Below are 93,594 nucleotides of genomic sequence, written 5' to 3'. Positions count from 1 at the left end.
CCCATGACGGCCACCTGGCGCAACACCGAGGTGCTGGTCGGCGAGGCCGCCGACACGGTCGCCGAGCTCAAGAAGCGCACCGACGGCGAGATCATCACCCAGGGCAGCAGCAACCTGATCCACACCCTGCAGCAGGCGGAGCTGGTCGACGAGTACCGGCTGGTGATCTCCCCCGTCGTGCTGGGCCAGGGCAAGCGGCTGTTCGCCGAGGGCACGGCCGCGGCCGGGCTGAAGCTGACCGGGAGCCGGACCACCGGCTCGGGCGTCGTGTACGTCACCTACGAGTGGACCGGCAAGCCCCTCCTCGGCTCCCTCTCCGAGGACGCCTGACGCCGCCCCGGGGAAGCCGAGCCCGGCACGCGCCCGGGCTCGGCGACCGCAACTCCCCGCCCGCCACCACGGGCGGCCCCAGGACAGCCCCGCAGGCTGCCCGTGGCCGTCACCGGCCTTCGGCAGAGTAGCTGGCGGACTTTTTGCGAACTCCTGCTGTGCCCGTTCCGCAAGGGTGAGCGCGGCTCGGGCACGCCGCGTGCGCTGAGCATACGTCCACCATTCTCCCTTTACCTCGCGCGACAGGGTCGGGCCCGCCGCCAGGATCCGGCCGGGTGACCCCGTGGACGCCGGATAGCCTGAGGTGTAGCCGCAATGGCTTGACAGCATCCAGGTCGCCATTCATCGCCGGCCGACCGGCGTCGCCGCCGGATCGAGCAGACCCGGACACCATCGCATTGAGCCCAGCCGGTCCGGTGCAGTCCCAGCGGTGTGGCATCAGAGACAGGGAGCCAGCGATGGCACCGAACGCCGCTCACACCATGACGCGCCCCGACGAGGACCTGGTGGACGGTCTGACGCTCACGGTCGAGGCGTTGCTGGCCAACGGCGTCAGGACGATCTACGGCGTCGTCGGCATCCCCATCACCGACCTCGCGCGTACCGCTCAGGCGCGGGGCATTCGCTATATCGGGTTCCGGCAGGAACAGGCCGCCGGCCATGCCGCCGCGGCGGCGGGCTTCCTGACCGGCCGGCCGGGCATCTGCCTGACGGTGTCGGCGCCCGGTTTCCTCAACGGGTTGCCCGCGCTGGCCAATGCCACGACCAACTGCTTCCCGATGATCCAGATCAGCGGATCCAGCGAGCGCAGCATCATCGACCTGCAGCAGGGCGACTACGAGGAGCTCGATCAGCTCAACGCGGCCAAACCCTTCGTCAAGGCCGCCTTCCGGGTGGACCAGCCGCAGGACCTCGGGATCGGCATCGCCCGCGCCATCCGCGCCGCGGTGTCGGGGCGGCCCGGTGGTGTTTATCTCGACCTCCCGGCGGCGGTGCTGAGGGCGACGATCCCGGCCGGCACCGGTCGCGCCTCCCTGGTCCGGGCGGTCGACCCGGCGCCCGCCCAGATTCCCGCCCCCGAATCGGTCGCCCGAGCCCTGGACCTGCTCGCGAGCGCCGAGCGCCCGCTGATCGTACTGGGCAAGGGAGCCGCCTACGCGCAGGCCGACCAGGCCATCCGGTCGTTCGTGGAGACCACCGGCATCCCCTTCCTGCCGATGTCGATGGCCAAGGGCCTGCTCCCTGACGGCCATCCGCAGTCCGCGGCGGCGGCCAGATCCCTGGTGCTCGGGCAGGCCGACGTGGTGATGCTCATCGGCGCCCGGCTGAACTGGCTGCTCGCCCACGGGCAGCCGCCACGCTGGTCGGCGACCGCCAAGTTCATCCAGGTCGACGCCGATCCGATGGAGACCGACAGCAACCGGCCGATCGACGCCCCGGTGATCGGCGACATCGCCTCGGTGATGACCGCCTTCCTCGACGCCCTGCGACCGGAGCGGATAACCGTACCGGCCGCCTGGCGGGAGGCGATCAGGGAGCGTACGGCGCACAACGTGGCCAAGATGCGAGCCAGGCTCGAAGCCGACGTCACGCCGATGAACTTCTCGACCGCCCTGCGCGCCGTCAAGGACGTGCTCGACGGCCACCGGGAGGTCTACCTGGTCAACGAGGGCGCCAACACGCTGGACTTCTGCCGCGACATCGTGCCGATGCACCGGCCGCGGCACCGGCTCGATTCCGGCACGTGGGGGGTCATGGGGATCGGCATGGGGTACGCCATCGCCGCGGCCGTCGAGTCGGGCGAGCCCGTCGTGGCGATCGAGGGGGACAGCGCGTTCGGGTTCAGCGGCATGGAGATCGAGACGATCTGCCGCTACCGGCTCCCGATCGTCACGGTGGTCTTCAACAACGGCGGCGTCTACAAGGGCGACGATCTGAACCCGCACTCGGCCGACCCCGCCCCGACGGTGCTGCTGCACTCCAGCCGCTACGACAAGCTCATCGCCGCGTTCGGCGGCATCGGCTACCAGGCCGACACCCCGGACGAGCTCGGCCACGCCCTGGAGGACGCCCTGCGGGCCGGCAGGCCGGCCCTCATCAACGCCGTCATCGACCCGACCGCGGGCACCGAAAGCGGCCACCTCACCAGCCTGAACGTCACCGGCTCACTTCAGCCGGCGCACTGAGCGCGTACGAGACCGGAAGGGACCGTCATGACCACGCAGACCACTACGCATGGGGCAGCCGTTCCGGCGGAGCACCTGGACCCGAGCAAGCCGCACGCCCTGGAGCACATCACGGTCGTCGACTTCACCCGCGTCCTGGCCGGGCCCACCTGTACGCGGATGCTCGCCGACGCGGGCGCCCGGATCATCAAGGTGGAGCGGCCGGGGACCGGCGACGACACCCGCCAGATGGGCCCGTTCGCCAGTGACGGCACCTCGGAGTACTACCGGTTCGCCAACCTGGGCAAGGAGAGCATCGCTCTCAACCTGAAGGACCCCGGCGACCTCGGCCTCGTCAAGGCGATGATCGCCGAGGCGGACGTCGTGGTGGAGAACTTCCGCCCGGGCGTCATGGCCAAGCTCGGCCTCGATCCGGTCGAGCTGGTCCGGCGGCATCCACGGCTGATCGTCTGCTCGATCTCCGGTTTCGGCCAGTACGGGCCGCTGCACCTGGAGGCGGCCTACGACACGGTCATCCAGGCCGTCTCCGGCATCATGGACGCCACCGGCGCGCCCGACGGCGGGCCCACCAGGGTCGGCACCTCCATCTCCGACATCCTGGGCGGCATCTTCGGCTACTGCGGCATCGTCACCGCCCTGGTCGCCAGAGAGCGCACGGGCAAGGGCACCACCGTGGACGTCGCCATGCTCGACGCCACGTTCTCCACCATGGAGCAGGGCCTGATGGACGCCCTCGGCATCCACCAGCGCCCGGAGCGCATCGGCAACCGTCACCCGTCCATGGCGCCGTTCGACACCTACAGCTGCGCTGACCAGCTCATCGCCATCTGTGTCGGCAACGACCACCTGTTCGCCATCCTCGCCGACACCCTGGGCAAGCCGGAGCTGGCCGCCGATTCCCGCTTCGCCACCAACGTCGACCGGACGAACAACCAGGCGGAGCTCAAGCAGGCCATGGAGGCGGTGCTGCGTACCGACAGCGCCGCGGCCTGGCACGGACGGCTGGAGGACGCCGGCATCCCCGCCAGCCTGGTCCTCAACGTCGACGACACCCGCAGGCTGGAGCACATCAAGGTGCGCGGCATGGTCAAGGAGGTGGACGGCTTCCAGGTGCCCGGCAATCCGATCAAGTTCGGGGCGTACAACTCGCTCGGCACCATGATCCCGTCGCCGGAGCTGGACAACCGCGGCGACGCGCTGCGCGCCGAGTTCGCCCCCGGGGACGTGCCTCGTCAGCCGAAGGGGGGAGACGCCTGAGCGGCGAAAGCGCCGGGCAGGGAGGAGGACGGCCATGACAGCCGACGCGGCAAGCCTGCCCCGCATGGCGGACCTGATCGAGCACACCATCCAGGCCACGCCCGATCGGCCCGCCCTCGGCTCGGCCGGCGGCTCGCCCCTGTCCTACGGGCAGCTGGGCCGGCTGGCGCGAACGCTCGCGCGCCGGTTGGCGGAGCGCGGCGTCGCGCGGGCCGATCCCATCGCCGTCTACAGCGACAACCGGCCCGAGTTCGTGCTGGCCCTGCTCGCGTGCTGGACCATCGGGGCGGTCGTCGTCCCGATCGATCCGCAGCTGACGGGCGTCCAGGTGGACGGCCGCCTGGCCGCCGCCGGGACCAGGGCGGTTCTCCTGCCGGGCCACCTGCGGGACAGTTTCCCGGGCGACGCGGCCGCCTGGGTGATCGAGGTCGGCGCCGACCGGTCCGAGGTGTCCGTCGCGGACGCCGGCCGCGCCGCCACCCGCATGCCGCCGGGCGAGGCCCACGGAAAGGCCGCCCAGGACCGGGATCTGGCCCTGCTGATGTTCACCACCGGCAGCACCGGAACACCGAAGGTCGTGCCCCTCACCCACGGCAACCTCGCCGCGTCCGTCGCCGGCATCGTGTCGGGCTACCACCTCGGACCGGACGACGCGACGCTGCTCGCCATGCCTCTCTTCCACGGCCACGGCCTCATCGCGGGCCTGCTCGCCACCCTCGCGAGCGGTGGCACGGCCTATCTCCCGGCCGCCGGCCGCTTCTCCGCGCACGCGTTCTGGGACGAGATCGCCGCCGCCCGGGCGACCTGGTACACCGCCGTGCCCACCATCCACCAGATCCTGCTGGACCGCGCCGGCACCGACTATCCGGCCGCCGATCCTCCGGCGTTGCGGTTCATCCGCAGTTGCAGCGCGTCCCTCGCGCCCACGGTCCAGCGTCGGCTGGAGGAGCGGTTCGGCGCGCCGGTGATCTCCGCCTACGGCATGACCGAGACCGCGCACCAGGCGACGACGAATCCGCTGCCCGGCGACGGCGTCGCCAAGGCCGGATCCGTGGGCCTGCCCACGGGACTGCAGGTCCGCATCCTCACCGCCGCCGGCCACCCGGCCCCCACCGGCGAGACCGGCGAGGTCTGCGTCCGCGGACCCGCGGTCACCGACGGCTATCTCGACGACCCGCACGACACCGCCGCGGCCTTCACCGGCGGCTGGTTCCACACCGGCGACCTCGGCTACCTGGACCCCGACGGCTACCTGTTCCTCAGTGGCCGGATCAAGGAGCTGATCAACCGGGGCGGGGAGAAGATCGCGCCGCACGCGGTCGAGGTGGTGCTGCTCTCCCATCCCGCCGTGGTGGACGCGCTGGCCTTCGGCGTGCCCGACGCCACCTACGGCGAGGAGATCAACGCCGCCGTCATTCTCGGGAGCGGTCGCCACACCACCCAGGCGGAGCTGCAACAGCACTGCCGCAGCCGGCTCACGGCCTTCGAGATCCCCAAGCGCATCTACATCCTCGACCGGTTCCCCCGCACCGCCAAGGGGGACGGCGACCGCCGCGCCCTCGCCGCCGCCGTCACCGGCACCTGACCTCGGCGCCGTCACCGGCACCGGCACCTGACCTCCGTCGCACATCTTGACATGATGGTTAGAGCACAGATATTCGTTACTTTAGTAACATGTTTGGTGCTCGACACCCCAATTCGGTCGGGCGGCGTATCCCACGGCGAAGGGTTCACTGTGCCTCTCCCCTCCCTCTCCCTCCAGCTCTACAGCGTTCGCAACGCCATCGACGAGGACCTGCCCGGCACGCTCGCCAAGGTCGCGGAGATCGGTTACCGGCAGATCGAGTCGTCCTACAAGCTGTACTCGCGCGGCCCGCAGTTCCTGGCCGCGGTCAGGGACGCCGGGCTGGCCTCGCCGACGATGACGTCCTCGCTGGTCGACGTCGACCTCGACGCGGTGTTCACGGCCGCCAAGGAGCTCGGCGCGGGCACCGTGATCGACACGTTCATCCCCGAACAGTTCTGGACCTCCGAGGCCGACGTGGACCGCATCGCCGGACACCTGAACAAGGCCGCCGAGAAGGCGGAGGAGTACGGGCTGCGCGTCGGATACCACAACCACTGGTGGGAGCTGGAGCGCCGGTTCGGCGGCCGTACCGCGCTGGAGTGCCTGGTCGACCGGGTACGGCCGGACGTGCTGCTCGAAGTGGACGCCTACTGGGTGGCGGTCGGCGGCGAGGACGTCCTGGAGCTGCTCGGCAGGCAGCGTGACCGCGTGCACTTCCTGCACCTCAAGGACGGCCCGATCAACCGGGAGAACCTGCAGCAGCGCCCGGCCGGGCAGGGCAAGATGCCCTGGCCCGAGATCCTCGACGCGACGCCGCGGCTGGAGGCCGGGGTCGTCGAGTTCGACGAGTACGACGGCGACATCTTCGAGGCGATCGCGGCCAGCTTCGCCTACTTCGACGCGCGGATCACGGCATGAGCGCGGTCGGCGTCGGCGTGATCGGCGCGGGCAAGATCAGCGAGCAGTACCTCACGAACCTCACGGCCTTCCCCGACCTGGACGTCAAGATCGTCGCCGACCTGCTGCCCGAGCGGGCCGCCGAGCAGGCCAAGGCGTACGGCGTGGCGGAGTCGGGCACCCCCGAGGAGGCCCTGCGCCATCCCGAGGTGGAGATCATCGTCAACCTGACCATCCCGGCGGCGCACGCCGAGGTGTCGGCCGCGGCCCTCGACGCGGGCAAGCACGTGTGGACGGAGAAGCCGTTCGCGCTCGACAGGGAGAGCGGGCGGCGCCTGCTGGACCAGGCCGACGCCGCGGGGCTGCGGATCGGCGGCGCGCCCGACACCTTCCTCGGCGCGGGACTGCAGACGGCCCGCCGGATGATCGAGCGGGGCGACATCGGGGTGCCGCTGACCGGGCTGACACTGTTCGAGACGCCGGGGCCGGTGGCCGACCACCGGAACCTGGAGGTGCTGCTGTCGCGCGGCGCCGGCCCGCTGTGGGACATGGGGCCGTACTACCTGACGGCGCTCACCCAGTCGTTCGGCTCGTTCGCGGCGGTGACGGCGGTGGGGCGGATCGCCCGGCCGGTCAGGCGGCTGCTGGTCGGCCCCAAGACCGGTCAGGATATTTCAGTACAAGTCCCGACTTATGTGAGCATCATCGCCGAGTTCGCCTCGGGACAGACCTCGACCAGCGTGCTGAGCTGGGACTCGCCGCACCGCCGGGTGGGGCACGTGGAGATCGTGGGCTCGGAGGCCACGCTGTCCATCCCGGACCCCAACCACTTCGACGGCGACCTCTACCTGCGCCGCGGCACCGACGAGGAGTGGACGACCGTGCCCTGCTCCGGCCCGGTCGGCGGCCGGGGCCTCGGCACGCTGGACATCGCCCGCTCGGTACGCGCCGGCGTCCCGCACCGCGCGTCGGGCCGGCTCGCCTACCACGTGCTCGACACGATGGCCGCCGTCTCGGAGTCCATCGAGAGCCGCCGGACCGTACAGGTCGAGAGCCGGACCCCGGTCAGCGACCCGGTGCCGGAGACCTGGGACCCGTACGCCAGGACGCTCTGACCGTCACCAGGGAGACGGGCCGGCGCCACGGCGACCGGCCCGTCGGCATGCCGGTAGCGCGCCCTGATCGCCCGCCGGCGGCGCTCTCACGAGTCCGGGGGCGAGGTACGGGCCAGGCGCCGGCGCTCCTCGGCGCGCATCCGCTCGTGCCGCTTCGACATCTCCGACACGATGTGCGCGCGGGGCCGGGTCGGGGTGAAGGTGTAGGAGTCCACGCCGAGCGCCCGCAGCACGACGCGCTCCACGAGCGAATGGTCCTCGAAGCGGGGGCGGTCGAACCGCATAGGCGCGGCCAGGGTCAGCGGCGGGTTGGTGATGAAGCGCGGCCTGCGCAGGACGTTCTGTGACTTGGCGTGCAGGACGAACGGATGGATCAGGTAGACGTCACCGACCTCGCCGGTGGCCTCGACGAACTCCGCGCACTGCCGGCCGAGCTCGGCGTAGGGGATCACCGGGGTGTCGTCGTCCGGGTCGGGCGCGGGCAGCAGCCCGCCAGGGTGCGCGGCCAGGAACCGGGTGACCGGACCGGCCGAGTCGGTGGCGACGAACGTCGCGCCGCCCCGGTGCTCGACGTCCGACCACAACGCGATCGTGAGCAGGCCCTGCTCGGGCGAGTCGAGGAAGTGCCGGAAGAAGTTGCCGTCGACGTGCCAGCCGGGCGACTCGCCCGACGGCGGACGCCAGGGCCGGTCGGCGTCCTGCCACAGGTTGACGACGAAACCGTCGGTCCACCGATAGGGCTTGTCGGCGGAGATGCGCCCGGCGCCGCCGACCAGCTCACAGGCCGCCCGCCACGCCTTGGGCGCGAACTCCCGCACGTCGATCCGCTGGATGGGCGGCATGTGCACCGACGGGAGCTCCCACGTCGACGGGTCGTCGGCCGCGTAGCCGAGCCGGTCCCAGATGAGCCGGGTGTGCTCCTCGGCCGCCGCGCGGGTGAAGCAGCCCCGGAGCCGGACGTAGCCGCGCTCCAGGAACTGCTCGACGTCGGCGGCGCTGAGCACCGCGTCGCTCGAGGTCATCGATCCCTCCTTCGGCCGCCGCGAAAGGATCACCTGCGAGCTTATCACCGCTGATCGCGGAGCCAAGGGGGCCTATCCGAGGCGTTCGTGCAGGCCCTCGATGACGCGGATGGCGGTGAGCGCGTCGCGCGGATCGACCGGCACCGGGCCACCGCCCCGCAGCGCCTCGGCCAGCAGGGCGTAGAAGGCACGGTACGCGCCGCGCTCGGTGGGCAGCGGCACCCCCTCGCCGTCCCGCCCCAGAAGCCCGTACGCCTGCGCAGGCTCCGTCCCGAAGGCGTCGTCCAGCGGTGACATCCCCGAGGCCAGCTGCGACTCCTGCGGATCCAGCCCCCACTTGCCGTAGGCCGACTCCGAGCCCAGCACCCGGAAGCGGAACCCGCGCTGCGCCACCAGGCTGCTCATCCCCAGGTGCGAGCGCACCCCGGACTCGTGGGTGAGCGCGATGAAGCTGTCGTCGTCGTTCACCGCGTGCTCCCGGTGCCGGTCGAGCTCGCCGTAGACCTCCTTGACCGGGCCGAACAGCTGGATGGCCTGGTCGACGAGGTGGGCGCCCAGGTCGTAGGCGACGCCGCCGCCGTCCCGGCCGGCGGTGCCGCTCTTCCAGGCGGGCCGGGGCCGGGCGCTGAGCCACTCGAAGCGCGACTCGAACCGCCACACCTCGCCCAGCCGCCCCTCGGAGACGAGCCGCCGCACGGTCAGGAAGTCGCCGTCCCAGCGGCGGTTCTGGAAGACGGTCAGCGGCACCCCGCCGCGCTCGGCGAGCGCGATGAGCCGTTCGGCGTCGGCCGCGCGCACGGCCAGCGGCTTGTCGACCACGGTCGGCAGGCCGGCCGTCACGGTCATGGTGGCCAGCTCGGCGTGGCCGGGGGTGGGCGTGGCCACCACGACCAGGTCGAAGTCGCCGGACAGCACCTGCGCCGCGTCCGACAGGATGCGGGCCTCGGGGTGGCGGGCCGCGGCGGCGGCCGCGCGCTCCGGGTTCGCGGTGACGATGCCGCTAACCGAGTAGGAGGGGTCGGCGGCGATCAGCGGGCCGTGGAAGACGCTGCCCGCCAGGCCGTACCCGATGATGGCGGTCCTGATCTCGGTCACAGGCGCTCCTTCACCAGGCGGCCGACCTCGCCGCCGACCGGCGTGCCGGTGCGGGCGGCGTAGGCGGCCACGATCTGCTGGCAGGTCAGCACGTCGGCGCGGCCCTCGGCCAGCCCGGAGCGCGGGGGAGTGCCCTCGCGCACGAACGCGTGGAACGCCTCCAGCTGCGTCTCGAACGCCTCCGTGACGCTGCGGCGCACCACCCGGTGCTCGGCGTCGCCGTCCAGCGTGGTGACGACCAGCTCGGTGGGGGCGTGCAGCAGGTAGGGGGAGGGGAAGGTCAGCTCGACGGTGCCGCGGCCGTGCACCACCCTGACCGTCTCCCGGTAGGCGGGGAAGTCGGGCAGGTAGTGCCAGGCCAGGGCGTACCGGCCGCCGCCGGCGAGGGTGCCGGTCGCCGAGATCGACGGCGGGTGCTCGCCGAACGACTTGCGGTCGCGGCCCACCTCGCGCCGGGCGTGCCGGGAGCTCTGCCGCCAGATGTCGGCGTGGTCCACGGTGGCGGGCCGCGCGCCGAGGCCGCGCATGACGGACAGGTCATGGGCGAGGCTGCTCACCAGGCACCCGCGGTACGCGCGCCACAGCGACTCGTCGGCCTCGCCCACGGCGTCCCGCCACAGGGCGCGGTCGGCCGCGTCGCCCGCCTCCTGAAGGTAGGCCGGCAGCGGTGTGCTCGGCCCGGCCACCCGGAACGGCGCCAGCTGCGAGGCCCCGGTCGGGTGCAGCACGGTCGCCTCGATGCTGCGGATGTCGTCCACCCCGGCCAGTGCGCGCTCAGCGGCGATGACCGCTGGGTCGTACTGCTTCATGTAGCCGAGCAGGATCCGCCCGCCGACGCCGGCCAGGTCGTCGATCTCGGCCAGGGTGTAGGCCAGCGGCTTCTCGCAGAAGACCGGCAGGCCGCGCTCGAACACCTGCCGGACCTCCGGCGCGTGCGAGCCGCGGGCCAGGATCATCACCGCGTCCAGGTCGCCCGCGTCCAGCAGGTCGGTCAGATTGTGAAAGCGGCGGTTGCCGGGGACGCCGAAGCGGTCCCCGACCAGGTCCGTGACCTCGGCGGACAGGTCCGCCACCGCCGCGATCGTGTAGAGGTCGCGGCGCTTGGCGAGCAGTGGCAGGTGCACGGCCTGCGCCACCGCGCCCAGCCCGAGCACGCCGAGCCGCAGGGGAGCGCCCGTCATGCCGGCTCACCGGCCCGCTCGTCGGGCCCGGCCATGCGCAGGGCGGACTTGATGTTGTCGCCGCGCTGCATGGCCGAGAACGCCTCCTGCCACTCCTCGATCGGGTAGGTCCCGCCGAGCACCAGGTCGGGCCGGAGCCGTCGCTGGCCGAACAGCCGCAGCACCCGCTCCCAGGTGCTCCAGGTGTGGGAGTAGCAGCCGTAGAGCGTCACGGCCTTCTTGACCAAGGGGTCGATGGTGAAGCCCAGTGGTTGCGGCCCCCAGCCGACCTTGGCGATGGCGCCGCCCGGGCGTACCAGCTCCATGCTCTGCCGTAGCGCGGCGCTCACGCCGGTGGCGTCCACCACGAGGTCGGCGCCGAGCCCGTCGTGCAGCTCCGCGATCAGCTCGGCGGGGTCCTGCCGGGTGACGTCCACGGTGTGGTCGGCGCCCAGCTGCTTGGCCTTCTCCAGCCGGTGCGCGTCGATGTCGGTGCCGAGGACGACCGTGGTCGCCGCGCCCTGCTGGATGGCCACCTCCAGGGAGAGCGTGCCGATCGCGCCCGCCCCCTGGATGACCACCAGGTCCCCGGGACGCACCCCGGCGCGCTCGACGACCGCGTTGTAGGCGACAGCGTACGGCTCGCACATCGCGGCCAGCTCGTACGGCATGCCCTCCGGGATGCGGTGCAGCACCCGCGGCTCGGCCACGACGTACTCGGCCATGGCGCCGTCGCGCTTGAGCCCGTAGCCCTCGCGCCAGGGGCAGAGGTTGTACTGGCCCGCCCGGCACAGGGCGCACACGCCGCAGATGGACGCGGCCGTCTCGCACACCACCCGGTCGCCGGGCGACCAGCCCGTCACGCCCTCGCCGACGGCCTCGATCGTCCCGGCCGACTCGTGGCCCAGCGTCACCGGCAGCACGCCCTTGGAGCTCTTGCTCTGTGTGTCGTGCCACATGTGGATGTCCGAGCCGCACACTCCGACCGAGTGCACCCGCACCAGGACCGTGCCGGGACCGGCCTGCGGCCGGGGCACGTCACGCACCTCCACCGCGCCGTCCTCGTGCGCGTACTTGACCAACGCCTTCATCCGCGATCTCCCATAGAAATTCCCAAGAATGCTCGCTCCCGAGCAACAGTAGTTCAGTTTTCGCTCAAAGTCTGTATGATTGCTCCCATATTTTGGGGCCAGCACAGGGGATTTCGTGAGGATCGCAGCGTTCCCGAAGGGTGATCTTGACCGGATCGTGGTCCGGCGCACCAAGACCGTCTACGAATGGATCGAGGAGGCCCGCGCGCTCGGCGTGGACGGGCTCGAATTGCACACCGGATTCTTCTGGACCGGCGGTGACGACGAGGTCGACCGGATCGGCGAGGCGCTCGCCGGGGCCGGCTTCGAGATGCCGATGATGTGCGCCTCGCCCGACTTCACCCATCCCGACGCCGACGCGCGGAAGCGGGAGATCGACGCCCAGGCCGCGGCCATGCGGACCACCGCCAGGCTCGGCGGTCCCGGCGCCACCTGCCGGGTGCTCAGCGGGCAGCGCCATCCGGAGGTGGCCGTCGAGCAGGGCGTCGAGTGGGCGATCGAGGCGATCAAGGGCCTGCTCCCGCTGGCCGCCGAGCTGGACATCGTGCTGGCCATCGAGAACCACTACAAGGCCGGCACCTGGACCCACCCCGAGTTCGCCCAGGCGCCCGCGGTCTTCCACCGCATCCTGGCCGGCATCCCCGACCGGGTGCACTTCGGCGTGCAGTACGACCCGTCCAACGCGATCACCGCCGGCGCCGACTCCGCCGAGTTCCTGGAGAGCGTGATCGACCGGGTGGTCACCATGCAGGCCTCCGACCGTTTCCTGGAGCCCGGCACCACCCTGGACGACCTGCGCCAGGCCGACGGCACGATCGGCTACGCGCCCGCGCTCAAGCACGGCGTGATCGGCCGCGGCCTCAACGACTACGACCGGATCTTCACCATCCTGGTCGAGGCGGGCTACGACGGCTGGATCAGCATCGAGGACGGCGTCAACGGCTTCGACGAGCTGCGTGCCTCGGCCGACTTCCTGCGCGCGGCCCGGGACCGCTGGTTCGGCGGCTCCACCGCCGTCCGCGTACGCACCCACGAGCAAGCCAAGCAAGCCGCCACCCCATCCTGAGAGGACATCCGATGAGCACGTCGATCCGCGGCCTGCGGCGCTCCGACCTCACGCACGGCCTGGTCCAGGTCTCGCTCGACCTGAAGAACCTCGACGACGGCCTGCGGATGGCCGCCATCGCCGTCGAGGCCGGCGCCGACTGGCTGGAGATCGGCACCCCGCTGGTCATGGCCGAGGGGGCGCACGCCGTCCGCGCGCTGCGCCGCGAATACCCCGACCATCCGCTGGTCGCCGACCTCAAGATCATGGACGGCGGCTACGGCGAGGCCACCATGTTCGCCGAGGCCGGCGCGGACGCCGTGGTCGTGATGGGCCGCGCGCACGACGCGACCGTGCGGCGGGTCTGCGAGGCCGGCGCCGACCACGGGATGCTGGTGATGGGCGACGACATGGGCGCCCCCGACCGGGTCGCCGAGGCACGGCGGCTGGAGGAGCTGGGCGTCGGCATGGTCCTGCACCACATCGGGCACGACCACCGCAACATGCACCGGGAGCTGCGCCTGTCGCCGCTCACCGACCTGCCCGGGATCGTCGCCGCGACGACCGTGCCGGTGCAGGCGGTCGGCGGGCTGTCGATCGACCAGGCGGTGAGCTGCCCGGAAATCGGCGCGGGCGTCGTGGTCTTCGGCGCGCCGCTGGCCATCGACGACGAGAACTCCTTCACCATCCCGGAGCGCGACCTGCCGAAGATCCTCAAGGACGCCATCGACCGGGTGCACGCGACAGAGGTGCGGCAGTGAGATACATGAGGCTGCACCACGCCACCTTCACCATGCCCGTGGGCGCGGAGGAGGAGGCGCGGGCGTTCTACGCGGGCGTGCTCGGCATGACGCCGGTGCCCAAGCCGGCGACCATGCGGCAGGTCGGCTGCTGGTTCCGTACCGACGGGCTGGAGGTGCACGGCCTGCCCGAGGAGGACTTCCGGCCCAACCGGGTCGGCCACCCGGCGATCCTGGTCGACGACCTGGACGCGCTGGCCGCCCGGCTCGACGCGCACGGCGTCGCGTACGTGATGAACGGCGACTACCCCGGCCACCGCCGCTTCCACACCCACGACTGCTTCGGCAACCAGCTCGAGTTCCTCCAGGAGATCTGACATGGCCAGCCATCCCGTCACCCTGTTCACCGCGCAGTGGGCCGACCTGCCGTTCGAGGAGGTGGCCAGGCTCGCGAGCGAGTGGGGTTTCGACGGCCTGGAGATCGCCTGCAAGAGCCAGCACCTGGACGTGGACCGGGCGCTGGAGGACGAGAAGTACCTCGACTCCCGCCGGGAGATCCTCGACCGGTACGGCCTGGGCGTCTGGGCGCTGTCCAACCACGCCCAGGGCCAGGTGATCTGCGACGACCCGCTGGACTTCCGGCACGAGCCGATCGTCGGCCCGCGCACGTGGGGCGACGGCGACCCGGAGGGCGTGCGGGCGCGGGCGACCGAGCAGGTCAAGAAGACCGCGATCCTGGCCCGCAAGCTCGGCGCCTCGGTGGTGACCGGCTTCACCGGCTCCAAGATCTGGCGCTATGTCGCGATGTATCCGCCGGTGTCGCAGGAAGTGATCGACGACGGCTACGCCGACTTCGCCGCCCGCTGGAACCCGATCATGGACGTGTTCGACTCCGAGGGCGTCAAGTTCGCCCTGGAGGTGCACCCCAGCGAGATCGCCTACGACTACTGGACCACCGCCAGGACCCTGGAGGCGATCGACCGCCGCGACGCCTTCGGCCTCAACTGGGACCCCAGCCACATGATGTGGCAGGACATCAACCCGGCCAACTTCATCGTCGACTACGCCGACCGCATCTACCACGTCGACTGCAAGGACACCCGGGTACGCGAGAAGGACGGCCGGGCCGGGCGGCTCGGCTCGCACCTGGCCTGGGGCGACCCGAGGCGCGGCTGGGACTTCGTCTCCGCAGGGCACGGCAATGTGCCCTTCGAGGACTCCTTCCGCGCCCTGGAGTCCATCGGCTACACCGGCCCCATCTCCATCGAGTGGGAGGACGCCGGGATGAGCCGCCTGCACGGCGCGCCCAAGGCCCTGGAGTTCGTGCGCTCGCTGCTCTGGGAGCAGCCGCACGCCCGCTTCGACACCGCCTTCACCCAGACCTGACGCGCGGTGACCGGTGCCCCGCCGTCCGGGGCACCGGTCACGAAGCTCAGGGCTTGAGCACGACCAGCTTGTGGTGCTGCAGCTCCTCGATCGCGTACCGTACGCCCTCGGTGCCCTGCCCCGAGTCCTTCACCCCGGCGTAGGGCATGTGGTCGGCCCGGTAGGAGGGCGGCATGTTGACCAGTACGGTCCCCGCCTGTGCCCGCTCGGCGAACCGCATCGCCTCGCCCAGGTCACGCGTGTAGACGGCGGTGTTCAGCGCCATCGACGAGCGGTTGACCGCGTCGATGGCCGCGTCCAGGTCGTCCACCGGCAGCACGCTGAGCAGCGGTCCGAACGCCTCCTCGCACACCAGCGGCCCGTCCGGGTCCACGTCGGTGAGCAGGGTCGGCGTCAGCACCCCGTTCACGACCTCGCCTCCGGCCAGCAGCCGCGCGCCCTTGGCCACCGCGGCGTCTATGGCCGCCTTGAGCGCCGTCGTGGCCTGCGGCGTGATCAGCGGGCCGACCACGGTCTCCGGGTCGTGCGGGTCGCCGTGGCGGACGGAGGTGAAGGCCGCGCCGAGCGCGGCGGTGAGCCGGCCGGCCACCTCGCGCGCCACATACAGGCGCTGGAGCGAGACGCACGCCTGCCCGGAGCCGGCCAGCGCGGCGGTCACCGCGTCCGCGGCGGCCCGTTCCACGTCGGCGGCGGCGGTGACCACCATCGCGGTGTTCGAGCCCAGCTCCAGGACGTGCAGCTTGCGCGGCGAGCGCGCCTTCAGCTCCCAGCCGATCCGGGTCGAGCCGGTGAAGGTGACGACGGCGACCCGGGGGTCGGCCAGCCAGGCGTCCACCACCTCGGCGGGCGGCCCGGTCACCAGGTTCAGCCAGCCGGCGGGCAGGCCCGCCTCGGCGAACACCTCGACGAGCAGCCCGGCGGCCAGTACCGCCTTCTCCGACGGCTTGAGCACGACCGCGCAGCCGGCCGCCAGCGCCGGTGCGATCTTGTGCAGCACGAGGTTGACCGGGAAGTTGAAGGGGGTGATCGCGGCCGCGATGCCCCTGGCCTCCGGCACGGTCATGGCCAGGGTGCCCGCGCCCGACTCGATCGCGCCGAGCGGCACGGCCTCTCCGGCCGTCCGCCGGGTCTCCTCGGCCGCCCAGGTCAGCGTCTGCACCGCCCGGTCCACCTCGCCGCGCGCCGCCGTGATCGGCTTGCCGGTCTCCGCGGTGACCAGCCGGGCGAACTCCCCGGCCCGCCGCGCGACCAGCCGTGCCGCGGCGCCCAGGATCCTGGCTCGCTCCGGCACCGGCAGCCCGCGCCGCATCGCCCGCTCGGCCGCGTCCACGGCCAGGACGGCGTGCTCGGCGGTGCCCACGGCGACCGTGCCGACCTGCTCGCCGCTCCAGCGGTCGAGCACCGGCTGCTCGGCCGCGCCAGGCAGCCATTCCCCGTCGATGTAGAGCTTCACGTGCCTTCCTCGATGTTGCCTCGCACGGCCGCGGCGAACTCCGCGGTGGTGGCCGTGCCGCCCAGATCGCGAGTGCGTACGCCCCCCGCCAGCGCCGACTCGAAGGCCGACACCAGCTCGGCCGCGGCCTCCGGGTGGCCCAGGTGGTCGAGCATCATCGCGCCGCTCCACAACTGGCCGACCGGGTTGGCCACGCCCTGCCCGGCGATGTCCGGAGCCGAGCCGTGCACCGGCTCGAACATCGACGGATGCCGCCGCTCCGGATTGAGATTGGCGCTCGGGGCCACCCCGATCGAGCCGGTGACCGCGCCCGCCAGATCGGACAGGATGTCGCCGAACAGGTTGGAGGCCACGATCACGTCGTAGCGGGCGGGACGCAGGACCAGGCTCGCGGCCAGCGCGTCGATCAGCTCGCTGCGCAGCTCCACGTCCGGGTGCTCGGCCAGCACCTCCCGGACCACCTCGTCCCAGAACGGCATCGTGTGCACGATCCCGTTGCTCTTGGTGGCGGAGGTCAGCCGCCCGCTGCGGCCGGCGGCCAGCTCGGCGGCGTAGCGGGCCACCCGGGTGACGCCGTGGCGGGTGAACACCGCCTCCTGCACGGCCGCCTCCTCCGGCAGGCCGCGATACAGCCGGCCGCCTATCTCGGAGTATTCGCCCTCGTTGTTCTCCCGAACCACGACCAGGTCGATCGGCCCGGCGGCGGCCAGCGGCGAGGGCACCCCGGGCAACGTCCTGACCGGGCGCAGGTTGACGTACTGCTCGAAGCGCCGCCTGATCGGGATCAGCAGCCCCCACAGCGTCTCGACGTCGGGGATGTCCGGCACCCCGACCGCGCCCAGGAAGATGGCGTCGTGCCCGGCCAGCACGTCCAGCCCGTCGACCGGCATCATCCGGCCGTGCCGCCGGTAGTGGTCGGAGCCCCAGTCGAGCTGGTGCCAGTCGAGGCCGATGCCGTGCCGCGCGGCCACCACGTCGAGGCAGCCGATCGCGGCCGGCACCACCTCCTGGCCGATGCCGTCGCCCGCGATGACGGCGATCCGATGCGTGGTCACGAGGCGGCTCCACTGGTCAGCTCGTGCGGCGCGGTGGTCACCGTCACCACGTCGATGTCCTGCTGCTGGAGCATGAGACGGTGCTCGTCGGTGATGCCATCGTCGATGACGACGCGGTCGATCGCGTCCCAGCCGCAGATCTTCACCATCGCCGAGGCGTAGAACTTCGAGGAGTCGGTGAGCAGCACGACGTGCTCGGCCACCTCGATCAGCGCCCGCTTGGTGATGGCGTCGAAACCGTTGCCGCAGAACGCGCCCCGCTCGCCGATCCCGCTGGCGGCCAGGAACAGCGTCTCCACCTGCAGGTTGGAGATCGCGGACAGGGTGGCGGGTCCGTCGAACGACAACGACTCCGGGTGCAGCAGTCCGCCCAGGCACATCACCTCGGTGCCGCCGCGCCCGATCAGGCTCGACACCACCGGGAAGGAGTGCGTGACGACCGTGACGCCGCGCTCGCCCGGCAGCAGGTCGGCGACCTGCCGGGTGGTGGTGCCCGCGTCGATGGCCACCACCGAGCCCGTGCCGATCATCTCGACCGCCCTGAGCGCGATGGCCCGCTTGGCGTCGGCCATCTTCACGTCCCGCAGGTGGTAGTCGCTGCCCTCCATGTCCTGCTTGGACAGCGAGCCCACGCCGCCGCGGAACCCCCGCACCTTGCCCTGCTCGGTCAGCCGCAGCACGTCGCGGCGGATGGTCATCTCCGACACGGCGAACGCCTTGGACAGCTCGGTGATCGTGCAGTAGCCCTGTTCGGTGATGAACTGTACGAGCCGGTCCCTGCGCTCCGGCGCCGAGGTGTAGCGGAAGTTCTCTTTTGTCATGGTCGGGTTCATAGCCTCCGTCGCCCTCGTGACGTCTCGGCCACGATGGCATTCAGGGCGCGCAGTCGCTCCGCCGAGCGGTGGGTCAGCGCGCCCAGCGGGTCGGGGTCAGCGACAGTGTCGCTCCAAATCGCGCGTCCCGCGAGAAAACCGCTCGCACCGCCCAGACACGCCTCCCGCAGGGCGCCCGCGAAGTCCTCCCTCTCGACCCCGTTCGACAGCACCACCCAGGGCACCGGGACGATCTCGGAGAGGCGTTCCGACTGCTCCCTGACCTTCGACAGGTCGCCCGGCTGGTATCCGGGCACCTCCGCCTTGTAGATGGAGCCGCCCAGCGTGGACAACTCCCTGGCCGCCTGGAGGATGGCGGCGTGCCGTTCCTCCTGCTCCCACGTCCGGCCGGCGGCGGGACGCACGATCGCCTCCACCAGGCTGGCGACCCCGGCCTCGGCGGCCAGGTCGAGGAACGAGCGGACCAGGCGCACGCGCTCGTCGGGGTCGCCGTCGGCCTCCCAGATCACCAGGAACTTCACCGCGGCGGCACCGGTCCCGCGGATGTACTCGGGGGTGACGGCCGGGTCCAGGTGGGTGGTCTGCACGGGCTGGCCCGGCGGCTGTACGAGCACGTCGGCGGCGACGATCAGGCTGGACCGGAGCCCCTCGGGTGCCGTGTCGGTCAATCCGTAGAGCCGGTCCAGCAGAACGGCGGTGGTCAGCGGTGACAGCACCCGTGTCGCCGTTGACTTGAACTCGCGCAGCGCCTCGTCGGTCGCCGCCTGGCCGTTGACAGAAGGGAACATCTGGCGCAGTGACTCCCGTTGGTCCAGCGCGAGCATGGCGAAACCGCCCTCGGCTGATTCCAGGGGGGCGGTCAACCTGCGCATCGCGTGTTCATCTGGGGCCACAGAATTCCCAGCCATCATTCTCCGTTCTCAATCGGACCGCGGCGCGGGTCGCGCCGTGGACAACCAGTGCTCGACCTCGGTGGTGCGGGGGATGCCGCTCCTGCCGTCGAGCGAGCGGCAGGACAGCGCGGCCACCAGGTTCGCCCGCCGTGCCGCCTCGACCAGCGGCCGGCCCTCTACCAGCCCGGCCAGCAGCGCGCCGTGGAAGACGTCGCCGGCGCCCATCGTGGACACCGGCTCGACCGGCACCGCGGGCACGTGCGTCAACTCGTCGGCCACCAGCACGTAGCAGCCGTCGCCGCCCGAGGTCGCCACCACCTGCCGGGCGCCGGCCGCGGCGGCGGCCCGCAGGCTCGCCTCCAGCCCGGCGGGAGGGTCGGTGGCGCGGTCGGCACCCGGGTCGGCACCCGGGTCGGCGGCGTGGTCGGCTGCATGGTCGGTGGCCGAGCCAGGGGCGCGGTCGGTCGCCGGGCCGGGGGCGGGGGCGGGGAAGGCGGCTCTCAGGGAGGTGGCGGTCGGGGCGTACAGCTCGACCCCCGCCAGGTCGAGGCCCGGGATCGGGTTGCCGCCGTCGATGCTGAGCGACGTCCGCCCGTCCAGGGCCGCGCGGGCGGCGGCGTAGCCGTTGTGGTCGGCGTGCAGCCAGCGGGCCGCGCCGCGTGGAACGTCGTCGGGCGGGGTCGCGGGGGAGGTGACGATCGTCCGCGCGCCCGACCCCCGGGACACCATGATCATGCTCTGCGGCGTGCGGATGCCGGGCCGCACGCGCAGCCACGTGGTGTCCACGCCCTCCTCCTCCAGCAGCGCGCGGCTCAGCCGGCCGGCGTCATCGTCGCCGACGACCCCGCAGAACCCCACGCGGGCGCCCAGCCGGGCCAGCGCGACCGCCGCCGTGGCGGCCGGGCCGCCCCCGGCGACGGTGAACGGCTCTCCCACCACCCGGCCGTCCTCGGCGGGCAGCCGGTCGATCGTGGTGATGGTATCGACGGTGACGGCCCCGACACAGATCACATCCAGTGGCATGGCGGGCTACTTCACCGCGCCGGCCGTCAGGCCGGACACCAGATAGCGCTGCAGGATGAGGAACCCGACCACGATCGGCACGCTGACCACCAGCGCCGCCGCCATGACCTGGTTCCAGTAGACGTTCGTCTCCGTGGCGTAGCTCTGCATGCCGACCGACAGGGTGCGGGTCGCGCTGTTGGTCAGCTGCGAGGCGAACAGGATCTCGCCCCAGCCGGTCATGAACGCGTACACGGCGACCGCGATGATGCCCGGGCGGGCGGCGGGCAGGATCACCCGGAACAGCGCGCCCAGTGCCGTCGTGCCGTCCACCTTCGCCGACTCGTCCAGCGCCCGCGGGATGCCGTCCATGTAGCTGGCCAGCATCCAGATCGAGAACGGCAGGGTGAACGTCAGGTAGGTGACGATCAGCCCGATCCGGGTCTGGTAGAGGAACGTGAAGCCGAGGCTCCGGTCGATGTTGACGAAGATGATGAACAACGGCAGCAGGAACAGCACCCCGGGGAACATCTGCGTCGAGAGGATCACCCCGGAGAACGCGCCCCGGCCGCGGAAGTTGTAACGCGAGATCGCGTACGCCGCGAAGATCGCGATCACCACGCTGAACACCATCGCCGAGAACGTCACGATGAGGCTGTTGACGAAATAGTCGGCCAGCGGCACGGTCGACCACATGTCCACGAACGGCGCCAGCGTCAGGTTCGTCGGCCACCACTGGAACTCGCCCTGCACGTCCCGCAGCGGCTTGAGCGCCGAAGTCAGTACCACATAGAGCGGCACGATGGTGAACACCGCGAGCGGGACGAGCACCACCCAGCGGAAGATCCGGAACGACAACTGCTCACGCATCGCGTCTCACTCTCCTGTTCCACAGTGCCCACAGGCCCGCGACCACCACGAGGAAGGCCATCAGCAGCACGGACATCGCCGAGCCGAGCCCGAAGTTCCAGGTGATGAACGAGCTGGAGTAGATGTGCACGGTCAGCAGGTCGGCCGAGGCGGGCGGGGTCGGCCCGAAGAGCACGTAGGGGGTGTTGAACTCGCGGAACGTCCACAGGAAGAGCAGGAGGAGCAGGACCATGCTGATCGGCCGCATCATCCGCATCGTGATGTGCCGTACCTGCTGCCAGGTGCTCGCCCCGTCGATCGCCGACGCCTCGTACAGCTCGTCGGGGATGCTCTGCATGCCCGCCATCGACATGAGGAAGGCGAAGGGCCACTGCTGCCAGATCGACACGATCACCACCGAGATGAACGCGTTGCTGCCGATCAGCCAGAACGGCCGGTCGTTCGTCAGGTGCAGCACGTCCACCAGGAACTGGTTGAGCAGGCCGTTGTCGCGCTGGAGCATGAACTTCCAGACGATGATCCCGGCGTAGGCGGGCAGCGCGTACGGGATGAGGAAGAGCGTGCGCAGGAAGCCCCGGCTCCGCATCGAGCGTTGCAGCACGATCGCGGCGGCCATGCCGAACGCGTACGAGATGCCGACGACCAGCACCGTGAAGCCGAGCGTGATCCCGAAGGAGCGCAGCAACTGCTGCCCGAGCGGCCCGGAGAAGTCGAGCGCCACCCCGAAGTTGCCCAGCCCGGCGAACGGGGCCGCCGACCAGTTCGTGATGAACAGCTGGGTGAGCTCGATGAGGCTCATGAAGATCCCGACGATCATCGGGACGACGTGTACGAGCAGCTCGAACGCCACGGCCGGGAGGATCAGCAGGTAGGGGGTCACGCGGGCCCAGTTGATGTGCCTGAGCCCGCGCCGCCGGGAACCATCCGGACCCGGCCCGTCATTCGGCGTCCGCACAGGACGCTCGGGGAACGTCGTCGCTGCCATCTCGTTCTCCTCAGGCCGCCCCGCGCCGGGCGGCGCCCCGTGGTTCGGTCGGTTGCCGGTTGCCATGGACGAGATGATCAGCTCGCGCCCATCTTCTGTTGCGCCTCTTCCAGCGCGGCCTTCACCTCGGCATCGCCGACCTGAGCCCCGGTCGCGGCCTTGGCGACCAGCGCGACCGCCGCGCCGCCGACGTTGGCCTGGAACGCCTGGATGCCGGGCACGAGCGGCAGCGGCTTGGCGCGGCTGGAGAGGACCTCGGTGAAGGTGTCGATCTTTTCCTGGTCATCGGTGAAGGACGCGGGCACGCCCTGGATGACAGGCTGCGTGGTGTAGGCCTTGTTGAGGATCTTCTGCTCGTCGTCGCTGGTCATGAACTTGACGAACTGCAGGGCCGCGTCGATGTTCTTGCTGTTCTTGAACACCGAGATGTTCGTCCCGGCGACGAAGCTGGAGACCTTCTGCCCGGCGGCGGGGGCGGGGATCGGCACGATGCCGTAGTCCTCGGGCTTCATGCCGTTCTCGGCCAGCACGTTGATGCCGGAGGTCTGCGCCATGTACATCGCGGCGTTCCCTCGGGCGAAGTCACCGGCCGCCTGCGCGGAGTCGCTGTACTGCGCGGCGCTCGGGTTGACCACGTGGTATTTCGCCAGCAGGTCCACGTACTGCTTGACGCCGGCGATCATGCCGGGCGTGGTGAACGTGGGCTTGCCCGCGGCGTCGAAGGCCGAGCCGCCGTTCTGCTCGCTGAAGATGTACGCGAAGTGCATGCTGGCGTTCACGGTGGCGCCCGGGATGACGATGCCGTACTTCTTCTTGGCGGGATCGGTCAACTTCTGTGCGGCCGCCACCAATTCCTCCCACGTGGTGGGCGGCTTGAGGCCCGCGTCGTCGAACAGCTTCTTGTTGTAGTAGAGGGCGTAGACCTGGCTGTAGAGGGGGATCGAGGTGGGCGGCTCACCGGCCTTGCCCGCCGTGGCCAGGGAGCTCGCGACGAAGCGGTCCTTGCCCCCGATCTTCTGCATCGCCGCGTCGTCGAAGGGGTAGAACGCGCCGGTCGACTGGAAGGTCACCGCGTTGGTGTTGCCGATGTTGAGCACGTCCGGGCCCTGACCACTGACGGCCGCCGACAGGGTGTTGTTCGTCAGGTCGGTCCACGGAACGACCTCCAGGTTCACCTTGATCCCCGTCTGCTTGGTGAACTTGGCGATCTCGGGGGTCAGGATGTCCTTGTCGTTCTGCAGACTGGCGCCCTGGTTGCTGGCCCAGTAGGTGATCGTCGTCCCGGCGCCGCCCGAGCCGGAGTCCCCCGAACCGCCACCACAGGCGGTCAGGGCGGCGGCGAGGAGCATCGCGGACGCTCCGGCTGCGAGGGGTTGGATCTTCATCGCGCCGCTCCAAGTGAGAGTGGCAAGCTTGGTCACATTTGTCCGCTTGCCCGGCCGTCAAGGTGGTGACATTTGAACATCACGGTAATGTTGGTGTCAATAGAACATCCTTTGATACTTCCCGACCACATTTTAGCCGGACTTTGCGGATGGTCTGTTGGCTCCCGCACGACGGCTCTCACCTCAAGGCCGCGGTTCGGCGGGCGCGCGGGAACGGGCGGGTGCCGGCGACCGGGCGGCGGTCAGGCGCGCGGGGCGGCGGGGGCGAGGAGGCCCACGCCGAACACGCGGGCGTCCACCTCGTTGAGGGCCAGCCGCAGCGCGCCCAGAGCGACGCCCTGGGCGCCCAGCGTGGAGGCGCGGAGCTCGGGGACGCGCAGGCACGTGCGGCCGAGCTCGCGTGCCAGCTGGTCGAGGATGAGGTCGGCGGAGCGGGAGAAACCCCCGCCGAGGACGACGACCTGCGGATCGAGGGTGAGGACCAGGGCGGCGGTGCCGACGGCGAGGTCGCGGGTGTAGCGGCGGACGGCGGTCCTGGCCGCCTTGTCCCCGGCGCGGGCGGCGTTGAACACCCAGGCCGCCGCGTCATCGGTGTCGATGCCCGCCGGCAGGCTGGCGCAGTTTTCCAGGTGGGAGGGCGCGGTGAGCCAGCGGACGGCGCGCAGCGCGCCGAGCTCCCCGGCGGCGCCCCCGTAGCCGCGGCGCAGCGTGCCGTCGATGATCAGCCCGGCCCCGGTGCGCATGCCCGCCTGCACGTAGACGATGTCGTCGGCGTCGCGGGCCGCCCCCTGCCAGCGCTCGGCGAGAGCGGCGAGCTTGCAGTCGTTCTCCACCTGGATCGGGCAGGAGAAGCGCGCGGCCAGATGTTCGGGGGGGTTGACGCTGGCCCACCCGGGCAGCGGCGTGAACAGCGTCGTACGGCCGCTGGCGTCGACCGGCCCGGTCACCCCGACGGTGATCGCCCAGATCTCGTCCGGGCGCAGGCCGGTCCCGGCCAGGCACTCCTCGATGGCCGCGTCGACGACGGTGAGCCGCGCCGCCGGGTCGGCGCCGGGGTCGACCGGCAGCCGGCTCGTCCAGGCGACGGCGCCGTCCAGGTCGGCCAGTATGGCCAGCACCTTGTGCGCGCCCACGTCGACGCCGATCACGTGCCCGGTGCCGGCGTTGAACCGGTAGCGGCGGGCGGGTCGCCCGACGACGCTGCTGCCGTCGGGCTCCACGACGGTGAGCCAGCCGTCGGCGACCAGGCCCTGCACGATGACGTCCGTCCCCGGCCGGGACAGCCCGGTGCGGCCGGCCAGCTCCGTGACGGTGGAGGGCGGGTTGCCGCGCAGCGCCCGGACGATGCTGAGCGCGTTGAGCTCCCGCATCCGGTTGACGTCCGTCCCGGTCGTGACCTGCTCGGTCACCCTCGCCCCCTCGATCCCCTTAATAACGCTGCGCCCTTTACAAAAGGGTAGTCGAAGTCAGGAGATCGGATACCACTGCCCGTCGGGCGCGACGGCCGGGCCGAAGTCCACCTCGCGGCCGTCGATGGCGAACACGTAGCGGTCCTTGCGCACGACGGCGGGCCGGGCCGACAGGTACGCCGTCATGTCCGCCAGCTCCTCTTCCCGCAGCCACCCCGGCGGGTCGGACACCGCCCGGAACCCGCACACCGTGGCCAGGTCGCGCAGCCAGCCGAGCTGCCGGTCGTTGAGCAGGTTGAGGCGGCTGCGGAAGTACACCACGTCCGGGTCGACTTCGGCCAGCGGCGCGTGCCACAGCCGGTGCAGCGTGTTGACCACGGCGTTGCGCGCCATCGCGTCGGACGGGTCGTCGCTGGCGTAGTTCTGCCACATCGGCGCCACGTCCGGCCCGCTGCGCAGCCCGTCGAGCAGGCCCAGCGAGGGCAGCAGGATCGCGCCGCTGCCCAGCAGGTAGACCTCCTCTCCCGCGGTCCGCCGGATCAGCTCCAGCGCCCGCCGGTAGGACTGCTCGCGCCCGAGCCCGCCCCGCCGTACGCCGGGGGCGGCGCCCGCGTTGATGAAGTCGAGCTTGAGGTAGCCGAAGCCCCACTCGTGCACCACCCGCCGGATGAGCCGCTCCACATGGTCGAGCGCCTCGGCCCGGGACAGGTCCAGCGCCCAGTAGCCGGTGCCCCAGTTGTGGCCGGCGACCACGGGCTCGCCCCGCTCGTCCCGCAGCAGCAGCTCGGGCCGCTCGCGGGCGGTGCGCGAGCCCGGCAGCACGATGAACGGCGCCAGCCACAACCCCGGCCGCAGCCCGGCGCCGGAGATCCGGTCGGCGAGCGCGCGCATCCCGGACGGGAACTTGGCGTTCGGCTCCCAGTCGCCGACCGTCTCCTCCCAGCCGTCGTCGACCTGCAGCACGTCGAAGGGCAGCCCGCGCAGCGCGCCGATGTCCTCGGCCAGCCCCGTCTCGGTGATGCCCTCGTAGTAGGCGTACCAGCTGCACCAGACGTTCCCGGCGCGTCGTTCGCTGCTGCCCAGGCGGGCGGCGAGCGCGCGGGTGTAGGAGCCGAAGACCTCCTCCTCTTCGCCGTAGGCCAGGAACCACGGCGCCCCGTCGTCCTCGTACCAGCCGGCGAGCGTGTCGCGGTCGGCCGTCAGGCGCGGGGTGCCGATGCCGAGCGCGCCGAGCAGCAGGACCCGCCCGTCGTCGCCCTGCAGGGCGGCGACGGCCGAGGAGTGGTGGCGGGACGGGTCGTCCCAGACGGGGTCGTCCGCGGTGACCCGGCGCCGCGGGTCGGCGATGCGCAGCGGCGGCTCGGACAGCCGCCGCCAGCCGCACGGGCTCCACGAGTTCTGTCCGTGCCGGTAGAACAGCGCGTCGCCGAGGCCGTGCAGCACGGCCACCCGGCCAGGCGGCAGCACGACCCCGCCCTCGATCTTCTGTGGTGGCTCGGAGCCGGTCGGCTCAAGGGCTACGGTACGGCCTGCCAGCTCGACGAGCAGCGGCATGATGCTCCTTTGTCGGTGAATGCGGATGCTACGAGAACAGCGCGTTGACCTGGTCGTTGGCCTGCTTCAGACCTTCGGCGGCGCCGACCTGGCCGAGGATGATCGACTGGATCGCGTCCTGCACGATCTGGCTGACCTCGTTGCCGTGCTCGGTGATGGGCAGCAGGAAGGTGCCGCCCGGAGCCTTCGCCGCGTCGAGGTAGACGTGCACGTCACGCCCCTTGGCCTGGTGGGCGGCGGCGGCCTTGTCGCTGGCCGACTTGATGGCGGGGAAGACGACGGCGTGGTCGGCGACGATGTTCTGGCAGTCGGCCGAGGCCAGGAACTTCACCCACTTCCAGGCCTCTTCCTTGTGCGGCGTACCGGCGAAGATCGCGTCGGACAGGCCGTTGATCGCGGTCTTGCGCACGCCGGCCGGGCCGAGGGGCATCGGGGCGAGGGCGAACTTCTCCTTGGCGTCCGGGCCCAGGAAGGAGTTGATGGTCCACGACCCGGCGAAGGTCATCGCGCCCTTGCCGGCGTTGAGCACCGCGTCCCTGCCCAGGGTGGACTGCTTGTCGAACTTCGGCGCGTACCCCTTGTCGATGAGCTGCCGGTACCAGTCGATGGTCTGGGCGAGCCTGGGGTCGTCGTACTTGTACTGCGTGCCCCAGGGGTTCTTGTCCAGGTACGTCCACCCGTTGGCCACGGCCAGGTCGCCCCAGCCGTTCTGGCCCTGGGACCCGTCGGCCCACTCCGGCAGGAAGCCGTACACCTTGACGCGGTTCTTGTCGAAGGCCGGGTCGAGGCCGTTGCGCCCGCTCTCGTCGACCGTGAGCTTGGCGATGACCTGCTGGAGCGTGCCACCGTCGGACGGGTTCCAGGTGAGGCCGGCCATCTCGTCGGCCTTGACGCCCTGCTCGCCGAGCATCGAGGTGTTGTAGACGAGCGCCACGGTGTCCCAGTCCTTGGGCAGGCCGAACCGCTTGCCGTCCTTCACCCACAGGTCGGGCAGGCCCTCCTGGTACTGGGTCAGGTCGACCTTGTCGCGGGTGACGAACGGCTGGACGTCCAGCACCTGCCCGCTGCCGATGAACTGCGGGTAGTAGGAGACGTGGTTGGTCCACACGTCCGGGGCCTGGCCGGTGGTGAACTGCGTGGTGAGGTTCTGCCAGTACTGGTCCCACGCCGTCTGGGTGATCTTGACGGTGACGTTCGGGTTGGCCGTGTGAAAGGCATCGGCGCAGGCCTGGTACGACGCCTGCTGGTTGTCGTCCCAGAGCCAGTAGTCGATCGTGACGTCGCCGCCGGACGCGCCGTCCTGCGTCTGGCCGCCGGACCCGCAGGCGGCGAGCGCGCCGGCGAGCGCCAGCGACAGCAGCGCATGGCCTGCCCGCTTGGTGGTGTTCATAGGTCGATGCCTCTCTGACGGGGGGTCATTTGATTCCGGAGAAGTTGAGCGACTGGACCAGCCGGCGGCCGAGCAGGACCAGCAGGAGCAGCACCGGCAGGACCGAGAGGGTCGACCCGGCCATGAGCCCGGTCCAGTCCGGGCGGGTGTTGGGCGACTGCTGCAGGAAGACGCCGAGCGCGACGCTGAGGACCCGGGTCTGCTCCTCACGGCCGACCAGCAGCGGCCACAGGAAGTCCTTCCACGCCCACACGGTCGTGGTGAGCCCGATGGTGATCAGCGGCCCGCGGCTCATCGGCAGCACGACGCGCCAGAACACGCCCCACGGGCCGTTGCCGTCCAGCCGGGCCGCCTCCTCCACGTCGCGCGGGATGGACAGGAAGAACTGCCGCAGGAAGAAGACCGCGAACGGCGTCATCAAGATCGTCGGGGCCACCATCCCGGCGAACGTGTTGACCAGGTCCAGGTTCTTCACCAGCACGAAGTTGGGCAGCAGCGTGAAGATCGGCGGCACCATGAGCGCGGCGAGCACGACGCCGAAGACGAATTCACGGCCGGGGAAGCGCAGCCGGGCGAACGCGTACCCGGCCATCGCGCAGAAGAAGGTCTGGAACGTCGCGATCAGGCCGCTGTAGACGACCGAGTTGAGCAGGTAGCGGGCGAAGTTGATCTGTGCCCCCGACCCGCCCGCGGCGCGGGCCTCCTCCTGGGTGGTGAGCCCGAGGACGCGCAGGAAGTTCACCGTCGTCGGATGCCGCGGGAACAGGGCGCCGCTGTCGGTGTAGAGGTCGGCGGCCGGGGTGAGCGCCGTACGGACCATCCAGTAGAAGGGGAACAGGGTGAGCAGGAGGGCCACGGCCAGGACGGCCCAGGCCGGCAACCGGCCGATGTTCGCGATGCGCCGCAACGTGTCTCTCCTCAGGCCAGGTCCGAGCGGGACGCCCGCAGCAGCCGCATCTGCACGACCGTGAGCACGCCGAGGACGAACGCGAGCATGAGTGCCGCGGCCGAGGCGTAGCCCATGTGGAAGTACTGGAAGGCCTGCTGGTAGATGAAGTAGTAGATGACCCTGACCGCGCTTCCGGCCCCGCCGCCCCCACGGTCGGCCACGGCGACCGTGTCGAAGATCTGGAACGAGCCGATCAGCGACACGACCAGCACCAGGGCGAGCACGGGCCGCAACATCGGCAGCGTGATCGAGCGGAACATGCGCAGCTCGCCGGCGCCGTCGATGGCGGCGCTCTCGTACAGGTGCGGCGGGATCTGCAGCATGCCGGCGTAGAGCAGGAGCGCGGTGTAGCCGGTGTAGGCCCACGTGTTGACCATCGCGATCGTCGGCATGGCCCAGTCGGGCGACATGAAGAAGCCGATCGTGCCGAGCCCGAGCGCCCGCAGCACGTGGTTGACGAAGCCGAGCTCGGCGTCGAGCAGCCAGATCCAGACCAGGGCGACGGTGACGTTCGGCACCAGCCACGGCAGCAGCAGCATCGCGCGGAGCACCACCGACCGGGTGAGGCGGTGCATGAGCGCGGCCAGGAGCAGCGCGAGCAGCAGTTGCGAGCCGATGTTGATCAGGACGTAGTAGGCGGTGACCGCGATCGAGTGCCAGAACTGCGGGTCGCGCACGAGCTGGGCGTAGTTGTCCCCGCCGACGTAGGCCGGGGCCGTGAGCAGGTTGTAGTCGGTCAGCGAGTACCAGAATCCGCGGACGGTCGGGTAGCCGTAAAAGATCACGAAGCCGGCGAGCGCGGGGACCAGGAAGATCCACGCCGCCCTTCGGTCGTCACGCGGCCGGGTCCGTCTTCGCCGGGGTGCGCCGGCAACGCTCGGCTCGGCGACCTGCGACCGTTCCGCGGACCGCATCGTTCTCATCATCGTCCTCGGTGCTCGGTGAAATTGCCCTCTTGTCACGGGATCACTTCCCGAATAATGATGTGACCCATCGTAAGTTTGTCAATAGCTCCTCATATCTCGGCGAGTGTACGGCAGCGTCACCGAACCCTTCCGTCCCACGTCAACCCCCATGCGGCGGGCCTCTGACGGGCCCGTCGCAGGCTCCTGCCGGCCACGTATCTCGGAGGTTCCTCAGTCATGCCTGCCCTGATTCCGCCGTCGCGGCGGCTGCGCCGGGTCGCGCTCGCGGCCCTCGCCGCCGTCGCGCTGGCCCTGTTCCCCGCCGCCCAGGCGGGGGCGGCCGCCCCGGTGCCCGCCGGGGCGCCGGCCCGGCCCCCGGGCCCCGCCTCGCCCGATCCGTCGCTCCAGGCGCACCCGCTCGCGTCCGCACCCGGGCCGCTGGACAACCCGCTCAAGGGGTTCGCCCGGTTCTACTGGCCGGGGAGCGACCAGAACACCGGCTATCCGCACTCCCTCATGTGGAGCTATTTCGGCCTGTCAGAGGTGATGACCGACCCGGCGGACTGCTCGAAGTACAACTGGTCCATCCTCGACAACGCGCTGAACGAGATCGCCTCGTACGGCAACCAGGCGGCCGTCCGGTTCTACCTGGAGTATCCCGGCGGCAGCGGGACCCACCCGGGCAACGCCATCCCGCACTGCTTCGACGGGCACGTCACGTACCGGACCAACACCTTCTGGGGCACCACCAGCCCGGACTACGACAGCCCGTACCTGCTCGGCGCGCTGAACGACTTCATCGCGGCGTTCGGCGCCCGGTACGACGGCGACCCCCGCATCGGGTTCATCCACCTCGGGCTGATCGGGCTCTGGGGTGAGTGGCACACCTGGCCCTTCGACACCGACACCGGCGGCGACTCCTACCCGAACTTCATGCCGACCGACGCGCACGCCGCGCAGGTCATCGGGGCCTACGACAACGCCTTCAACAGGACCAAGCTGGAGATCCGCTACCCCGACTCGGCCGCGGGCGCGGTGACGAACCGGGACATCGGCTACCACGACGACTCCTTCTGCTACCGGGAGGGCTCGCCGCTGGCCGGGGTCACGCTGCCGCAGTCGCTCGGCGGGGCCGGGTACGCCCAGCTCCAGCGGGCGCTCAACGCGGGCGCCGAGAACAAGTGGATCACCGCCTCGATGGGCGGCGAGGTCCGGCCCGAGATCCAGTCCTCGGCGTTCGCCTCCTGGCCCGGCGGCTCCGGGCAGGTCGACAACATGCGGGCCTGCATCGAGCTGGAGCACACCACCTGGAAGATCAACGAGCAGAGCCAGAGCTACGCGGCGAACGACCCGAACGTCGCGGCGGCCGTCCGGCTGATGGGATACGACCTCACCGTCAACAACGCGTACTTCAGGAACACCGCGAGCGGCACCACGAACGTAGGCGTCCGGATCAGCAACAACGGCGTGGCGCCGTTCTACTACCCGTGGACGGTCACCCTCGGCCTGAAGAACGGCGCCGGCACCGTGGTCAGGACCTTCGACACCTCCTGGGACCTCCGTACGGTCATGCCGCTCAAGATCCGCGCGTTCCCCGACTGGGGCGTCGGCTCGGACCCCACCTATCTGGACTACGGCTACCCGCAGTACTTCCAGACCGGCGTCGACCTCGCCGGCGTACCCAGCGGGAACTACCAGTGGGTCCTGCGGGTGAAGAACCCGCTGGAGGCGGTCTCCGCGAACGCCAAGAAGCTCCGCTTCGCCAACGCCACCCAGGGCGCCGACGGCTGGCTCGGCCTCGGCCCGGTCACCGTCGGCACGGGCGGCGGCCCGGACACCACGGCGCCCACCACGCCCACCGGGCTGGCCGCGCCGGCCCGCACCGCGAACTCCGTCAGCCTGTCCTGGACGGCGGCCACGGACAACGTGGGCGTGGCCGGATACCGGGTCTACCGTGCCGGCACCCAGGTCGGGACCTCGGCGACCACGTCCTTCACCGACACCGGGCTCAGCCCCGCGACCTCCTACACCTACACCGTGCGGGCCTACGACGCCGCGGGGAACACCTCCGCCGCGTCGGCGGCGGTCACCGTCGTGACCCTTCCGGCCTCGGCCGCGGGCCTGGTGCTCGACGACTTCGACGGGGACCCGGCGTATCCGTCCGCCGCCCGCAACGACCTCGGCAAGTGGACCGGCGGCAACTGCTTCCTCGACGGCGGCGGTTCGGGCGCCGTCTCCGGCGGGGCGCTCAGCCTGCGCTACGACAACTGCGGCTGGTTCGGCAGTGACGTCAACACCGACCTGTCCGCGTACACCCATCTCGTGGTCCGGATCAAGGGCACGGCCGGGGGTGAGCAGGCCCACTTCAGCCTCGGGCTCGGCGGGGTGACCAAGGTCTTCGGCGATTTCACGCTCGACGGCGGCGGCCATCCGGCCCTCACCACCGCGTACCAGGACATCCGAATCCCGATGGCCGCCAACGGCATCAACCGCGCGTCCCCGGGACAGCTCGCGATGGGCTTCTGGTACGGCGGTCGCGGCACCATCACCATCGACTCCCTCTCGTTCCAGTAGCGCCCGGAACGCCCGCGTCCGGGGTCACCTGGCGAGGTGGTCCCGGAGCAGCGGATGCGCGAACTGGAAGGCGTGCGGACCGGCCGCGTACAGCACCCCCGCGTCCACCATGGCCCTGAGCGCCTCGGGCACCTGCATGCCGACGATGCCGCAGTCGCGGAAGATCTCCCGGACGCCGGCGTCCTCGCTGGAGAAGCCCGTCGAGTCCTCCTCCTCGCCATGGACGGCCAGTTCCCGCAACGCCCGCACGACCCGCTCCCGCTCGACGGCCGCGACCTCGAGACCGGCCGTCGCGCGGTCGGCGTACCAGGGCAGGAAGTCCACGCGCGTGCCGGGCAGGTCGTCGATCCACCCGGGCCGGGCCGCGAGCACCGACAAGAAGCCGGGGGAGGTCAGCAGCGCGGACGGCAGGGCGCCCAGCCGCTCGACCGGGACGTGCCGGTCGGCGAGCAGCCTCTCCAGGCGGCGCCGGCCGTCCTCCTCCGCCACGCCGAGGACCTCCATCGTCTCCAGGCCGAGCCGCGCCGACACGGACTCGCGCGACGTCCCGCCCCGGTCCGTGACGACGAAGCGGACGCCCGTCAGGGCGCCGTAGCGGGCGACGTCCTCCAGCAGCCGCGCCGCCTGCGCGGCGCTGTCCAGCTCGTGCAGCTCGTCGAGCACGTAGACGAGCGACCTGCTCTGGACCAGGGGATAGATCTCCACCAGTGACATCTGGTACTCGCGGCGGATCGCATGGGTCAGCCGCAGTTCGAGGTCGGGCTGCTCGGTCTGGAAGGCGGCCATCCGCAGGAAGACCGGGACCACGTCGGTCCTGGCGAGGAGGCGGCGGGTGAGCCGGACGGCCAGTACGCTCTTGCCGCTGCCCGGCTCGCCGAAGACGTACAGGCCGGTGCCCTCCCTGGCCAGGAGCTCCTCGGGGGTGACCGTCACCCGCTCGCCGTCGCGGGAGAAGCGGACCAGGGGGTCGAGCAGGTCCTCCTCGGCGCCCGCCGCCGTGCTCACGTACCGCTGGACGCGCTCCTTGAGCGGGGCGAAATCCACCCGTGGCGCGGACAGGCCGAGGGCCGCCACACCGGAGGCGTCCGCGGCCTGGCTCTCCTCCGCGACCGTGTCGCTCTGCTGGACGACCGGGGACGACCGCACCAGGTCGATGTACGGGCTGACGTTGCCGGGGATCCGCTCCCGGCCGCCGGGGAAGCCCTGGACGAGCTTGAGCGCCAGCGGGCTCCACGCGAGCGGCTGGTCCTCGGCGGCGGTGTCGAGATCCTCCACGATCCTCCCCAGCAGCGTCGGGTCGTGCGCGAGCCGGCCGTAGAACTCGGGGTCGCCGTCACGGATCAGCAGGACGGCCGCCAGGATCGCGACGTCGTAGTGTTCGAGGCCGCGGTCCTGGGCCACCTTGTCCTGCAGGATGAGCACGTTGATGAAGCGCTTGACCGTGCGCGGGTTGGGCCTCAGCCCGAGCTTCAGCAGGTCGCCGGCCTGCCGGAGGTTCTCCTTCAGCAACTCGTCCACATATGACCGGAAGGCCTCGTCGGACAGCCGCGGCATCTCGAAGGGGAACTGGACGATCTTGTCGAGATAGTCGCCGACCGGCTGGTCCTGGTAACGCTGCTTCACCGCCGCGTCCAGCGGCGCCTTCGCCACGCCCAGGAAGAAGACGCAGTTGTCGCGGTTGAAGTGCAGCTTGAGCGTCTCCAGCAGGGCCACGATCTGGTCGGCGTGGCAGCGGTCGAGATCGTCGATGAACACGATGAGCCGGCTCTTCTGCCGTGCCTCCAGCGCCCTGGCGATCAGCGTGCGGAGGTGGCCGTCGAGGCGCGCGTGCTCGGAGCGTACGCGGAAGTTCTGCTCGTCGTAGACCTCGAACGACTTGCGCACGTCCGCCACCGAGATCTTGAGCGCGGACGTGAGGACGAGGGAGCCGAGCACCTCCGAGATGACGCCGAGTTTCTGCCGCAGGCCCTCCGTCCGCTCCAGCCCCAGGCCGGTCACGATGGTGTGGAGCAGGGGCAGCACGGGGTTGGCGTCGTACTGGTGCCTCCATGGGTCGAACCAGACGTGGGCGCAGTGCTCGTAGCCGTCGATGAGTTTCCTGATCTGCCTGAGCATCGACGTCTTGCCCGTGCCCCACTCGCCGAACACGCCGATGACGAGCGGCGGGGTGGCGGAGGCGGCCAGGTGGGCCAGACCGCTGGCGTATTCGCTGCGGTTGAGCCGGTCGTTCTCCGTGGGCTCGTCGGTATGGGTGAACTCGTCCGTGCTGGGTGCCGGCCGGTCGTCCAGGATCTCCTCGCGGGCCCTGCGCCGGGCCCGCCTCCGCCCCCAGTACAGCGCCCCGCAGACCAGCGCGGCCACGGCGGCGACGCCGCCGGCGACGACCCAGCCGAGGTGGCGCCGCAGGAAGGGCAGGGTCACGCTCACCTGGCGCCGGTCGATGCCCGCCGGCGAGATCAGCAGGAGCTGGCCGGTGCCCGCGCGCGGCCGGGGGCCGGGCACCAGGTCCACCCACGCCGTCCCGCCCGCGGCCAGTCGCAGCCTGGCGGCGCCCCGGACGGTCAGGGTCTGCCCGACGGCGCCGGCGACACGCACCTCTGCCGAGGTCGCCGGGCCGGGATTGACGATGCCGATCCGCCACACGCTGGTCCCGCCGACCCGGTCGAGCGGGATGGACAGCGGAGTCTGCTCCATGAACTGGGGCGCGGCCAGGACGGCCCGGGCGCTCGCCGGCCGGGCGAACGGGACGAACACTCCCGCGACGACGGCCAGGACGGCGAGGAGATGCGGTAATCGGCGGAGCGGCATGCCTCATTCTCAGCGCATCGGCGCCGGTTACGCACGCTCTGTGTCCACCCGGGAATACATCAGCAGCCTGGGGGAGAGCGCCCGCCTGAGTTTCGGCACCAGGGTCGCCGTCGCCGCCATCCCGCAGGTGACCAGGAAGATGATCACGAGTGCGCCGTTGACCTGCACGGACGCGACCAGCACGCTGGCCACCAGCGGGCCCAGCGCGACCGAGCTGTAGCTGCCGAGCCGGGTGACGCTCACCACCTTGGCCATGAGGTGCTCGGGAACCCGGCTGAGCACGGTCCTGATGGTGACGTTGCTCAGCCCGCCGGTCAGCCCGATGATCAGCAACGCCACGGCGAAGGCGAGTGTGGCCTCGCTGAAGAGGGTGACGAGCCCCAGCCCCACGGCGCAGGCCCAGACGTGGACCAGCGGCATGGAGCGGCCTTTGCGCGACAGGCCGGACCACTCCGCCAGGAACGTCAGCCGCACCCGGGCCGCGCGGCGGCCGATCCCCTTGGAGATCCGTTTCCTGGCCGGCGAGATGAACGCGCCGAACGCGCCGCCCACCCCCGAGGCGGCCAGCGTCAGGCCGACCAGGGCGGGGTGCAGCCCGGTCGAGGCCGCCATGGACAGGAACACCACGATGAGCGACTGCACGGCCAGGTTGATCAGCGCGGTCAGCAGGGTGGCCGTGCGCAGGAAGGGGTGATCCCTGACCTCGCGCAGCCCCGCCCCGATCTCACGGAGGAACGTCGGCGCCGGCGCCGGTTCGTCGGCCGTGAGCGGCGCGTATCCCTCGTCACCCGCGGCGTCCTCCGCGGGCCGCTCTCCCCGGCTGCTCCGGGACACCGCGAGGGCCGCGAAGGCGAACATCAAGGCGTTGGCCACGAAGGGAACGAGGGTGCCCAGTCCGTACAGCAGGCCGCCCAGCGGGCGTCCGGTGAGCACCACCGCGTGCACGGTCGTCTCGTGCAGCGCCAGCGCGGTCTCGACGTCGCGCTTGGGCACGGTGGCCGGGATCAGCGCCGTCTCGGCCACGGACGACAACACGCCGAGCCCGCCCTCCAGGAACGCGATGGCCAGCAGCAGGCCCACGTCCAGCCGGTCGGTCAGCAGCCCGGCGCACAGCAGCGCGATGAGCACGGCCCGCCCGAGCTCGCTCCACACCATCACCCGCCGCCGCCCGAGCCGGTCGATGATGGCGCCCGCCGGGATGTAGCACAGCAGCGCGGGAACCGTGGCGGCGAACATCACCCAGGCCGTCCACGTGGGGGAGGACGTGAGCCAGAACGCCAGCAGCGGATAGGTCACGCCGAGGGTTCTCGTCCCGAGCATCGACAGGGTCGAGCCCAGCCACGAGAACCCGAAGGACGGGTGGGCCGCGCTGAGCGTGAACGCGTGTCTAACCTGCCGCGTGCCTGCCATGGCGGCTTCCGCTGCCCGGTCCTTGACCGTACGGCTCGACGTCCCGCGACTGGTGTGGCGGGCACTTGGGGCACGGAGCACTGTCAGAGACTAGGGCATGGGCCGGGTCCGTGAGGTGGCGGACGAGAGAGCCGACGGCCATGGGAAGGTCACGGTTGTTCAGCGGCCGATGAGGTGCTCGGCCTCGGCGGCGAGCCGCGGCGGCAGCGAGCCCTGCTGGGCGCGTCTGGCCAGGCGGGCGGCCTCGGAGCGGTTGCCCGCGGCCCACATCACCCGGGCCGCGCGCAGGAGGGTGGAGCCGTCGCGCTCGCTGTCGAGCGGCGGGATCGTCCGCAGGGCGTGCGGGACGTCGCCGGACAGGGCCAGCGCCAGCGCGTAGGCGGCCTTGGTGGACGATTGCGCGAAGGGCCTCAGCCGGTCGAGGTCACGCAGGGCGGGCACGGGGCGTTCGAGATCGGACATGATCTCGCCGCGCGCGCGGAGCGCCTCGGGCGCGCTGCCCTCCAGCGCGAGCGCGTCGTTGAGGACGTCGATCGCGACGCCTTCCTGGCCGCCGTACCACAGGGCCCAGGCCAGCTCCGTGTGGATGGCCGGTTCGCCGGGGCCACGCCGCAGGGCCGCGCGCAACTCCCTGACGGCCTCCCGGTATCTGCCCTGGCGGATCAGGATGCGGCCGATCGCGGTGTAGAGCGTGGCGACGAGGTGGTCGGTGCCGCGAAGCGTGGTGTAGAGCTGGATGGCCCGGCGGTAGTGGTCGATCGCCGTGTCCTGGTCGCCGGAGACGTGGGCGATGTCGGCGCGCAAGGACTCGATGCGCGGGCGCAGGAGGTCGGCGTGTCCCTGGCCGGGGTCGGTGGCGGAGCGCTGGACGGCCCCGTCGGCGTGCTTGAGCGCGAGGTCGAGGTGCCCCTCGTGCAGGGCGCGCTCGGCGGCCTCCAGGTGGTAGGCGGAGTCGGTGTGCTGGTCCTCGCGCTTGGCGGAGCGGCGGCCGAGTGTCAGGGGCCGGACGAGCCGGGGACGGATCTCGATGCGGCGCGCGGCGCCGGCCCCGCACAGCACGTGGCGGTCGACGAGCGCCATGACCACGCGGTCAGGCAGGGCCGCGCCGGCGTCCGTGTCGCCACCGGCCAGCCGGCGCACCAGGTCGGTGAGCTCGTCGGCGTCGCCGTGGAAGTGGTCGTGGGCGACCTCGTCGATCATGAAGTGGCCGAACTCGGCCAGCACCTTGTCCACGGCGGGCAGGTCGTCGAGGGTGATCCGGCGCGGCTCCGCCCGGACGCCCTGCCACAACGCGGTGCACACGACCTGCAGGTGAACGGGCTCCACGGCGGGAAGGAGGCCGCCTGGCACCTGCCGCAGGTCGTCGACCAGCGCCTCGGCCACCCCCGGGGCGAAGGCCCAGCCCAGGTCCTCCACCGGGCGGCGGCACGCGTCGAGCGCCGGCTCGGCGCCGAGCGGCTCCAGCCGGTAGGTCCCGTCCCCGAGGTGGCGGCGCAGCCCCGGGTGGCGGGTGAGCGAGCCGAGGTGCTCGTCGCTGATCACCAGCAGCAGCCGCAGTCTCGGCTCCGCGTCGAGGGCCTCGGCGAGCTGGTCGAGGAACGACACGGGATCGGTCAGGCTCCCCGTGAACAGGTCGTCGAGGTGATCGACGGCGGCGAGGACGGGCAGCACCTCGCCCGAGGGGGCGCGGCGGGGTTTGCGGCGCCGGAGAAAGGCGGAGATCGCCTGGCCGGTGAACTCCACCGGCGACTCGAACGGCGCCCAGGACGCCAGCAGGGCGAAGACCTGCGCGTCGCCGCCGGCCGGGACGATCGCGGCCGGCACCAGCGAGGAGCGCAGGACACCGCCGACCGGGAGCACGTCGGCGGCGGTCGGATGGAGCCGCGGCAGCACGCCGGCGGACAGCAGCGAGGTCTTGCCGACCCCTGAAGGCCCGTGCAGGATCGTCAGCCGGTCGCGGCGCCAGCGCCGGGCCAGGTCGGACGCCTCCTGATCTCGGCCGAAGAACCGCACACCGTCCTCGCGCGTGAACGGGTGCGGGCCGGCGTAGGGCTTCAGGTCGCTGCCGTTGGCGGTCATCACCCGTCCTGTCTCCGACGAAAAAAGCGAGGACGAACCTCAGACTTTCAGGCTAGAGGACGTTCATTGCATTTTGATTGCAGTTTCGCTTTCCGCGCACGACAAGAATTTCGGCCGGCGAAAGCGAACGGCTAAACCGCCGCCGACTGAAATCCCGCCACCGCGCCGTCGGCGTCCTCGGCGAGCCGGGTCCATGCCCTCCTGAGCGCGTGTCTCTCCTGGAAACGGAGGTCGTCCAGGTCGATCGTGCTGAGATCGATGAGGCCGGTCGCGTTGTCGTCGTCCATCGCTCACTCCCTATTACGGCCGTGCCGTAATCATCATTGATCGCAGGCATTCCCGTGACGGCTTTCTTCCATGTGATTCTGTGACGACGCGGGCACGGAAGCAATCGTAGGATCGGAAATAACACCGAGGAGGGCGGCGTGGACGAGCGGATCACCTCACGGCCGGCGGCGCGTCTGCCCGCCATCTGGGGCAAGCGCATCCCAGGCCAGAACAAGAACTTCACCGGCCGCAGCGAGATTCTCGCCCGGCTGCGCGAGAGCCTCACGACGGGCACGAGCGCCGCACTGGTGCCCCAGGCCCTGCACGGCCTCGGTGGCGTGGGCAAGACCCAGCTCGCCATCCAATATGCCTGGCAATATCGTGACAAATACGACATCGTGTGGTGGATCACTGCCGATCAGGCCGAACTTGTGCCGAGCTCCCTGGCCGGGCTCGCCGAGGGGCTCGGTCTGCGGCCGGCGACCGTGGTCGGCATCGAGGAGGCCGCCGCCTCCGTACGCGAGGCGTTGCAACGGGGCGAGCCCTACGACCGGTGGTTACTGATCTTCGACAACGCCGACGAGCCCGAGCAGATCAGGGACATGATCCCCGACGGGGGTCCCGGGCACGTCCTCATCACCTCGCGCAACAACCGGTGGAGCGCGGTGGCTCAGACCGTGCAGGTCGACGTCTTCGCCCGTCAGGAGAGCATCGCCTTCCTCAACAGGCGCCTGGGCCGCGAGGTCGACAAGAAGGAGGCCGACCGCCTGGCCGAGGCGCTCGGTGACCTGCCGCTGGCGCTGGAGCAGGCGGCCGCCCTGCAGGACCAGACGGGCATCTCCGTCGAGGAGTACATCGAACAACTCGACGTACGCACCAGGGACCTGCTGTCGATGGGGAAGTCGACCGAATACCCGGTGTCGATGACGGCGGCCTGGCAGCTGTCCGTGGAGGCGGTCGAGGGCAAGCTGCCCGAGGCCGGCGACGTGCTGCGGTGCCTGGCCTTCTTCGGGCCCAACCCGATCCCCCGCGACGTCTTCCGCCGTGGCAGCAAGGGCAGCGCCGACATGATGCAGTCGATCCTGGCCGACCCCGTCATGCTCAACCAGGCGTTCGCGGCCCTGGGCCGGTTCGCCCTCATCAAGGTCGAGCAGGAGGTGCGCACCGTCCAGGTCCACCGGCTGGTGCAGGCGCTGCTGCGCGACTCGCTCGACCCTGCCGGCCGCCAGGCCGTCAAGAACGAGGTCCACCGGCTGATGGCCAGCGCCGCGCCGCCCGACCCCGAGGACAACACCAAGTGGCGCGCCTACAGCGATCTCGTCCCGCACGTACGCCCCTCCGGACTGGCCAGGAGCCACGACCCGCAGGTACGCGAGTTCGCCATCAACATCGTCAGATACCTCTACCGGCAGGGCACGCTCGCCTCGGCGCGGACGTTCGCCGAGGAGTTCCTCACGACCTGGATCGAGGACTCCGGGCAGGAGGACCGGCACGTCGTGCGCCTGCAGCGGCACCTGGGCACCGTGCTGTGGCAGCTCGGCGAATACGCCGAGTCCCGCAGGCTCAACAGGCGCACGCTGGAGCTGATGCAGGCCCATCCCGACTTCGGGGAGCGCCACGAGGAGACCCTGCGCGTCGGCCTCAACTACGCCGCCAACCTGCGCGGCCTCGGCGACTTCAGGGGCGCCTTCGAGCGCGACACCGCGCTGCTGGAGGCGCACACCGAGCTGTTCGGCGACGACCACCCGGCCACCATCCGCGTGATCAACAACCTGGCGCTCGACCATGCCCTGCTGAGCGAATACGACAAGGCCCGCGTCAAGCAGCGGCTGGCCTTCCTGGAGCAGAGCAACGCCAGCGAAGGCGTCGGGAAGTGGGACGTCCAGATCTCATGGAACGGCCTGGCCCGGATCGTGCGCCTCTGCGGCGACTACGCCGAGGCCGTCGACCTCGGGGAGGAGGCCTACTCCTACGGCCGCAAGGAGCTGGAGGTCGAGCACATCCTCACGCTCATGACGGCGAGAGACCTGTCCATCGCCAAGCGGCGGCACGGCGATCTGGCCGAGTCGCTGGAGCTGGCGGAGGAGACGCTGGCACGGCTGGAGAAGTTCTACGGCCCGCACAACCCCGAGACCATGGCCGCCACCATCGCCCTGGCCAACACCGTGCGTGAGATGGGCGACCTGGACCGGGCGTTCGCGCTCACCAGCGAGGTGCTGCCGCGATACCGCGCGGCCTTCGGCAAGCAGCACCCCTTCCTGTACGGGTGCGAGATCAACCTGGCCCTGCTCTACCGGCTGCGCGGAGACGCCGCCGAAGCGCGCCGCCGGGACATCGACACCTACGAGTGGCTGTGCGACAAGCTGGGCGAGCGCCACGAGCTCACCTTCGCCGCCGCCGTCAACCTGGCAGGCGACCTCGCGGCCCTGGGCGAGTTCACCGAGGCCCGCCGGCTGGGCGAGCGCACCTACGAGCAGGTGCGGGTCCACTTCACCGAGCGACACGTGCTCGCGCTCTCGGCGGGCAACAACCTGGCGCACGACCTGCGGGCCACCGGCGCCCTGGAGCAGGCCAAGGAGCTGCACGCGCGCACCAGGGCGCTGTTCGCCACATTCCGGCACGACCACCCCGACCGGGTTCGGGTCGAGGCGGACCGGCGGATCGACTGGGACTTCGACCCGCTCACCCTGTGAGGCCGTTCCTGGCCACCCAGGCCCGATGATGCGCGTCGGCCTCCTCCCGGGCGGCGGCCCGCAGGGAGGCCGGCACCGGCTCGTCCTGCCAGGCCGACAGCGTGCCCCGCATCCGCGTCACGAACTCCTCCCCGGGCCCGGTGAGCGCACCGCTGGCCAGCAGCGTCCCGGTCACCTCGAAGGCCGAGCGCCGCCAGCGGGCGAACTCGATGTGCGGCCTGCGGTCCGGGTCGTACTCGCGTTGCCGCCGCCAGAAGCCGGCCACGCCCAGGTAGGCGTAGGCGCCCTGCAACAGGCCCGGCAGGGGGCGGGGGTCGTCGCGCCAAGGAGCGTAGTAGCGCCTGGCGTCGGGGCGTACGAGCTCGACGACGTCCAGGACGGCGCCGAGCTTGGCGTGCTGGACCTCGTGCGCGTACGTGGAGGCGAGCCAGCGCCCGTCGGGCGGGGTGGACATGGCGACCGTGCCGAACCTGTCGCGGGCCGAGGCGCTGTTCTGCCCGTGCTCGGGCCCCTTGATGGGGGTGAGCACCGAGACGGCCGCGGCGACCTCCTCGGCGATCGTCCAGTGATGGGCGGTCAGGAGGTCCCAGGCGGCGGCGTGGCAGTCGCGCCAGTGGCGCAGCTCGGCCGGAGCCAGGCGGTCGTCCGTGGCGGTCGCCGGATCCCACCGGAACGGGTCGAGGTCGTCCACGAGGAGGCTCGGCCCGGCCACGGAGATCCGGTGCAGCGGCTCCCACCCCGCAGGCGGCGGCCCGCCCTCCGCGTCTCCGCGCCCGTTCACCACCGCGGGCGCCGCGGTGAAGCTCAGCCCGGCCGCCTCCGCCGTTCCACCGGCGCGTACGCGCAGCTCCACCGGTCCGGACACCGGCTCGCGCAGCGAGATTTGCCCGAGGGAGGGCAGCATGACCGTCCCCCGCCAGGCCGGGACCTCGATCCGGCACTCGACCCCCGCCCTGGCCGCCGCGACCGCGGCCACCGCCCCGAGCTGGGCGGACCCGCGCGGCCCTCCGTCGCGTCCGCGCTGCAACTCGTGGACGGTGCGCTTCGCCCAGGCGCCGACGGCCGGATGCCGCAACACATCCCGCACCACCTCGCGATGGCTCTTCTCGACGCGCGTGAGCACGTCGAAGGCGCGCCGCACCGGCTCGGACGGGGCCAGGTCGGCCACGGCGAACACCAGCAGCCGGTGTTTGCTCTCCTCGGCCGCCGTCAGGGCCCGCATCGCCCGGCCCCCGCCGCCGCCGGCTCCCAGCCGCGACAGCACGTCGTCCGGTAATCGGTGCGGTCGCAGATCCATGAGGCTCCCTTCAGACGGAGGACCGGCGCAGGTCCGAGACCAGGCGTGCCCTGATGTGCTCGATCAACCAGTAGAGGTCCGCACAATAGACCGACGGGTTCAGGAATCCGGTGCCGGCGCGATAGCGGTGCGGATAGAGCCCCGCGCCGCAGACGCGGCTGAACCGGCAGCCCTTGCACGTGTCACTGAGCGCGTCCCAGCCGAGCTGCCTGGCCACGATCCCCGGGTGGCGGAGGGCGGCGTCGAGGGAGTGCTCGGCGAGGTTGAGGCCGGTGGCCGGGGCGCCGTGGCCCACCGCCTTGAGCGAGTCGGTCTGCTCGATCGTGCCGTCCGTCTCGATCACGATCAGGCTGGTCGGCGTCAGCCCCACGGCCTCGCTCCTGGAGGCGCCGCCCAGCAGGAGCTGGACGATCTCCTGGAAGATCCGTACGACGGGCGCGTCCGCCGTGTCGTACCAGAGGTCGAAGATCTTCGTGAGCCACCGGCCGTACAGCGGCTCGCTCTGGTCGCCGGGCCGGCCCGGCGGCGGGGAGTCCCAGGTCGCGTGGGGCAGCAGGAAGTCGATCACCGGCGGCTCGAACGCGACCAGCGCCTCGTAGGTCTCCAGCGGGTCGTTGGACAGGTCGATCGTGCAGAGCAGCCCGCCGTACAACGCGCGGTAGGCCGGGCTCATCAGCAACTCCAGCGCCGCGGCCACCGCGTCGTAGCTGCCGCGCCCGTCGGCGTAGCGCCGGTTGCGGTCGTTGGCCCGCCGGTTGCCGTCGAGGCTGACCCCCACCTTCACGTCCAGCTCCGCGAAGGAGCGCAGGGCCGGCTCGGTCAGCAGGACCGCGTTGGTCTGCACCGACGCCTCCACCCGAGGGTGGTCGCCCGTCTCCGACCGGACGATCTCCACGATCTTGCCCAGGTAGTCGTGCCCGGCCAGCAGCGGCTCGCCGCCGTGCAGGATGATCCGGACGTAGTCGAGGCCGTGGTGGTGCGCGTGCTCGGCGATGCGCCGGGCGGCCGTGGCGACGAGCTCGGGCGTCATGGCCATGGGCCGCGAGCGCCAGCTCTGGTCGGCCAGGGTGTAGACGTAGCAGTAGTCGCAGGCCAGGTTGCACCGGCTGTGCACCTTGAGCAGGAACTGGCGGAAGGGTTGAGGGCGCCAGCCGCCTGCCAGCATCGCCGCCACGTCGAGGGTCTCCGGCCACTCCCGTGCCGGATCTCCCGTGAAATGAACCAAGCCGGCCCCACCCCGCCTCGCTCAGCGACTCCGATGTTAACCCAGCGGTTCATCGTTGAGGAGAGCCCGCGGCCCGCCTGCCCGCTCACCAGGCGGACAACAGCTCTTCATGAGTTGTTCCCTGTCTGGTCCGCCGCAGGCGGGCCGCGGGGACTTCGATCATCCCCGGAGCGGGGTACGCACCCCGCATCGACCCTTCCAGGAGGTACCCGTGCGCAGCACCCGGCGGCCCGGCCAGGCCATCACGGCCGCCACCGTCATGCTCAGCGTCCTGATCAGCGTCGTTCCCGCCGCGGAGGCGTCCACCCGTCCCGCACCCGAGTCCGGCGGCCGCTGCTCGGCCGACGCGTCCCTGCTCGGCTTCACCGACAGCCTGGACAAGACCACGTTCGAGGGCACGGCCGTCGGCGGGTTGTCCGCGCTGGCCGTGACCCGGCCGTCGCGGGCGCTCGCGCTCGTGGACAATCTCGGCACCACCCCGGCCCGCCTCTACGACCTCGCCCTCACCGAAGGCCGGCGCAAGCCCTTCTCCGCGGAAGTACGCGGCATGACCACGTTGCGGCGGCCCGACGGCGTCCCGTACACGGGCGCGGACTTCGACGGCGAGGGGCTCGTCGCCGAGCAGGGCGGCCGTACGGTGCTGGCCAGCTCCGAGACCGAGCCGTCGATCCGGCGGTTCCGGCTCTCCGACGGCCGGCAGACCGCCGAGTTCGAGGTGCCGGAGCGGTTCCGGGTCGCCCCCGCCGGCCAGGCCACGACCAACCAGACGTTCGAGTCGCTGGCCGCCACCCCCGACGGCCGTACCCTGTACGCCGGCATGGAGGGCCCGCTGTCCGCCGACGGCCGCGACGCCGAGAACCGGGGCCTGCAGCGCATCCTGCGGTACGAGGGCAGGCCGGGCGGCGCCTACCGGCCGGCGGCCCAGTACGCCTACCGCACCGACCCCGGGCTCGGCCTGGTCGAGCTGGTGGCGCTCGGCGGTGACCAGTTCCTGTCCCTGGAGCGCGGCTTCACCGCCGGGGTGGGCAACACCGTACGCGTGTTCCGGGTGTCCGCGACCGGCGTGCCCGACGTCTCCGGCGTCGACTCGCTGACCACCGTCACCGACCCGCGTGGCTGGCTCGGCAAGCAGCTGCTGGCCGACATCGCCGACTGCCCGCCGTCCGGGGCGTCCAGCAAGCAGCCCCAGCCGAACCCCCTGCTGGACAACATCGAGGCCATGGCGCTCGGCGACCGGCTGCCCGGCGACCGCCACACGCTGTACCTCCTCTCCGACGACAACAACGGCGCGACGCAGATCACCCGCATGTACGCGCTGAGCGTCCGGCTGCCCGACGAGGCCCGCCTGACCGGCCGCGCCCTGCTGCCGGCGACCGCCTACCAGCCCGGCCCGGAGTCGGGCAAGCAGCTCCCGCCGGACACCGTCAACGGCATCACCCCGCCGTTCCCCGGCCAGCCGATCCCCGGCTTCTCGGCGGTCATCCCGGCCGACGCGCGCTCCCGCTCCGCCGACCGGCTGCTCGCCATGCCGGACAACGGGTTCGGCGCGAAGAACAACTCGGCCGACTTCCTGCTGCGGGCCTACTTCATCGAGCCGGACTACCGTGACCACAAGATCCGCGTACGCGGCCACATCAGTTTCCGCGACCCTGACCACAAGGTGCCCTTCCCGATCGTCAACCAGGACACCTCCGACCGGCTGCTGACCGGGGCCGACTTCGACATCGAGTCGCTGGCCAGGGACGCCCGCGGCGACCTGTGGATCGGCGAGGAGTTCGGGCCGTACCTGCTGCGGACCGACCGCACCGGCAAGGTGCTGCAGGCGCCGATCCCGCTGCCGGACGGCACGAAGTCGCCGCAGTCGCCCGACCTGGCGCCGGGGGAGAGCCCGAACCTGCCCGCCAGCCGCGGCTTCGAGGCCATGGCGGTGAGCGAGAACGGCTGGACCCTGTACCCGATCCTGGAGGGCGCCAGGACCGACGACGCCGACCAGCGCCGGCGCGTGGTCTACGAGTTCGACGTGCGGGCCGGTAGGTACACCGGGCGTACGTGGACGTTCCGGGTGGACGATCCCGGTCTGTTCGTCGGGGACGCGGCGGTGCTGGACGGCCGGCGGCTGCTGTTGATCGAGCGGGACAACGAGATGGGCCCGAAGACGCGGATCAAGCGGCTGGTCGTGACCGACCTGGACGCCGCCTCGAAGGACGGCGTCCTGCCGCGCCGTACCGCGGTGGACCTGATGCGCGTCGCCGACCCCAAGGGCGTCTCCACGCCGGCCCGTCAGGGTGAGTACGGGGTCGGGCCGCTGTTCTCGTTCCCGCTGCAGTCGGTCGAGTCGGTGCTGCCGATCCGGGGTGACCAGGTCGTCGTGGCCAACGACAACAACTTCCCCGGCAACGACGGGCGGATCGCGGGGCGGGCCGACGACACCGAGGTGATCGTCATCGACGTGCCAGGCCTGCGAGACTGACGGTGAGGCGATGATCCGGCGCCGGCGCTCGCGGTGCGGGCCGGAACCCGCACCGCGACGCCGGCGCCACCGGCCCGCCGCCGCCCCCGGTCGCTGGGCGGCGGACCGGGCAAGGGTGACCGGTGGCCGCCCGGTTCAGCAGGCCGCGGGTCCCCGCGCGGAGAGCGCGGCCAGTGAGCAGACCTTCGCGACCGGGTAGTAGTCGCCCATGACGGCGGCGGCCGAGGCGGGGTCACCGCCCGGCGGCACGTTCTGGACGGCCTGGGCGAAGCCGGGGTCCGCGACCATGTTGCGGAGGATGATCCGGTGCGTCGCGGCGGGCCTGTCGGCCGAGAACGGCAGGAACGTCACCCCCGGCACCTGCTCGATCGCCTGCCGCTGCGCCTCCCTGCCGACGACGTAGCTGTAGTGGCCGCCGGAGTCGAGGCCGGTCTGGTCGTCGGCCCGGCATCCGTAGTCCGAGGTGCCGTCCGGGAGCAGGTTCCGCACCACCTGGAACGGGGGCAGCGTCAGGTTCGTGCACATCGACCAGTAGCGCACGTCCTTGCCCGCCGACGGCCAGGGCGCCGGGTGGGGGCCCTGGACGCTGCGCGGGGCCTTGCCTCGGACGACGAGGACCCGGTCGGCGACGGGGGGCGTGACGTCGGCGTACAGGTAGGCGGAGTCGGCGTTCGGGAAGCCGCCGACGGGGCGATCGTCGAGGTCGGGACGGGCGAACGCGGGCGCGGCCCGTTCCGCCGCCGGTCGCGCGGCGACGGCCGACGTCGCGGCGTCGCCGCGCGCCTGCCCCGCGCCGGCCACGGCGGTCTGGCCGCTCTCGCAGGTCGGTACGGGCTGCGCGACGCCGTCCCGCTCGAACGTGACGTCGGGCAGCGGCACCTGGTCGAAGTCCCCGCCGGCGGGAAGGTAGACGCGGTAGACGATGTTCCCCGGGCTGCCCGCGGGCGTGCCGGGAGGAGCCAGCGGCAGCGTGTTGACCTGTCCGGGGGCCGTGTCCGGGCTGACCGTGACGGTGAAGCGGCCACCAGGCGACGCCTGCTGCTGCCAGGGGTTGGCGCTGCCCGCGTCCGGCTGGATGCGATGATCGGTGAGCCCGGACGGCACGCCGTTCGACTCGAACAGCCCGCCGCCCTCCTTGTACACCTGGATGGAGGCGTACCGGCTGTCCGGATAGCGGCCGGACAGCTTGATCCGCAGTCCCTCCTCCACGGTGAACGGCAGCACCCAGTACGCGGCGGCGGAGTCGGGATAGAAGACGTTGACCGTGTCCGGGGACACCTTGAGGTCCCAGGCACAGTCCGGGATGTCCGCGGCGCTGGCGGCTCCCTGCGGAACCGTGGCGAAGGCGGCGGCGATCAGGGCGACGACGCCCAGTCGTGATCTGTTCATGCCCGGCATGGTGACGACGCTTCTTGGCAGATCTCTGGCAGAACGCTATTCCAGCCAGGACCGTACGGGTTCCGCCGGTCGCCGGTCGGTGGCAGGGAGGCGTACTTCGGCGCGCGTGCCCGGGCCGTCGGGGGAGGCGGTCAAGGTGGCGGTGCCGCCGTGGAGCACCGCCTGCTGCCGGACCAGCGTCAGGCCGAGCCCCGAGCCGGGGCTGCCCCGGCGGCGCCGGAACCGGTCGAACACCACGTCCTGGTCCTCGGCCGGTATACCGGGCCCCGCGTCCTCGACGGCGAGCACGACCTCCGCGGCCCCTGCGCGCCCTGTCCCGTCCGTGCCGATGGTGACGGTGATCGTGGCGTGGCCGGACTCGTCGGTGCCGTGGATGGCGGCGTTGTCGAGGAGGTTGTCGACGATCATGCGCAGCCCCTCGGCCCAGCCGTGCACCCGCACGTCCCGCGCCGGCCGGACGGTGATCGTGGCGTGCGGGTGGCGCCGCCGCGCGTCCTCGGCCGCGTCGTTGACGATCTCGGTCAGGTCCGTCCCGGCGAAGGCGGCGGGATCGAGCAGTTCGCCGCGGGCGAGCTGGCGCAGCATCGTGATCAGGCGCAGGATGCGGCCGTGCTCGGCGGTCAGGTCGGCGATGACGTCGGCGCGGTCCGCGGGGTCGAGCTCGGAGTGGTCGAGGAGGGCGAGGTTCGTGCCCATGCTGGTGAGCGGGGTGCGCAGCTCGTGGGCGGCGGTGGAGGCGAAGGCCCGCGCGGTCTCCAGGGCCTCGCCGGTGCGGGTCACCGCCGCGTCACGCCTGTCCAGGAGGTCGTTGAGGAGGCCGGCCAGCTCGTCGATCTCGGCGACGCCGGACGTGGTGGCCAGCCGGGTCCCCGCGGGCGTGCCGATCGTACGGGCCTGCCTGCCGAGCCTGGCCAGCGGGCGCACCGCGAACCCGCCGAGTGCCAGCCCGGCGACCGCGCCCACGGCGGCCGCGACCAGTGTGACCAGCACCAGCCGCTCGCTCAGCAGCGCGATCTGTTCGGTGAGGCGCTCCTCCGGCTCGAAGAGGATCAGCCGCGTGCCTTCCTGACGCCCCAGGTCCGCGGCCACGAACCGCCAGCGCCGCGTTCCCTCGGCATGGTCCCCGGGCCCGTCCCCCGCGGGCAGCGTGTCCGGCACCTCCCCGACGACCAGCAGCCTGCCGCCGTTCGCCGCCACGCAGACACCGCCCGAGCCGGCGGCCGTGGCCAGGCGCTGCTGGAGGAAGTCGGGAGGGACGGCGGGCAGCACCCGGGTCCGCCACGCGTAGGAGGTGGCCATCGGGGCCAGCGCCCGTAGCCGCGTCGCCAGCTGGTCGTCGCGTTCCTCCCGCAGGTCGTGCGAGACCAGGCCGACCACGACCAGCCCGGCCAGGGCTACCAGGAGCGGGAGGGCGACGGCCAGGCAGAGCGCGAACCGGGTGGAGAGCCTCACGGGCTTGGCTCGCGCAGGACGAAGCCCACCCCGCGCACGGTGTGCAGCAGGCGGGGCTCGCCCGCCGCCTCCAGCTTGCGCCGCAGGTAGCCGACGAACGTGTCCACCGCGTTGCCGGTCACCTCGAAGTCGTAGCCCCAGACCCGTTCCAGCAGCACCTGCCGGGACAGCACGATCCCGGCGTTACGCGCCAGCACCTCCAGCAGGTCGAACTCGCGCCGCGTCACCTCCACCCGGCGGCCGTTCACCGTGACGCGCCGCGCGTCCGGCTCGACGGCGAGCGGTCCCACCACCACCGCCGTGCCCGGAGCCCGGCCGGCGCGGCGTAACAGGGCGCGCAGGCGCAACACCAGCTCGCCCAGGTCGAACGGCTTGACCACGTAGTCGTCGGCGCCCGCCGCCAGACCGGCCTTCCTGTCGTCGACCTCGTCCATGGCCGACAACATGAGCAACGGCACCTGGGACCCCGCCCCGCGTAATCGGCTGCACACCTCGATGCCCGAGATCTCCGGCATGGACACGTCGAGGATGATCGCGTCGGTGTGGTCGCCCGCCCGCCGCAGCGCCTGCCGGCCCGAGTCGGCGACGTCCACGTCGAACCCCTCCAGCCGCAGCCCCCGCCGCAGCGAGCGCAGGATCGCCTCGTCGTCGTCCACGACGAGCACCCGGTACGCGTTCACCGCCGCAGTCTATTTCGCACCCTCCGGCTCGCGGCTCACGCACGAGGCTCGCGGTTCCCCCATGATGCTCCCGGCTCACGCACGACAAACCGGGCGTCCTGCCCCGTCACCTGCCGAGGGTTCAGCGTTTCAGGGCGCGTAGTTGTTTGGCGGTTCTGGCCGCGTGCCTGCGGGCGGGCGGCAGGTCGCGCAGGGCGTCGGCGGCTTCGCCGCGTTCGGTGCCCAGGAGGAGGCCGAGGGTGAAGGCGTCGTCGGGGGAGGGGCCCGGCCGCTCGGCGATCTCGGTGAGCTGCCGCTGGGCGACGATCGCGTCCTGGTAGCGGCCGAGCGCCTCCTGGAGGTCCTCGGCGCGCCTGGCGAGCTTGGCGGCGGGCTTGCCGAGCGCGGGAGTGGCGGCCTCGGCGGTGTAGCGGGCGCGTTTGGCGGCCTTGCGGGTGGAGTGGAGGGCGTGCTCGCGTTCCGTGCCCGTGGGCAGCCGCTCGGCCCGGGCGTACTTGTCCAGGACCTTGCACCAGCTCTTGACCACCAGGCGCGGCGACAGGCGCCGGGCCTTCCTGCCAGCCCGGGCGGTGAACGGGGGGTCGGCGAGGAAGTCGTCGAGCCGGGCCAGCAGGGCGAAATAGCGCGGCGTGGACAGCGCGTCCTTCAGCCTCCGCCTGGCCTCGCGTTCCCGGGTCGCCAGTTGCCCCGGCCATCGCGGGGCGTCACCACGGGTGAGCCCGGCCGGCCGGTCGGCGAGCCGCCGGTCGAAGCGGGCGGTGAGCACCTCCAGATCGCGTACGTCCCCGAGCGTGTCGGCCAGCCATTTCAGCTCGGCGTCCAGCGCTCGGGCCTGGGCACGGTCCAGGAGGCGGGCGTGGGTGCGCAGGAGGCTGCGCATGCGGCGTACGGCCACCCGCATCTTGTGCACCGAGTCGTCGTCATGGTCGGCGAGGCGTACCAGCGGGTCGTAGGTGAGCAGCCGGTCACGTTGCCGCCGCAGGTAGGCGATGAGGGCCTCACCCGCCGTACGCCCGGGGGTACGGCGCGGCCGTGCGGCGAGGTCGTCCCCCAGGACGCGCCGCAGCTTGGAGGAGGCGGCGGCGGGCACGGCGCCGGCCTGGCGCAGCACCGGATCCAGCGACTCCAGCAGCTCCGGGGAGCCGTTGACGAGCTCGATCTCCACCTCGTGCCAGGAGGCCGACCGCTCCGCGTGATCGTCCAGCCGGTGGCCGACCACCACGTCGTCGGCTATCTCGGCGACGACCTGGCCGTCGCGGTCGCGCAGCCGGCGGGTCGTACGGGTGGTCTCCACGGTGGCCACGGGCACCAGCTCCTGACCGCGGACGTGCGCGGCGACGAGCGCGGCCAGCCGGGCGGGCACATGGTGGACGCCCACGCCCAGCGGCTCGTGCACCTCCTGCCGGGTGTCCTTGGCGGTGGGCAGCTTCAGATGCCATCCGGCGTCCTCGCCGCCGTCACGGCGGCGCAACGTGATGCCGTGCGCGGCCAGGGCCAGCCCCGGGGTGTCGACGTAGTCGGCCACCAGCCGCCAGGTGCGGGGCTCGTCCGCGACGATCGGGCCGTCGGGGCCGGCGAAGCTCTCGATCACGATCGCCGCGCCGTCGTCGATCTCGTATTTACGCTCGATCTCGGTGTGCTGTGCCATATCGCTTCTCCTGTACGACGCATAACAGGCGAAACGACTCCACTACCCCGCACGGCCGGCCCAAACAGCGACAGAGCGACGACCCGAACTTTACGGAACGCCAGGTCGCCGCGCGATCAGCCGTGGCCGTCGTCGTGGCCACCGCGCCGGCCTTCGACTTCACCAACGGGTTCCACGACACCGCGAACGCCCTGGCGACCTCGCTCGCGACCGGCGCCTCGGCGATCAAGGGGGGCGCGATCGTGGGCAGGGTGCTCGTCCCGGCGCTGCTCGCGCCCTTGGCTGCCATCGGGGTGGCCACGCTGTGCACGTACCTGGTCTACGTACTGAGCCGCTCGGTGCCGGAGCGGCTGCGCCGGTGGGCCTTCCGGCACGGGCAGATCGGGTCGGCGTCGCTGGTGTCGCTGGCGCACGGCACAACGACGCGCGGAAGACCATGGGCGTCATCGACGACCCCGCAGGGTTACGCAGCGGAGAGCTCCTCGGCCGCCGTGATCTTCGCGTCGTCCCATTTCGGCTACCCGCTGGCGACCACGCAGGTGATCGGATCCAGGCTGGGCAAGCGACTGGCCGAGGTCCGCTGGGCGGTGGCGGGCAGGATGGCCGCCGCCTGGCTGATCACGCTGCCCGCCGCCGGTGCACGCGGACAACGTCAACGACGAGTGGAGCGGGCTGTCCTCCGCCCGGTCCTCGTGAAGGAGGCGGGCGATGGGGGAATACCTCGATCTCGACGCCCTGTGGAAGGCGCTGGTCGCCGCACTGGTCGCGGGGGTGGGCCTGGCGGCGGCCTTGGCCCTGGTGGGCCTGGCCAGCGGGAGCGCGCGGGCGCGGGTCTGTGCTTCCGGTTGGTGGCCGGTGGGATCGCTCTGGGCCTGTACGTCATGCTGGATAAATGACCAGCTCTCAGGTTAAGCCGGTTTTGCTCGATCCAGAGGCCGCCCAGCACAGCCAGTTGCTCGACATCACCCCAGGACTGTGGGTGGACGACCGTGACGACGACGATCCGGTGCTCATGCGCGCCGACGGCCACCCGGTCGACACCTGGCGCCAGCACTACCCGTACGACTCACGCCTGCCCCGCGACGAGTACGAGCGTGACAAGCGACTGCTGCAGATCGAACTGCTGAAGCTGCAATATTGGATCAAGGACACCCGCCGCCGGCTGGTGGTGCTGTTCGAGGGCCGGGACGCGGCGGGCAAGGGCGGCACGATCAAGCGTTTCATGGAGCACCTCAACCCGCGCGGGGCGACGGTGGTGGCGCTGGAGAAGCCGAGCGAGCGCGAGCGCGGCCAGTGGTATTTCCAGCGTTACATCGCCCACCTGCCGGCCAACGGGGAGATGGTGCTGTTCGACCGCTCCTGGTACAACCGGGCCGGGGTGGAGCGGGTCATGGGCTTCTGCACCGAGGCGGAATACCAGGAGTTCATCGGGCAGGCGCCCCGCTTCGAGAACCTGCTGGTGGAATCGGGTCTGCACCTGGTCAAGCTCTGGTTCTCGGTCTCGCGTGCCGAGCAGCGCACCCGGTTCATCATCCGCCAGGTCGATCCCGTACGGCAGTGGAAGTTGTCCCCGATGGACCTGGCCTCGCTGAGCAAGTGGGACGAGTACACCCGGGCGAAGGAGGACATGTTCCTGCACACCGACACCGAGTCCGCGCCGTGGACCGTCATCAAGAGCAACGACAAGAAGCGCGCCCGGCTGGAGGCCATGCGCCACGTGCTCAGCCTCTTCGACTACGACAACAAGGACCATGACGTCGTCGGCGTCCCGGACCCCCGCATCGTGATCTCGGCCGGCGACATCTTCGACGAGGACCACGCCACCCCCGACCACCCCTGACCGCGCCGTCAGCGCGAGGCGAGCCACCCGCCAGGATCAGAGCAGGCGGGGCGGGGCCGTGGACTGGCGGTCGACCAGCGTGAGCGGCAGCAGGATGGACCGGGTCGTCCGGTCCGGGGCCCGCAGCCGCTCCAGCAGCAGGTGCGCGGCCTCGGCCCCGAGCTCGTAGTGCGGGATGCGCACCGTCGTGAGCGGAGGGCTCAGCTTGTCGACGAACGGCATGTCGTTGAACCCGACGACCGAGACGTCACCCGGGCACGACAGCCCGCGCCCGGCCAGGGCGTCGTAGCAGCCGAGCGCGAGCAGATCGTTGCCCGCGAGGACGGCGGTGAACTCCACCCCGTCGTCGAGGAGCTCGGTGACCGCCTTCGCGCCGGCGCTCTCGGCCCACGCGGAGCAGAGCTTCAGCCGCGCCGGGGAGTCCTCCAGCCCGTGGTCCTCCAGGGCCTGCCGGAAGGCACGCAGCCGGTTGACCCCGGTGGACAGGTCCTGGGGGCCGGCGAGATGGACGATCCGGCGGTGCCCGAGGTCGACGAGGTGGCGCATCGCGATCGCCACGCCGCCGGCGTCGTCGCCCGTGACCGAGGGGATGTCGGACACCGCGAGCCTGCGGTTCACCAGGACGGTGGGGGTGCCGCCGGCGGCCAGTCGCTCGATGAACGGGTGGTGCAGGCGCCCCGTCGCGAAGACGAAGCCTTCGACGCTCCGGCTGCGGAGTGACTCGACGGCGGCCGTCTCGCGGGCGGGGTCGTTGTCGGTGTTGACGATCCAGGCGTTGTAGCCGACGCCGCCGAGCACGTCCTCGATGCCTCTGACGATCGGCGGGAACAGGGGGTTGGTGAGGTCGGGGATGACCAGGCCGATGCTCGCAGAACGCGCCGTCTTGAGGCTGCGGGCGATGGGGTTGGGCTGGTAGCCGAGCGTGTCCGCGACCTGGAGCACCCGCTGGGCCGTCTCGTCGTTGACCAGGTGCCGCGTTCCGGGGTTCAGCGCCCTGGAGGCGGTCGCCGGGTGCACGCCGGCCTCGCCGGCCACGTCCTTGAGGGTCGGCCGCCGCGCCACGGACGCGGTGCGCGGGCCGGGCTCGGTGCCGGGCGGCGGAGGAGGCATCACGCCAGAGTACAGCAATCGATTGTCCCCTATCGAACGCCGGACCAGGCGAAGCTCCGGCGCACCGCGACGGGCGAAGCCGCGTGAGAAGTCATTGACGCCGCCGTCATATTTAGGTACGTTTCCGCAAACGATTGCAGTGTGAATCGCGTCACAGTCCGCTCGCGCATCGGCACGCAAGCGCCATGCACCGGCTGGGCAAGGAGCTGAAATGGTGCACGTCGGGTCGCATGAAACCGATCGTCCGGCCAAGGAGCACGCGAATACCGCCGGATCAACGCTCATCGAGGTGGCCGAGGTCAACGCGGGATACGACAACCAGCGCGAGCGCACCCGCCTGATCGCACTCCGCGACATCTCCCTCAAGGTGACGCAGGGCGAGTTCCTGGCCATCGTCGGCCCGTCCGGATGTGGCAAGACCACGTTGATCAACATGATCGCCGGATTCGTCAAACCCCTCTCCGGCGTGGTCAAGGTACGCGGCGTGCCGGTCGACGGCCCAGGGGCCGACCGCGCGATGGTGTTCCAGGACTACGCCCTGCTGCCGTGGCGAACGGTCGAGCGCAACGTGGAGTTCGCGATCGAGAACCGGCGGGGACACGTCCCCAAGCCGGAACGGCGGGCCCGGATCGCGAACGCCCTGCAGCTGGTGGGGCTGGCCGGCTTCGAGAAGTCCTACCCGCACGAGCTCTCCGGCGGCATGCGTCAGCGGGTCGGTATCGCCAGGGCCCTCGTCGGCGAGCCCGAGATCCTGCTGATGGACGAGCCGTTCGGGGCCGTGGACGCGATGACGCGGGAGGCCATGCAGGCCGAGCTGGAGAAGATCATCGCCGAGACCCGGCAGACCGTCGTGTTCATCACCCACTCGATCGACGAGGCCATCACGCTCGGCGACCGCATCGTCGTGGTGTCCAGCCGCCCCGGGACGATCAGGGAGATCATCGACATCGACCTGCCGCGCCCCCGGTTCGACGAGCGCAACGACATCAAGCGGTCGGCCAGGTTCGGCGAGATCCGCAGCCACCTCTGGAAGCTTCTCTCGGACGAGGCGCTCGGCGCCAAGTGGGGGTCCGTCGCACGTCAGGAAGGTGAGACCGCATGACGCACGTCGCGCCGGCCGAACGGAGCACGCGCAGCCCCGCGCAGGTCGAGACGATCACCGTCAGCAGGTACGCGTCGTTGAAGGGCGTCGCGGTCACCATCGTCAACCTGGCCGTCTTCTTCCTGCTGTGGGAGCTCATCGCGCGGGCCGGGCTGATCAACGAGCTGTTCTTCCCCAGGGCGTCGGAGATGTTCGCCGCGATGTACAACGGCTTCGCCGACGGCACGATCCTGCCGGAGATCTGGCACAGCCTGTCGAACTTCCTGATCGGGCTGGCCATCTCCATCGTCATCGGCATCCCCGTCGGGCTGCTGATGGGCGCGAGCAGGGTCGCGGACCTCATCCTGAGCCCCTATGTGTGGGCGATGGCGTCGTTGCCCCGGGTCGCCCTGATCCCGTTGCTGATCCTCATCATGGGGTTCGACAACTCGATGCAGCTGACCATCATCGTGCTCTCGGCGGTGTTCCCGATCATGGTCAACTGCATGGCCGGTGTGAAGACGGTCGATCCCTCGCTGCTGCGCGCCGGCCGGGTGTTCGGCACCAGCCGCGTGCAGACGTACTCGAAGATCATATTTCCGTTCACGCTGCCGTTCGTGATCTCGGGCGTGAACCAGGGGATCGCCCGCGGTCTCGTCGGGATGCTGATCGGCGAGCTGCTCGGCGGCGGCGGCAGCGGGCTCGGCTTCCTCCTCGACCGGGCCGGCGACCAGTTCGACGCGCCGATGCTGTACGCGGTCCTGATCCTCCTCGCCGTCATGTCCGTGGGGCTCATCCAGTCCATGCGCTGGCTTGAGCAGCGCGCCGCGCCGTGGAGGGACACCCTGCGCACATGACGCGCTCCCCGACCCAGATCTCGCCACCGGCAGAGCAGGAGTCATGCGAATGAACAGGTTAACCAGGCGCATCGGAGCGGTCGCCGTACTGCTTCTCTTCGCGGGTTCGCTGGCCGGGTGCGGGGGCTCCGGCGACGGCGCGGGCGCCGCGTCCGCCGGGCCCATGGACGCGATCAAGGCCAACCTGCCGAAGAGTGACGCCGACATCAACGGGACGATCGACAAGGGCAAGGTCAAGAAGAATCTCGTGGTCGGGGTGGACAACCCGTACTACCTCTTCCACCACGACATCGAGATCGCGCTGGCCAAGGGGTACTTCAAGGAGTTCGGCATCGACTCGGTCGAGGTCAAGACGATCGAGGACCCGCTGCCGGCGCTCATCGGGGGGTCGCTCGACCTCGCCCTCTACGACACCGACACCGCGATCGCCGCCGCCAGGAAGGGCGACAAGAACCTGCGCTTCCTCTCGGTCTACCTCGGCGGCGAGGCGAACGTCCTGGGCGTGGGCAAGGGGATCAACTCCGGAGCCGATCTCAAGGGCAAGACCATCACCGGCGGCCAGTTCGGCAGCCGGAACGACGCGATCATCCGTGAACTGCTCCGGGACAACGGCGTCGAGCCCGACAGGGACGTCAGGATCGTCAGCACCGGCGGCCAGTCGAACGAGCGGCTGCAGGCGGTGATCAGCGGGACCGTCGACGGCGCCAGCATCCAGCTGCGCCACCGCACGCTGCTGGAGAAGGCGGGCGGCAAGGTCCTGTTCGAGGAGACCCGCGAGGTGCCGCAGAGCGGCTGGTCGGTGAGCAGGCTGCTGCGGGAGAGCCCGGAGACCGTGGCCGCGTTCCTCGCCGCGACGCTGAAGGCCCGCCAGTTCATCACCGACCAGGCCAACAAGGAGGACGTGCTCTCCATCATGCGCGCCAAGAAGTTCGACATCCCCGCCGAGTACGCGGACGCGTACGCGGCGGAGAACGCGCCGACGTACCACGTGAGCGACGGCGGGTTCAAGCCGGCGGACATGCAGAAGTTCATCGCCGACCAGATCGCCTACAAGACGGTGCCCGAGGGCACGGACTGGCGCCAGTTCACCTACCTCGTCCCGCTCTGGCGCGCGCAGAAGGCCCTGGGCCTGCCGCTCAACCCCGCGCTCGCGGACATGTGACCGATGGACGTGAGAACGGCCGAGGCGAAGGGCCTGCGACTGCTCGCGCATCACGATCTCGGCGGCAAGGGCGACGGGATGCAGGTGATGCGCCACGGAAACGTCGTGTACGTCGGTCACACGGGAACGTCGAGGGCGGGCACCTCGATCCTCGACGTCTCCGATCCCGGCCATCCCAAGCTGGTGGACCAGTGGGCCGCGCCGGACCACACGCACACGCACAAGGTGCAGGTCGCGGACGGCCTGCTGCTGACCAACCACGAGCGTTTCCCCTACCGGCCCACCACGCCGCTGGGGCCGCACTCGGCCGGCCTCGCGGTGTACGACCTCGCCGACCCGCTGGCACCGCGGCAGATCGCGTTCTGGCGGTCCTCCGGCAAGGGAGTCCATCGGATCGTCTGGGAAGGCGGGCGTTTCGCCCACGTCTCCGTCACGCCGGACGGCTTCACCGACCGGATCTGGATGATCCTCGACCTCTCGGACCCGTACCACCCGGTGGAGGCCGGCCGGTGGTGGTGGCCCGGCCAGTGGTCGGCGGCCGGCGAGCAGCCGGACTGGCCGGCCGGGCAGCGGCACGCGGCGCACCACGCGCTCCTCGACGGCGACCTCGCCTACCTCGGCTACGACGACGCGAACCTCGTGGTCCTCGACGTCGCGGACCCCTCCGCCCCCCGGGCCATCGGCTTCTGCCGCTGGGAGGGCGGCGCCACCCACACGTGCCTGCCCCTGCCCGGCCGGGACCTGCTCGTCGTCACCGACGAGCAGCAGTACGACGGGCCGGGGGCCCCGGCCCGGCGCATCCACCTGATCGACGTCCACGACCCGGCGAACCCCCGCCACCTCAGCGCGCTCCCGGAGCCCGCGGGCGACTTCGCCGGGCTGCCCCTGCGCTACGGGCCGCACTGCCTGCACGAGAACCGGCCGGGGTCGTTCAGGAGCACACGCCTGATCTTCGCCACGTACTTCAGCGCCGGGGTCCGGGTCTACGACCTGGAGGATCCCGCCCGTCCGCGCGAGATCGCTCACTGGGTCCCGCAGCCGCCACCCGGCCAGGCCGCTCCGCAGGCGAACGATCTGTTCGTCGATCGGGACGGCCTCGTCTGGGTGACCGATCGCCTGACGGGAGGGCTGTTCGTCCTCGAACCCGAGGGCGAGCCGGCCGCGCTGATGTAGCCCCGGTCACCCGAAGGGAAGGGTGAGCAGGCCGGGCGGGAACCGATGCAGGGAGCGGTAACCGGTGTCGGTGACCACGACCATCTCGCCGGTCTGCACACCGGCCTGGAAGTCAGGAGTACAGATGTTGGGCTGCACCACGATCGTCGTCCCCGCGCGCAGCGGCTCGGCGTGCGGGCCGCGCGGCGTGAGGTCCCGCCCGCTCAGGACGGGGGGCAGGTATCCGCCGCCGAGCCCGTGCAGGAGGTCGTCGACGGTGGTCAGCCCCTCGTCACGGACGTGCCGCAGGCTCTCCAGCAGCTCGGCGGGCGGCACCCCGGCCCGCAGGCGGCCCAGGACCTCGTCGCGGACCCTCTCGGCGATCTCGTGCAGGCGGCGGTAGGGCGCCGTGGGCTCGGCGCCGAACACGGCGGTCCGCAGCAGCTGGGCCGGGTGGTCCGGGCCCCAGCCGGCGCTGAGCTCGAAGATCACGACCGCGCCCGGCCGTGTCCTGCGCCCGCTCGGCCACTGGGCCGGAACGCACCGGTCGGGCGCGCTCATCGACGTCGTCGTGACGTAGCAGATGTGATGGGTGCCCCCTTCCCTGCGATAGGCGTGCTCGGCGGCGGCGACCATCTCCCGCTCGTCGGCCCCCTGCCCGGCGGCGTCGAGCAGGGCCGTGGCGGCCAGGTCGGTCAGCGCCGCCGCGTGCTCCAGCCAGCGCAGCTCCTCGTCGGACTTGACCATCCGCAGGCGGGTGTAGTGCTCGTCCAGCGCCACGACGGCGCTCGCCCACGCGGTGACGGCCGCCCGTACCGGGGCCGGGACCGGGCCGAGGAGGCCGACCCGGCGCGCGGGACCGAGCCGCCGCAGCGCCCGCAGCGCGGCGTCGGCCGGGTCGTCGCCGATCGGGTCGATCTCGTCGCCGAGCCCGGCGTCCAGCACGGTGCGCCGCGCGTCGGGCACGTGGTTGTGGAATCCCACCAGCAACCGCCCCGCCCCGTCGGGCGGGAGCACGAAGAGCGCCTCCCGGGTGACCGGCCAGGTGGTGAGCCAGGGGATCGCGCTGCCGGTCCGGTTCGCGCCGTAGGCGAGCACGACCTCCGCGCCGTGGGCGGTGGCGGCGGCTCGCATGAGCGCGCGCCTGGAGCGCAGTTCGCCGGTGCTGAACGGGGCGGGGGCGGCGGGAGGCGTCTCCCGGGGGAGCGTTGACATGACCCTAATGATCGAGCAGCCTGCAACCGATTGCAATGAAGGAGTAGATCATGGATGAGCTCGTCGCCTCGGCGGTCTCGCACTGGGCCCCGAGGTTCACCACGAACGGGGTGGCGGTCGCGGATTTCGAGCGGGTGATCTCCGGGCTGAAGGACTGGGACGGCTGGTGCTCGGCGTGGTCCGCGGTCGGGGCGGAGTACGAGGCGCTCGGCGCCGAGGCCGTGCGGGAGGGCCGCCTGCGGTCGGCGGGGCAGCACTACGTCCAGGCCGCCGTCTGCCACCACTTCGGCAAGTACCTCTTCGTCCAGGACCCGGTCCAGATGCGCGAGGCGCACCTGGCCGCCGTGCGATGCCTCGACGCTGCGCTCCCGCACCTCGATCCGCCGGGGCGGCGGATCGAGATCCCCTTCGAGGGATCCCGCCTGGTCGGGGTGCTCCGCCTGCCCCACGGCCCGGGACCGCACCCGGTGGTGGTCATGATCCCGGGGCTGGACTCCGCGAAGGAGGAGTTCCGCTCGACCGAGGCGCTCTTCCTGGAGCGGGGCGTGGGCACCTTCAGCGTGGACGGCCCCGGCCAGGGCGAGGCCGAGTACGACCTGGCCATCCGCGGTGACTGGGAGGTCCCGGGCGCCGCGATCCTCGACGCCGTCTCGGCCGAGCCGGACATCGCCGCCGACCGGCTCGCGGTCTGGGGCGTCAGCCTCGGCGGCTACTACGCCCCGCGCGTCGCCAGCGGCGACGGCCGGGTGCGCGCCTGCGTCGCGCTCGCCGGCCCGTACGACTTCGGCGAGTGCTGGGACCAGCTGCCCGACCTCACGCGGAACGCGTTCAGGGCCCGGTCCAGGGCGGAGAACGACGAGCACGCCCGCGAGATCGCCCACTCGCTCAGCCTGGCGGGACGGACCGGCTCGATCACCTGCCCGCTGCTCGTGGTCACCGGCAGGCGCGACCGGCTCATCCCGTGGCAGCACGCCGCCCGGCTCGTGGACGAGGTGGGCGGAACGGCCCGGCTGCTGCTCCTCGACGAGGGCAACCACGGCTGCATGAATGTCGCGGCCCACCACCGCCAGAAGACGGCGGACTGGGTGGCGGCCCAGCTCGGAGCGGGTGAGTGAGCCTTGACGCTGAACCAGGGGCTCAGTACGGTCAAAGTCGCAATCGATTGCAAGGAGTCCGCATGAGCCGTGAACCACTCCCGCGCGTCGGGTGGATCGGAGCGGGCCGGATGGGCGCCGCGATGGCCCGCCGGCTCGCGCGGGCCGGCGTCGACGTGGCGGTGTGGAACCGGACGCCATCGAAGGCCGAGGCACTCGTGGCCGACGGGGCGGAGGTGGCCGGGTCGATCGGCGACCTGGCCGGCCGCGACGTGGTCTTCACGATGGTGTCCTCGTCGGAGGACCTGGAGCAGGTGCTGGTCGGCGAGGGCGGCCTCCTCATCGCCGACGGTCCCGTTCCCGCGGTCGTCGTCGACTGTTCCACGGTGTCCACGGAGACCTCGGCGGCGATGCGGGCGGCCGTTCAGCGACGGGGGGCCGAGTTCCTCGCCGCCCCGGTGAGCGGCAACGGCAAGGTCGTGGCGGCGGGGAAGCTGAGCTTCGTCGTCTCCGGCTCCGAGGAGGTCTACGACCGGGTCGCGCCGCTGCTCGGCCTGATCGGCCGGGGGGCCTCCTACGTGGGGGAGGGGGAGACGGCCCGGCTGGTGAAGATCTGCCACAACCTGCTGCTCGGCGTCGTGGCGCAGTCGCTCGCCGAGATCACGGTGCTCGCCGAGAAGGGCGGGGTTTCGCGGGCGGCCTTCCTCGGGTTCCTCAACGACAGCGTCATGGGGTCCACGTTCACCCGCTACAAGACGCCGGCGCTGGTGAAACTCGACTACCGGCCGACCTTCACCCCCGTGCTGCTGCGCAAGGACTTCGACCTCGGGCTCAGGGCAGCCGCCGAGCTGGGCGTGTCCATGCCGGTGGCGGCCCTGACCCAGCAGCTGGTCCAGGCCACCATCGGCGGCGGCCGGAGCGAGGAGGACTTCTCCGTCCTGCTCGACCAGATGGCCGCCGCCGCGGGACTGGAGCTGAAGCCCGAGGCCGCGGAGGTCGACGACGGTCTCGGCGCCCACCCGTGAGCTAGGTCCCGGCGGAGCCCAGGTCCGAGGCCGTGTTGACGATGGCCACGTGGCTGTAGGCCTGCGGGAAGTTGCCCACCTGGCGGCCGTGGCCGGTGTCGTACTCCTCCGACAGCAGCCCGACGTCGTTGCGCAGGTCCAGCAGCCGCTCGAACAGCTCGCGCGCCTTGTCGGGGCGGCCCTGCAGGGCGAGGGCGTCGGCCAGCCAGAACGAGCAGGCCAGGAACGCGCCCTCGCCCCCGGCCAGCTCGTCGAGGTCGTCGAGGTCCGGGCTGTAGCGCATGATGAGCCCGTCGCTGGACAGCTCCCGGCGGACCGCCTCGACCGTGCCGGTGACCCGCTCGTCGGACGGGGGCAGGAACCCGAGCCGGGGGATGAGCAGCAGTGCCGCGTCCAGCCCGCGTGACCCGTAGAACTGGGTGAAGGTGTTGCGGTCAGGGTCGAAGCCGCGCTCGCACACCTCCCGGTGGATCTCCTCGCGCAGGGCCTTCCACCGGCCGGCGGGACCTGAGCGGCCCTGCCGCTCGACGGCGCCGGCCATGCGGTCCGCGGCCACCCAGGCGAGCACCTTGGAGTGCACGAAGTGGCGGCGCGGGCCGCGCACCTCCCACAGGCCGTGGTCGGGGTCGCGCCAGTGGCCCTCCAGGTGGTCCATGAGGCCGCGCTGCAGCTCCCACGCGTCGTCGTCGTGGTGCAGGCCCTCCTCCCTGCCCTGGTAGAGACAGTCCAGCACCTCGCCGTACACGTCGAGCTGGACCTGGTCGCCGGCCGCGTTGCCGATGCGTACGGGCCGGGAGTCCTCGTAGCCGCGCAGCCAGTCGGCCCGCCATTCGGGGACGCGGCGGGTGCCGTCCACGGTGTACATGATCTGCAGGTCGGCGGGGTGGCCGGCGACCGCCCGCAGCAGCCAGTCGCGCCAGGCGGTGGCCTCCTCCTCGTAGCCGGCCGTCAGCAGGGCGCGCAGCGTGTAGGTCGCGTCGCGCAGCCAGCTGTAGCGGTAGTCCCAGTTGCGGGTGCCGCCGACGAGCTCGGGAAGCGAGGTGGTGGGCGCGGCGAGCACCCCGCCGGTGGGGGCGTAGGTGAGCGCCTTGAGCGTGAGCAGGCTGCGCCGTACGGCGTGGGCGTACTGGCCCCGGTAGGCGCAGCCGCGCATCCACTCGGTCCAGGCGCGTTCGGTGTCGTCCAGGGCCTCGAACGCGTCCAGCCTGGCCGGCCGGGGCAACCAGGACTGCTGCCACGTCAGCACGAACGCCAGCCGGTCGCCCCCGGACACGGCGAACCCGGCGGTGGTGGTGCCGTCCTCCGCCACCAGCGGCACGGGGGAGTCCAGCCAGGCCGAGTCGGGGCCCGCGACGGCGGCCAGCTGCCCGCCGTCGTGGCGCGTCCAGGGCACGATGTCGCCGTAGCCGAAGCGCAGCGTCAGCTCCGTACGCAGCTCGACGCGCCCGCGCAGGCCCTCGACGACGCGGATGACGTCGGGCGCCTCGCCGCGCGGCGGCATGAAGTCCAGCACGCGCACGCGGCCGCCGGACGTCTCCCAGGTGGTCTCCAGGATGAGGGTGTCCTCGCGGTACCGGCGCCGCGCGCGGGCCCCGCGATCGGCGGGCGCCAGCAGCCAGCGGCCCGCCCGCGGCTCGTCGAGCAGCGCGGCGAAGCAGGCCGCCGAGTCGAAGCGGGGCAGGCACAACCAGTCGATCGACCCGTCACGGCCTACCAGGGCTGCGGTGTGCATGTCGCCGATCAGCGCGTAGTCCTCGATCCGCATGCCCGCCTTCCCCCGTCACCGCGAATCCGCTCGGGCCGCCCCTACCCGCCGAACGGCGCGTGTCACCCGATCCGGCGGCCGGGGAAGGCCGCAGCCCCGCGTGTCAGGCGCCGTTCGCGCCGTTCGGCGGCCGGGGAGGACTCAGGCCCCCTGGCTCGCCGTGACGCCGGGCCCCGTGGACTCCCTCCGGAGTCCCAGCACCGCCTGGGCGATCTGCTCGGGCTGCTCGGCGACCATGTTGTGGCTGGCGGCCAGTTCGAGCACGCGCAGATGCGGCCGGTTTTCGACCAGGGGCAGCAGGTCACGGCGGATTCCCGCGCGCAGCGCCGGCATGAGCTCGCCGACGCGCCCCGGCAGGCCCGGCAGGTTCTCGGTGGCCAGGACGAACAGGGCGGGACAGCGGATGCCGGCCAAAGCGGGCACGCTGTCCTGGAAGTGCGGGTCGTACCGGATCTGGGCGGCCAGGGCGGCGTCCGGCCGCACGTAGGCGCCCGCGTCCGTGGTGCGCAGCGCCCGCTGGGGGAACATCGCGGCGTGGGTCTCGGGCAGCGGCTGCGCCATCGCCGCGGCCTGGGCGTCGAAGACGGCCTTCAGCTCCGCGAGGAGCGCGGTCAGCTCCTCTTCCTCGACGCCGGCGTAGTGCCGCGGGGCGGTCTCGGACGAGCGCAGGCCGTCGAGGTTGACGATCCCGGGGCCGTCCGGGTGGCGGAGCGCCCAGAGGATCGCGATCATGCCGCCGAGGGAGTGGCCGACGACCAGGGGAGCGTCCAGGCCGAAGTGGTCGACGACCGCCTGCACGTCGTCCAGGACCGCCTCCCACTCCCACGGCCCGTCGCCGGACAGCCCGTGGCCGCGCAGGTCCATGGCGAGCACCCGGTGCGAGCCGGTCAGCAGCGGCGCGACCGCGTCCCAGTGCAGCAGGGTGCCGCCCAGCCCGTGGAGCAGCAGCACGGGGGCGCCGTCGCCGCCGTGGTCGCGCACGGCCAGGTGGACCGGACGGTTCTCGATGATCGCGTCATGTGGTGTCACGGGGTGCTCTCCTGAGGTCGGTTGAGCCGGTCGCGGATGGAGGAGGTGGTGACGCCGCCCTCGGGATGCTTGTCGAGCTTGCCGCGCTTGACCAGGTCGTGGACACCCTGCCGGGTGATGCCGAGCATCGCGCCCGCCGTGGAGTACGACACGGCGGCCGCCGAGGGGTGGCCGGAGGTGCGGGCCACGGCCCGTCCCAGCGCCGTACGCCACCACGGCTCGGGCGGGTCGAAGGGCCCGTCGCCGGGGAACAACGCCCCGACGAGCCGGGCCGCGGTGTGGGTGGCCCGCTCCCGGTCGGGGCCGAGCAGCTGGGCGGCCCACACCTCGGCCTCCACGCGCAGCCGTGCCCTGATCGGGTCCACGTGCTCGTCTGAGGCCAGCAGGATCTCCAGCGGGTCGAGGATCCGTGTCTCCAGCAACCGGACCAGCTCGGCCACCAACTCGACGTGGTCTTTCGTGGTCGTCACTTGACGGACAATAGCAAGTACTTGCGCTCCCATGTCAAGTAGCCGGATAAAAGGTTCGCCTTGCGCGAGCAGGAGTACTCGTGTTTGAGTACTCATATGCGAGCAACTCGTCTTTTCATCCTCGGCGCTCTGGCGGATGGCGGCCCCATGCACGGCCACAAGATGCGGGCCGCCGCCCAGATGGACCGGGTCGAGCTGTGGGCGGACGTCAAGCCCGGATCGTTGTACGGCGCGCTGCGCCGGATGGCGGACGAAGGCGTGGTCGAGGTGGTTCGCACGGAGCAGGAGGGCAACCTCCCCGCCCGCACGGTGTACGGCATCACCGACAAGGGCCGCGCCGAGCTGGTCTCGCTGATCAGGTCGGTTCTCGCCGACACGAAGCTCCGGCCGGACCCGATCCAGCTGGTGCTCCTGCACGGCGGCGAGATCGGCCCCGACGAGCTGCGCACGGCCGTCCAGCGGCGGCGCGACTCCTACGCCACGCAGGTCGGCTTCTGGCGCAATCTGCGCGTCGAGGCCGAGCCGCACCTGACCAGGCTGGAGGCCGTCGCCTTCGACTACACCCTGATGCGGCTGGAGACGGAGCTGACCTGGCACGACCGCTTGCTCGCCGAGCTCGCGCACCCGGCGTGACAACACGGGCGCGCCCCCTACCTAGAAGGTGAGAACGTATGTCCTCTCGGCTTTCGCACGTTGCCGTGATCGGCGGCGGGATCGGCGGCCTCTGCCTGGCGCAGGGCCTGCGGCGAGCCTCTATTAACGTCACCGTGTACGAACGGGACCGCACCGCCGACTCGCGGCTCCAGGGTTTCCGGCTGAACATCGAACCCACCGGGAGCACCGCCCTGCACGCCTGCCTGCCGCCCGCCCTGTGGGAGGTGCTGGTGGCCACCGCGGGCGACCCGGGACCCGGGATCAGCTTCCTCGACGAGCGGATGCGACCGCTCGTCCGCATCGGCCAGGACGGCCGGGAGCCGGACCCACTGGATCCGACGGCCGGCCGGCACGCGGTCAGCCGCGTCACCCTGCGCAAGCTGCTGCTGGCCGGCCTGGACGACGTCGTCCGCTTCGGCAAGGAGTGCACCGGCTTCGCCCGGGAGGCGGACGGGACGGTCACGGCGAAGTTCGCCGACGGGACCACCGCGAGCGCCGACGTGCTCGTCGCGGCCGACGGCGCCAACTCCCGGGTGTGGGGACAACTCCATCCCGAGGCCGGCCGCACCACGCTGCCGGCGACGGCCGTGGCCGGCAAGCTCTTCCTCACCGAGGAGAACCGGCGATGGCTGCCGGAGCGGCTGCTGACCGGCATGAACGTCTTCTGGCCACGCCAGGACTTCCTGTTCACGGCGATCTTCCGCCGGCGCGAGCAACCGGCGGCGATCACCGCCAGGCTCGGCGACCGCGTACGCGCGCTCGGGCTGGAGCCGGAGCACCTGCTGGCGGACTCGCACGACGACGACTACGTGTTGTGGGCCTTCATCGCGCACCGCGACGCGCTGCCGGGCTTCACGGCGGAGACCCGGGCCGACCCGGCCGCGGTGCGCGAGATGCTGGCCCGGCGGACCGCCGGGTGGCATCCCGACCTGCGCCGGCTGCTCGCCGACTCGACCCCGGACACCCTCTACCGGACCGAGTTCAGCGCCGCCGAGCCACTCCGGCCATGGGAGACGGGCAACGTCACCGGGCTCGGCGACGCCGTTCACCACATGCCCCCGGTCGGCGGGCTCGGCGGCAACACCGCTCTGCGGGACGCGCACCGGCTCTGCGCCGCGCTCACCGCGGCCGACCGCGGCGAGGAGCCGCTGCACCGGGCGTTGCACGCCTACGAGGCGGACATGCTGCACCACGGCTTCGACACCGTACGCGAGGTCGTGCGCAACACCGGCGCCGCGATCGACCGCAGCCCGTTGAGGCGGGCGGCGACCCGCTGGTTCTTCCGCAGCTGCGGGGCCGTCCCGCCCCTCGGCCGGGCGGTGTTCGGCGAGCGCTGACCCGGCCGGTGGCTCAGGTGCGGAACGGACCGGTCACGCAGTAGGTGATCCCGCCGGACGACGATCCCGAGGTGCCGCGCTGGGAGGAGAAGTAGAGCCGGTTGCCGGCGGGGTTGAAGGCCGGCCCGGTGATCTCCGACGAACCCTGGCCGGTGATCCGGAGGAACGGGGAGATCTTGTCGTCCGGGGTGATCAGGCAGATCTCCATGTTGCCGCCGTCCTCGGCCACGTAGAGATCGCCGTAGGTGGAGCCGGTGACGTTGTCGACGCCGGTGAGCGGCGGGGTGCCGGGGCTGACGAGGCTGTCGTCGTAGGCGAGTTCGTAGGTGCTGTTCGCCAGGTTGACCTGCCACACCCGGTTGTCGCCCTTGGTGGTGAACCAGACCGTGTCGTCGGCGTAGTGGCAGCCCTCGCCGCCGTTGAACGACTTGGACCCGGACACCTGGCTCCGCGTCGCCGTCGGCGACCCGTCAGGGTCAGGGACGTTGGCCCAGGTGAACGAGCCCGAGGTGGCCGACCCCGCCACGAGGACCTGAAGGGTGCCGGACGACAGGTCACCCCAGGTCGTCGGGATGAACCGGTAGAAACGCCCGTTCGTCTCGTCCTCGGTGAGGTAGACCACCTGCCGCACCGGATCGGCGGCGGCGGCCTCGTGCTTGAACCGGCCCATCGCGGGCCGCTGGACGGCGGTGCCGCCGAACGGGTAGGTCTCGTAGACGAAGCCCCGGTCGACCTCCTCGCACGACAGCCACGTGTTCCACGGGGTCTTCCCGCCCGCGCAGTTCGTCCGGGTGCCGGACAGGATCCGGTACGCCGACGTGACCGTGCCGCTGGAGTTGAACCGGAGGGCGGAGGCGCCGCCATTGGGGTTGATCTCGGAGTTGGACACGTAGATCCAGCCGCTGCCGTCCGCGAAGCAGGCGCCTCCGTCGGGAGCGTTGTGCCAGGTGTAGGACGTGCCGGGGACGGCCTGGCCGGAGCGGGCGATCACCTGGCTGGTGAAGCCGGCCGGCAACTGGATGCCGTTGGCGTCGGCGGCCTGCAGCGGGCCGTAGGGGCCGGTGGCGTTCTGGGCGGGGGCGGCGAAGGCGGTGCCACGCCACAGACTTCCGGAGAAGGCGACGGTGCTCGCGCCGAGCACCGAAGCGCGCAGGAAATTACGACGTTCCATCGACGAACCTCCTTTGGGGGGTGCAGCCTCGCCGACGGTAAGTCGGCGAGATGGACGCCGGACTGTCAGGAAAGTTAACAGGTATCGTGCGCCGCGCCACATTCCCGTGCGGGTAGGTCCGCTTCGTCACCGGCGCGTGGTGCGGACCGTCAGGCGGCCGAAGGGAAGCTCGCCGGAGATCTGGACGTGCAGCCCGCCCGGACGTGGGCGTCCCGCCGCCTTGCATGTCACGCGGCCCCATTCGGTGCGCACTCCGTCGACGTTCGCGCTCGCGCCGGCGGGCAGGAGGATCGTGGCGCCGCCGTGCGCGAGCCGGAGCTCGATGTCGATCCGCGGGTAAGGGATGCGGGCCTCGGACAGGTCGAGGCGCACCTTGCCGAACTCGGACTCGATGTGCAGGCGGCGGGGCACCTGCCAGTCGCCGGCCCGGGTGACGCGCCCGCCGGTGGACCGGAGCCGGACCACCTCGTCCGGCAGGTCGCCGAGGATCGGCTCCAGCTCCTGGGCGGAGGTGGCGGTGAGCGCGAGATCGAGCCGCCGCTCCAGCTCGGCGGGGTCGAGCCGGCCCTCGGCGTACGCCTGCTGGACCAGCTCCACCGCCTGCTCGCGATCCCGCTCGGACAGGTGCGCCGGCAGGCGGTTCACCGGCTTACCGCCCTCTTGTACAGCCTCGTGGCCAGCGGCACGAACACGGCCAGGAGCACGACCGACCACAGCAACGACACCGGCACCGCGTGCCGCAGCGGCCAGGCGGACGGCGCGGGCAGGGCGGAGCTGGCGTTGCCGAACAGCACCCGTGCGGCCTGGATGAACGTGGAGACGGGGTTCCACTCGGCCACCGCCTGCAGCGGCCCGGGCAGGCGCGTGCTGTCGACGAAGGCGTTGGACAGGAAGACCAGCGGGAGCGACACGAGGGTGGCGATGTTGTTGAAGATCTCCGGCGTGCGCAGGGCCAGCGCGACCGTCGCCGTCACCCAGGAGAACGCGTACGCGAACAGCAGCAGCAACCCGAAGCCCAGCAGCGCTTCGAGCGGCGAGCTGTGGATGCGCCATCCGACCAGCAGCCCCACCAGCGCCATCGTGACGATGCTGGTCACGTTCATGATCAGGTCGCTGACGGTCTGGCCGGTCAGCACCGCCGAGGGTGACATCGGCAGGGTGCGGAACCGGTCGAAGATGCCCTTCTGCAGGTCCTGGGTGAGGGTGTAGCCGGTGATCTGGGCGCTGGAGGTGATCGTCATGACGAAGATGCCGGGAAGCATGTATTCGGCGTATGACAGGCCGGGCAGCTCGATCATGCTGCCGAAGACGTAGGTGAACAGCAGCACGAACACGACCGGCAGCATGATCACGCCGCCCAGCAGGTCGGGTGCTCGTCTGATCTTCAGCGCGTTGCGCTTGGCGATCGTCATGCCGTCGGCGAACGCGACCTGGAGGGAGTTCATCGCACGGTCTCCTTGCTGGTTTCGTCGGTCTCGTGTCCCGTGAGGGTGAGGAACACGTCGTCGAGGGTCGGCCGGCGCAGCCCGGCATCGCGTACGGCGATCCGCTCGGCGGCCAGGTGGCCGAGCGCGCTGGTCAGGGCGGCGGCGCCACCGATGACCGGGATCGTCACCTGGAGGGCGGTGGGGTCGAGCTGCATGTCGCCGACGGCCAGCGGCGCCAGCATCCGCCGGGCGGTCTCCAGGTCGGCCGCGCTCGTCACCGACAGCTCGATGCGGTCGCCGCCGACCTGGTCCTTGAGCTGGTCGGCGGTGCCGAGCGCGATCACCCGGCCGTGGTCGACCACCGCGATGCGGTCGGCGAGCCGGTCGGCCTCCTCCATGTACTGGGTGGTGAGCAGCACCGTGGTGCCGTCGGCGACGAGCTCGGCGATGACCTCCCACAGGCTCGCCCGGGCGCGCGGGTCCAGGCCGGTCGTAGGCTCGTCGAGGAACAGCACCGGCGGGGTGGCGACCAGCGCGCCGGCCAGGTCCAGCCGGCGGCGCATGCCGCCCGAGTAGCCCTGCACGGGGCGGTCGGCCGCCTCGGTCAGGTCGAAGCGGTCCAGCAGGTCGCGGGCGCGCTGCCGGCTGCGCTTGACGCCCAGGTGGTAGAGGCGGCCGACCATCTCCAGGTTCTCGGCGCCGGTGAGGTGGTCGTCGACGGCGGCGTACTGGCCGGAGGCGCCGATGTGGGCGCGCAGCCGGCGCGCGTCCCGGACGACGTCGAACCCGGCCACCGTCGCGTGCCCGGCGTCCGGCGTCAGCAATGTGGTCAGGATGCGAACCGTGGTGGTCTTTCCGGCGCCGTTGGGGCCGAGCAGCCCGAACACCGTCCCCTCGGGGACGGTCAGCTCCATCCCGTCGAGGGCGACCACGTCGCCGTACTTCTTGACCAGGCCCTCGGCCGTGATCGCGGCTGGCATGGGGATCTCCTTGGTTGTCAGGAACGGTGGATGACGATGTCGCCGTAGGCGGTGTGCGCCCGCACTTCGACGACCTGATCTGCCTGGCCGGGACCGTCGCTGGAGTCCAGGGAGACGTCCACGCTGCCGTATTTCGAGCTCACGTCCAGCCACGCGGCGGTGCCCTGCCGGATGCCGAGCTCCAGGCCGCCGCCGGTGGTCTCCACGACGACCGAGCCGGAGGCCACCTCGCCGATGCGGATGCTGCCGTAGGCGGTCTTGGCGACGACGCCGGCCAGGGCGCGGTCGACGGTGGTGTCACCGTGGGCGGAGTTGAGGCGCAGCTCGCCGGTCACCTCGCCGAGGCGGACGTCGCCGTGCGAGGTCCTGACCACCGCCGTGCCGTCGATCTCGCCGATGCGGATGTCGCCGTTGGTCGCGGTGACGTCGGTGTGCCCGGTCGCGCGGCTGACCGAGATGTTGCCGTGCGTGCTCTTCAGCCGTAGCCGGCCGGCCTGCTCGACCTGGATGTCGCCGTAGGAGGTGGTGAACGAGACCTCGCCGAGCGGGCCCTGGCAGTGCAGGCTCGCCGCGGCCTTGGCGTCCACGCGGGAGCCCGCCGGCAGGTCGATCGTCACGTCGACCGAGCCGGGGCCGAGCACCAGCGAACGCGCCCAGTTCGTGGGCGACTCCATCAGCTTGTCGAACGACAGACCCCAGCCGCCGGCCGAGCCGGCCTGCTCCCTGTCCGTCCGTACGGTGAGCCTGCCGTTGGCGTAGTAGACGTGCGTGTGCTGGGCGGCCCGCACGTCGGCGTCGTTGAACTCGTCGTTGGGGCGGACCTCGACGACGGTGTCGGCGCGGTCGCTCGCGTTGATCCGGATGGTGGCGGTCGCCATGTCGATGGTGGCGACGATGGGTACGGGGGTGTCGAAGGTCGACATCGTGGTCCGTTCGTCATGGGATGGCGTGGTCATCAGCGCACCCAGCCGCTGTAGCGGTTGCCGGTCTGCCGGGGCTCGCCGCGGCCGGGGCGGCGGCCCGCGTCGCCGGGATCGAGCGCGGCGGAGACGACGCGGACGAGCCAGGCGTTGGTCGACAGCCCGTCCCGGGCGGCCGCCTCCTCGATGCGCGGCTTGAGGTGCTCGGGGACGCGGAGCGAGATCCGGGACGTCCCGCCCTCGTCGGCGTCCGGCGAAGGGGGCGGGACGGGCGGCCGCTCGGCCCGCCCGACCTCGATCTCCTCCTCTTCCAGCGATCGGCTGCTCGGCGGTCGCGTCACGACGAAGTCGGGATCGCGTCCGCGCAGGCGCACCTCGACCGAGCCCGGGGCGAGGTCCTGGGTGATCTCGTCGGCGGCGGCCGACAGGGCCTCCAGCATTGCGAGCCGGGTGGCCGCCTCAAGCGTCGCGGCGAGCCGCTCGGCCAGCGCGCGAGCCTCCTCACCGCCCGCCCCGGCGGCGATGGCGAGTTCGCGTCGGAGGTGATCGACATACGGCGCAAGGTCCATGACGTCATCATGACACCATCATGGCGTCAGCACAAGCGAGATGATGGCGGCACGTGACGCCATGGCGATGTCAAAGTGCCGGCAGCGGCTTGAGGACGCGATGCGGCGGGAATGGCTCCACCGTGGACCCCACCATGTCCGTGAGCGAAGCCGGGCGGATGTTCGCCACGCCCGCCGCCCACACCGACGAGGCCCGGCTGCACGAGGCACTCACGCTGCTGCGCCGCGAATCCCCCGTGCACCACGTGGACGTCCCCGGCTACACCCCGTTCTGGGCGGTCACTCGCCACGCCGACGTGCTGGAGATCGAGCGCGACCACGCCCTGTGGCTCAGCGCCCCGCGCCCCGTGCTGAGGACCGCGGACCTCGACGCCGCGCTCGAAGCGCGCCGGGCGCGGGGGACCGGGCTCAGGAGCATCGTCCACATGGACGGCCCGGAGCACCGGGTCCTGCGCGCGATCGGGGCCGACTGGTTCCGCCCCAAGGCCATGCGCGCCCTCGACGTACGGGTACGCGAACTCGCCCGGCGTCACGTGGACCTGATGGCGGATCACGGCGGCGCGTGCGACTTCGTCCGCCAGGTCGCCGTGCACTATCCGCTCTACGTCATCCTCAGCCTGCTGGGCCTGCCGGAGTCGGACTTCCCGCGGATGCTGCGGCTCACGCAGGAGCTGTTCGGCCAGGACGACAAGGAGACCGGGCGCGGCGGCACCCCGCAGGGCCACACCTCCGTGCTGGAGGACTTCTTCGCCTACTTCCACGAGCTGACGGCCGAGCGCAGGGCCAGGCCGACCGGCGACCTCGCCTCGGAGATCGCCAACGCCCGGGTGGACGGCCGGCTGCTGGAGGTCAACGCCGCGGCCTCGTACTACGTCCTCATCGCCACGGCCGGGCACGACACGACCAGCTCCACCATCGCGGGCGGGCTGGAGGCGCTCATCCGGCACCCGGCCGAGCTGCGGCGGCTGCGGGAGGACCCGGGGCTGATGGCGACGGCCGCCGAGGAGATGATCCGGTGGGTGAGCCCGGTGAAGGAGTTCATGCGCACCGCCTCCGCGGACACCCGGGTCGGCGGCACGCCGATCAGGAAGGGCGAGGCGGTGCTGCTGTCATATCCGTCGGCCAACCGGGACGAGGAGGTCTTCGAGCACCCCTTCCGCTTCGACGTCGGCCGCACCCCCAACAGGCACCTGGCGTTCGGCTCCGGGGTGCACTACTGCATGGGCGCGGCGCTCGCCCGCATGGAGATCGGCGCGCTCTTCGCCGAGCTCGTCCCCAGGCTGGCGAGCGTCGAGCTCGACGGAGAGCCCGAGTGGACCGCCACCACGTTCGTCGGCGGGCTCAAACACCTCCCCATCCGCTACGTCCTGAAATAGAACCCCCGTCAGCGGAGAGGCAGCGCGGCGGCCAGCTCCCGCCATTGCGCGCGCGGCGGTGAGCCGCCCGGGGCGCCCTCGGTCACCACCTGGACGCTCACGTGATCCGCGCCCGCCTCCAGGTGCTCCCTGACCCGGGCGGCGGCCTGGCCGGCGTCACCCAGCGCGAACAGCGCGTCCACCACCCGGTCGGCGCCGCCGCCGGTCAGCTCGTCCTCCTTGAACCCCAGCCGCCGCAGGTTGCCGACGTAGTTGGGCACCCGCAGGTAGAACGCCAGCGCCTGGTGCGCCAGGGCCCTGGCCCTGTCGAGGTCGGTGTCCAGGACCACCTTCAGCTCGGGGGCCAGCAGGGCATCCGGACCCAGCACCGTACGGGCCTGCGCCGTGTGCTCGGCCGTCACCAGGTAGGGGTGGGCCCCCAGCGTCCTGTCCCCGGCCAGCGCGAGCATCTTGGGCCCGAGCGCGGCGAGCACCCGCCGGCCCCGGGGCACCGGCACGGGCGCGCCGTCGAGGGCGTCGAGGTATTCCACCATGGACGTGTACGGCCTGGTGTAGCGCGGGGTCACCACCGAGTGGCTGACCCCGAGCCCCAGCACGAACCGGCCGGGCGCCTCCTCTTCGAGCGCGGCCACCTGCGCGGCCACGTCATGCGGGGTGTGGTCCCAGATGCTCAGGATGCCGGTGGCGACGGTGATCCGCCGGGTGGCGGCCAGCACCGCCGCCGCGTCGGCGACCGAGGGGCTGCCGCCCAGCCACAGCGTCCCGTAGCCCAGTTCGTCCAGCTCGGCGACCGCCTCGGCGATCTCCGTGCGCCGGGTGGCGTCGGCGGCCGTGCTGCCGAGCCCGAGACTCCAGATCCCGACCCGGCCTAACGACTCGCGTGTCACAACGTCCATGTCCTTGATCACAGTGCTTCTTTAGCAGGTTTGTCAGCCCCCTCACCAGTGGCGCGGGCCACCCGCCTGGGCGCGCCCGGGAGCGGGGTGGGGCGGTCCACCACGATCTCGTAGACCAGGTCGGTGGTGATGGAGCCGACCCGGGCCAGCTCGGAGGTGATCCGTTCGAGGTCGCTCATGCCGGTGGCGACGATCTCCATCACGTAGCAGGACTCGCCCGTGACGCGCAGGCACCGTACGATCTGCGGCTCGCGGTCCAGGATGGCGGCGACCTTGTCGTACAGCGAGCCGTGGACCTTCATCCGGACGATCGCCCGCAGGGTGTAGCCCAGGGCCTCGGGTTCGACGCGTGCCCGGTAGTCCCTGATGACTCCGTGCTCCTCCAGCGAGCGCAGGCGGCTCCGCGTGGCCGAGACGCTGAGCCGGATCGTCTCGGCGAGCTTGGCCAGGGTCGCGCGGCCGTCGGCCTGTACGGCGGCGATGAGGGCACGGTCCACGTCGTCCTGCGGCCGGGCGGCCGGGGTGTCGGTCATTCGTGCAGGATGCCGCAGATTCTGCGGTGAGACCACCGGCAGTCGATCGATTCGGGGTGCTGCGCCCCGCCCCGCCTTCCCTAGCGTTGACCTCGTGACTTCCACACCCTTCTTCTTCGTCGATGTCTTCGCCGAGCGCCCGCTGACCGGCAACCCGCTGACGCTGGTGCCGGACGCGGACGGGCTGACGGTGGAACAGATGCGCGCCATCGCCCGCGAGTTCAACCAGTCCGAGACCACCTTCCTGCTCCAGCCCACCCGGGCGGAGGCCGAGTGGCGGTTGCGGTCGTTCACGCCGATCGGCGCCGAGGTCGGCGGCGCCGGCCACAACGCGCTCGGAGCCTGGCTCTGGCTCGCCGACCAGGGACTGACCGGTGACGAGCCGTCGCGGACCCTGATGCAGGAGATCGGCCCCCACGTGCTGCCGGTCGAGATCGTCCGCCGGCCTGGACAGGGCGTGCGGGTCGTGATGGAGCAGTCGGCGCCGGTGTTCGGGCCCGTGGCCGAGGACGCTCCCCGCCTCGCTGGGGCGCTCGGGCTCACGCCCGGGGACCTGGACGCCGAGCTTCCGGCACAGGTCGTCTCGACGGGTGTCGCCCACCTGCTCGTCCCGCTGGCCGGCCGTCCGGCTGTCGACGCCGTCACCGTCGACGGCCGGGCCCTGGCCGCCATCCTGGCCGAGATGGGGGCCGAGGGCTGCTACGTCTACACCACCGCGCCCGGGGAGCCCGAGGCGGACGCCTACAGCCGGTTCTTCAATCCCACGGTCGGCATCGTCGAGGATCCGGCCACCGGCACCGCCGCGGGTCCGCTCGCCGCCCTGCTCTCCCGCGGGCACGGCAGGTCGCTCGTCATCGAGCAGGGCCACGCGCTCGGGCGTCCCAGCCGCATCCAGGTGGAGGTCGAGGGCACCCGGGTGCGGCTCTCCGGGTCGGGGATCGTGACAGGTCGTGGCGAGCTCAGGATCGCCTGAACCGGCCCCGGGCGGACTCGCGGACCGTCACGCGAGCAGCCGAGCGGCAACCGGCCCGCGCCGGGCCCCGGCCGGTCACGCGAGCAGCCGGGCGGCGATCCTCGTCCAGTCGTCCTCGGCCTCCGGCGTCTGGCGTTCCATGATGCGGTCCGCCGCGTCGGCGAAGGCCTGAAGGCCGCGCAGCAGGGCGATGCGCCCGGCCGGCGGCATCTCGCGCAGCACGCGGGCCAGGTCGTCGCGCCGGCGCTGCTGCAGCTCCTCGACCAGGGAGCGGCCCGACGGCGTGAGCGAGAGCGTCAGCTCCCGCTTGTCCTCCTCGCAGTGGGAGCGCCGGACCAGCCCCGCGGCTTCCAGCCGGTCGCAGAGCCGGCTGGCGGAGGAGGGCACCGCGCCGAGGGCGGCGGCGAGCCGGCCCAGGTTGATCGTCTTGTGTTGTTCGATGGTGAGCAGGGCCTGGAGCTGGATGGAGGACACCTTCGTCGCGAATGCCTGCCGTGACCGGCCCCATACGGCCACCAGGGCCGCCGCCTCCCTCTCGATGGCGGCCCACTCCGCAGTCGGCAGCTGGCCGACGGCGGGCTCGGGCTTTTCCACGGGTGGAACAGGCTCGTCTATCACACGCTATCCACTCAGTAAGGCGTTGCCGGTCATGGGCGATCTCGCCCGGCTGTCCCGGATGGCGCCGGTCCCACGGCGGGGTCCGGCGTCCAGTCGAGACATACCACCACCGCATCATCCAGCACTTCCATGCCGCGCCGAAAGTCCAGCAGTCCGCGGATCATCGTGCGTACCGCTTCGTCGGCGGGTTGCATGCGGGTCAACTTCACCAGGCTCTCCAGCGGCGATCCACCGAATGTGGTGCCGTCGGAGGACCGGGAGGAGTGGACGCCGTCGCTGGCGACGATGAGCCGATCGCCCGGCTCAAGGCGGAGGTGCTGCTCAGTGTAGGTGGTGTTGCCGAACATGCCGAGCGGGAGTTGCTGTTCCAGCTCGATCTGGCGGACCTGCCCGCCGCGCATGATCAGCACTCTGGGCGATCCGGCGTCCACCATGGCGGCCTCGCCGGTGGTGGCGTCGAATCTCAGCAGCAGCGTCGAGACGTGCATGCGGCCGCCGTACTGGGCGTAGATGGCCTCGTCCGCCAGCCCGGCCTGCTCCTCCAGATCCGCGCCAGAGCGGCGGGCGTTGCGCAGGGCGGTGATGGCGAGCGTGGTGAGCAGGGCGGCATCCATGCCCGCGCCCATGCCGTCGGTGACCGACAGCGCGAGCCAGCGTGGTCCGCACGTCCAGTCGAAGTTGTCCCCGTACACCGCGTAGGCGGGCTCCAGCTGACCGGCCAGCCGGTAGCCGTCGCCCTGGTGCCCGCAGCCGGGCAGGAGACCCCACTGCATCTCGGCGGCGAGCGTGAGCCGGGACATGCGGCGGACCCGCTGGTAACGGTCGGTGATGAGGTCGGCCCCGCGCAGCGCGTGGCCGAGCGCGGTGGCGATCTCCTGCAGCTCCTCCACGGCCGCCGCGCCGGGCGGCTCGGCGAAGCGCAGGCTGAGCACGCCGATCCGTTCGCCGCACGCGCTGACGGGTAGGTAGAGCATGCGGTCTTCCACCTGCGCTGACTGGGCGGCGAAGGCCCGGCCGGCGGGGGTGCCGTCGATGGCGACCCCGCGCGCCCCCGGCGCCAGCTCTATCAGCACGGGACGCAGGGTGACCAGGGCATAGTCGGCCAGCAGCACTTCGACCTGCTCCACGGCGAAGTGCAGAGTCACCGCGTCGCGCAGCGCCTCCACGACGGCATAGGGCCGAGCCGCGTGCATGGCCTGCTGCACGGCGTGGAGCCCTTCGGGGATGCTGCCCAACGGATGACCTCTTCTCTCAGCGCAGGATGCGCCAAACATTTGCACGATAGCAAATAACTCCGACGTCAATGGGCGTCATGATCTTATATATTTGTCGGACGACAACTAACCCGGTGGTGTGGAGGTTCCATGTCGGGCAGAGAGCGTGCGAGAGAGGAGATCGTGCGCATCCTTGGCGAGCATCGCGACCAGATCGCGGCCGCCTGGATCGAGGCGCAGGAGAGCAGGCTAGCATCCGCGGGCGCGGTCAATGCTGACGAACTTCGCGAGGAGGTGGACACCATCATCGCCGGCCTGTACGAGGGGCTGGCGGCCACGATGCCCCTGGATCGCGTGGTGACCGGCTTCGCGCCGCTCAGAAACGCGGTGACCGATTTCTCCCATCGGTGGGCCAGGCTGGGCGTCTCGGCGACGGCCATCGCGGGTGCGATCTTCGCGCTCAAGGACGCGTGCGTGCGGGTGCTGGCCGACGGGATCCCGGATCCCGAGCTGCGACTGGAGGCCACGGAGCTCGTTCACCGGTTGCTCGACGGGGCCGGGCTGCTCACCTTCCAGACGTACGTCGACAGCCGAGAGGAGATCATCCAGCGCCAGAACCGGCAGCTGCTGGAGATCTCCACCCCTGTCGTACGGCTCTGGCACAGGGTGCTCGCCGTGCCGCTCATCGGCACGCTCGACAGCGCGCGGGCTCAGATCGTCATGGAGAGCCTCCTGCAGGCCATCCAGGACAACGAGGCCGCCGTGGCGATCATCGACATCACCGGCGTACCGACCGTGGACACCGCGGTCGCCCAGCACCTCATGCAGACCGTGGCGGCGACCAGGCTCATGGGCGCCGACTGCATCCTCAGTGGCATCCGCCCGCAGATCGCCCAGATGATCGCGCGGCTCGGCATCGACCTTTCGGAGATCATCACCCGCTCGTCCCTGGCGGACGCGCTGACCGCTGCCATCCGCATGGTCGGCGACACCCCGGCACAGGACGCCCGAGACGAGAGCACGCTGCTGAACGTTTCATGAACTCATCAGAGATACCGATCCTGCGGCTCGGCAAGGTGCTGCTGGCGGGACTGTCCAACGAACTGGACGACAAGACCGCCCTGCGCTTCGCCGACGAGCTCAGCCATCAGGTCAGTGCCATCGGAGCGGAGGCGGTCGTCCTCGACATCACGAAGCTGGAGATCATCGACTCCTTCGCGGCCCGGATCCTGGTGGAGATCGCCACCATGGCGCGGCTGCTGGGGGCGCGTGTGGTGCTGGCCGGGATGCGTTACCCGGTGGCCATCACCCTGGTCGAGCTCGGGCTGGACCTTCCAGGTGTGGAGACGGCGCTCTCGGTCGAACACGCCATGGACAAGCTGGCTCCGCCGGGAGGATCGCGTGTCGGATAGGAAACTCGTGAAGAACGGGCAGGTGTGCTCGCTGCCCATTCGCGCCGAGGACGACCTGCTCACCGCGCGGCACGCCGTACGCGCCGCGGCGCTGCAGGCCGGATTCGGGCTCGTCGGTCAGACCAAGCTCATCACGGCGGCGAGCGAGCTGGTACGCAACTGCTACGTCCACGGCGGGGGCGGCGACCTGGTGATCGAGCACCTCTCCCCACCCCCGCGCGCCGGGCTCCGGCTGACGATCTCCGATGACGGTCCGGGCATCACCGACCCGGCGAAGGCGCTGGTCGACGGATTCTCCACCGGTCCCGGGCTGGGTCACGGACTGGGCGGCGCGAAGCGGCTGGTGCACGAGTTCCACCTGGAGACGGAGCCGGGCAAGGGCACGACAGTGGTGATCACCCGCTGGGCGGGTTGAGGATGATCACCACAGAGATACGCCTCGACCACGAGAGCGCCATCGCCCACGCCGTCTCGGTGACCCGCCAGGCGGCCCGCGAGCTGGACCTGACGCCGCTGCTGACGGAGCGGGCGGCCGTGACGGCCTCAGAGCTGAGCAGCAACATCGTCAAGCACACGCATGGCGGGGTGCTGCTGGTGCAGCCCGAACCCGTGGGCGGCCTGGAACTGCTCGCCCTCGACCGCGGGCCGGGCATGGACGACGTCGCCCGCTGCCTGGCCGACGGCTACAGCAGCGCCGGCACGCTGGGCAGCGGGCTGGGCGCGGTGCGCCGCCTGGCCACCACGTTCGGGATCTTCTCCCATCCGCGGCGCGGCACCGCGATCTTCGCCCGGTTCGGCGCCGCCCCTTCCGCCGCGCGGACGGGTACGCTGCGGCTGCCCGCGGCGGGGGAGGACCACAGCGGTGACGCGTACACGCTGGTCGAGACCGCCGACGCCACTCTCGTCCTGGTCGTGGACGGCCTCGGCCGGGGCGCGGAGGCGGCCCGGGTCAGCCGGTCGGCCACCGAGGCGTTCCTGCTCGACCCCGGCCGTCCCCTGCCGCAGGCCATGGAGGCCATCCACGCCGCGCTCAGGAACACCAGGGGAGCCGCCGCGACGGCGGTCCGGCTGCCCCGCGACGCCGCCGAGGTCGAGTTCTGCGGGGTGGGCAACGTGAACGCGGTGGTGCTCGACGGGGACGGCCCGCCCGTCCTGATGACCCCGCAGCCGGGAACGCTGGGCCTGCGCATCCCCCCGTTCCGCCGCCAGACCGCTCCGCTGCCGGCCGGGGCCACCGTGGTGGTGCACAGCGACGGGATCGCGCCCGGCTGGTCGCGTGCGGCGGGCGGCTGGATGTTCACCCAAGCTCCTCCGTTGCTCGTGGGCCTGCTGGCACGCGATCATCGGCGCTACCGTGATGACGCGACGATCGTCGCGCTCAGGGAGTGGTGATGGAGCCGGTTACGGACACCGCCGCGCAGCACCGGATCCGGCGGCTGGAGGACGAGCTCGCCAAGCTCAAGGACGAACTGGCCAACACCAACCAGGGCGTGCTGGCCCTGGTCGTGGAGCTGGAGGAACGGGACGAGCAGCTCCGCCGGGCGCACCGGGCGATCTTCCGGGAGCTGGAGGACGCGCTGCGCCCGCCGGTCCCCCAGGTGGAGCAGGTGGAGCTCGCGGTTTACTACTCCCCGGCCGAGGACGACGCGCCGACGGGCGGCGACCTCTACGACGTGGTCGTCATGCCGAGCGGTGACCTGCACCTGGTGGTCGTGGACGCGGTCGGCCACGGGGTGGCCAGCACCCGCGCCGCGCTCAACATCATCCACGCCATCCGCGTGCTCGCCCTGGCCGGGCTGCCGCTGGAGCACCTGATCGAGCGGGCCGCCGCGATCCTCCAGCCGGTCTACCGGGACCTGATGGGAACCGTACTGGTGGCCCGCCTCGACCGGCGGACGGGGACGCTCCGTGTGGTCACCGGCGGGCACCCGCCACCGCTGATCGTCGAGCCCGGCGAGCCGCCCGCCTACCTGGAGGTCTGGGGGCGCGGCGTCGGCTACCCCGCGCCGGGCAGCGACGGCGTCGCCGAGCGGTTGCTGGCGCCCGGCACGCTGGTGCTGTTCTACACCGACGGGCTGGTGGAGGCGCGCCGCGACCTCAACGCGGGGCTCGACGAGCTGGTCGAGCTGACCGGGCGGCACCGGGCGCTGCCGGTACGCGACCTGACCGACACGCTCGTACGCGTGATGCACCGTCAGGTGCTGCACAGCGACGACACCCTGCTCCTCGCCATGCGCTGGACTCCCTGACCTCCAGCGGCCGAACGCGTCGACAGCTGGAGGCGGTCATGCCCGATCATCCGACACCATCCCGCAGGGGCCGTGAGCTCGTCGCGGGCGCGTACGACATCCATGTCCACGTCGCGCCCGACGTGATGCGGCGGCGCATCGACGACCTGACCCTCGCGCCGCGGTTCGCCGAGGTCGGGCTCGCCGGTTTCGTGCTCAAGTCCCACTATGTCCCCACGGCCGAGCGCGCGGCGGTCGTGCGCGCGGCCGTCCCCGGCTTCGGCGCGGTCGGGGCCATCACCCTGAACGGGTCGGTCGGCGGCATGAACCCGGTCGCCGTCGAAGTGGCCGCGCGGGGCGGTGCGCAGGTCGTCTGGCTGCCCACGGTGGACAGCGCCAACCAGCGCGAGTGCACCGCGAACGATCCCGCGGGCGCCCGCCCCCCGATGTGGGCGCGCCTGCAGGAGGAGCTGCGGACCGAGGGCATCATGGCGGACCCGGTGCACGTCGTGGGCCCGGACGGCGCCGTGCTCGACGCCACCCGGCAGGTGCTGCGGGTGATCGCCAAGCACGACCTGACCCTGGCCACCGGCCATCTCGGCGCGTCGGAGATCGAGACGGTGGTGGACGCCGCCGTCGCGGCGGGCGTACGCCGGATGGTGATCACGCACCCGGAGTTCACCTCCCAGCGGGTGGCGCCCGAGGCGCAGCGGCGGCTGGCCGCCAAGGGCGCCCTGCTCGAACGCTGCTTCACCACCCCCTACACGGGAAAGGTGACCTGGGAGGCGTGGCTGGCCAACATCCACGCGGCCGGTCCCCGGCACTCGGTGCTCTCCAGCGACCTCGGCCAGCCGTTCAACCCCCCGGTGGAGGACGGCCTGGCGCTCCTCGCGGACCGGCTCCTCGCCGAGGGCTTCAGCGAGGAGGACGTACGGGTCATGGCGGTGCGCAACTCCCGCTGGCTGGCCGGCGCCGACGACCTCCTGGCCAGGCCCTGAACCCGGCCGGCACCCGCTCGGCCTGCTCCATCATGTCCCTGACGATCTCCGCGGCGGGCTTGACGTCGTGGACCAGCCCGACGCCCTGCCCCATCGGCCGGCCGGTCGTGCCACTCCGCCACCACGCGGTTGCGCTGCACCCGCATCGGGTTGAACCACGGGAACTCCGGCCCGAAGATCGACGTCAGCACCGAGCCGTCGCCCGTGGCGGCGACCAGCCGCCGGTAGTGCTCGCGATGCGCGCGGGCGCATACCGCGACCTGCTCGGCGGTGCTGAGGAAGGTGATGAGGCTGACGTGGAACGGCGCCCCTCCGGTCCGGCTCCTGACCTCGCGGACGGTCTCCCGGAGCCGGCCGGGGAGCATGAGCGCGGCACCGATCGCGCCGATGCCGCGCCGGCCCCCTCGTGAGGGGCTAGATCACTGGATCTTCCACTGCTGGCTGGTGAGAGCGGGGGTCTTGCAGTCGAACTGCTGCAGCCTGCCGTCCGGGTTGATGGTCACGCACTGGTTGCTGTGCCGGAAGATGAGCCGGTGATAGCCGTTCGCCACGGCTTCGAGGCGGAACTGCTGGCCGGCCCCCTCGGCGCCGTCAGCGCAGGGCGTCGCGGACACCAGGGCCCTGAGGGTGACGTCGAGGTCACCGACACCGAGGCAATGGCCGCTGCTCTTGGCGACGAGCCGGACGAACCCGTCCGTCGTGGGCCGCAGGGTGAAACGCTGGTCGGCCGCCGCCGCGTCACATGGCTTCTGGACGGCCGTCGCCTGCGCGCACTGGCCGCTGCTGAGCAACTGCAACTGCCGCTCACCCGTCGGCGCCGGCACCGGGGCGGGCAGGGTGTAGCCGCGCACCATCGCGATGGCCGGGTCCGGGTCGGGCGCGCGCACCTGGTGCATGCACAACTGCTCGGGGTCCGTCAGGTCCCTGGGGTTCGGGCTGTACGTCCAGATCATCACGCCGCCCACGCCGGACAGGAAGTAGCCGTCGAACTCCTTCTTGAACATCGCCGAGCGCTGCTGCGTCGTGATCGAGCACCCGGGGGGACCGGCGACGATGCCCGACTCGCCGACGATGATCGGCTTGTTGAGTTTGTACAGCTGCGACAGCGTGGGCCCGAGGTGGCGGGAGATGACCTGGTCGGCGTGGTTCTCGTCGTACTCGTGCAGGCTGCCCACGTCGATGTTCGGCCCGGCGTGCAGGAGGCCGTAGTTGGTCGCGTTGCCCGTGCCCTCGGTGTACTCCGCCATGGTGCCGCTCGTCACCAGGTGGAAGCGGTCGCGCGCCTTGATGTACGCGGCGGTTTCGTCGAGGAAGTTCTTGATCATCTCAGTGGTGACGCCGACGGTCTTGTACCCCGGCTCGTTGATGATCTCCCACATGCCGATGGCCGCGGAGTCCTTGTAGCGCGTCACCACGGTGTTCACCCATGGCAGGTACGCGGCCTTGTAGCCCCCTTCGTACCAGGCCTTGTCCTTGGCCTCCTCGCGGCAGTCCTTGCCCTGGTTGGCCAGCGACAGGATCAGCTTCTGCCCGTGCGCCGTGGCCCGCTCGACGATGAGGTCCAGCTTGTCGACCTCCCAGCCGGCGAACGCCCAGGTCCGGGTCATGGACGCGGGCGGCAGCCCGGCGAAGTACGCGTCCAGCTCCGCCCGTGTCCAGGCCACGTTGGTCGCGCACCCCGTCATGCCGAAGGCGTTGAAGCCGACGAAGTGGTACTTCCGGCCGTCGAGCATCAGGTTCCTGCCCGACCGGTAGACGAAGCCGGCCGGCGTGACGGGCCTGCGCGGCACGGAGGTATGCGGCGGCACCGGCCTGGTGGCCCGCGGCCTGGGGCTCACGGAGTACGACCTGGTGGTGGAGGGCGTGGGACTCACCGTCGCCTTGGGTCGCCGGATGGGGACCGAGGACGGGCTCCTCACCGGGGTGGGCGTCGGAGTGGCCGCCTGCGTCACGGAGGCCGAGGCGGGCGCCGCACCGGACATCCCAGTGAGGAGCAGGCCGGCCACCAGGCACAGCGCCGAGCCGGGGGCCACCAGCCGGGCTAACGTCTTGGACAAGGGTCTCTCCTGGCCACAAGCCCGAGAAGAGGCCCGCCCCTGCCGAGCATGTGACGTGGTCGATGGGTTCAGTGACCGTTAGAGGGTAGGGCAGATCAGCATTTATGGGCTTGACTTTCCGCGCCAGGTGACTGGGCATCGCGTGCCAGGCCGTGGGGTAGCGGGGGCTGGTCCGCATCGGCCGATGACGACAGATTCGCGGTCTGCGTATGGACACAAAGTGTCAATGTTCCAGATTTAAGGAACCGTCCATGCCAGATACAAGGTTTTCAGTGCTTGTCGGTTTACGCTCCCCGTCATGCGTGTTAAGTCCCGGATCATGGCGATCCTTGGTGCGGCCGGCGTCGTCGCCGGCTCGATCGCCACCTTGTCCTCACCCTCCGTGGCCGCGGCGCCCGGAACCGTGGTCATCAGCCAGGTCTACGGCGGAGGGGGCAACTCCGGCGCCCCTCTCTCCAACGACTACGTCGAGCTGTTCAACAGGAGCGGCGCTCCCGTGTCGCTGGACGGCTGGTCCGTGCAGTACACCAGCGCCAGCGGCACCGGGAACTTCGGCTCCAACAAGGCCGACCTCTCCGGCACCCTCGCTCCGGGCCAGTACCACCTCGTGCAGCTCGCCGCGGGCACCACCCCGAGCGGCGCGCTGCCCCAGCCCGACAGCGTCGGCACCATCAACATGAGCGGCACCGCCGGCAAGGTGGCCCTGGTCCGCTCGGCGGACGGCCTGGCCTGCAACGGCTCCACCACCCCCTGCTCCGGCGACCAGCTCGCGCTGCTCGCCGACCTGGTCGGGTACGGCAGCGCGAACTTCTCCGAGGGCTCGCCGGCCCCCGCGCTCACCAACGCCACCGGCGCGCTCCGCAAGAGCGCGGGCTGCGCCGACACCGACGACAACGGCGCCGACTTCGAGACCGCGGCCCCCGCGCCGCGCAACACCGCCACCACCGCGGCTCCCTGCGGCGGCGGTGAGGAGCCGACGCCGACGCCGACGCCGACGCCCACCCCGACGCCGACCCCGACGCCCGAGGACTGCGACACCGCACCCACGCACCTGATCTCCCAGGTCCAGGGCGCCGGTGACACCAGCCCGGTCGATGGCCAGAACGTCCGGGTCGAGGGCGTCGTCACCGGCTCCTTCCAGGGCTCCGGCCAGCTCGGCGGCTTCTACCTCCAGGCCGCCAAGCCGGACAAGGACCCGGCGACCTCCGAGGGCCTGTTCGTGTTCTCCTCCTCGCCGGTCAAGGCCGGTGACCGGGTGCTCGTCTCCGGCAAGGCGATCGAGTTCAACGGCCTCACCGAGATCTCGCCGGCCACCGCCGTGAACGTCTGCGGCACCGGCTCGATCAAGCCGATCGACGTGAAGCTGCCCATCAAGCAGGGCGTCACCTTCGAGCGCTACGAGAACATGCTCGTCACCATCGACGGCGACCTGGCCGTCTCCGAGATCTACAACCTGGGCCGGTACGGCGAGATCACCCTCTCCGGCGACAGCCGCCTGTGGCAGCCGACCGACCGCAAGGGCGTCGACACCGAGAAGGACGCGCGGCGCACGATCCTGCTCGACGACGGCTCCAACGTGCAGAACCCGCCCACGCTGCCGTACCACACCGAGGGCTCGAACACCGTTCGGGCCGGTGACGAGGTGCGGGACCTGACCGGCGTCCTCACGTACGGCTTCGACGTCTACCGCGTCCAGCCGACGGAGCCGGTGGTCTTCAAGCCCGAGAACCGGCGCCCCGCCCGGCCGGCGGGAGTCGGCGGCAACATCCGGGTGGCCAGCCTCAACACCCTCAACTGGTTCACCACGCTCGGCTCGCGCGGCGCCACCACCGCCGCGGAGCGGGACCGCCAGCTGGCCAAGCTGGTCGCCAACATCACGACGCTCAACCCCGCCGTCGCCGGGCTGATGGAGATCGAGCGCAACAACGACGTGGCGCTCAACGCCCTGGTCGCCGCGCTCAACGCCAAGGCCGGCGCCGGTACGTACAAGGCGATCACGCACCCGAACCCGGGCACCGACCTCATCCAGACCGCGCTGATCTACCAGCCGGCCAAGGTGAACCCGGTGGGCGCGCCGCGGTCGTCGTCCGACCCGATCTTCAACCGGCCGCCGCTGGTGCAGACCTTCAGCAAGGCCAACGGGCGGGGCGAGACCTTCACGGTGCTGGTGAACCACTTCAAGTCCAAGGGCTGCACCGACTTCGACGGCCCCGCCACCGGTCCCGACGCCGACCAGGGCGACGGGCAGAGCTGCTACAACGCCAAGCGCGTCAAGCAGGCCAACGCCGTACTGGCCCTGATCGACGAGTACCGCCTGAAGAACGTGCTCGTCGTCGGCGACATCAACGCCTACGGCGAGGAGGACCCGATCCACGCCTTCGAGGAGGCCGGGCTCGCCAGCCTGAGCAAGAAGTACGTGGAGAAGGACGACCGCTACAGCTACGTCTTCGACGGCCTGTCCGGTGAGCTGGACCACGTGCTGGCAGACAAGGGCGTGCGCAAGCTGGTGACCGGCGCCACCATCTGGCACGTCAACGCCGACGAGGGCCGGTTCATGGACTACAACACCGAGTTCAACCCGCCCTACCTGTACGCGCCCGACCCCTACCGCTCGTCCGACCACGACCCGCTGCTGGTGGGTCTGAACCTCTGAGCACGACCGCGGTCGCGGCGGGGGGACCCCCCGCCGCGGCTCCCGGCCGTGGGCGCCTCACACCTCCCCGGCGAGGCGCAGGATGGCGTTGGCCAGCACGTCGATGCCGTTGCCGCAGGCCGACGGGCTCGAATACTCGCGGGGAGTGTGGCTGATGCCGCCGTTCTCGCCCGCGACGAAGACCATGGCCGCCGGGCAGATGGCGGCGATCTCCTGGGCGTCGTGCCCGGCGCCGGACATCGCCCGTACGTAGGGCAGGCCCAGCGCGTCGGCGGTCTCGGCGATGACGTCCTGGATGCCCTCGTGGAAGGGGATCACCGCGGTCCTGGCCATGCGCTCCCACGCCGCGGTGACCCGGTGCCGGTCGGACAGGGCGTCGACATGTTCGGCCAGGTGCTTCTCGGCGGCCGTCATCAGGGTGTCGTCGGGGTTGCGCAGGTCAACGGTCAGCGTCGCCTCGCTGGGGATGACGTTGGTCTGGCCGGGCAGCAGCCGGAGGTCGCCGACGGTGCCGCGGAGCTGCCCGTACTCTCCCGAGTCGCACATGCGGCGTATCTCGACGATCACCTCCGCGGCGGCGAGCCCCGCGTCGGCGCGGCTCTCGATGGGCGTGGTGCCCGCGTGCGCGGCCTCGCCGCGCAGGGTGAGCCGCTGCCAGGAGATGGACTGGACGCCGGTGACGATGCCGATGTCCACCCCGGCCGTGGCCAGGATGGGGCCCTGCTCGATGTGGCACTCGATGTAGGCGTGCGGGACGGGCCTGATCTCGGGCGCGTCGCCGTCGAACCCGATCCGTACCAGCTCGTCCTTGACGGTGGCCCCGCCGGCGTCGGTGAGGTTGTGGGCGTATTCGAGCGTCAGCCGCCCGGCCGTCACCGCGGAGCCCAGCATGTCGGTGCCGAAGCGGACGCCCTCCTCCTCGGTGAAGAAGCCGATCTCGATCGGCCGCCGGGTGCGGACGCCCGCCTCGTTCAGCGTCCGTATCACCTCGATCCCGCCGAGCACGCCGAGCGTGCCGTCGAACGCGCCGCCGGTGGCGACGGTGTCGATGTGGCTGCCCATCAGCATGCACGGCAGGCCGGGCTCCTCGCCGGCCCGCTCGCCGTAGACGTTGCCGATGCGGTCGACGCGTACCTTCAGCCCGGCCTGGCGCATCCACGACACCACGAGGCGGCGGGCTCGCGCGTCCTCGTCCGTGAGGGCGAGCCGTCTGACGCCACGCAGTCCGGTGGCCTCGTCGTCGTAGCCGCCGATCTCCTTGAGCTCCATGAGATCGCGCCAGAGGCGCTCGCGGTTGATGCGGATCTCGGTCACGAGCGGATCCCTTCGGTGGACATGCGCAATTGTGACAGATTCCTCCCTCTGGGTAACTACCAGTGCAGGGGTTCGAGCAGCTCAGCGGCCCCGCCCGGGGGTGGGCGGCGCAGCGGGCGGCGGGGGAGAGATGATGCAGGGGTACGACGTCGAGGGACCGGCGCTGCGGCTGGGGGCCCTGGTGCGGGAGGACGGCACCGCCGATCCCGCGGAGCAGATCCGGATCGCCCTGAGCATGCTCAACCGGCACGGGCTGGTGGCCGGGGCCACCGGCACGGGGAAGACCAAGACCCTGCAACTCATGGCGGAGCAGCTCGCCGCGCAGGGCGTTCCGGTCTTCCTGGCCGACGTCAAGGGCGACCTGTCGGGCCTCGCCTCGCCGGGCACGCCCTCCGAACGCGTCACCCGGCGGGCCACCGAGGTCGGGCAGACGTGGCAGCCCGCGGCCTGCCCTGCGGAGTTCCTCTCCCTGGGCGGCCTGGGGCAGGGCGTGCCGATCCGCGCCACCATGACCGCCTTCGGGCCGACCCTGCTCGCCAAGGTGCTCGGGCTCAACGAGACGCAGGAGTCGTCGCTCGGGCTGATCTTCTACTTCGCCGACAAGCAGGGGCTGCCGCTGCTGGACCTCAAGGACCTGATCGCGGTCATCCGCTACCTGACCGCCAACCCGGAGGTGCTGAGCGGGATCGGCGGGCTGTCGGCGGCCACGGCCGGGGTCATCCTCCGCGCGCTGACCAACTTCGAGGCCCAGGGGGCGGAGGCGTTCTTCGGCGAGCCTGAGTTCGACGTGCGCGACCTGCTCCGGGTGACGGGTGACGGCCAGGGGACGGTCTCCGTTCTGGAGCTGCCCGCCGTGCAGGACCGGCCGCAGCTCTTCTCGACGTTCCTGATGTGGCTGCTCGCCGATCTCTTCCAGGCGCTTCCCGAGGTCGGGGACGTCGACAAGCCGAAGCTGGTGTTCTTCTTCGACGAGGCGCATCTGCTGTTCACCGGCGCGTCCAAGGCGTTCTTGCAGGCGATCGTGCAGACCGTGCGGCTGATCCGGTCGAAGGGCGTGGGCGTGTTCTTCGTCACCCAATCGCCGGACGACGTGCCCGCCGACGTGCTGGCCCAGCTCGGCGCCCGGGTGCAGCACGCCCAGCGGGCCTTCACCCCGCAGGACGCCAAGGCGCTCAAGGCCACCGTCTCGACCTTCCCCAAGTCCTCCTACGACCTCGAACGGCTGCTCACCGAGCTCGGCATCGGCGAGGCGGTCGTCACGGTCCTGTCGGAGACCGGCGCGCCGACCCCCGTGGCCTGGACGCGGCTGCGCGCCCCGCAGACGCTCATGGCACCGTCGGGGCCGGACGTGATCCAGCGGATCGTCGCCGCCTCGCCGCTGCAGCGGAAGTACGGCACGGCGGTCGACCGCCAGTCGGCGTACGAGATCCTGTCGGCGAAGCTGGCCGCCGAGCACCCCGCCGAGCCCGCCGAGCGGCCCGCCACCCGGGAGGCCCCGCGCCGGCCGGAGCCGGCGCAGTCCGTGCTGGACGGCGTGCTGGAGTCGAAGGAGTTCCGCTCCTTCGCGCGGTCGGCGGCCTCCGCCCTGGGCCGGGAGATCACCAGGTCCATCTTCGGCACCGCCCGCCGGGGCCGGCGCTGACGGCGTCTCCCGGCGGGCGCCGGCCCTGTCTCCCGTTCGCCCCGTCGGTGCCCCGTCAGTTCCTCGACCGGGTCCAGCCGTCGGGGACGAACAGGGCGGCGTCGCGCGGGTTCCGGTCCTCGAAGCGCACGCCGGGACCGCTGATCCGCACCTCGTCCACGTACACGCCGCGGCCCTGGTAGAGCGTGTCGCTCGCGTAGCGCCACCGCAGCCCGGTGGTCCCGGTGGCGAGCTGTGCCTGCGCGCGCAGCCACCGGCGGCCCTGGAAACCCGAGAACGTGCCGTCCGACGACCAGCGGTGACGGCCGGCGCTCAGCTCCATCGGCACCGGGCTCCAGGTGGCGCCGCCGTCGGTGCTGGCCTCCAGGAAGCCGACGTCGGAGTCCGCCTCCGTGTCGTACCAGAGCGCGAAGGACAGCCGCCCGCCCTGGGGTGCGCCGACCGGCAGCGTGAGCGTCGCCGTCCGGGCGTCCCCGACTCCGGAGAACCACGCGTCCGGTCCCTGGGCCGGACGCACCGGAACGGCCAGCGCCAGGTCGCGGGCGACCGCCCGGCGGGCCGGGTTGTTGGAGCCCCAGTCCCGGCTGGGGTGCACCCGGTTGGTCAGCAGGATCATGAACGAGCCGGACAGCGGGTCGATGACGAGCGACGTCCCGGTGTAACCGGTGTGACCGCCGGTCACCGGCGAGGAGAGCCCGTCCATGAACCACATCTGGTCGAGCTCGAAGCCGAGGCCGTGCGAGTTGCTGGGGAAGGCGGTGTTGAAGTTGGTCAGCAGCAGCCGTACGGAGTCCTGCGACAGGACGCGCGTCCGGCCGTAGTGACCGCCGTTGAGCAGCGTCTGAGCCAGGACGGCCAGGTCGTACGCCGTGGAGAAGACCCCGGCGTGGCCCGCGACCCCGCCGAGCGACCAGGCGTTCTCGTCGTGCACCTGGCCCCAGACCAGACCGCGGTCGGGCTCCGTGGTGGTCTGGTACTCAGTGGCGGCGATCCGCGGTTTGAGCGCCGGGTCGGGGTTGTACCCGGTGTCGCGCATTCCGAGCGGCCCGGTCAGGCCCTCCGCGACCACCGCGTCGAGCCGCCTGCCGGTCACCCGCTCCACGATCACCCCGAGCGTGATCAGGTTGAGGTCGGAGTAGACGTAGACCGTTTCGGGCGGGCTCGACGGCACGACGTTCCAGACGGCGGCGTAGCGCGCCTCCAGGGTCGGGGCGGTGTGCAGCGGGATCCACGACGGCAGCCCCGAGGTGTGGGTGAGCAGGTGCCGGACCGTGATCCCGCCCTTGCCGTTGGCCGCGAACTCCGGCACGTACGCGGTCACCGGCGTGTCGAGCCCGATCCGGCCGTGCTCGATCTGCTGCACGGCCACGATCGAGGTGAACAGCTTGGACACCGACGCCAGGTCGAAGATCGTGTCCCGGCGCATCGGGTGCTGCTGGTCGGGCGGCAGCTCGGTGGGCTTGGAATCGGCGTAGCGCACCGCCTGGCCCATCGCCTCGTGGGCCGCGATCACGCCGTCCCGGCCCGCGATCACGACCGCGCCCGGATAGAGCGGCCGGGCCGGCGACGGCCGCATGAACACGGCGGCGTCGGGCGCGATCCGGCTCACGTGCTCGGGCACGAGATCCGCCGCGCGGGCGGAGCCGTACCGGAGCACTTTGTCGGCGAAGCGCACGTCGCCGATGGTGACGGTCGGCGGGCCATCGACGGCCGCCGCCGCGGGCAGGGCGGTCGTCACGGCGAGCGCCGCCGCGATCAGGAGAACGGGTAACGGCCGCGCCACTAGTTCCCCCCGCGGTAGATCAGGTGCTGCCGGCGCTTCCTGGAGAACTCCTGGAGCGGGCCGGCCCAGCCGCGCTCCACCTCGTCCGCGTCCTTCCCCGCGTCGATGTCGGTCCTGACCTGGGTCGAGCCGGTCAGCTTGTCGATCCAGTACGGCCGCGCCGGGTCGTAGGCGTCGTAGCGCCAGGCGAAGCCGCCCGGGTAGACCCGCCGAGCCGTGACCAGCATCGCGATGCCCGTCTTGACCGGGTCGAACGCCTCCCGGTCCGTGACGTACAGCTGCACCCCGCCGCACAGCGTGTTCACGTGCTTGGAGAACGTCGGCGTGAAGTAGGCCAGCCGGAACCGGGCGCCGGGCAGCTCCAGCTCGTTGAGCGCGTCCGCCCACCGGTGGTCCACGTACGGGGCTCCGATGAGCTCGAACGGCCGGGTGGTGCCGCGTCCCTCCGACAGGTTGGTGCCCTCGAACATGCCGGTGCCCGGGTAGACGAACGCGGTGTCCACGGTGGGCATGTTCGGCGAGGGCAGGACCCAGGGCAGGCCGCTGTCCTCATAGGCCTGGTCCCGCTGCCAGCCGCGCATCTCCACGACCGTGGGACCGACCTGCCCGTCGAGGAACTCGGCGTCGAACAGCTTCGCCAGCTCGCCGACGGTCATGCCGTGCGCCTGGGAGATCGCCTCCCGGCCGACGAACGTGGAGAACTGCGGCGTCATGATGGGCCCGTAGGCCCGCCGGCCGGTGATCGGATTGGGCCGGTCGAGCACGACGAACCGCTTGCCGGCCAGCGCCGCCGCCTGCATCGAGTCGAACAGCGTCCAGATGTAGGTGTAGAAGCGGGCGCCCGCGTCCTGGATGTCGAACATGATCGTGTCCACGTCCGACCTGGTGAAGATGGCGGCCAGGGCCTGCCCGCTGCTCTGGTAGGTGTCGTAGACCGGCAGCCCGGTCTGCTCGTCCACGTAGAAGCCCTCGGAGCCGCCTGCCTGGGCCGCGCCGCGGAACCCGTGCTCGGGGCCGAACACCGCGGTGAGGTCGATCTTGTCGCTGGCGGCCATCACGTCGACCACGTGGCGCAGGTCCGGCAGGATGCCGGTCGGGTTGGTCACGATGCCGACCTTCTGGCCCCGTACGAGCTCGTAGTCGTCGGCCATCAGGACCTGGATGCCGGTCTGGAGTTTCCGGTGCCGGGTCCGGTCGTCGAAGGAGGGAATGGTCATGCCTGCCCCGGCCACGGCTGTGGCAGCGGTGGACAGCACGGCTCGCCGGGAGAAGAAATGGCCCATCAGGTGCTGCTCCGTCCTGGGAGGAGGGTCAGTATCTCAGGCTGTGTCCGTAGGGGTAGAGCACCGACCCGTCGGCGGCCGGAATCGTCACCGGGAGTCTGCCGCTGGGCTTGGTCCGGCCGAACAGCACCCGTGCGGTGGCCTCCATCGCCGGCCTCTCCCACGAGTAGGTCGCGAGATA

80 protein-coding genes (1 of these 80 cut by a window edge) are annotated in these 93,594 nt (G+C 71.5%); 33 read left to right on the top strand and 47 right to left on the bottom strand.

Annotated elements, in window-relative coordinates; translation table 11 throughout:
* The 6 genes from BLS95_RS35935 to BLS95_RS35910 all read left to right on the top strand — a co-directional run.
* Positions 1 to 330, top strand: a 330-nt coding sequence (locus tag BLS95_RS35935; RefSeq protein ID WP_176993567.1) for a dihydrofolate reductase family protein, incomplete at its 5' end; no start/stop codon positions are given.
* A 458-nt stretch (positions 331 to 788) separates the two neighbouring features.
* On the top strand, positions 789 to 2,516 hold the full coding sequence (gene oxc, locus BLS95_RS35930; RefSeq protein ID WP_176993566.1) for an oxalyl-CoA decarboxylase: 1,728 nt from the start codon (positions 789 to 791) through the stop codon (positions 2,514 to 2,516).
* A gap of 27 nt (positions 2,517 to 2,543) precedes the next feature.
* A complete protein-coding gene (locus tag BLS95_RS35925; RefSeq protein WP_090941985.1) occupies positions 2,544 to 3,773 on the top strand; it encodes a CaiB/BaiF CoA transferase family protein in 1,230 nt (409 codons plus the stop codon).
* A gap of 34 nt (positions 3,774 to 3,807) precedes the next feature.
* Complete coding sequence (locus BLS95_RS35920; protein WP_090941982.1) at positions 3,808 to 5,358, top strand: AMP-binding protein; 1,551 nt, start codon at positions 3,808 to 3,810, stop codon at positions 5,356 to 5,358.
* Between the two features lie 150 nt (positions 5,359 to 5,508).
* On the top strand, positions 5,509 to 6,258 hold the full coding sequence (locus tag BLS95_RS35915) for a sugar phosphate isomerase/epimerase family protein (protein WP_218136151.1): 750 nt from the start codon (positions 5,509 to 5,511) through the stop codon (positions 6,256 to 6,258).
* Positions 6,255 to 7,352, top strand: coding sequence for a Gfo/Idh/MocA family protein (locus tag BLS95_RS35910; protein ID WP_090941976.1), 1,098 nt, complete (start codon positions 6,255 to 6,257; stop codon positions 7,350 to 7,352). Before BLS95_RS35915 ends, BLS95_RS35910 begins: the two co-directional genes overlap by 4 nt.
* 86 nt (positions 7,353 to 7,438) lie before the next feature.
* Here the strand turns inward: BLS95_RS35910 and BLS95_RS35905 are convergent, their stop codons facing one another.
* The 4 genes from BLS95_RS35905 to BLS95_RS35890 all read right to left on the bottom strand — a co-directional run bounded on the left by BLS95_RS35905 (position 7,439) and on the right by BLS95_RS35890 (position 11,720).
* Entirely contained in the window at positions 7,439 to 8,374 is a 936-nt protein-coding gene (locus BLS95_RS35905) for a hypothetical protein (protein ID WP_090941973.1), read from the bottom strand.
* A gap of 72 nt (positions 8,375 to 8,446) precedes the next feature.
* Positions 8,447 to 9,469 (bottom strand): Gfo/Idh/MocA family protein, encoded by a 1,023-nt coding sequence (locus tag BLS95_RS35900; RefSeq protein WP_090941970.1) that lies wholly within the window; start codon positions 9,467 to 9,469, stop codon positions 8,447 to 8,449.
* Positions 9,466 to 10,650, bottom strand: a complete 1,185-nt coding sequence (locus BLS95_RS35895) for a Gfo/Idh/MocA family protein (protein ID WP_090941967.1) — start codon at positions 10,648 to 10,650, stop codon at positions 9,466 to 9,468. Before BLS95_RS35895 ends, BLS95_RS35900 begins: the two co-directional genes overlap by 4 nt.
* Positions 10,647 to 11,720, bottom strand: a complete 1,074-nt coding sequence (locus tag BLS95_RS35890; protein WP_090941965.1) for a zinc-binding dehydrogenase — start codon at positions 11,718 to 11,720, stop codon at positions 10,647 to 10,649. Before BLS95_RS35890 ends, BLS95_RS35895 begins: the two co-directional genes overlap by 4 nt.
* A 115-nt stretch (positions 11,721 to 11,835) precedes the next feature.
* Between BLS95_RS35890 and BLS95_RS35885 the strand changes: the two genes are divergently transcribed.
* From BLS95_RS35885 to BLS95_RS35870, 4 genes are read left to right on the top strand one after another with little or no spacing between them, the layout of a single operon-like run.
* Positions 11,836 to 12,786 (top strand): sugar phosphate isomerase/epimerase family protein, encoded by a 951-nt coding sequence (locus tag BLS95_RS35885; protein WP_090941962.1) that lies wholly within the window; start codon positions 11,836 to 11,838, stop codon positions 12,784 to 12,786.
* Between the two features lie 11 nt (positions 12,787 to 12,797).
* Entirely contained in the window at positions 12,798 to 13,526 is a 729-nt protein-coding gene (locus tag BLS95_RS35880) for an orotidine 5'-phosphate decarboxylase / HUMPS family protein (RefSeq protein WP_090941959.1), read from the top strand.
* Between the two features lie 5 nt (positions 13,527 to 13,531).
* Positions 13,532 to 13,882, top strand: a complete 351-nt coding sequence (locus BLS95_RS35875) for a VOC family protein (RefSeq protein ID WP_090941958.1) — start codon at positions 13,532 to 13,534, stop codon at positions 13,880 to 13,882.
* A gap of 1 nt (position 13,883) precedes the next feature.
* Positions 13,884 to 14,891: a sugar phosphate isomerase/epimerase family protein gene (locus BLS95_RS35870; protein ID WP_090941955.1), complete on the top strand. Its 1,008-nt coding sequence runs from the start codon at positions 13,884 to 13,886 to the stop codon at positions 14,889 to 14,891.
* 46 nt (positions 14,892 to 14,937) lie between these two features.
* Here BLS95_RS35870 and BLS95_RS35865 read toward each other — a convergent pair whose 3' ends face one another.
* From BLS95_RS35865 to BLS95_RS35805, 13 genes are all read right to left on the bottom strand, one after another.
* A complete protein-coding gene (locus BLS95_RS35865) occupies positions 14,938 to 16,344 on the bottom strand; it encodes an aldehyde dehydrogenase family protein (protein WP_090941951.1) in 1,407 nt (468 codons plus the stop codon).
* Positions 16,341 to 17,399 carry a tartrate dehydrogenase gene (locus BLS95_RS35860; protein ID WP_090941948.1) on the bottom strand — a complete coding sequence of 353 codons (1,059 nt, stop codon included), beginning with the start codon at positions 17,397 to 17,399 and terminating at the stop codon, positions 16,341 to 16,343. The genes BLS95_RS35865 and BLS95_RS35860 overlap by 4 nt, the downstream gene beginning before the upstream one ends.
* Entirely contained in the window at positions 17,396 to 18,220 is an 825-nt protein-coding gene (locus tag BLS95_RS35855; RefSeq protein ID WP_176993565.1) for a DeoR/GlpR family DNA-binding transcription regulator, read from the bottom strand. The genes BLS95_RS35860 and BLS95_RS35855 overlap by 4 nt, the downstream gene beginning before the upstream one ends.
* A gap of 8 nt (positions 18,221 to 18,228) precedes the next feature.
* Positions 18,229 to 19,104, bottom strand: coding sequence for an aldolase (locus BLS95_RS35850; protein ID WP_176993564.1), 876 nt, complete (start codon positions 19,102 to 19,104; stop codon positions 18,229 to 18,231).
* Positions 19,105 to 19,152: 48 nt separating this feature from the next.
* Positions 19,153 to 20,148, bottom strand: a complete 996-nt coding sequence (locus BLS95_RS35845) for a carbohydrate kinase family protein (RefSeq protein ID WP_090941939.1) — start codon at positions 20,146 to 20,148, stop codon at positions 19,153 to 19,155.
* A 6-nt stretch (positions 20,149 to 20,154) separates the two neighbouring features.
* Positions 20,155 to 20,997, bottom strand: coding sequence for a carbohydrate ABC transporter permease (locus BLS95_RS35840; RefSeq protein WP_090941936.1), 843 nt, complete (start codon positions 20,995 to 20,997; stop codon positions 20,155 to 20,157).
* Complete coding sequence (locus BLS95_RS35835) at positions 20,990 to 21,982, bottom strand: carbohydrate ABC transporter permease (RefSeq protein ID WP_090941933.1); 993 nt, start codon at positions 21,980 to 21,982, stop codon at positions 20,990 to 20,992. Before BLS95_RS35835 ends, BLS95_RS35840 begins: the two co-directional genes overlap by 8 nt.
* Positions 21,983 to 22,059: 77 nt before the next feature.
* Positions 22,060 to 23,367 carry an ABC transporter substrate-binding protein gene (locus tag BLS95_RS35830; RefSeq protein ID WP_090941930.1) on the bottom strand — a complete coding sequence of 436 codons (1,308 nt, stop codon included), beginning with the start codon at positions 23,365 to 23,367 and terminating at the stop codon, positions 22,060 to 22,062.
* Between the two features lie 242 nt (positions 23,368 to 23,609).
* Positions 23,610 to 24,776, bottom strand: a complete 1,167-nt coding sequence (locus BLS95_RS35825) for an ROK family transcriptional regulator (RefSeq protein WP_218136149.1) — start codon at positions 24,774 to 24,776, stop codon at positions 23,610 to 23,612.
* A gap of 57 nt (positions 24,777 to 24,833) precedes the next feature.
* Positions 24,834 to 26,330: a glycoside hydrolase family 36 protein gene (locus tag BLS95_RS35820; protein WP_090941926.1), complete on the bottom strand. Its 1,497-nt coding sequence runs from the start codon at positions 26,328 to 26,330 to the stop codon at positions 24,834 to 24,836.
* A gap of 28 nt (positions 26,331 to 26,358) precedes the next feature.
* Positions 26,359 to 27,720, bottom strand: coding sequence for an ABC transporter substrate-binding protein (locus BLS95_RS35815; protein WP_090941923.1), 1,362 nt, complete (start codon positions 27,718 to 27,720; stop codon positions 26,359 to 26,361).
* Between the two features lie 25 nt (positions 27,721 to 27,745).
* Positions 27,746 to 28,627: a carbohydrate ABC transporter permease gene (locus BLS95_RS35810; protein ID WP_090941920.1), complete on the bottom strand. Its 882-nt coding sequence runs from the start codon at positions 28,625 to 28,627 to the stop codon at positions 27,746 to 27,748.
* Between the two features lie 11 nt (positions 28,628 to 28,638).
* Positions 28,639 to 29,583 (bottom strand): carbohydrate ABC transporter permease, encoded by a 945-nt coding sequence (locus BLS95_RS35805; RefSeq protein ID WP_218136148.1) that lies wholly within the window; start codon positions 29,581 to 29,583, stop codon positions 28,639 to 28,641.
* 228 nt (positions 29,584 to 29,811) lie between these two features.
* Here BLS95_RS35805 and BLS95_RS59225 point away from each other — a divergent pair, with 228 nt between their 5' ends.
* A complete protein-coding gene (locus BLS95_RS59225; protein ID WP_090941914.1) occupies positions 29,812 to 32,148 on the top strand; it encodes a fibronectin type III domain-containing protein in 2,337 nt (778 codons plus the stop codon).
* 24 nt (positions 32,149 to 32,172) lie between these two features.
* Here BLS95_RS59225 and BLS95_RS35795 read toward each other — a convergent pair whose 3' ends face one another.
* The 4 genes from BLS95_RS35795 to BLS95_RS56085 all read right to left on the bottom strand — a co-directional run bounded on the left by BLS95_RS35795 (position 32,173) and on the right by BLS95_RS56085 (position 38,732).
* On the bottom strand, positions 32,173 to 34,956 hold the full coding sequence (locus tag BLS95_RS35795; protein WP_090941912.1) for a P-loop NTPase fold protein: 2,784 nt from the start codon (positions 34,954 to 34,956) through the stop codon (positions 32,173 to 32,175).
* A 27-nt stretch (positions 34,957 to 34,983) separates the two neighbouring features.
* A complete protein-coding gene (locus BLS95_RS35790) occupies positions 34,984 to 36,366 on the bottom strand; it encodes an MFS transporter (RefSeq protein WP_090941909.1) in 1,383 nt (460 codons plus the stop codon).
* A gap of 159 nt (positions 36,367 to 36,525) precedes the next feature.
* Complete coding sequence (locus BLS95_RS35785) at positions 36,526 to 38,445, bottom strand: nSTAND1 domain-containing NTPase (protein WP_090941907.1); 1,920 nt, start codon at positions 38,443 to 38,445, stop codon at positions 36,526 to 36,528.
* A 131-nt stretch (positions 38,446 to 38,576) separates the two neighbouring features.
* A complete protein-coding gene (locus BLS95_RS56085; protein WP_176993563.1) occupies positions 38,577 to 38,732 on the bottom strand; it encodes a hypothetical protein in 156 nt (51 codons plus the stop codon).
* Positions 38,733 to 38,870: 138 nt separating this feature from the next.
* On the opposite strand from BLS95_RS56085, the gene fxsT reads away from it, so the two are divergent.
* Positions 38,871 to 41,405: an FxSxx-COOH system tetratricopeptide repeat protein gene (fxsT, locus tag BLS95_RS35780; RefSeq protein ID WP_090941904.1), complete on the top strand. Its 2,535-nt coding sequence runs from the start codon at positions 38,871 to 38,873 to the stop codon at positions 41,403 to 41,405.
* Here fxsT and BLS95_RS35775 read toward each other — a convergent pair.
* Positions 41,395 to 42,702, bottom strand: coding sequence for an HEXXH motif domain-containing protein (locus BLS95_RS35775; protein WP_090941901.1), 1,308 nt, complete (start codon positions 42,700 to 42,702; stop codon positions 41,395 to 41,397). The genes fxsT and BLS95_RS35775 overlap by 11 nt on opposite strands.
* 10 nt (positions 42,703 to 42,712) lie before the next feature.
* Complete coding sequence (locus BLS95_RS35770) at positions 42,713 to 43,927, bottom strand: FxsB family cyclophane-forming radical SAM/SPASM peptide maturase (RefSeq protein WP_245765484.1); 1,215 nt, start codon at positions 43,925 to 43,927, stop codon at positions 42,713 to 42,715.
* 211 nt (positions 43,928 to 44,138) lie between these two features.
* Between BLS95_RS35770 and BLS95_RS35765 the strand changes: the two genes are divergently transcribed.
* Entirely contained in the window at positions 44,139 to 46,397 is a 2,259-nt protein-coding gene (locus tag BLS95_RS35765; RefSeq protein WP_218136147.1) for an esterase-like activity of phytase family protein, read from the top strand.
* Positions 46,398 to 46,532: 135 nt separating this feature from the next.
* Here the strand turns inward: BLS95_RS35765 and BLS95_RS35760 are convergent, their stop codons facing one another.
* The 4 genes from BLS95_RS35760 to BLS95_RS35745 all read right to left on the bottom strand — a co-directional run bounded on the left by BLS95_RS35760 (position 46,533) and on the right by BLS95_RS35745 (position 51,575).
* The gene (locus BLS95_RS35760; protein ID WP_090941899.1) at positions 46,533 to 47,786 is read right to left on the bottom strand and encodes a hypothetical protein; all 1,254 of its coding nucleotides are present in this window, start codon (positions 47,784 to 47,786) and stop codon (positions 46,533 to 46,535) included.
* A 45-nt stretch (positions 47,787 to 47,831) separates the two neighbouring features.
* Positions 47,832 to 49,247: a sensor histidine kinase gene (locus BLS95_RS35755; protein WP_090941896.1), complete on the bottom strand. Its 1,416-nt coding sequence runs from the start codon at positions 49,245 to 49,247 to the stop codon at positions 47,832 to 47,834.
* A complete protein-coding gene (locus BLS95_RS35750) occupies positions 49,244 to 49,927 on the bottom strand; it encodes a response regulator transcription factor (RefSeq protein WP_245765483.1) in 684 nt (227 codons plus the stop codon). Before BLS95_RS35750 ends, BLS95_RS35755 begins: the two co-directional genes overlap by 4 nt.
* Positions 49,928 to 50,048: 121 nt before the next feature.
* Entirely contained in the window at positions 50,049 to 51,575 is a 1,527-nt protein-coding gene (locus BLS95_RS35745) for a CYTH and CHAD domain-containing protein (RefSeq protein WP_090941894.1), read from the bottom strand.
* Positions 51,576 to 51,697: 122 nt separating this feature from the next.
* On the opposite strand from BLS95_RS35745, the gene BLS95_RS35740 reads away from it, so the two are divergent.
* Together BLS95_RS35740 and ppk2 are read left to right on the top strand one after the other, a co-directional pair.
* Positions 51,698 to 52,471, top strand: a complete 774-nt coding sequence (locus tag BLS95_RS35740) for an inorganic phosphate transporter (RefSeq protein ID WP_090941892.1) — start codon at positions 51,698 to 51,700, stop codon at positions 52,469 to 52,471.
* Positions 52,468 to 53,415 carry a polyphosphate kinase 2 gene (gene ppk2 / locus BLS95_RS35735; protein ID WP_090941889.1) on the top strand — a complete coding sequence of 316 codons (948 nt, stop codon included), beginning with the start codon at positions 52,468 to 52,470 and terminating at the stop codon, positions 53,413 to 53,415. The genes BLS95_RS35740 and ppk2 overlap by 4 nt, the downstream gene beginning before the upstream one ends.
* 36 nt (positions 53,416 to 53,451) lie before the next feature.
* On the opposite strand, the gene BLS95_RS35730 is transcribed toward ppk2, so the two are convergent.
* On the bottom strand, positions 53,452 to 54,525 hold the full coding sequence (locus BLS95_RS35730) for a LacI family DNA-binding transcriptional regulator (protein ID WP_090941882.1): 1,074 nt from the start codon (positions 54,523 to 54,525) through the stop codon (positions 53,452 to 53,454).
* A gap of 211 nt (positions 54,526 to 54,736) precedes the next feature.
* Between BLS95_RS35730 and BLS95_RS35725 the strand changes: the two genes are divergently transcribed.
* The 4 genes from BLS95_RS35725 to BLS95_RS35710 are packed head-to-tail and all read left to right on the top strand — an operon-like array spanning position 54,737 to position 58,798.
* Positions 54,737 to 55,627 (top strand): ABC transporter ATP-binding protein, encoded by an 891-nt coding sequence (locus BLS95_RS35725; protein ID WP_090941880.1) that lies wholly within the window; start codon positions 54,737 to 54,739, stop codon positions 55,625 to 55,627.
* The gene (locus tag BLS95_RS35720) at positions 55,624 to 56,463 is read left to right on the top strand and encodes an ABC transporter permease (RefSeq protein ID WP_090941878.1); all 840 of its coding nucleotides are present in this window, start codon (positions 55,624 to 55,626) and stop codon (positions 56,461 to 56,463) included. Before BLS95_RS35725 ends, BLS95_RS35720 begins: the two co-directional genes overlap by 4 nt.
* 49 nt (positions 56,464 to 56,512) lie before the next feature.
* Positions 56,513 to 57,625 carry an ABC transporter substrate-binding protein gene (locus tag BLS95_RS35715; protein ID WP_176993562.1) on the top strand — a complete coding sequence of 371 codons (1,113 nt, stop codon included), beginning with the start codon at positions 56,513 to 56,515 and terminating at the stop codon, positions 57,623 to 57,625.
* Between the two features lie 3 nt (positions 57,626 to 57,628).
* The gene (locus BLS95_RS35710) at positions 57,629 to 58,798 is read left to right on the top strand and encodes an LVIVD repeat-containing protein (RefSeq protein WP_090941872.1); all 1,170 of its coding nucleotides are present in this window, start codon (positions 57,629 to 57,631) and stop codon (positions 58,796 to 58,798) included.
* Between the two features lie 6 nt (positions 58,799 to 58,804).
* On the opposite strand, the gene BLS95_RS35705 is transcribed toward BLS95_RS35710, so the two are convergent.
* Positions 58,805 to 59,992, bottom strand: a complete 1,188-nt coding sequence (locus BLS95_RS35705) for a M24 family metallopeptidase (RefSeq protein ID WP_090941869.1) — start codon at positions 59,990 to 59,992, stop codon at positions 58,805 to 58,807.
* A gap of 50 nt (positions 59,993 to 60,042) precedes the next feature.
* Between BLS95_RS35705 and BLS95_RS35700 the strand changes: the two genes are divergently transcribed.
* A complete protein-coding gene (locus BLS95_RS35700) occupies positions 60,043 to 61,107 on the top strand; it encodes an alpha/beta hydrolase family protein (RefSeq protein WP_090941868.1) in 1,065 nt (354 codons plus the stop codon).
* A 62-nt stretch (positions 61,108 to 61,169) separates the two neighbouring features.
* Positions 61,170 to 62,111 (top strand): NAD(P)-dependent oxidoreductase, encoded by a 942-nt coding sequence (locus BLS95_RS35695; RefSeq protein ID WP_090941867.1) that lies wholly within the window; start codon positions 61,170 to 61,172, stop codon positions 62,109 to 62,111.
* 1 nt (position 62,112) lies between these two features.
* On the opposite strand, the gene BLS95_RS35690 is transcribed toward BLS95_RS35695, so the two are convergent.
* The 3 genes from BLS95_RS35690 to BLS95_RS35680 all read right to left on the bottom strand — a co-directional run bounded on the left by BLS95_RS35690 (position 62,113) and on the right by BLS95_RS35680 (position 65,375).
* On the bottom strand, positions 62,113 to 63,876 hold the full coding sequence (locus tag BLS95_RS35690; protein ID WP_090941861.1) for a glycoside hydrolase family 15 protein: 1,764 nt from the start codon (positions 63,874 to 63,876) through the stop codon (positions 62,113 to 62,115).
* Between the two features lie 141 nt (positions 63,877 to 64,017).
* Complete coding sequence (locus BLS95_RS35685; protein WP_218136146.1) at positions 64,018 to 64,905, bottom strand: alpha/beta fold hydrolase; 888 nt, start codon at positions 64,903 to 64,905, stop codon at positions 64,018 to 64,020.
* Positions 64,902 to 65,375 (bottom strand): hypothetical protein, encoded by a 474-nt coding sequence (locus BLS95_RS35680; RefSeq protein ID WP_245765482.1) that lies wholly within the window; start codon positions 65,373 to 65,375, stop codon positions 64,902 to 64,904. Before BLS95_RS35680 ends, BLS95_RS35685 begins: the two co-directional genes overlap by 4 nt.
* Before the next feature lie 96 nt (positions 65,376 to 65,471).
* Here BLS95_RS35680 and BLS95_RS35675 point away from each other — a divergent pair, with 96 nt between their 5' ends.
* Together BLS95_RS35675 and BLS95_RS35670 are read left to right on the top strand one after the other, a co-directional pair.
* Positions 65,472 to 66,008, top strand: a complete 537-nt coding sequence (locus tag BLS95_RS35675) for a PadR family transcriptional regulator (RefSeq protein ID WP_090941856.1) — start codon at positions 65,472 to 65,474, stop codon at positions 66,006 to 66,008.
* A gap of 38 nt (positions 66,009 to 66,046) precedes the next feature.
* Positions 66,047 to 67,366, top strand: a complete 1,320-nt coding sequence (locus BLS95_RS35670) for an FAD-dependent oxidoreductase (RefSeq protein WP_090941852.1) — start codon at positions 66,047 to 66,049, stop codon at positions 67,364 to 67,366.
* A 13-nt stretch (positions 67,367 to 67,379) separates the two neighbouring features.
* Here the strand turns inward: BLS95_RS35670 and BLS95_RS35665 are convergent, their stop codons facing one another.
* The 6 genes from BLS95_RS35665 to BLS95_RS35640 form a co-directional block, all read right to left on the bottom strand.
* Complete coding sequence (locus BLS95_RS35665) at positions 67,380 to 68,537, bottom strand: alkaline phosphatase PhoX (RefSeq protein WP_090941849.1); 1,158 nt, start codon at positions 68,535 to 68,537, stop codon at positions 67,380 to 67,382.
* Positions 68,538 to 68,663: 126 nt separating this feature from the next.
* Entirely contained in the window at positions 68,664 to 69,182 is a 519-nt protein-coding gene (locus BLS95_RS35660) for a DUF1707 SHOCT-like domain-containing protein (protein WP_090941847.1), read from the bottom strand.
* The gene (locus tag BLS95_RS35655; RefSeq protein ID WP_090941843.1) at positions 69,179 to 69,982 is read right to left on the bottom strand and encodes an ABC transporter permease; all 804 of its coding nucleotides are present in this window, start codon (positions 69,980 to 69,982) and stop codon (positions 69,179 to 69,181) included. The genes BLS95_RS35660 and BLS95_RS35655 overlap by 4 nt, the downstream gene beginning before the upstream one ends.
* Positions 69,979 to 70,944: an ATP-binding cassette domain-containing protein gene (locus BLS95_RS35650; RefSeq protein WP_090941840.1), complete on the bottom strand. Its 966-nt coding sequence runs from the start codon at positions 70,942 to 70,944 to the stop codon at positions 69,979 to 69,981. The genes BLS95_RS35655 and BLS95_RS35650 overlap by 4 nt, the downstream gene beginning before the upstream one ends.
* Positions 70,945 to 70,961: 17 nt before the next feature.
* Complete coding sequence (locus BLS95_RS35645) at positions 70,962 to 71,900, bottom strand: DUF4097 family beta strand repeat-containing protein (RefSeq protein WP_245765481.1); 939 nt, start codon at positions 71,898 to 71,900, stop codon at positions 70,962 to 70,964.
* Positions 71,900 to 72,433 carry a hypothetical protein gene (locus BLS95_RS35640; RefSeq protein ID WP_090941834.1) on the bottom strand — a complete coding sequence of 178 codons (534 nt, stop codon included), beginning with the start codon at positions 72,431 to 72,433 and terminating at the stop codon, positions 71,900 to 71,902. The genes BLS95_RS35645 and BLS95_RS35640 overlap by 1 nt, the downstream gene beginning before the upstream one ends.
* Positions 72,434 to 72,567: 134 nt before the next feature.
* Here BLS95_RS35640 and BLS95_RS35635 point away from each other — a divergent pair, with 134 nt between their 5' ends.
* Positions 72,568 to 73,809: a cytochrome P450 gene (locus tag BLS95_RS35635; protein WP_090942044.1), complete on the top strand. Its 1,242-nt coding sequence runs from the start codon at positions 72,568 to 72,570 to the stop codon at positions 73,807 to 73,809.
* An 8-nt stretch (positions 73,810 to 73,817) separates the two neighbouring features.
* Here the strand turns inward: BLS95_RS35635 and BLS95_RS35630 are convergent, their stop codons facing one another.
* Positions 73,818 to 74,705 (bottom strand): LLM class F420-dependent oxidoreductase, encoded by an 888-nt coding sequence (locus tag BLS95_RS35630; RefSeq protein ID WP_090942041.1) that lies wholly within the window; start codon positions 74,703 to 74,705, stop codon positions 73,818 to 73,820.
* An 8-nt stretch (positions 74,706 to 74,713) separates the two neighbouring features.
* On the bottom strand, positions 74,714 to 75,238 hold the full coding sequence (locus tag BLS95_RS35625; protein ID WP_090941831.1) for an Lrp/AsnC family transcriptional regulator: 525 nt from the start codon (positions 75,236 to 75,238) through the stop codon (positions 74,714 to 74,716).
* Between the two features lie 94 nt (positions 75,239 to 75,332).
* On the opposite strand from BLS95_RS35625, the gene BLS95_RS35620 reads away from it, so the two are divergent.
* Positions 75,333 to 76,211, top strand: coding sequence for a PhzF family phenazine biosynthesis protein (locus BLS95_RS35620; protein WP_245765480.1), 879 nt, complete (start codon positions 75,333 to 75,335; stop codon positions 76,209 to 76,211).
* A 75-nt stretch (positions 76,212 to 76,286) separates the two neighbouring features.
* On the opposite strand, the gene BLS95_RS35615 is transcribed toward BLS95_RS35620, so the two are convergent.
* Both BLS95_RS35615 and BLS95_RS35610 read right to left on the bottom strand, forming a co-directional pair.
* Complete coding sequence (locus BLS95_RS35615; protein ID WP_218136144.1) at positions 76,287 to 76,805, bottom strand: MarR family winged helix-turn-helix transcriptional regulator; 519 nt, start codon at positions 76,803 to 76,805, stop codon at positions 76,287 to 76,289.
* Positions 76,806 to 76,858: 53 nt separating this feature from the next.
* Positions 76,859 to 78,064 (bottom strand): PP2C family protein-serine/threonine phosphatase, encoded by a 1,206-nt coding sequence (locus BLS95_RS35610; RefSeq protein WP_176993561.1) that lies wholly within the window; start codon positions 78,062 to 78,064, stop codon positions 76,859 to 76,861.
* Between the two features lie 129 nt (positions 78,065 to 78,193).
* Here BLS95_RS35610 and BLS95_RS35605 point away from each other — a divergent pair, with 129 nt between their 5' ends.
* From BLS95_RS35605 to BLS95_RS35580, 6 genes are read left to right on the top strand one after another with little or no spacing between them, the layout of a single operon-like run.
* Positions 78,194 to 79,084, top strand: coding sequence for an STAS domain-containing protein (locus BLS95_RS35605; protein ID WP_090941823.1), 891 nt, complete (start codon positions 78,194 to 78,196; stop codon positions 79,082 to 79,084).
* On the top strand, positions 79,081 to 79,455 hold the full coding sequence (locus BLS95_RS35600) for an STAS domain-containing protein (protein WP_090941820.1): 375 nt from the start codon (positions 79,081 to 79,083) through the stop codon (positions 79,453 to 79,455). Before BLS95_RS35605 ends, BLS95_RS35600 begins: the two co-directional genes overlap by 4 nt.
* On the top strand, positions 79,445 to 79,870 hold the full coding sequence (locus BLS95_RS35595; RefSeq protein ID WP_090941817.1) for an anti-sigma regulatory factor: 426 nt from the start codon (positions 79,445 to 79,447) through the stop codon (positions 79,868 to 79,870). Before BLS95_RS35600 ends, BLS95_RS35595 begins: the two co-directional genes overlap by 11 nt.
* A gap of 2 nt (positions 79,871 to 79,872) precedes the next feature.
* The gene (locus tag BLS95_RS35590; RefSeq protein WP_090941814.1) at positions 79,873 to 80,847 is read left to right on the top strand and encodes a SpoIIE family protein phosphatase; all 975 of its coding nucleotides are present in this window, start codon (positions 79,873 to 79,875) and stop codon (positions 80,845 to 80,847) included.
* Complete coding sequence (locus BLS95_RS35585) at positions 80,847 to 81,704, top strand: PP2C family protein-serine/threonine phosphatase (RefSeq protein ID WP_090941811.1); 858 nt, start codon at positions 80,847 to 80,849, stop codon at positions 81,702 to 81,704. The genes BLS95_RS35590 and BLS95_RS35585 overlap by 1 nt, the downstream gene beginning before the upstream one ends.
* A gap of 38 nt (positions 81,705 to 81,742) precedes the next feature.
* Positions 81,743 to 82,681 carry a DUF6282 family protein gene (locus BLS95_RS35580; protein WP_090941808.1) on the top strand — a complete coding sequence of 313 codons (939 nt, stop codon included), beginning with the start codon at positions 81,743 to 81,745 and terminating at the stop codon, positions 82,679 to 82,681.
* Between the two features lie 419 nt (positions 82,682 to 83,100).
* Here BLS95_RS35580 and BLS95_RS35575 read toward each other — a convergent pair whose 3' ends face one another.
* On the bottom strand, positions 83,101 to 84,738 hold the full coding sequence (locus BLS95_RS35575; RefSeq protein WP_143043992.1) for a cellulase family glycosylhydrolase: 1,638 nt from the start codon (positions 84,736 to 84,738) through the stop codon (positions 83,101 to 83,103).
* A 298-nt stretch (positions 84,739 to 85,036) separates the two neighbouring features.
* Between BLS95_RS35575 and BLS95_RS35565 the strand changes: the two genes are divergently transcribed.
* Positions 85,037 to 87,391, top strand: a complete 2,355-nt coding sequence (locus BLS95_RS35565; RefSeq protein ID WP_090941799.1) for an ExeM/NucH family extracellular endonuclease — start codon at positions 85,037 to 85,039, stop codon at positions 87,389 to 87,391.
* Positions 87,392 to 87,448: 57 nt separating this feature from the next.
* Here BLS95_RS35565 and BLS95_RS35560 read toward each other — a convergent pair whose 3' ends face one another.
* Positions 87,449 to 88,705, bottom strand: coding sequence for a M20 family metallo-hydrolase (locus tag BLS95_RS35560; RefSeq protein WP_218136143.1), 1,257 nt, complete (start codon positions 88,703 to 88,705; stop codon positions 87,449 to 87,451).
* A 130-nt stretch (positions 88,706 to 88,835) separates the two neighbouring features.
* Between BLS95_RS35560 and BLS95_RS35555 the strand changes: the two genes are divergently transcribed.
* Positions 88,836 to 90,347 (top strand): helicase HerA-like domain-containing protein, encoded by a 1,512-nt coding sequence (locus BLS95_RS35555; protein ID WP_245765479.1) that lies wholly within the window; start codon positions 88,836 to 88,838, stop codon positions 90,345 to 90,347.
* A gap of 55 nt (positions 90,348 to 90,402) precedes the next feature.
* On the opposite strand, the gene BLS95_RS35550 is transcribed toward BLS95_RS35555, so the two are convergent.
* The 3 genes in view from BLS95_RS35550 to BLS95_RS35540 are tightly spaced (at most 28 nt apart) and all read right to left on the bottom strand, a layout consistent with a single transcriptional unit that may run on beyond the window.
* Entirely contained in the window at positions 90,403 to 92,130 is a 1,728-nt protein-coding gene (locus tag BLS95_RS35550) for a serine hydrolase domain-containing protein (protein WP_218136142.1), read from the bottom strand.
* On the bottom strand, positions 92,130 to 93,413 hold the full coding sequence (locus BLS95_RS35545) for an exo-beta-N-acetylmuramidase NamZ family protein (RefSeq protein ID WP_090941796.1): 1,284 nt from the start codon (positions 93,411 to 93,413) through the stop codon (positions 92,130 to 92,132). The genes BLS95_RS35550 and BLS95_RS35545 overlap by 1 nt, the downstream gene beginning before the upstream one ends.
* 28 nt (positions 93,414 to 93,441) lie before the next feature.
* Positions 93,442 to 93,594, bottom strand: partial view of a glycoside hydrolase family 3 protein gene (locus tag BLS95_RS35540; RefSeq protein ID WP_245765485.1) — the end only. Its footprint extends 1,638 nt past the window's final position; 153 of the gene's 1,791 nt are visible here — the last part of the coding sequence; its start codon lies off the right edge, out of view; its stop codon occupies positions 93,442 to 93,444.

Source organism: Nonomuraea jiangxiensis, from assembly GCF_900099965.1.
Classification (GTDB): Bacteria; Actinomycetota; Actinomycetes; order Streptosporangiales; family Streptosporangiaceae; genus Nonomuraea; species Nonomuraea jiangxiensis.
This window is presented reverse-complemented; position numbering and strand designations above follow the sequence as displayed.

What these genes read in the sequence shown, in the direction of transcription:
- BLS95_RS35605 (WP_090941823.1), top strand. Translation starts at nt 78,194, where the DNA reads ATGTCGGGCAGAGAGCGTGCGAGAGAGGAGATCGTGCGCATCCTTGGC.
- BLS95_RS35855 (WP_176993565.1), bottom strand. Translation starts at nt 18,220, where the DNA reads ATGACAAAAGAGAACTTCCGCTACACCTCGGCGCCGGAGCGCAGGGAC.
- BLS95_RS35590 (WP_090941814.1), top strand. Translation starts at nt 79,873, where the DNA reads ATGATCACCACAGAGATACGCCTCGACCACGAGAGCGCCATCGCCCAC.
- BLS95_RS35745 (WP_090941894.1), bottom strand. Translation starts at nt 51,575, where the DNA reads ATGGCACAGCACACCGAGATCGAGCGTAAATACGAGATCGACGACGGC.
- BLS95_RS35725 (WP_090941880.1), top strand. Translation starts at nt 54,737, where the DNA reads ATGGTGCACGTCGGGTCGCATGAAACCGATCGTCCGGCCAAGGAGCAC.
- BLS95_RS35650 (WP_090941840.1), bottom strand. Translation starts at nt 70,944, where the DNA reads ATGCCAGCCGCGATCACGGCCGAGGGCCTGGTCAAGAAGTACGGCGAC.
- BLS95_RS35635 (WP_090942044.1), top strand. Translation starts at nt 72,568, where the DNA reads ATGTCCGTGAGCGAAGCCGGGCGGATGTTCGCCACGCCCGCCGCCCAC.
- BLS95_RS35690 (WP_090941861.1), bottom strand. Translation starts at nt 63,876, where the DNA reads ATGCGGATCGAGGACTACGCGCTGATCGGCGACATGCACACCGCAGCC.
- BLS95_RS35545 (WP_090941796.1), bottom strand. Translation starts at nt 93,413, where the DNA reads ATGGGCCATTTCTTCTCCCGGCGAGCCGTGCTGTCCACCGCTGCCACA.
- BLS95_RS35815 (WP_090941923.1), bottom strand. Translation starts at nt 27,720, where the DNA reads ATGAACACCACCAAGCGGGCAGGCCATGCGCTGCTGTCGCTGGCGCTC.
- BLS95_RS35630 (WP_090942041.1), bottom strand. Translation starts at nt 74,705, where the DNA reads ATGGACGTTGTGACACGCGAGTCGTTAGGCCGGGTCGGGATCTGGAGT.
- BLS95_RS35830 (WP_090941930.1), bottom strand. Translation starts at nt 23,367, where the DNA reads ATGAAGATCCAACCCCTCGCAGCCGGAGCGTCCGCGATGCTCCTCGCC.
- BLS95_RS35600 (WP_090941820.1), top strand. Translation starts at nt 79,081, where the DNA reads ATGAACTCATCAGAGATACCGATCCTGCGGCTCGGCAAGGTGCTGCTG.
- BLS95_RS35640 (WP_090941834.1), bottom strand. Translation starts at nt 72,433, where the DNA reads ATGGACCTTGCGCCGTATGTCGATCACCTCCGACGCGAACTCGCCATC.
- BLS95_RS35895 (WP_090941967.1), bottom strand. Translation starts at nt 10,650, where the DNA reads ATGACGGGCGCTCCCCTGCGGCTCGGCGTGCTCGGGCTGGGCGCGGTG.
- BLS95_RS35585 (WP_090941811.1), top strand. Translation starts at nt 80,847, where the DNA reads ATGGAGCCGGTTACGGACACCGCCGCGCAGCACCGGATCCGGCGGCTG.
- BLS95_RS35695 (WP_090941867.1), top strand. Translation starts at nt 61,170, where the DNA reads ATGAGCCGTGAACCACTCCCGCGCGTCGGGTGGATCGGAGCGGGCCGG.
- BLS95_RS35785 (WP_090941907.1), bottom strand. Translation starts at nt 38,445, where the DNA reads ATGACCGCCAACGGCAGCGACCTGAAGCCCTACGCCGGCCCGCACCCG.
- BLS95_RS35910 (WP_090941976.1), top strand. Translation starts at nt 6,255, where the DNA reads ATGAGCGCGGTCGGCGTCGGCGTGATCGGCGCGGGCAAGATCAGCGAG.
- BLS95_RS35835 (WP_090941933.1), bottom strand. Translation starts at nt 21,982, where the DNA reads ATGGCAGCGACGACGTTCCCCGAGCGTCCTGTGCGGACGCCGAATGAC.
- BLS95_RS35905 (WP_090941973.1), bottom strand. Translation starts at nt 8,374, where the DNA reads ATGACCTCGAGCGACGCGGTGCTCAGCGCCGCCGACGTCGAGCAGTTC.
- BLS95_RS35655 (WP_090941843.1), bottom strand. Translation starts at nt 69,982, where the DNA reads ATGAACTCCCTCCAGGTCGCGTTCGCCGACGGCATGACGATCGCCAAG.
- BLS95_RS35925 (WP_090941985.1), top strand. Translation starts at nt 2,544, where the DNA reads ATGACCACGCAGACCACTACGCATGGGGCAGCCGTTCCGGCGGAGCAC.
- BLS95_RS35850 (WP_176993564.1), bottom strand. Translation starts at nt 19,104, where the DNA reads ATGCGCAGGTTGACCGCCCCCCTGGAATCAGCCGAGGGCGGTTTCGCC.
- BLS95_RS35775 (WP_090941901.1), bottom strand. Translation starts at nt 42,702, where the DNA reads ATGGATCTGCGACCGCACCGATTACCGGACGACGTGCTGTCGCGGCTG.
- BLS95_RS35675 (WP_090941856.1), top strand. Translation starts at nt 65,472, where the DNA reads ATGCGAGCAACTCGTCTTTTCATCCTCGGCGCTCTGGCGGATGGCGGC.
- BLS95_RS35645 (WP_245765481.1), bottom strand. Translation starts at nt 71,900, where the DNA reads ATGACCACGCCATCCCATGACGAACGGACCACGATGTCGACCTTCGAC.
- BLS95_RS35920 (WP_090941982.1), top strand. Translation starts at nt 3,808, where the DNA reads ATGACAGCCGACGCGGCAAGCCTGCCCCGCATGGCGGACCTGATCGAG.
- BLS95_RS35700 (WP_090941868.1), top strand. Translation starts at nt 60,043, where the DNA reads ATGGATGAGCTCGTCGCCTCGGCGGTCTCGCACTGGGCCCCGAGGTTC.
- BLS95_RS35555 (WP_245765479.1), top strand. Translation starts at nt 88,836, where the DNA reads ATGATGCAGGGGTACGACGTCGAGGGACCGGCGCTGCGGCTGGGGGCC.
- BLS95_RS35890 (WP_090941965.1), bottom strand. Translation starts at nt 11,720, where the DNA reads ATGAAGGCGTTGGTCAAGTACGCGCACGAGGACGGCGCGGTGGAGGTG.
- BLS95_RS35665 (WP_090941849.1), bottom strand. Translation starts at nt 68,537, where the DNA reads ATGGAACGTCGTAATTTCCTGCGCGCTTCGGTGCTCGGCGCGAGCACC.
- BLS95_RS35805 (WP_218136148.1), bottom strand. Translation starts at nt 29,583, where the DNA reads ATGCGGTCCGCGGAACGGTCGCAGGTCGCCGAGCCGAGCGTTGCCGGC.
- BLS95_RS35880 (WP_090941959.1), top strand. Translation starts at nt 12,798, where the DNA reads ATGAGCACGTCGATCCGCGGCCTGCGGCGCTCCGACCTCACGCACGGC.
- BLS95_RS35670 (WP_090941852.1), top strand. Translation starts at nt 66,047, where the DNA reads ATGTCCTCTCGGCTTTCGCACGTTGCCGTGATCGGCGGCGGGATCGGC.
- BLS95_RS35870 (WP_090941955.1), top strand. Translation starts at nt 13,884, where the DNA reads ATGGCCAGCCATCCCGTCACCCTGTTCACCGCGCAGTGGGCCGACCTG.
- BLS95_RS35875 (WP_090941958.1), top strand. Translation starts at nt 13,532, where the DNA reads ATGAGGCTGCACCACGCCACCTTCACCATGCCCGTGGGCGCGGAGGAG.
- BLS95_RS35625 (WP_090941831.1), bottom strand. Translation starts at nt 75,238, where the DNA reads ATGACCGACACCCCGGCCGCCCGGCCGCAGGACGACGTGGACCGTGCC.
- BLS95_RS35845 (WP_090941939.1), bottom strand. Translation starts at nt 20,148, where the DNA reads ATGCCACTGGATGTGATCTGTGTCGGGGCCGTCACCGTCGATACCATC.
- ppk2 (WP_090941889.1), top strand. Translation starts at nt 52,468, where the DNA reads ATGACCAGCTCTCAGGTTAAGCCGGTTTTGCTCGATCCAGAGGCCGCC.
- BLS95_RS35790 (WP_090941909.1), bottom strand. Translation starts at nt 36,366, where the DNA reads ATGGCAGGCACGCGGCAGGTTAGACACGCGTTCACGCTCAGCGCGGCC.
- BLS95_RS35720 (WP_090941878.1), top strand. Translation starts at nt 55,624, where the DNA reads ATGACGCACGTCGCGCCGGCCGAACGGAGCACGCGCAGCCCCGCGCAG.
- BLS95_RS35715 (WP_176993562.1), top strand. Translation starts at nt 56,513, where the DNA reads ATGAACAGGTTAACCAGGCGCATCGGAGCGGTCGCCGTACTGCTTCTC.
- BLS95_RS35820 (WP_090941926.1), bottom strand. Translation starts at nt 26,330, where the DNA reads ATGCCGCTGCTCGTCGAGCTGGCAGGCCGTACCGTAGCCCTTGAGCCG.
- oxc (WP_176993566.1), top strand. Translation starts at nt 789, where the DNA reads ATGGCACCGAACGCCGCTCACACCATGACGCGCCCCGACGAGGACCTG.
- BLS95_RS35710 (WP_090941872.1), top strand. Translation starts at nt 57,629, where the DNA reads ATGGACGTGAGAACGGCCGAGGCGAAGGGCCTGCGACTGCTCGCGCAT.
- BLS95_RS35580 (WP_090941808.1), top strand. Translation starts at nt 81,743, where the DNA reads ATGCCCGATCATCCGACACCATCCCGCAGGGGCCGTGAGCTCGTCGCG.
- BLS95_RS35840 (WP_090941936.1), bottom strand. Translation starts at nt 20,997, where the DNA reads ATGCGTGAGCAGTTGTCGTTCCGGATCTTCCGCTGGGTGGTGCTCGTC.
- BLS95_RS56085 (WP_176993563.1), bottom strand. Translation starts at nt 38,732, where the DNA reads ATGGACGACGACAACGCGACCGGCCTCATCGATCTCAGCACGATCGAC.
- BLS95_RS35795 (WP_090941912.1), bottom strand. Translation starts at nt 34,956, where the DNA reads ATGCCGCTCCGCCGATTACCGCATCTCCTCGCCGTCCTGGCCGTCGTC.
- BLS95_RS59225 (WP_090941914.1), top strand. Translation starts at nt 29,812, where the DNA reads ATGCCTGCCCTGATTCCGCCGTCGCGGCGGCTGCGCCGGGTCGCGCTC.
- BLS95_RS35760 (WP_090941899.1), bottom strand. Translation starts at nt 47,786, where the DNA reads ATGAACAGATCACGACTGGGCGTCGTCGCCCTGATCGCCGCCGCCTTC.
- BLS95_RS35565 (WP_090941799.1), top strand. Translation starts at nt 85,037, where the DNA reads ATGCGTGTTAAGTCCCGGATCATGGCGATCCTTGGTGCGGCCGGCGTC.
- BLS95_RS35705 (WP_090941869.1), bottom strand. Translation starts at nt 59,992, where the DNA reads ATGTCAACGCTCCCCCGGGAGACGCCTCCCGCCGCCCCCGCCCCGTTC.
- BLS95_RS35730 (WP_090941882.1), bottom strand. Translation starts at nt 54,525, where the DNA reads ATGCCTCCTCCGCCGCCCGGCACCGAGCCCGGCCCGCGCACCGCGTCC.